The organism is Chryseobacterium sp. 2VB (assembly GCF_005503635.1).
Taxonomy (GTDB): domain Bacteria; phylum Bacteroidota; class Bacteroidia; order Flavobacteriales; family Weeksellaceae; genus Chryseobacterium; species Chryseobacterium cupriresistens.
In genome coordinates, this window is sequence record NZ_SCNC01000004.1 from 113,242 (window position 1) to 228,584 (window position 115,343).

Below are 115,343 nucleotides of genomic sequence, written 5' to 3' on the forward strand. Positions count from 1 at the left end.
TTTTGCCACATCAAACTAAGAACTCCCGTTAAGAGTTTCGTAAAATTGAATACAATGAAAGTAGTAGTAGGCCTCTCCGGAGGTGTAGATTCTAGTGTTACAGCGTATTTGCTGCAGCAGCAAGGCCATGACGTAGTGGCTTTATTTATGAGAAACTGGAACGATGCTTCCGTAACATTAGAAGATGAATGTCCCTGGATTGAGGACAGTAATGATGCCCTTATGGTAGCACAAAAGCTTGGAATTCCTTTTCAGGTGATAGACATGAGTGAACTTTACAAGGAGCGTATCGTTGACTATATGTTTGCCGAATATGAAAAAGGCAGAACTCCCAACCCTGATGTATTGTGTAACAGAGAAGTAAAATTCGATGTGTTTATGAAGACCGCAATGTCTTTAGGTGCCGATAAGGTAGCAACAGGACATTATGCAAGGGTAAATTCTACTTTTGATGAAAACGGTAAAGAAATTTTCCACCTTCTGGCCGGAAAAGACAATAATAAGGATCAGTCTTACTTCCTTTGCCAGCTAAGCCAGGATCAGCTTTCAAAAGCGTTATTCCCAATTGGAGAACTTACAAAGCCTCAGGTAAGAGAAATTGCAAAAGAAATCGGACTGGTAACGGCAGATAAAAAAGATTCTCAGGGATTATGTTTTATCGGAAAAGTAAGCCTTCCCCAGTTTTTACAACAGCAATTGAAACCTAATGAAGGGGAAATCGTAGAAATTTTCAAAGATTCTCCTCTATTTTCGGAAGAAAAACCTGAATTCTCATCCAAAGAAGAAGAACTTGAATTTTTATCAAGAAAAATCCATTATAAAAAATCTGACGGAAAGGTAATCGGAAAACATCAGGGTGCCCAGTTTTTCACGATCGGACAAAGTAAAGGCCTTGGTATAGGCGGACACAAAGAAAGCTGTTTTATCATTTCCAGAGATATGGAAAACAACATTCTTTTCGTAGGAGAAGGAAGCCATTTCCCGGGACTTCATAAAAAAGCTCTGAAAATTGATAATTCTGAACTGCACTGGGTACGTGAAGATTTGAGACTTCAGAACGGAGGATCTATGGAAGTAATGGCCAGATTCAGGTACAGACAGCCTTTGCAGAAAGCAACCCTGTATCAGTTTGAAAATGCTTTTTATATTGAATTTGATGAACTTCAGTCTGCTATTGCTGAGGGACAGTTTGCATCATGGTATATTGATGAGGAGCTGATCGGCAGTGGTGTTATTTCATAAGAGTTTCGGGGTACGGGATTCGGTCATTGAGATTGTTTTTTTAAAGAAAATATTTTTTTGAAATTTTTCTGTAACGTTTTTTAAGTTATCATACTTACTGAGTAAATAACAATAAAAAATACTACTATGAAAACATCTACAAAAAACCAGTATGCTTATGTAAACAATATTCTGATTGCGGTTGTATCCTCTATTTTCGGTTATAATCTTTATCAGGCCATTGTACATCCGGAAAACTCCAATATCGCGATCAGTCTTATTTTGGTAGTCCTGACTTCCGTTATGGTTCGGAAATATGGCTATCAGCCCGCAAAAGAAGAAAAGAAAGATATTTAATATCAACAGTACATGATAAAGCCCGGAACATTTTTGTTTCGGGTTTGTTTTTAATAACAAGTTTTACTTTATCTTTTCATTGATATGACCTGAGATAAAAACCAATGTAACAATACATTCTGCGATTAATATCATAACAAGAAATCCAACAGGTTTTCCCAATATGACACCTCTGATCAGCTTGATAATTCCCAACAAGAAAATACATCCTGCGAAATAAAATGTCGTTCCCGAAATGGTTTCTTTCAAAGAATTCAGCATAAAAAACGAAGCGTAAAATCCTAGAACCAGAATGACATAGAACTTCAAAAAGTCAGGTCCTTTAAGAATAATCGGATTAAATGTCTGATGGACTGCCATAAGCCATATAAAGCCTATCAAAACCGGAACTGAATGAATGATGAGTTTTTTCATAATGATGAGTTTTATTATCCTCCACAGCCTCCACATCCACCGCAACCACCGCAGCCTCCTCCACAACCACCTCCTCCGCTGCAGCTTGATCCACCACAACTTCCTCCGTCATTATTTTGTTTATCTTTTCTGTTAGGGTCAGAAACCTCCTGATCTCCTATGATTGAAACGATAGTTCCCAGAATAAAAATAATCCCGAATACAACTCCAGTAACCATTAACCCTGAAAAGTTATCTCCTTCTGTACACGAAAATAAAAGCAATAACACCAATATGGGAGCAAAGAAGGCCATTTTTCTAATCCATGATTGCAATGTTGACTTTTTCTTACGCTCTCTCCAGATTTCTTCGGGTGCTTCCTGCCGGAATATGGTCTGATAACTGTCTAATGTATCTTCAAACCAGTTCTGATGTCTTTCTTTTTCCGCAGAACCTCCTTTGGATGGATGATGATGAAGTGGTCTTTTTAAAATATGAGGACAGAATTCCTCCCAATAATTCTGCGTATAAATCAGATGCATATGCCAAACCTTGTCAACGATGTTACTGGGAGAAGCTCCATGAGGAAGAACACAGCAGAGATACACGAACTTTTTGTATTCTTCAATTGCTTTTCTTGCGAAATCCAGACTCCAGCGTTCTTCTTTTGCGAGTTTTTTTGAGAAAGGGAACTCGACACCGGGAGCATCCAGAGAAAATTCCTGTATTCTGTTCCAAAGGGACTCATCTTGTAATAGCATTTTTGTTTCCATTGTTTTGATTTTTGTTTTTCTACTCAAATATCCATGGATTATACAATATAAAAGTCTTTCAAAAATCTTTTTTAGTTTGATAAAAATCTTAAATTAGTCTTATAAATAAACACCATGAAAAAGGAAGATATCCTGCATCTTGAAAAGCTTATGAATTTCTTAAGCCGGCAATTTTTAAAGAAAAACCATTGGGAAGATGTGACCAAAACCGAATGGTCTTATATAAGCGCAGAACTGAACGACCTGATTATTAACGATCATTCTGAAAAACAGATCAAAAAAGAGCCAGATCTTCTGGGAACGAATTATCTGTATGAACATCTGATCATCAATAAACTGAAAAAATTTAAACAGAATGAAAATGCTGCTTTAAGCAGACCCAGCCTTGCCAAACTGAGTTTAATTGTCAAAGTTTTGGGTTATTCCAATTATATAGATTTCATCAATTCAAATACGGAGGCATTCAATTTTAATGATTTGAGGATCGATATGAATAATGCCGATATGAATACGGCACTTTTAGACCGTTTAATAGGCTGCTGGTATTCTTATAACAGAAATCTACCCGATAATCCTTTGATGTCAAAAGAAGAGCGTATATGGCGCTCTGCGATGGAAATTTACAAGTCTGAAACCACCGGAGAATATTTTATTGAAAGAAGCGGCGGTGATCATCACAAATACTTTGGAAAAGTAACCGCCTATTCTGATTATGTTTTCATCATCATGAACAGCAATACTTTTATTCGTCAGAGACATTTCATTTCAAGGATAAAGGATATTAAAGAAAAACTTAAGAACCCAGACTATAAACTCCACGAAATCCACTTTATAAGCACCTGCATTAGCTTCAATCAGGAGCCGATTGCTTTGTTTGAAATCTTCAGAAAAGCGGACAGAAAAAACTTCATTTCTGATTCCATCAGTTTTCCCATTGACAGTGACGAAATACCTGAATCAATTGTCAAACAACTTGAAGACACCGAATCTAACAGAATAGATTACAGATAGTTTAAAAAAAAATTATCGGACAAAAAAATAATTCAACAATAAACATCATCATCAATCTCTATATCATGGCCCCGGAATAAGACTATTTCGGGGTTTATTGTATTTCTCTTATGCCTGGAATATATTTAACCCTTAAAAATCAATTCATTACCGCAATAATTCTCTAACTTGATGGTTCTAAATATGAACCCCTCAATCGTCTTGCTATGGAATATTATGAATTGTATGAAGTTTTGAAAAATCATTTTGATTCCGGAAAAGACAGGGCTGAACTAAAGGAACTGAATGTAAGCATTGAATCAATTCCTTTTGAATCCAAGGTTTGTGACCTGCTTTACGGCTCAGAAAATCAGCATTGCAACAAACATCAGCAAACCCTCGAAATCAACAAAAATGCTTATCTCTTGTACGACCAACCCGCTGTAGATATCAAAGATTTTGATATTGAATGCAATAAAAGATTTGAATATCATATCCTGAAGCGGGCAGATATAGAAACAGCCGAAGGAGCTTTGTTTTTCTTCCATGGATTGAATGAAAAGAAATGGGATAAATACCTGCCATGGGCCTATGAACTGGCTCAAAGAACACAAAAGGCCATCATTTTATTTCCTATTGCATTTCATATGGATCGTGCAGAACCTATCTGGAGTGACCGTCATCATATGATGGAAGTGGTTAGTTTCAGGAAAAAAAAGTATCCGGAAAATATGAATTATTCCTATGTAAATGCAGCCATAAGTTCCAGACTGGAAGCGCATCCTCAAAGAATTTTCTGGTCCGGCCTCCAGACCTATTCTGATATCACAGAAGTGGTAAAAGACATTAAAAAGGGTAAAATCAAGGGTATTTCTCCAACAGCAAATCTGGATTTATTTGGCTATTCTATAGGATCATTTCTTGCTTTAATTATCAAAATGGCAGATCCTCATCATTATTTTACCCGATCAAAAGTATTTTGTTTTTGTGGAGGAATGACGATCGACAGGATGTTTCCTATATCCAAATATATAATGGATACTCAGGCAACAGTTAAAATGCAGTCTGTTTTTACGGAATTGCTGAGCTCTGATTTTAAGTCAGATTCACGTCTGAAACATTATCAGAATGAAGTATTGCATCCACAGGAAAGCTGGTTCAAGAAAATGCTCCGCTACAATTATTTCCAGAAGGAAAGAGAGGAAAGAATTCAGGAAATCCAATCTCAGATCAAGGCTTATGTATTGGAGAAAGACAGTGTTGCTCCTCCGATAGAAGCACTCAATACGCTGCAGGGAGGCTACAGGAACATCAATGTAGCTATTGAAATTAAAGATTTCCCGTTTGAATATTCCCATATGGTTCCGTTTCCGCTTACCCACAAGCATTCAAAAGAAGTTACGGAAGCATTTCACCAATTTGTACAATCCGCCAGTGATTTCTATAATGCCTGCTGATCAATCTTTCAGGGATAAAATAGAGAAAGAAACAGTTTAAAAATAAATAGTATAAGATCCATGGTGTTTGTTTTTGTTTAATTTTTATCAACTGACCAGCCAGTCTTTAAAATCTTTCACACGGTCTCTGCTGACCGTTATTTCTTCTTCAGGCTGAAACTCAAGGTCCACTTTATAGTAAGGCGAAGTATGGATGTTTTTGATATAATCCGAACTGATAATAAACTGTCTGTTCACCCGGAAAAACTTTTTCTCATCGAGTACATCTTCCAGCTCATCAAGTGTAAAATCTGATGGATAGGTACGGTCTTCCGTCTGAAGATAAACGATTTTATTCTCACTGAAAAAGCAACTTATTTCCTGAGTCTGAATAATCTTAAGGTTGTATCCTATTTTTACCAGAACTCTGGAAAGGGTAGATTTTTCTTTTCTTATCAGCTGTTTGATATCCTGAGAACCATTGGTATCGCTGGCAGGAATGAAGGATTTAAATTTCTCCACTGCTCCTTCCAGATCTTCATCAAGAATAGGTTTCAAAAGATAATCAATACTGTTCAGCTTAAAGGCTTTCAGGGTATATTGGTCAAATGCTGTTGTATAGATAATGAAACCTTTGGTAGGTGCTTTTTCGAAGATATCAAAAGATAGTCCGTCACCCAAAACAATATCTGAAAAGATCAGCTGCGGATGTTCGTTTTCAGAAAACCAGGCAACACCTTCTTCCACTGATTCTATTTTGGCAACGATCTCTATTTCAGGAAAGTTATTCAGCATTCTCTCCAACTTCCTTGAAGCAGGTTTTTCATCTTCTATAATGACAGTTTTGATCATTGAGTTTAAGTTTTGGTTGTCAGATTTTAGGAAATAAAGTTATATAAAAGTGGACAGATTTTAATAATTTATCGTTTTTTTCTCTTTTCTGAGTTCTTTTTCAATCATGTCCTTTTCCCATTCGGAATCAAAGAGAAATAGTTTTGCAGCTTTTACCAGAATAATAAATCCCCAGATTCCAAGGATGGTATATCGGTCAAACCAATGAAAGCTAATCATCTCTTCGCCAAAAATATCATCAGGAATGATCAGAACGGCAAATAAGGCAAATATAAAAAGGCTTTTATAGAATTTTCTGATATTGTTGGTTCTTGTGTGGGCAGTATCGTAATCCATGATATTATAAGTTTTTAAGTTATTGTTTAAAGTGTTTTTATTTTCTGTTTTTCATCCTTCTCCATCAGTTCTCTGATTTTTCTTTCTTCCCAGCTTTTACCAATTCCGAATACGCTTATGGCATGAAATGCAATTCCTACTCCCCATCCCAGTGCAGGCCATAAAAACCATAAATATCCGTGAGCAGTTACAATGTTCAGTATTGCTAAAAAAGGAATAATGATACAGTACGAGGTAAGGTTTCCATAAAATTCTTTCAGGTCTTTCACTCTTCTTGAAGCTTTTCTGTAAGCAATTGTTTCTTTGTCAGGTAAAATTTCCATAATGTTTTGTTTTTAAAGGTTGATTTGTTTTTTCTTGAGTCAAAGGTAGCTCAGGAAAGTGCCACGAATCAATTTTATGTGACCGAATGGTAGTTTATGCTATCCGAACCGTAAAAACCTGTCATTAATAGATAAACGGGATTAATTTCTTCGTGCTTTTTCTATATTCAATATACTCATCTCCAAACTGTTCTATCAGAGTCTGTTCTTCAATCTTTATCCTATAGGCAAAGGCTAAAAACGGAGGTACAAAAGCAAAAATCAATGACAACCAGTTATTTAAATACAAACCAAGGCCAAGAGAAGTCAGCAAGGAAAAAGCATAGGAAGGATGTCTCAGGTATTTATAAAACCCTTCTTTTTTGATTTTATGATCCTGTCTGATGGTAACATCTACCGTAAAATATTTCCCCAAAGATCTGATGATCACATACCTGACAATAATCCCAATAAGAATGAAAAGTTCACCCAGGTAAAGAATCCAGACACCATCAGCCATCGGAAAATGAGAATTATAAGACATGAATATTGCGCTAACAATGGAAAAAGGAATCGCCAGCCATAAGATGTTCAGTGTGGATTTATCCTTGTTCTTTTGGTCTTCTTTACCAGATTTCAACATGTTTTTGTAAAGGAATTCCGTGAGAAACCAGGCGGCCATTGAAATGTAGAACAGCGTTGATAAGGTATTCATTGTAAAGAATTTTTTTAGATTAAAATTTCCTTTTTAGTGATCTTTCTGTTTATCCATCAGTTCCTTGATCTTCTTATCTTCCCATTTCCTGATAAAATTAAGTTGCGGCAGAAAAACGGTCACCGCATGAGCTGCAAGCCCTATTCCCCAGAAAGTTGCCGTAAAAAAATTTTTAAACTGAAAATAGCTTTCACCAGGCTTCAGGTGCATATAATTATAGACAACGATCAGAGCATTCACTGCGATATAAGCGAATACATGTCCGTAAAATCCACGCAGTCTTTCTACCTGCCTTCTTGCCCGTTGATATTCAATATCGTTTTCGTCAAATCTTCCCATGGTTCTATTTTTTTTGTTTGTTCATAATTTCACGAATCTTCTTTTCCTGCCATGATTCTCCTACTCCAAACACCTGAAATGCATGAGAAGCAACACCTATTCCCCATCCCAGTACGGGAAACCAGAACCAGTGATTTCTGCTGCTTGTAAAAAGATTGATAAAGATTAAAAAGGCGCTTACGGTACAGTAAGAAATAAGGTTCATGTAAAAGCTCTTAATCTCTTTTACTCTTTTTTGTGCCCGTTGGTAAGCTGCAGAATCATCTTCAGGTTTTGATATGGAAACTTGTGGTTTAGCCACGAGCATTGGAAGTTTTACTTTAAAATGATCTTCAGATTTTTCGATGAAGACATTTCGCTCTGTAATAAGGGAATAACGCTGTACAATATTGGCTAGACCAATTCCTGAGCTTTCTTTGATCTGTTCTCTTACCTGAAGATTATTTTCAATGCAGAGCGTATTTCCGTCTGAAAAAATTCTGATGACCAAAGGTTTTGATGAAGTTGCAAAATTGTGTTTGATACAATTTTCCAGCAAGAGCTGCAAAGCCAGTGGAACTACATATTTTTGATAATCATCTTTAGCGACATCAAAAGTAAAGTCTACACTGTCTTCAAACCTTGTTTTTAAAAGTTCGCAATAAGTTCTGGCAAATTCTATTTCATCTTCCACCGTTACCAGCTCTTTATCTTTTTGTTCAAGTACATACCGGTAAATCTTTGACATTGAAGCGGTAAACTTTTGTGCCTGTCGCGGATTTTCATCAATCAGAGAGCTTAAAACATTCAGAGAATTGAAAAGGAAATGCGGATCCAGCTGGTTTTTTAAACTTTCAAACTGGGCATTGGCGGATTTGGCGATCAGCTTCTGTTCCACCACTTCTTTTTTGGAAGTCTTTTTCAGTTCTTCCATAAAACCTTTCGCATGCAGGAAAGCAGAAATCAACAACGCAATATTGATGGTAAACCAATTAAGGAAATTATATTTCCCAAGGAAAAACTCTTCTGTAGTAGCCGCTTTTTGAATAAGTACAAAATTGACATAATTGCAAAAATAAACCAGCACAAAATTGGTTACGATAATTGAAATAATACTGATAACCGCTCTTTTCGTTGTAGCTTCCGACCATGGAATTTTTTTATTCAGAAAACTGTTCAGCATTCCGTTTCCTCCTCCCAATACAAAAGAATAAATAAAAGAGATAAGCAGGGTATATAAAAAGTTTTCAAGATTCTTCTCTTCTGTAAAGACAAAAAAGAAAAACATGGAGACTGCAAGCGATACCCAGAATAGTACAATAAAGTTTTTCCGTTTCATGATCTGTTTTCTTGACTCAAAATTAGTTTTTATTAAAGGTATCAAAAATTAATTGTTACCGAAGGGCTGATTTTTCGTTCTGAACGGTACAAAAAAACCTTCACTTGTGAAGGTTGATTGATTTGAAATATAGAGAAAACTACTTTGCTTTTTCTGCCGGTAAGCTTAGGAAATAATCGGCTTCTCCTCTTCCCCAGTTAGGATCTAAAGCTGTTTTAGGCTTATATGTTGTAAATTTTGCCTGAGCATCTTTAAATAGTTCCAATCCTTTGGTTTTGCTTCCTCCGTACTGTTCGGGAGTAAAATAGACATCTTCTGCTTTGATCAATGCAATTCTTGGGTTTGAAGGATCTAATTTTTCTGCAATATTAAGTTCCTCAGCAGCTCTTGCCCCGTCTGTCATATAACGTTGTGCAGGATTCACCATCATTCTCAGGGAATAAGACATTTTTTTCAACAGATGAATTTCCGCATTATCTGCTCCTGCAAGATTCTGGGCCAATGAAAGACTTTTCTCTGCCTGATCTGCAATACCATCCAGTTCCTGCATTTTTCCGTCCCTCATCAGGGTTCTTCCTTTTTGGATATAAGAAAATGCTGCATAGTAAGCAGGTAACCACTTTGAGCTTTCCTTACTTCCTATTCTCTGGAAATCATTTGCAAGAGCCTGGAAATCTTCCGGGGTTTTACAGGTTTCAATTTTCGCAATTTTTTCAGACATTATTTTGTCGTAATCTGCCTGTGCAAAGGCCGTTAAGCTCACCAAAGCTAAAGCAAAACTTAAAAGGTATTTTTTCATGATATTAAATTTTAAAAGTTAGTTTATTGTGTGTTCTAAGATATGTTTTTTATAAATTATTATTGATAGCATCATCTGTTTTATCTACTCCAAAACTTATAAATGCTCCTATGAATACAAAAGTATTGACTGGCGGAACAATAGCAGAGCTTCTGGAGCCATTGGCTGAAAAATTATAGCCATATACATTCTTTGATCCTAAAATATTGCTGATGCTCAATACAAATACAGGAAAGGCTTTCGCATCTTTTTTACCGATATTCGGAAGATAATTGACACTGAAATTCAATGCGTTGTAATCCTTAAGTGTTCCTTCATTCCGGATAAAATTTACAACTTTTCCATCTTTAAATGTGGAGGCAATGTCATAATAAGGCCGTCCTTTTGCGTAAGTATATGATAAATTAACCCCAAGCTTCCATTCAGGAATAAATCTTTTTGCGACTGCTGAAAGGGTATGTTCTGCTGCAAAACTCGGCTGCAGGCTTACCGGATAATTCAGGAAATCTCTTTTTGAATCCAGATAAGAGTAGCTGATCCAGTAATCGATATTTTCAAATGTCTTTTTATTATCTCTCCAGAAAAACTCCAGTCCTTTTGCATATCCGTAGCCATCATTGTTTAAAGCAGTCTGAATCTGCTGATTTTGCTCTTTGTTCTGGGTAATATTGAACGTCTTAATCAGTTGGTCATATTTCTTGTAAAATGCCTCAAAACGTAAAGTTCTGCCTTCTGAAGCCCTCTGAACCTGGAAAATATAATGCTGTGATTTCTGAAAACCAAGATTGGCAGGTCCATTGATGTATTTACTTTCAGGATTCTGATAAAAAGTCCCGTACGCTAACGAAGTGGTCCAGTCTTTTGCAAGGCGGTAGGCAATCGCAAAACGAGGCGCAATATTATCCTTTCCTAAAAATGAAGAATGTTCTGCTCTCACCCCTATTTTCGCTGATAAAGCATTGCTGAAGCCAAGATCAGTTTCTACAAAAGCAGAGGAGATCAAATCTTTATAATGTTTCCGTACCGCTTCAAAATTCAGATTTTCATCGGTATTATTCAGTTCAATTCCTCCTCTTACGGCACTGATTCTGTTTATTTTTCTTTCAAGAACTGCTTTGAAGTTCAGATAGTTTCCATCGGTAAGAAGCTGGCTTCTGTTGGATTCAATATCATTGGTTTCTGTAGAAAAATGAAGATCCGATCTGTTGTAGGAATAAGAACCGCCCATATTAAGCAGATATTTTCCGAATTTTTGTTTAAAAGAAAGGTTGTGAAATGTATTTTTACCGTTAAGCTTTACGAGACTGAAATCGGATCCAGGTTCAAGGCTTTCCGACTTTACACCCATTTTATTGGAATTGAACATTCCGTAATATTTGAAAAAGCCTCCTGATTTTGTTTTAAATCTGAAATTCAGATCTCCGTTGAGACCTTGCGGAGCTTCAACAAAATCTGTATTAAAATTAAAGACTTTCTGCATCAGGCTTAGCAGAGAATATCCTGCTGTAGCTCCGTAAGAATAGTTTTTATTATCTCCTAACTTCTGAAATCCGGCATTCAGGAAAATGGGTGAAATCCCGAAATTATAGGAAGTTTCATCCGGAAGATCCACACTTTCCAGCATTAAAGCTCCCGAAAGGGCCTGGCCGTACAACGCCGAATAACCACCACTTGAGAAGATATTTCCTTTAAAAAGCGAAGTATTGAACTGATCTCTTCCCGCAATTCCCGGAACTGAATTGGAAAAATAATTATTGATAAGACTTCCGTCCATAAAGATTTTAGACTCGGTTCCTGTTCCTCCACGGATGAACAAACCTTCCGTTCCTCCTACTTTTTGAACTCCAGGAAGATAAGTTAATGCCGAAGAAATCTGTCCGTCTGCTCCTGCTGTAGTATAAATATCAATGGGAGTGAGTAATGCTGTTGCTCTTTTCTTATCGCTGGCTTCAATAGATCCTGCAGAAACCACCACTGCATCAATCTCACTGATCTGTTCTTTAAGATCAATATTCAAAGAAATATCCTGACTTTCAATAGAAACTGATCTTTCTACATTTTCATATTTCGGGTGGGTAAAAGTAATTGTATGAGCTCCTTTTTCTGAAGTTTCAAAGGTAAAATTACCCTGGGCATCTGTTGTAGCCCCATCATAGGTGTCTTTCAGCGTTACATTTACTTCGGCGACTCCTTTGTTTTTGAAGGATACTTTCCCCGATATTTTCACCTGGGAATATCCCATAATGGAAGTGAGAAGAAGAATCAGAAACAGTATGTTTTGTCCTTGTGTTTTCATTTTTATTGTTTTCTGGAATCAAAAATAGCATGAGAAATGCCTTTCTGTAAAAAATATATTACTGAAAGGCATTCTTTTGCTCCCGAATGGTAATTAATGAACCGGAATGCAAAAATCCACGATCATTTTTCCTTCCGGATGTTCTTTAAAATTGGAGTGATAGATTTCATAAGGGAAGATTCTTCTCATGGTGTAATTGTTTTCATTCATCCATAAGAACAAAGAAACCCAACATTGTTCAAAATCATCCAATGTCACCTCTCCGCTTCCTACAATGTACTTTCCGCCCTCTAATGTTTCTGGAAAGACTTCCCCGTCCTGCTGAGTCAGTTTCTCATCCAAAAGCATACAGGCATGAATCCTTACCTTATCGAGAGGTGTTATTTTGCAGCTGTCGTGATAAACAGAAATCATTTTAAGATTTTGCCGCGGAAACAGGTTTTTCTTTTTTGCCCAGTCTATAAGGATATTAAAAGAAGGTTCTACATTGGCCATTCCAAGGCTCATTACGGATGCCAGATTCATTTCCGGCATTTCTTTTACTTCGATTTTTAAATTCATTTTAGTCCAGTTTAACAGATTTTCAATATTGCAAATGTATTGGCTGAAAACCGTATCAACTTGTCCGTTTTTGCTTTGTATTTGTAAAATCCTATGAAATTTTTCCGGTGCTGATCTGCGAAATTCTGTGGGCACGAGACCGTAATATTTTTTGAATGTTTTGCAGAAAACAGAATGATTGGAAAACCCAAGATCCCAATAGATCTCCTTAATCTCCATATTTCTATGTACCGCTAAATGGAGAGCACTTTTCTCTATTTTCTTTCTGATAATATAATTCTGAAGGGTTTCTCCCGTAACCAGCTTAAATATTCTGTGAAAATGATACGGAGAATAGGCGCTTACCTCTGAAACTTTTTCCAGAGAAAGATCTGCATCAATATGGTTATCAATATATTGAATTGTTTTTACAATCCGTTTTTTATACTCTTCCACTTCAAAATTATTAGTTTACAAAGATATTTTTCCGGAATGAAAGTCTGTTGTCTTTTATTGCTATTGTCTGGAGGTCATTACGCTTTTTTTGTCACGAGATCTCCTCTTCAAATCTTTTAAATAAAAGAACATCTTCTTTAATTCTCCGATCTGAAGATGCAATATAACCCTGATAATCTTCATGAATAAAAATTTCTCTGGTAAAGAACTTTTCTTCTTCAATCCTGCATTCGTTATTGACCACTTCAAAAGAATCCAGCGGAAGCATCATCCCTGCTCCATGAGCCTTTATTACAGCTTCCTTTCTTGCCCAATAAGTGAAGAATTCTTTCGTTTTATCCTCAGCATCATGAATTTTCTGAAGCTCTTTGGCCGTCATCTGAAATATAAAATCCTGATAATTGATCTTCGGATCTCTGAATTCAACATCTATTCCCAAAGGATATTCTGCAATAGCACAGACCGCAAGCTCTTTGGAATGCGATATATTAAAATGAATATGATGGTCTTTTAAGTAAGGCTTTTTATTGGGAAGAACTCCTGTTTTTACATCAGAAATATTATAATATGTTTTTAGACCATATTGTAAAAGCACCTTTCCCAGTAAAGAAATCTGCACATCCTGCCATCTTCTGTATCGCAGGATATTCTGATTAACCTCCTGAGAAAAAGCAGGCAGGTATCGGTCTAAACGTGACTGATGTTTTTCTTCACTAATGAATGTATACAGAATAATCATTTTCTTTTCTTTCTCCAAGGATCAGATTATACACTGCTTCCCAGCTACTAAAATAAGCTTTTTTTACTTCGTTTTAAATCAGTAAGTCTCAGGCTAAGTTTCGGAATTTAAGGTCACAACAGCCTGTATTAAAGCAATCATTTAAACTAAGTTTTTCAAAAAAGAGTGAGATCATAAAGCCTTTTGGAAAATCTTTTTTAAATTTATCGTAAAATCACTATAAATCATTTAAAAAAATGAAAGTACAAACATTAGCATTATTGGCGGGATTTGCAGTTTTTGCCGTTTCATGCGGAACCACAAAAACATACTCTGTAAATGCCAAAAGCGGAACACAGACAGGGGGAACAGCGAAGTTTACTCAAAATGGAAATGAAGTAACCATGAAGCTGGATATTACCAACCTTACTCCTGGAATCCATGCGGTACACATTCATGAAAAAGGAGACTGCTCAGCTGCAGACGGAACTTCTACTGGCGGCCACTGGAATCCTTCAAAGAATGATCATGGTAAATGGGGTGCTGAACATTTCCATATGGGAGATATAGGAAACCTGGTTGCTGATCAGAACGGAACAGCAACATTGACTTTCAAGACAGACAAATGGTGTCTGGGCTGTACAGATGAGTCTAAAAACATCATTGGAAAAGGTCTTATTGTACATGCCGCTGCAGATGATTTCCATACTCAGCCTACCGGAAATGCAGGAGGAAGAGTGGGATGTGTAGAAATTAAGTAATCTACTTTATTCAATAAAAAAACCGCTAATCTTTTTGATTAGCGGTTTTTTATGTTTAGGATTTAGCTCCCATATCTGATACAATATTCATTGCTTCCTGCAGGTAAAGATCTTTTTTCAGATTCTTGATCCACATTTCAGATTTTTTCTTGAAAGCTTCGTCTTTTTTCTCTCTTTCAATTTCACTTGGATACATGATAAACTGAAGGCCGTTCTCAAATTTCGTCAAAGCTTTGAACTTTTCAATCTGAGATTTTCTGTTCTTCATCAGCTCGTTAAACTTCGTAATATTCAAAGTGATATTTTCTTCTTTATCCAGTTTTTCCCTCCATTGAGCGGATTCTAATAACAACTGATAATTGCTGTTTTTAGCCATTCTGTCTGCACTCGCTTTTTCCAGCGCCTGAATGTTGAAATAGTTCAGTTTCTGGAATTTTGTAGGTGAAATTTTGTCCCAGGCCAATGCATAATCATCATATCGCTCTCCTACTTCAGCATAAGTAAAGAAATCCTTCATCTGAATATCAGAAACGATACCTTTTCTCTGGGTAGATTCTCCTGTTATTCTATAGAATTTCTGGATCGTCAGCTTTAAAGATCCGAAATCATCTTCTGTGTTCAGGAATCTGTTCAGATCCACAAAAGTCTGAACGGTACCTTTTCCGAAAGACTGCGGAGATCCGATGATCATTGCTCTTCCATAATCCTGCATTACACCTGCAAGGATTTCTGAAGCGGAAGCGGAAAGTTCATTTTGCATAATGACAAGCGGACCAGTCCAGATAGGAGCTTCGTTTTTATTTTTAAGCGTCTGTATTTTTCCATTTCCATCTTTCACCTGAACATAAGGCCCGGCTTCCATGAAAAGTCCCATAATATCGCCTACTTCAGTTAAAGAACCTCCGCCATTATTTCTAAGGTCAAGAATAATTCCTTCAATATTCTGGGCTTTAAGCTTAATAATCTCATTTTTGATGTCATCAGAAGCATTTCTTCCTTTGGCATTTTCAAAGTCAGCATTAAAACTTGGAAGGTTGATGAAACCGTATTTTTTACCGTTTGGAGCATTTACAACAATACTTCTTGCAAATGTATCTTCGATAGCAACCTCTTCACGGATCATCGTTACATCTTTAATGGTACCGTCTTTTTTCTGAACAGTTAAGGTTACCGGAGTTCCTTTTTCACCTCTGATCAAACGTACTGCTTCATCAGAAAGCATTCCCACTACATTTACAGCATCTTCTTTCGGCTTTGATCTTACTTTCAGGATTTTATCTCCTTCTGAAAGCTGTTTCGACTTCCATGCCGGTGCTCCAATAGTAAGCGCTCCTAAGTAAAGATTTCCTTTTTTCTCCTGGATCAAAGCCCCGATACCGATAACTTTTCCGGTAAACTGGGTATCAAAGTCTTCTTTATCTTTTGGAGAATAGTAGTTGGTGTGCGGATCAAATACTTCTGTATAAGCATTCATATACACGGTAAACCAATCCATTTTCTTTCTCTTTTTGAATCTCGTGAAAGTATCTTTTACCAGATCTTTTACTTCATCAGTCGCTTTTTTGATCTTCTCGTCCTGAGTAAGTGGCTTAAATTTGATCGTATCTTTCAGTTTGTATTTCTGAACAGAGTCTTTCTTTTCTTTCTGAGCTTCTTCTTTGCTGTTCATCGACTCAACTTCCTGAAGGATGTTGTATTTGATGAATTTTTTCCACTCATTATACTGTTCCTGTTTGTTGGCAGGTACTTTTTTTAATTTGGGCTCAAGAGTAAGCGTTTCATCTTCCTGAAGATTGATGGGCTTGCTGAAGATATCCTGTGTGATTTTATCAATCTCATCTACTCTCTGGTATAGCCTGTCAATCGTAAGCTTATAGAATGTAAGATCACCTTGTCCGATATAGTCATCAAGCTTGGTTTCATGCTTGCTGAATTCATCCATATCAGATTGAAGAAAATATCTTTTTGCCGGATCTACCAATTCGAAATAATGCTTATAAACGTCCTTCGAATAGGCATCATTGATAGTTTTCGGGCTATAATGCAGATAAGAAAGTGTGTTTTTTACGCTCACCATTATCGTCTGCATCTTTTCATCGTCATTCTGTGGCGAGTTGAAACAAAACATTAGACTGGTTAATGGAATAAGGAGTAAAAATTTATTCAGTTTGAAATTTTTCCACATAAACTGTCTTTATTTATTAATTTTTTTAAAATAAGTATAATAATTAGTAGCAGTAAGTTTGGTACTGTTACAAATGATCAAATTTAATACCTTATTTACAAATATCGACAGTTTTGACGATTTTTATTTAAAGAGATTGACAAATAATCAGGACAGTGTCAGCCATTTCCTATTATCAGGCTGTTTGATTACAAAATGATACAGATCAGCCTTTTCTCAGGCATATGTGAAGCTTTGTTTTTTTAGTTAAAAACTAAAGAACACATACCACAAAAATCAATTTCATATCATAAAGGCATAAAATATGCAGAGAATTAATCATACAAATTCAAAATATTAAGTCATGAAAAGTTTATTATGGTTAGTAGCAGTCATCTGCATCGTTGTTTGGCTATTGGGAATGCTAGGAGTCGTTCCCGGAATGAGCACAGGTTATTTAATTCACGTTTTACTGGTTATTGCTATTATTGTTATTCTTTATAATATCATTTCCGGTAGAAAACCTCTCGACTAGTTTATTATTTTGTACAACCACTTAACATTAAAACTATCAGGCTTTACAGGTGTTCTTCACAGGATAACAACAGATTTTCATGGGAAGCACCTGTAAAATTCTGAGTTTGATAAAATAAAATTCATAGTAAACTTCCTTCATTTTAGTCAGATATTCTGCATCTGGTATTTTTCTTTATTGGTGCTTTGATCTTCACTCTCTGAAGCAAAAGCAGAAGGATTTTATTTCTATTTTCACAACAGCCAATCCCAATCTGGTATTTTATGGCGTCTGATTTTTACCTACATTTGATGTGTTGAAAATCTATTTGTTCAATTCTGAAAATGAACAAACTCACTCTATTTAAATAAAAAATTAAAGATAATTTATGGAAAGACCACTTATTCTGGTGACTAATGATGACGGAATTACAGCTCCTGGTATCAGAAATCTTGTCAGTTTTATGAATGAAATCGGAGAAGTAGTGGTTGTAGCCCCCAACTCTCCCCAAAGTGGAAAAGGCCACGCTATTACCATCAACTCTACCCTAAGTTACGAAGAAGTTACCCTGGACGGCCCGCAGACTGATTTTTCCTGCAGCGGAACTCCTGTAGACTGTGTAAAAATGGCTCTTGATAAAATTCTGAAAAGACGACCGGATATTGTGGTTTCAGGGATCAATCACGGGGCAAATTCTTCTATCAATGTAATTTATTCGGGTACAATGTCTGCTGCGGTAGAAGCTGGTGTGGAAGGAATTCCTGCTATTGGATTCTCACTGCTGGATTTCAGCTGGGAAGCAGATTTTACCCAGGCTAAAGAATTTATTCAGAATATCGTAAGAAGAACATTGGAAAATCCAATGCCAAAAGGAATTGTATTGAACGTGAATATTCCAAAACTCCCGGCGGAAGAAATAAAAGGTGTAAAAGTCTGTAAGCAGGCTCATGCCAAATGGGAAGAAAGCTTTGATGAAAGAATCAATCCACACGGTAAAAAATATTACTGGTTAACAGGTTATTTCAACAATATGGACGATTCTGAAGATGCCGATGAAACGGCATTGGCTAACGGATATATTTCTATTGTTCCGGTAAAGTTTGATCTTACTGCGTATGAATACATGAAAACATTGGAAGAAGTGATGACTTTTGAAGATGTAAAAGAAGTAAAATAACAAGGAAATAATAAAAGCGTGAAATCAGATTTCACGCTTTGCTTTTATATTGTTAAAATAATACTCTATCTTCTTTTCTGAGTTCTTCCAGATAAGCCTTTTTTTCATCTCTGTAGAAAAGGTTCATCGTTTCAAAAGGGATTAACTTCAGGTCTTTATTGACAATATGTACGCATGACTTCTTCACCGCTCTTACATCAAAATCATGAGCATCCATAAAGTTCATGATAATTATTCTGAAAAGGTTATCATAGTCAAGATCCGGAGCACAAACCTCCGGCAGGCAGCACAGTAACTGATTGACTTTAGGCTGAACTTTATCTACGGAAATTCCGGTGCTGAAAATATCCAGCAGCTGCATATGCAATCCTTTATCCTGTTCATAAACAATGGTATTCCTTGATTCATTATTCAGAAGATCTGCAGGATTGATATATCGGGTTAAAGGAATTGTTTCGCCCTGAAGTTTCAGGATATATCCCATAGCCAGCGCGTCCGGATTACATGGAACGGGAATAATATCATCAGAATGTAATAACGGAAACTGATTGATAATTTCCTGTCTTACTTCAGTTAAGGTAATTTTTTCATGAGCAGAATCTTCCCGGTTTCTTCCGGCAATTTCAACCGGCTGGAAGGTAATTCCTCTTACACATTTCTGTTTCAGGGCAAATTCTATAATTTTTCCTATTTCATCAATATTTTTATCTTTTTGAAGAACAATAACCAGTGTCGTAGAAAGGTTAAGCTCATTGAGTTTTTCCAGTGCTTTCATTCTGACCGCGGTAAGATCCTTCCCTCTGAAATCTTCCAGGACTTCAGGTCTAAATGAATCAAACTGAAGGTAAATTTCAAACTCGGGAGCATAGGTCGCCAGCTGTTCAGCAAATCCCGGATCATTGGCTATTCTGATTCCGTTGGTGTTCAGCATCAGATGTTTGATCGGTTTTGATTTGGCAATATCCATAATTTTGAAAAATTCCGGATGGATTGTAGGTTCTCCTCCACTGATCTGCACCACGTCCGGTTCCCCTTCATTTTTTACAATAACATCAAACATAGCCTCAATTTCTTCCAGGCTTCTGTGACTTCCATAGTGGGGTGAGGACATTGCATAGCAGGTTGGACAGGTAAGATTACAACGGTCTGTAACTTCTACGATAGAAAGACAGCTATGCTGTTCATGATCTACACATAGTCCACAATCATAGGGACAGCCATATTCCACATCGGTTCCGAAATGGAAGGGCATTTCAGAGGCTTTATTATAGTTTCTTATATTTTTATAATACTGTACATCAGAAGCTATTTTTGTTTTAAAAAATCCATGATCCGGACATCTTTTGGTCATAAAAACAGCTTCATCTTCAATAATGATTTTGGCACCTACCCTTTTAAGACATTCCGGGCAAAGACTGATGGTATAATCGTAATACGTATAATTTCTTACTGGCATAGCAAATTTTTTAAAGTCCTCCGCAAATATAACCGCTGATTAATCCACAGATCAGAAGAGATATCAGCATGGTCTGGATAAATTGTTTTCTGGTGAATTTTTGGTCTCCTTTCCTTTCATAAATAAGTTTTGTAATAAAAGCGACGATGAGGGAAAAAACCAGTGCAGCCAAAATAATTGCACCAATAATCATTACCACTACTCCAGCCAGATTGAGATTGCCTTCTAAAATAGTTAATGTTTTCATCTTGAATATTTTAAATATAAAGATCCGGTATTTTTGATTTTATAAATGTAGTAAATAATTACACAGATACATACCATTTGAATTGTACCTATATTTCCAATGATTTCTATTCTTGGTTTAATAAAATCCAAAAAGAATCGGAACGAAAAGTAGCTGAGCATAAACAGCTGAAAAATAAAACCTGAGGTGTACTTCTTACGATTCTGAATATACTTTAATCCAATCCACAGAAAAAGTAAAAAGGCTATTTCATACAAGGCAACAGGATGTCTGAGATATTGATCCCCCAAATGCATCCCAAAAACAGAATCAGTAGGAATACCATATGTTTCTTCACCAATACCTGTAAGAAAACATCCTATTCTGCCTATAATCATGGCCAATATCAGGGGAAAAACAATAAGATCTCCCGTACTTTCTTTATGATGTACAATCTTTTTTGCCAGCTCTACTCCCAATAAACCAAAAGCCAGTCCGCCTACAATAGTATTGTTTGACCAGACCTTTCTGACAGAAAAATTTTCAAACAATGCATAAGGATTTTCAAGATTACCGATCAGCTTGGAACCGATCAAAGCTCCGGCAGTAGCACCAATTAAAACTGCCGCAGAAGTATTGAAGGAAAGTTTTTCTTTAGACTTACGTTTCAGATAAAAATAATATCTCATGCCCAGAAACATTCCGGCAGCCTCAAAAAGCGGATGCGCAAGGATTGTTTTGCCGAAAATATGAAATGTTACAGGAAAATCCATTGTTTCAAAAATACACTATTTCATATTATTCACTACCTTTATTCTGACAAATAATTACAAAATGCGTATAGAATATGACATAAAACTCGGGTTCAAGGATGTAATGTTCCGCCCTAAGCGTTCTACTTTAAAATCCCGCTCGGAAGTTGATTTACAGAGAGAATTTACCTTTAAACATACCAGAAAAAGATGGACAGGAGTCCCTGTAATTGCTGCCAATATGGATACGGTAGGAACTTTTGAAATGGCAGTAGAACTGGCCAAGGAGAAAATTATTACCGCGGTTCATAAGCATTATACTCCTGAGGAATGGAGCAAGTTTCTCAACAGCCAGCCTGAAAGTATTCATCAGTATATTGCACTGAGTACCGGAACCGGAAAAGCTGATGAAGAGAAAATAAAACAGATTCTCAATAAGCACCCAAAAATTGAGTTTCTTTGCATAGATGTAGCCAATGGTTATTCTGAGCATTTCGTTGAATTTGTGAAGAAGGCAAGAGCCAATTTCCCGGATAAGATTATTATAGCAGGAAATGTGGTTACCGGAGAAATGGTAGAAGAACTTCTTCTGGTAGGTGCAGATATTATTAAAGTAGGTATTGGACCTGGGTCTGTGTGTACGACCAGAGTAAAAACAGGAGTGGGATATCCTCAACTTTCTGCGATTATTGAATGTGCAGATGCTGCTCACGGTTTGGGAGGGCATATCATTGCTGACGGCGGATGCAAAGTTCCCGGTGATGTAGCAAAAGCTTTCGGTGGCGGTGCAGATTTCGTAATGCTGGGCGGAATGTTTGCCGGACATGATGAAAGTGGTGGCGAAATGATTGAAGAAAACGGTAAAAAATATCGCCTTTTCTATGGAATGAGTTCTAAAACAGCCATGGATAAGCATTCCGGAGGTGTGGCAGAATATCGTGCTTCTGAAGGAAAAACAGTAAAGGTGGCCTATAAGGGTCCTGTTTCAGAAACCGTAAAGGATATTTTAGGAGGTGTACGATCTACCTGTACTTATGTAGGTGCTTCAAAGCTTAAAGAACTTTCCAAGAGAACTACTTTTATAAGAGTCCAGGAGCAGGAAAATCAGGTTTTTAAAGACTAAAAATAAAAGGCTTTAGAATATTTATCTAAAGCCTTTATTCTTTTGTTCTGATGTATTTTTTATTGAAATATTTTTCAAGATGATCATTTACATAGGTTTTTTCCTCTTTTACAGAAGCCATTTCATCCATATATAAAATTCTGGGAACTTCTTTTATTTTATCTACCACAACAGAATCCTGAGACGAGTTTTTAATTATATCAACTCTCTGATTCATCTCTCTTTCATATTCCTTAAGATTTGTAGTCAAAAGCTCCATAACTATATTTCCACCATTAAAATCAATGTTAAAATAAGAATACTTTTCGGGGAAAATTTTCAATTCAGGTAGAAAAACAATGAAAAGAGAAACCCACCAAAAATTTTTAATTTTCTCAAATTTGAAAAAGACGATTAGTGAAAAACTAATTAAAAAATAGAAGATGATACTTTCAAACTGCCTTGCAATGGCGGTCAGAATATACCCTGTAAATAACAAAGGTATCAATGAAACCAACCAGAATAAAACAGCTTTTTTCAACAGTATCTGAGTAGCGATTTTCCTGAGTTCTTCTTCAAAAACCTTAATAAACAATGGAAGTACTGCGATAACCTTAAGCCCTACATATGCTGTATCAGCACCAAAAAGAGCAATCCTTTTCAACCATTTTACAACACCTCTTTCTACCTCTCCCATTCTGTTGAAATTTCCTGGTGCAAGAAAACATACCAGCAGGAAAACGGTTCCCAGGAGTGCCAAAAACAAGTTCTTTTTATTACGTTTCTGATAATAAGATACCAACAGAATTCCCCATACAATCAATGCCAGAATTTCATTAGAACCCATCAGCATTACGACAAGCAGTATGGAAAGATAAAACCAGATATTCTCTCCAGTATCTTTATTTTTTTTAATAAAATAGAGTAAAATACCTGCTAAAATTACAGGAACGAAATAGATATTTGAACCCGTGATCCAGAAGTAATGCTCAGGCAGGCTTACCAGAAGTATGGTATAAAAGAAAAACAAAAGGAAGCCTTTTTTGAGAGATTCTTTCAGAGAATAGTGGAAATATTCTTTCAGGTTTAATGCGGAAATTCCAATAAAGGAAAACATTAAAAAGACGGGATAGATTTTCGGAACAATATTGTTACTGTCATAAAAGACGGGATTAAACATATTGATAGAATACCCAAAATATCTTCCTCCCCATGTTGTATAAGTTTCTTTAAAACTTTCCAGTAGTCCCACTTTTCTGGTTGTATAGGACCAAAAATAATCATCGGTCTGATATACATTAAAGAAACTAATGTATGTCAGACCGATGAATAGTAAAACGGACAAGAATAAAACTATATTCTGTACTTTTTTCATTTTTTATGTTAACATTCCACCGTCAACGTTTAACGTCTGTCCGGTAATGTATGCAGACATTTCGCTGCCTAAGAATACACATGCATTGGCGATATCCGCTGGCTGTCCTCCTCTCTTCATTGGAATTTCTTCTCTCCATCCCTGAACGGTTTTTTCATCCAGAACAGCAGTCATTTCCGTTTCAATAAATCCGGGAGCAATAGCATTACATCTGATATTTCTTGATCCTAATTCCAATGCCACAGATTTTGTAAACCCAATAACTCCGGCTTTAGAAGCTGCATAGTTGGCTTGTCCGGCATTTCCTTTCACACCTACTACAGAAGTCATATTGATGATAGATCCTGATCTTGCCTTCATCATCGGCTTAATTACTGCCTTTGTAAGGTTGAAAACTGAATCTAAGTTTACTTTGATTACTTGATCCCAATCTTCTTTGGACATTCTCAATAACAGGTTATCTTTTGTAATCCCTGCATTGTTTACCAAAATATCAATCTGCCCGAACTCTGCCATTACTTCCTCCACCAATTTCTGAGCAGCATCATAATCTGATGCGTCAGACTGATATCCTTTAATTTGGGTTACAGAACTTAAAGCTGCTTCTAATTCTTTTGCTTTGTCTACAGAGCCAGCGTAGGTAAATGCTACCTTTGCTCCCTGCTGAGCAAACATTTCAGCAATTCCCTTACCGATTCCTCTTGTAGCTCCGGTAATTAGTGCTACTTTTCCTTCTAATATTTTCATATCTATTGACAATTATTTTTTATAACTCGTTCAGCTAGTGACAGCTGCCTCTTCATGTTTCTACAATTCCTTTCTGGAATTAAACGGTTTGCAAAGATATTATAAAATGTTATTCAACCCATTTAAATTGTCAAAATACTAGCTTTTTTTTGATGAATATCAGAATTTTCATTAAAGTTGAACGGAATTATTTTTAAATCTGGTGAAATAAATAAAGTCTGTTTTTTTACTCTTATCCAGTCTTAATACCTCTTTCTGCCAAAAGTATTTATCATAAATAATGTCTTTCAAAGGCTCATTCTGAAAATTGGAAACCCCAAATTTTCCTTCTTTTTTCACGACAATCTCGTTTTCAGCATTTCCGAATGTGATAATATCTTCGTATACAAACGGTACAATTTCTGTTCCCTTCCCATCCAGGATTCCATAAAAGTTGTCTGTATTTCTGCAGACCAAAGGTTTTGAATACTGATTGAGAGGATTAAAATAGTCAACATCTTCATTTTTAATCTCGCTGATATTTTTCAACTCAGATATAGAATGATCTTTTACAGAAAATCTATAATAGCGGTCCTGCTTTCCAATGATAAGATTGTCGGGATAAAACCCGAAAATCTGAACTCCGTCTCCTACAATATTTTTAAGATCTTTATCTAAGAATTGTTCTTCATTTCCTTTTTTAAGGTAAATAAAATCTTTTCCTGAAACAGTAAAACTTTTGATAAAATCGTATTCCTGCGGAAAAATGATGTTACCCTGCAGGTCTATAATGCCGGATTTTTTTGCTTTATCATTATAAACACTGAATAAATTACCTAATAAAGGATTTACGTATTTAAAAGTCTGTGCGTACAGCTTTCCGTCTTTCTTACTGAAAACTGTTGTCTTTCCGTTTTTCGTAAGATAGATATATTCTTTTTTGCCAAAATATTCCGGAGTGATATCGTTAAAAATTTCTTCGGCAATCGTATTGTCTTCCGCATCAATCAAGCCATACTTTCCTGTACTTTTATTTTTAGTAATCAGATAAGGATAAGCATTGATGTTGACAACCTGTTTAGAAAATTTGTGCAGCGTTTGCCCGTTATTACCAATGATTTCACTTTCTCCATTTTCATTAATGATAAGTGCCCTGTCCTCTTCAAAGCTATAGTCTTCTTTAAATTCGCGATTGTTGAGCTGCTTTCCGTTAAAGTCATACAGAAACCATTTTTTGTCTTTTAAAACAAAAAGCCTGTTCTTCCCTGAAAAACGGATCTTTTCCGAGTAAGGAATGATTTCCTTTCCGTTAAAATCATAAACGGCTTCTGAATTCTGTTTTGATAAAATAATGCATTCTTCACTCCACCACGGTGTATTAAATTCCTGATCGTTCAGAGGAATAAGTTCTTTTCCCTTTTCATCAATAACAGCTGATTTTCTGCCATTTCCTTCCTCAGAATAGAGAATAAACCGGTTTTTGAAAACATGCAGAATACTTCCTTTGTAAGGTGATTCAAATGTAATAGTGCCTAAAGAATCCACAATTCCCTGTTTCTTATAATCAGTATCGTAGAATGTTCCATATCCCTCAGAATAAGAACTGATTTCTTTCCCCGTCTTTTTTGACAGGATCACCTTCATATATTGGTTAGTTTGTGCTGTACAGACTACAGAACACAATACAAAAACTAATTTTTTCAAAGAAAATTAAATAGAATTATTGACAATAAGGACGATCTCTCCTTTTAAAGTTTTACTCTTGGAGAACTCAATTAATTCATTGATTGTTCCTCTTTTAGTTTCTTCAAATTTTTTAGAAATCTCACGGCTTAAGCTTACTTTGGTTTCTTCTCCGAAGAATTCTTTGATCTGTTCCAGAGTGGTATTAATCTTATGAGGGCTTTCGTACAAAACGATGGTCTTTTTTTCTTCAGCAAGCTGCTTCAGCTTGGTTTGTCTTCCTTTTTTCTGCGGCAGAAACCCTGCGAACAGAAATTCGTTATTAGGAAGACCCGAAACAACAAGTGCCGGAATGAGCGCCGTAGCTCCGGGAAGGCAGATCATATCAATATTGTTATCTGCTCCTGCTTTAGCCAGTAAATATCCGGGATCTGAAATACCGGGAGTTCCTGCATCGGTAATAATAGCAATATTCTGCCCGTTTTTAAGGTCTGTAATCACTTTCTCCGTTGCCTGATGCTCATTGTGTAAATGATAAGACTTTAAGGGCTTGGAAATCTCAAAATGTTTTAAAAGTATTCCTGAAGTTCTGGTGTCTTCACATAAAATATAATCTACTTCTTTCAGAACATTTACTGCCCTGAATGTCATATCTTCCAGGTTCCCGACAGGTGTGGGAACAAAATATAGGATTCCGCTCAAAATTATAAGAATTTATTTTCCACCAATATCCAAAGTCTCTGTGCATATTCATCCACCTTATTCCATTTTCTGTCATAGTACAGATCACTCAGGTATTCTTTGGCTTCTTCCAGTGTTCTAAATTGGTTCAGCTGATAAACGGTATCATTCAGATCTGCCTGGCTACCTTCAAAAAGCATCTTCGTGAAGGCAAGTCTGTCATTCAGATCCAGCTTAAATTCAGGCTTCAGCTTATCTGCTTCCATGAATTGGGTTGGAATATTGGATTTCAGAATACTTCCTGTATCTTCTTTTACAGCCGGAGCTGTTTTCTCTTCTTTGGGAAGTTCCAGGTGGTCGTCATCAAAAAGTGACTGAACAGCCTTCATTCCTTTGATATTGGCTAATTTTATTTTTTTCTCCCGATGGTATTCTTCTAAATTTTCGAAGCTTTCATCGGAACGATGTTTATCTGTTTCTTCGGGAACAGGCTTGTCGATTTCGACAATCTTTCTGCGATCATAGACTTCAGCAAGAATGCTTTCTTCTTTTACAGGTTCTTCAGAATGGTCATTTTTGATCTCACTCAGAATATTTTCTACATTGGAAGTCTCTGTAGCCATTTCTCCCTGTTCTATGGAAATGTTTGAAGCCACAAATTGTTCTTCGTTTTCTTCAATCAGTATTTCATCATCCAGCGTCTCTGTATCAAAAATGCTTGGAATGGTTTCTGTAACGGAAGATTTCACATCATCTGCTACCGCATACTCAGGTTCTTTCTTCGATTCCTCTCCGGAAATTAGTGATTCCTGTTCTTCTATTTCATGCAGCTGATTATTAAAAACCGCTTCTTCTGCTGTTACTTCATTATAAAACAGATCTTCGTTAAGATCTTCATCCGAATCCGGTGTAGAATCTGCAAGGATTTTATCCTCATCCACAAAACTCAGAACAGCTCTTTGTTCTTCTGAAATTTCATTTTCATCAATTTCATTCAGCTGATTATTAAAAACTGCTTCTTCTTCCAGCGTTTCATTTCCAAAATCCTGTTCCTTATTTTCAGGTGCGTTTTCAGTCTTATTTTCTTCTACAAAGCTTACGATATTTTCATGGAACTCGTTTTCAACAATTTCATTCAGCTGATTATTGAAAACAGCTTCTTCTTCAGATTGATCTGAAAAAACTTCATTTTCATCAATTTCGTTCAGTTCATTATTGAAAATAGCCTCTTCTTCCGTCACTTCATTTCCGGTATCATGATGCTCTGTTTCTCCGGAATCAAAAGAGGCATACTGATGGTCCGGATTCTGTGCCGGATTGTCTGCTACGAAGTATTCGATATTTTTTTCCAGCAGTTTCAAAAAAGAAATCCTGTTAGCAAGCTCATCCACAAGATCTTGCTTGGAAAGTAATTCGTCTATATTACTTATTTTGTCCAGATTATCAATGATATTCATGGATTCAAAAAAAATCTTTTCCTTTAAATCTTGGATATTCTGCATAATAAGATTCTTATTAAAATTGCTTACTTTTGATGTTAAAAATATACGGCTAATTTAACAAATGTTTTTAGAAAATACAATTAATCATTCCAAACAAAGTGGTTGGATGGAAGTAATTTGTGGCTCTATGTTTTCCGGTAAAACCGAGGAACTTATCCGCAGATTGCGAAGAGCGGAAATGGCAGGACAGAATGTGGAAATTTTTAAACCAAAAATGGATGTACGGTATTCTGAAGAGGATGTAGTTTCCCATAATCAGAATAAAATCCGCAGTACAGCAGTAGAAAACCCTAATGAAATTCTTCTGCTGGCTTCCAATTGTGATGTAGTAGCCATTGATGAAGCTCAGTTTTTTGATGAAAGCATTGTTGATGTTGCCAACCAGCTCGCCAATAGCGGGATCAGAGTCGTTATTGCAGGATTGGATATGGACTTTTTAGGCCGTCCGTTCGGGCCAATGCCCAATTTGATGGCAACTGCAGAGTATGTTACAAAAGTGCATGCTATTTGTAAGAGAACCGGTAATCTTGCCAACTACTCGATGAGAACTTCACAGGGAGATAATCTGGTGGAACTGGGAGAAACAGAAAGTTATGAAGCAGTAAGCCGCCGTGTTTTTATTGACGAAGTACTTTCAAAAAGAAAATAATCGGATAAAGCAGACGACGAAATCACTAAATTGTAAAACTGTTTGCTATAAACCGTAAAATATATTCACTAATATAAAATGAAAAGCGAAAAAGCTACACTGTAAAATATTTAAAAAGGAAAAACCGGATGATGTCATAAATCTTAGCCCTTTTACTATTTTACCTTTTTGCCGTTTCGCTAAAAAAAGCAGAAAGGGTACCAATGAATTATACAGTACAACACATTGCAGAGATCACCAATTCACAGTTCATTGGTGACGGAAGTTTATTGATCAAAAATATAGCATACGACAGCAGGATTATTTATTCTATCAAGAATACAGCTTTCATTGCGATCAATACTCACAAAAATTCCGGTGAAAAATTTATTGAGTCTGCAATGGACAAGGGAATCAATGTCATTATTTCTGAACATCATTATCCGGCGTTTGAAAATATAACCTGGATCATTGTTGAAAATTCTGTAGAGTTTCTTCAAAAGTTAGCAAAGTATCATTTTGAACATTCTCATTTACAATCCATCGGGATTACGGGAAGTAATGGTAAAACTATATTAAAAGAATGGCTCTATCAATGTCTGTGGAATGAATTTCCTACAGTGAAAAGCCCTAAGAGTTTTAATTCCCAGATCGGCCTTCCGCTGTCTCTTCTTCAAATCAACAATTCTCATCAACTGGGAATTTTTGAAGTGGGAATTTCAAAACCGGATGAAATGGAAAAACTTGAAAATATTTTCCATCCTCAGATCGGATTGTTAACTCATATCGGAACCGCACATGCTGCCAACTTTTCTTCCGAGGAAGAATTGATTGATGAAAAAATTATTCTTTTCAAAAATTCTGAGGTCATCATTTATAATGGAGACAATGCTCTGGTTGATCAAAAAATTAAAAAAGCCTATTCTGATAAAAAATTAATTGCTTACGGTTTTAAAAAAGATAATCAGGTTTTCATCAAAAACAATATTTCTAAAGATGAAAATATTATTGTTGAATATTTGGGTGAAGAAATCAGTTTTCCGGTGCATCAGAGAGACGAAGCGACATTAACCAATGCTATGGCGCTTATCTCTGTGCTTAAGGAACTGAATATCGAAAATAAAAAGATCGTTGAAAAAATCAACCTTTTAAAAGCCGTTGAAATGAGGCTTGAAGCCATTGAAGGAATTAAAGGCAATATTATCATCAATGATTCTTTTAATCTCGACCTCGATTCTTTGAAGACTGCCCTTCAGTTTTTAAATGAATACAACAAATCCAAAAAATCACTGGTCTTAACAGATATCGTTGGAGTGAATTCCAATGCCAAAGAATTATACGAAGAAGTTTCAGAATTGGTGAATGAACAGAATTTTGATTCTGTATTTCTGATCGGTGATGAAATTTCAAACTTCAGTGAATTATTTAAAGCTAAAACCTATACTTTTATTGATACTAAAGAGCTGATTGAAAGTAAACATCTTAGTGACATAGAAAATCAGATCATCTTACTCAAAGGAGCAAGGAAATTTGAGATTGAAAAACTGAAAGATATTCTTGAACTCAGAAAACATGATACAGTACTTGAAGTAAACCTTAATGCGATTCTTCATAATATCAACTATCACAAATCACTGCTGAAGCCGGGAACTAAAATGATGGCTATGGTAAAAGCCAATGCCTACGGTTTAGGAAGTTTTGAAGTATCAGAGTTCCTTCAGCACCATCATATAGATTACCTTGGAGTTGCCTATGCTGATGAAGGTGTAGAGCTTCGTAAAAAAGGGATTACTACTCCTATTATTGTGATGAATCCTGAACAGCACAGTTATCAAACAATTATAGAATATAACCTGGAGCCGGAAATTTACAGTTTCAGAGTTCTGGAATTATTCTATGAAGCGGTTCAGAAGTCCGGATATGATAAGAAATATCCAATCCATATCAAACTGGAAACAGGAATGCACCGTCTTGGTTTTAAAGATTTTGAGCTGGATCATTTAAGCGAAACTTTAAGCCACAAAAATGTAAAGGTCCAAAGTATGTTCAGCCATCTATCTTCTTCTGATATGCCTGAAGAAAAAGAATTTACTTTGAAACAACTGGAGGTTTTTGATAAAAATTCAAGTTACCTTATTGAAAAACTGGGTTACACTCCTATACGCCATATTCTGAATTCGGCAGGAATTACCAGCTATAAAGATCATCAACATGATATGGTGAGAATCGGTATTGGTATGCTGGGAGAATCAGCAGATGCTGAAATTCAGAAACAATTACAATCTGTTGTAAGTTTTAAAACCGTAATTTCACAGATATCAACCGTTGAAAACGGGGAATCGGTAGGATACAGCAGAAGATATAAAGCAGATCATCCTACAAGAATTGCAACAATTCCTGTGGGATATGCGGACGGAATTCCTAGACTGATCGGAAATCAGGTAGGAAATGTCGGAATTAATAAAACACTGGCACCCATCGTTGGAAATATCTGTATGGATATGATGATGATCAATGTTGACCATATTCCGAATGTAAAGGAAGGTGATACAGTAACTGTTTTTAATGCCCAACCAAGTTTAAAAGAATTCGCAGGCTACTGCAAAACGATAACCTATGAAGTATTAACCTCCATTTCACCTCGGGTGAAACGGATTTATATAAAAGATTAACTATGAGAAAACTCCTGATTCTGCTTTTCATATTCCCACTGTTATTGATCCATTCTCAGGTAAAAAAAAATCTGGTAATTCCGAAGAATCCAAAAATAGGCCTGTCGCTGGCCGGTGGCGGAGCCAAAGGATTTTCACATGTTGGAGTTCTTAAAGTGCTGGATTCATTGGGAGTGAAAGTGGATTACATTTCCGGAACCAGTATGGGAGCCATTGTAGGCGGATTGTATGCCGCCGGCTATTCCGGAAAAGAAATAGAAAAAATAGTCATGGATACTGATTTCTATTCTCTGATTATGGATCCAAAGTCGCGGCAGGAAGCCAGCTTTTTCAACAAATCCGTAGATAAATATCTTTTATCCATTCCGCTTAAAAACGGCAAAATCACACTTCCCTCATCCATCAGTACCGGCCAGAGAAATGTTTATCTTCTGAAAGAACTTTTCAAAAACGTTTCCAATATTGAAGACTTTTCCAAAATGCCTATTCCATTCCTTTGCGTTGCTACCAATCTTGAAAGTGGCAATATGCAGATTTTTGAAAAAGGAGACCTCGTACAGTCTATTATGGCAAGTTCTGCGTTTCCCTCTTTAATGGATCCTGTAAAAATTGGTGACAGTATTTATATTGACGGAGCAATGACGGTAAACTATCCCTCAAAGCCTTTAAAGGACAAAGGAATTGACATCGTCATTGGTGTGGACCTTAACCAGGATCTTTCGAAAAGAGAGGATTTAAACAATATTATAGCCATTCTGAACCAGGTCATAGATTTCGGCATCAAAAGAGATACCCGAAGACAATACAGATACACAGATATCAATATTAAACCAAATCTGAAAGGAATGTCCGCTACAAGCTACGATGATAAAAAGAAAATTCTCGACAGCGGATATGTGGAAGGTATGAAATATTCCCAGGTATTAGACCAACTGCCAAAGAGATCATTTGACCGTCTCAGACAACAGGTGAACCCTATATATTCCAATGTTTATAAAATAGACAGTATTTCCATTGAAGGAAGCAAAATTTATGGTAAAAACTACACGCTGGGAAAAATGGGATTACGCCTTCCCTCTTTGCAGACCTATGGAAGCATTAATAAAATGATAGATAAACTTGTTGCTACCAACAACTACAAATTTATCAATTATGATATCGTTCAGGAGAATGACGCCAACTATCTGAAGCTTTACGTGACTGAAGATGATGCCCGTCATTTTTTAAAATTCGGATTACATTATGACGAAGTTTTTAAAACAGGACTTCTTTTGAATTATTCTGCCAAAAGACTTTTATTCAAAAATTCAAACCTTTCGGTGGATCTTGTTGTAGGAGACCGTCTCAGATATTACCTTAATTATTTTGTAGATAACGGATACATTCCGGGAGTTGGTCTCTATTCGTCAGGAATGAGCTTTGATATAAAGAATGTAGATAATTATGTAGTAGACCGCTGGGAATGGATCAGAAATGAAGCTTATATACAGTCTACGTGGAAGGATAAATTTGCCATTGGCGGCGGTATTAGCCACGATTATTTTAAAGCAGAAAACAGCAATGGAGATAACAGGCGATACAGCCGTTTTCTGAATCCTTATGTTTTTATTAAGACCGACACTCAGGATGATAAGGAATTCCCTACAAAAGGGGTTTATTTTGCAGCAGAAGGAAAGGTTGTAGATCTTTTAAAGTCTGAAGTTGATAAAAGAATTATTCAGATCAAAGCGGACCTTAAGCTTAATATTCCGCTTAGCAAACAATTCAGCTATCGTCTCAATCTGTTTGGAGGAGTTACTATCGGTGAAAACCTTCCAGGCTATTACCAATACAGATTAGGCGGAATTTTTGAGCAGAATCTCATCAATTTTAAAAGCTTTGGTGGATTTTATTTCGCCCAGTTGTATACAAACAATGTAATACTGGCATCAAATGATATCCAGTTTAAGTTTAATAAAAACTATTTTATCAGCGGAAACTTTACCTTTGCCAACTTATCAAACGATATCAAGTTTGAAGATGCAGTTAAAGTAAATTATAGCTCACTGGGAATTACAGCTGGTTACAAATCTCCTTTCGGGCAGATAAAAGTAAACTTCAGCCACTCCCTAAAAAATAACCAAAAAGGTATATTCAGTGTTATTTTAGGACACTGGTTTTAAAAAAATGATACAGTTCTTTTACGAAAACTTACCAGAGTCGGTAAGTACAGATTACAAAAAATGGCTGGAAGATCTTATTCTTTCAGAAGGAAAAAAATTAGGAGAAATCAATTACATTTTCTGTGATGACGAATATCTTCTTAAGATTAATCAGGATTATTTGCAGCATGATTATTATACAGATATCATCACTTTTGATTATGTAAAAGGTAAGACAATAAGCGCTGAGATTTTCGTATCTTTGCAGCGCATTTCTGATAACGCCTCTACCCTTTCCCGAGATTATGAAGAAGAATTAAGAAGGGTTTTAGCCCATGGTATTTTACATCTTGCAGGCTATAAAGACAAGACGGAAGAGGAAGAAAAAGAGATGCGGAGAATGGAAGATCTGTACCTGGATAAATACAGGGATTTAGAGTTTTAAAATTGAAGAATCACTTAAAGTCCCATATCTAAAGTACTCTATCCTAGCAACAATATGAGTTTACCTAGAGTGCATTCTCCAAAAATGTTTCACGTGAAACATTGGTTATAAAGATAAGGTTTAAAGCTTAAAACAAGCGAGATAAAAATGATTTCAGAAATATATGATGTAATAGTAGTAGGTGCAGGACACGCAGGTTGTGAGGCAGCAGCAGCAGCAGCTAACCTGGGTTCAAAAACACTGCTTATTACAATGAATATGCAGACCATCGGACAGATGAGTTGCAACCCGGCAATGGGCGGAATCGCAAAAGGACAGATCGTAAGAGAGATTGATGCAATGGGAGGATATTCCGGAATTGTGGCAGACAAATCTGCGATCCAATTCAAGATGCTTAATCTTTCAAAAGGTCCTGCGATGTGGTCTCCGAGAACCCAAAATGACAGAATGCTTTTTGCCGAAGAATGGCGTTTAGCATTAGAGAACACTCCAAATCTTGATTTCTTTCAGGATATGGTGAAACAACTGATTGTTGAAAATAATAAAGTAGCCGGAGTGGTTACTTCTTTAGGAATTGAGATTAAAGCAAAATCTGTAGTTCTTACAAACGGAACTTTTCTTAACGGATTAATCCACGTTGGAGATAAACAATTAGGAGGAGGAAGAATGGGTGAACCGAGAGCTTTTGGAATTACAGAACAATTGGTCACTTTAGGTTTCGAAGCAGGAAGAATGAAAACCGGTACTCCACCGAGAGTAGACGGAAGAAGTTTAGATTATTCAAAAATGGAAGAACAGAAAGGAGATGAAAATCCTCAAAAGTTCAGCTATCTTGATACACCCAAACTCACCAAACAACTAAGCTGTCATATTGTATATACTAATGAAACGGTACACGATATTTTAAGAGAAGGCTTTGACAGAAGTCCAATGTTTAATGGAACGATTCAAAGTTTAGGCCCAAGATACTGTCCAAGCATTGAAGATAAAATTAACCGTTTCGCAGAAAGAAACAGACACCAGCTTTTCGTAGAACCGGAAGGATGGAAAACTGTGGAAATCTATGTCAACGGATTCAGTTCTTCTCTCCCGGAAGATGTACAGATCAAAGCGATGAAACATATACCAGGATTTGAAAATGTAAAAATTTTCCGTCCGGGTTACGCTATTGAATATGATTACTTCCCTCCTACCCAATTGAAACATACGCTGGAAACTAAATTAATTGATAATTTATATTTCGCCGGACAGATCAATGGAACAACCGGATATGAAGAAGCAGCTGGCCAGGGATTAATTGCCGGAATCAATGCACATAATAAAGTACATGAAAAAGGAGACTTTATTTTAAACAGAGATGAAGCTTATATTGGAGTATTGATTGATGACTTAATCACAAAGGGAACTGAAGAACCGTACAGAATGTTTACTTCACGTGCAGAATACAGACTTCTTTTAAGACAGGATAACGCCGATATCAGATTAACAGAAAAAGCATATCAGCTAGGATTGGCAAAAGAAGAAAGATTGAGACGTATTGAAGTTAAAGTATCTGAAAGTCAATCACTTGAAGAGTTTCTTCGGGAAACTTCTTTAAAACCAGGTGTTATTAACCCTGTCCTGGAATCTATCGAAAGCAGCCCTGTTGATCAGGCGTACAGAGCAGCACAAATCCTTACCAGACCTAATATGACGTTAAAAAAACTGGATGAAATCGATTTTATTAAAGAAGTTTCTACCCAATATAACGATGAAGTAAGAGAGCAGGCGGAGATCAATATAAAATATAAAGGTTATATTGAAAAAGAAAAAGAAAACGTTGCTAAGCTGAATCGTCTGGAAAACATTAAAATCCCTGAAGATTTCGATTATACAAAGCTTTCCAGCCTATCTGCAGAAGCAAAACAAAAGATGTCTAATGTACGTCCGAAGACTATTGCACAAGCTGGAAGAATTAGCGGGGTTTCCCCTGCTGATATCAATGTTTTATTGGTTTATTTAGGTCGTTAATAAAAATGTTTCACGTGAAACATTAAAAAATAAAAAACAAAAATTAAGGTATTTATAAGCGTAAAACACTTCTGAATATCTTAATTTTTTTATCATACTAAAGATATTTACTTACAATGAAAATAAAAGATCATTTTCTTTCACAGGAAATATTTGAGATTAAAGAGACTGAAACAAAAGGAGTTTTTAAAACCACTCCTATTCCATCCAATATTTCCAGATATTATGAAAGTGAAGATTATATTTCCCACCATCAGGATTCCGGAAGTTTGAAGGAAAAACTTTATAAATTTCTTCAATCATTCAATCTTCAGTACAAAAAAAATATCCTGATAGACAGAATAAAAAAAGGATCAAAAGTTCTGGACTACGGATGCGGTGCAGGAGAATTTGTAAAGTATATTGAAAATGATTTTGAAACCTATGGATTTGAACCGGATTCTGATGCCAGAAAAGCAGCACAGGGAAAAATAACCAAGGCTTCTATTTTAGATGACATTCATAAAATTGAAGGTAACACCTTAGATGCTATTACACTATGGCATGTATTTGAACACATCGAGAATCAGGATGAAATGCTTACTGCTTTTCATGAAAAATTAAAAGAAAAAGGAATTCTTGTCATTGCAGTTCCCAACCCTACTTCCTATGATGCGAAACATTATAAAGAATATTGGGCCGCTTATGATGTTCCAAGACATATCTATCATTTTTCAAAAAAAGGTATGGAAAACTTGATTTCTAAAAATCCCGACTGGAAAATGAGAAAGATTAAACCTTTGGTACTTGATTCATATTATATCTCTATGTTGAGCGAAAAATACAAAAAATCACCCCTATTTTGGCTAAAAGCAGTGATCTTTGGAACAATTTCCAACGTAAAGGCGTTATTTTCGAACGAATTTTCAAGTTTGATATACATTATCGAAAAAAAGATAGAAAATTGATTTTTGACCTATTTATGAAGGTCAATTTTTAGCAAATTTAGCTAGAAAAATAAAAACTCAGGATTTTTTCTCCTGGGTTTTATTTTTTTATATCTATTCAATCAATAATTTCTTTACCAACTTTAAATGCAATTTTTAATCTGATTATCTTTTTATTAAAATTAACAGACCTATCCCCTACCCTATTTTTAAAATATTCAAAGAGGATAATGCATAATCTTTCTTAAGCTGAAAATTATACCTGAACATTATACAAGCTTCTTAAAAAGCATCAAAAGAAAAAAAATATAAAAAAGAGAATTATAAAATAAATTTTCACAAAAACAATAGCATTTCCTACTAAAAATAAATCAGTATATAAATTCCCGGAAAAAACCAGAAAATCGATTTTAAAGGTATTATAGAAGGTCAATTTTTCAGTATCTCAGACAAAATAAAAACCAACAGTCAGACAAGACATTTTTTCAAATTGATTCAAAAGATGCAGGAAATGAAAATAAGAACTGCCCTACCCTACTCATCAAGAATAATGACAAATATAAAATATCAGAAAACAATAAAGCGAGTTTGTAAAATTTTATCAGAAATTAATTCTTAAAAAAAATTCAATGCTAAAAGTATTTCAAAAAACTACCTAATTTTTTCTTACAATAATGTATCATACGAAAAGCTGGTAACTTGTTCATTTTATAATACTTAAGGAATAATCAAAGATAAATCAAACCATTTAAAAAACAAAATTAATAAGCTTATTTATTGAAATTCACTAAATTACAAAGTCTTCACACTTATATGAAATAAGTTAGATATAAAATACTGTTTTAAAATAACTATCAGATTGTTTTAAGCAAGAAAGAAAAAGTAAATCTACCCTATTTCAAAAATAAAATCTATAAGTTCAGTAATTAGGTTACCTACACCAATGAAAAAACTACCTGGAAAAATAAATCTCAAAATAAAAAACGATCAAAACTGCTTTTAAAATAGAGATCTTCAACCAGGTAAAATTTACCAGAAAATTGATGAATAAAATTCATTAACCTTTCTACTATTTCAAAATTACAAAGCAAAAAAATGAGCCTATGATCTCCAAAAAGTCTGTTTAAAGAACAGAAAAAAACACTAAAATTACGGAGATATAAAGGAAGATTCTGATAAGAAAAAATACTTTAAAAGCTTAAGCAGTTGAAAGAGAATTCAACTTAATCACATATAACTATAAGTTATATCTATAATACAATGGAAATACCGATCAATAAAGGATTTTCTATATATTTCAGAAATAAAAAAAGCCTGCTAATTATATTAGCAGACCTTACAATATCTTATCTTTTCTATTAATTATTGATGGCAGCTACCCCTGGTAACTCAAGTCCTTCAAGACTTTCAAGCATTGCTCCACCGCCGGTAGAAACATAACTTACCTGATCAGCATATCCGAATTGCTTAACAAAAGCAACACTGTCACCTCCTCCAACTAAAGAGAAAGCACCAAGTCTTGTTGCTTCAGCAATACTCTCTCCTAAAGCAACTGTACCACCAGCAAAATTTGACATTTCAAAAACCCCGATAGGTCCGTTCCAAAGAATAGTTCTTGAATTCAACAATACATCATTAAACTGATCTCTTGATTTGTGGCCGGCATCAAGTCCCATCCATCCTTCAGGGATTGCATAGATATCAGCTTCTTTTCTCTCCACATCATTATTAAAGCTTTCAGCAATGATAGCATCAGAAGGAAGATATACTTTTACTTTATGTTCTTTAGCTTTTCCTAAAATCTCAAGTGCCAAAGGAAGCTTATCTTCTTCTACAAGAGAATTACCAATTTTTCCTCCAAGTGCCTTAATAAAGGTAAATGCCATACCTCCACCAATGATCAGGTTGTCTACTGCAGGAAGTATATTTTCTATAATGGTAATTTTAGTTGAAACTTTAGAACCTCCTAAAATAGCTGTAACAGGTCTTTCCCCACTTTTCAATACTTTATCGATGGCCTGAAGCTCTTTAGCCATTAGCAAACCGAAATATTTAGTTGATGGGAAATACTGAGCGATTACTGCTGTGGAAGCATGAGCTCTGTGCGCCGTACCAAATGCGTCATTTACATAAGCATCTCCTAACTTTGCAAGTTTCTCTGCAAATGCAGCATCTCCTTTTTCTTCTTCATTATGAAAACGTACATTTTCCAATAATAAGATTTCCCCCGGTTTTAAATCGGCAGCTGCCTGCTCTGCTTTCTCTCCGATACATTCATCCACAAACTTTACTTCCTGTCCTAAAACAGAAGAAACTTCGCCTACAATATGTTTAAGGGAAAATTCATCTTTAACCTCTCCCTTAGGTCTTCCAAGGTGCGTAATTAAGATGACAGAACCACCATCATTAAGGATTTTCTCCACTGTAGGTTTCACAGCAACAATTCTTGTATTGTCTGTCACTTTCAGTTGATCATCCTGCGGAACATTGAAGTCCACTCTTACCAGAGCCTTCTTATCTTTAAAATTAAGATCATTGATTGTTTTCATAAATAGATTTATTTTTTGCTAAGCCTTATGAGACCGTCCTGCAGAAATCCGTTTTAGCTTTTGGTAAAATCTCGCAAGAACAATTTCATAAATCTCATTGAATTTTTGTTTCACAAATGTAAGGTTTTAAACTTTTTCAACAGTTTGATTAAAATAAAAGTTTTCAAAAACTTTCCCCGAACCCAATCACCCATTAATCAACAATTTTTTCTCTTTTAAAAAAAAGAATAATGTAGTTGTTGTTGAGTGTTGTGAATTTCGGGGATAAGTTTTATGATAATAATTGATAACATTCAACTTGTATCCAATTCATATTTAACTCACAATATAAATTCCTGTAAACCCGCTATTTCACACACTTATTAACAAATGTTGATAACTTTGAAATGAAGCCATTATTAGTTATTTTATTATGGAAAAATCTGGGGATAGCTGAAGAAAACATCTGGAAAGTTGTGGTAAAAATCTTCGGAAAGAATTTCTATTACGAAATAAATTGATCTTTAAAAATAGAAAGTTGAGAAAAGTTTTCCACAGTTATTCACATACCTTTTCACAATTAACTCAGGGTTTACTAACACGAATTGTTATTATTCTTACCTTTGTAAGGAAATAGAATCTAATAAAGCTTAATAAGAGTATTATGAAAAGAAAAATTGCGATCGCAGCGGACCATGCCGGCTATGAATATAAGGAGATTGTTAAGAACTATCTTTCAGAAAGGTTTGAAGTTCAGGATTTTGGAACGTTTTCCACAAACAGTGTGGATTATCCGGACTTTGTACACCCTGCCGCAACCTCTGTGGAAAACGGAGAAAATGAGCTGGGAATCCTGATCTGTGGAAGCGGAAACGGAGTTCAGATCACTGCGAACAAACACCAGAAAATAAGATGTGCTTTGTGCTGGATGCCGGACATTGCAACACTGGCAAGACAGCATAATGATGCCAATATGATTTCACTGCCGGCAAGATTTATAGCTAAAGAACTGGCGCTGGAAATTGTAGATCAATTTCTTTCAACAGACTTCGAAGGTGGAAGACACCAGAACAGAGTTGACAAAATTGCATTTTGCTAAATAAATAAAATAAGGCTTGTAAATCACTTTGCAAGCCTTATTTATTTTTTATTCGTACATTTGCAGTGTCCGATAGAAATTTATACTCTATTTTTCTCCAAAGCCTTTCTTATATTTGAAATATATTAATAGAAGGTTTTTCTCTTTTCTTCTCCAGAATTGTATTAAATTTATACAAAACTAAAGCTCCCGTTGTAAGTAAACTGAAAGATAATTTCTGATGATTTACGGAAAGATTCTAATGATGAAATTGAATGACCTTATACAAAGGACGAATAAGGAAGATTTAGAAAATGGTCTTAGTTGAGAAAGATCAAAACAATTAAAAGAAAATTAAAATGCCAAAAAAAAGAAAATATATAAGTCATAAAAATGATTTAAAAATGATGGAGATCGGAAGAATGATCCTCCGTTTTATGAATGCAAATTCATCCAAAATTTATAATTATAAGCAGATCGCTGACGGAATAGATTACAAAAATCCAAGACAAAGAGAACTTGTGATCCAGGCACTGCACAAACTTCAGGGATCTGAAAAGATTAAAGAAGTAGAAAAAGGAAAGTATATCGTGAACCTGAAAATCGCAGGAACGCTTACCGGAACTATTGACTTCAACCAAAGTGGAAATGCTTATGTAAGTGTGGAAGGATTGGAAGATGATGTCTTCGTTCATTCCAAAAATGTGAAGGATGCGCTGCAGGGAGATAAGGTTCTTATTATAACTTATCATTATAAAGGAAAGAAGCTGGAAGGCTCTGTTCTGGAAGTTTTGGAGCGTACCAGAACGGAATTTGTAGGAACATTTCAGAAGGTTACCCACAAGGAATTTGGATTTGTGGTTTGTGATAAAAAAACAATCAACACAGATATCTTTATTCCGAAAGGAAAGTTCAACAATGCTGAAGATGGTGATAAGGTCATTGTAAAAATGACAGAGTGGAGACCGGGTGACAAAAATCCGGAAGGAGAGATCATTCAGGTGCTGGGTGCTCCGGGAGAACATGAAACAGAAATCCACTCTATCCTTGCTGAATATGGTCTTCCTTATGAGTTTCCACCGGAAGTAGAAGCTGACGCAGATAAAATCGACAGAAGCATCACAGATGAAGAAGTTGCAAAACGCTGGGATATGCGTGATATCTGTACGTTTACGATTGACCCTAAGGATGCTAAGGATTTTGATGATGCTTTATCCATAAGAAAGCTGGAAAACGGAAACTGGGAAATCGGGGTTCATATTGCAGACGTATCCCATTATGTAGTTCCGGGAACTATTCTGGATGATGAAGCTTATCAGAGGGCCACTTCGGTATACCTTGTTGACAGGGTTGTGCCGATGCTGCCGGAAGTATTGAGTAATGATGTCTGTTCACTTCGTCCACATGAAGATAAATATACTTTTTCTGCAGTTTTCGAACTGAATGACAATGCTGAAATTCAAAAGCAGTGGTTCGGAAGAACGGTTATTCATTCAGACAGAAGATTTACTTATGAGGAAGCGCAGGAGCGTATCGAAACCGGACAGGGAGATCTGGCTGAAGAGATCAATACGCTTGATAAGCTGGCCAAAATAATGCGTCATGAACGTGTCCGAAAAGGAGCCATTACTTTTGACAGAAGTGAAGTAAGATTCAATCTTGATGAAAATAATGAGCCGGTTGGGGTTTACTTTAAAATCAGTAAAGATTCCAATCACCTGATCGAAGAATTCATGCTCTTAGCCAATAAAAAAGTATCAGAATTTGTATCCCTTTCAAGAAAAGGTGAGATCACCAATAATACATTTATTTACAGGGTACACGATGATCCGGATCCTGCAAAACTGGAATCGTTGAGAGACTTCGTTGCTACTTTCGGATATAAAATGGATTTGGCCAATACCAAAAAAGTGGCTGCGTCTTTGAATAAACTTCTTCATGATGTAAAAGGAAAAGGGGAAGAAAATATGATTGAAACGCTTGCTATGAGAAGTATGAGTAAGGCGGTATACTCTACGGAACCAATCGGCCACTATGGTTTAGGTTTTGAGTATTACAGTCACTTCACCTCTCCTATCCGTCGTTATCCGGATTTGCTGGCACACCGTCTTCTTCAGCATTATCTGGATGGAGGAAAATCTCCAAACAGAGGTGAGCTTGAAGAAAAAGCAAAACACTGCAGTGCTATGGAAAGATTGGCAGCTGATGCGGAAAGAGATTCCATCAAGTACATGCAGGTGAAATTCATGGAAAAACATCTGGGAGAAACATTCAGAGGAGTGATTTCCGGAGTAGCAGAGTTTGGTTTCTGGGTTGAAATTCCTGAGAATGGTGCTGAAGGTTTGATCAAGTTGAGAGACCTTGTGGATGATTCCTATATGTATGATGCGAAAACTCATGCTGTATACGGAATAAGACATGGAAATAAATACCAGCTTGGAGATGAAGTTCAGATTAAGGTGGTGAAAGCCAATCTGATTCAGAAGCAGCTTGACTTCCAGATTGTGAAGTAAAGAATTAATTCTTTAAGAAGACTGTTGATAAAATTATAAAGGCTGATGTGTTACCGAACCGTCAGCCTTTTATTTTCTAAATATAAAAAGTATGAAATGTACTCTCCACTCCTCTCCTATTCCTTAATAAAAAATTACATTAAAGTGTTATTAAAATCCACTTGATATATCACAACTTTATTGAATAATTAAATCATAAAGTCTAACTTTGTATTAAACGAAATGAATTTTTATTCATTTTAAAACACTACTTAATGCTAGAACTTGTACTATCTGCCGTCATATTAGGATTTATGCTAAGCCTGGTTTTCATAGGACCTATTTTTTTCCTGCTTATTGAAACCAGCTTTTCCAGAGGCCCCAGACATGCCTTGTCACTGGATCTTGGCGTCATTACAGCAGATTTATTATGCATTGTAGCAGCCTATTATGCCAGTACAGATATTGTAACGTTAATAGATAAACATCCGGGATTCTACAGGATCACTTCTATTCTTATTTTTGTTTACGGGATTGTGATGCTGGTTACCAAAACAAAAATGCATATGCCCGGCGAAGAAAGGATTATTGGACAGAATTATATTAAGACATTTTTCAATGGTTTTTTCTTTAACCTTCTCAATGTGGGAGTCATCCTTTTCTGGCTGGTAACGGTAATTTCCGTAAGGAATCAATATCCGGACACCAGCAGTTTTATTTTATACATCAGCATAGTACTGGCCACTTACCTTTCTATAGATCTTGCCAAGATATTTCTTGCCAAGCAGTTTCATGATAAATTAACACAAAAACTGGCCAACCAGATCAGAAGAGTTGTTGGCTGTATTCTTATTATCTTCAGTTTCTTTATTTTCCTGCAGAGTTTCAAAAAATTCAATCAGTTTGAAAGACAACTGGAGGAAGCAGAAAAGAAAGAAGTAAAATATCAAAAAGCAAAATGAAAAAAATGATCTTTCCAAAGTCTCTTAAAAAAGGAGACAAAATAGCTGTTATTTCCCCTGCAGGAGCTGTAGATGCCACTCAACTGGAAAAAGGAATAGAAATGATTAAAAGCAGAGGTTTTGAACCCGTTCCCGGAGAACATCTCTACACTAAATTTTCAAACGGATATAATTACGCCGGAACAGAAAAGGAAAGAGCAAAAAATATCAACTGGGCTTTTAATGATAAGGAAATAAAAGCTGTATGGGCTTCCAGAGGAGGCTACGGTTGCCAGCATCTGCTTCAGCATCTGAAGCTGAAAAATTTCTCAGAAAACCCGAAATGGTATATTGGATATTCCGATAATACAGTTATCCAAAGTTATCTGATGAAAAAAGGTTTCGTTTCCATTCACGGGCAGACTGTTAAAACATCCAGCTTTGGAGTTACTGATGAAAGTTATGATCTTATTTTCGATATCCTGAAAGGGAAAAAGCCAAAATACAGCCTTAAACCTCACCCATTCAATAAAAAGGGGAATATTCAGGGAGAACTGGTTGGTGGGAATTTAGCCCTTATCTATGCCCTTCTTGGAACCAGATATTCATTTGACTTTAAAGACAAGATTCTGTTTATCGAAGATATCGGGGAAAACTTCTATGCACTGGACCGTATGATCATGAGTCTGGAGCTGGCAGGTGTTTTCAATAAAATCAAAGGATTGATTGTTGGTGGAATGACCAATATGGGGGATGAAAAGGAAAATCAAAGCTATGATGAAAGTTTTGATGAGTTCGTTTATAAACTGATCTCAGACAGAATTTCAAAATATAAATTTCCCGTAGTGTTTGCTTTCCCGAATGGACATATTAAGGACAACAGACCCCTTTTAATCGGTGCCAACGTGAAAATGAAAGTGGATGCTAATGTAAAAATAGATTTTTAAGGCACTACTACTCTCCTATCTCCAAACTCTTAATTATACACTATGGCCCATCACAATGATTTTGGAAAAATAGCAGAGAATCTCGCTGCTGATTATCTTCAGAAAAACGGCTATACCATTAAGGCCAGAAACTTTCGTTTTAAGCAAAACGAAATTGATATCATTGCTGAAAAAGATAATCTGATTATTATCGTGGAAGTGAAAGCAAGATCCACCGATGCCTTCATCCTTCCTCAGGAAGCTGTAACCAAAACAAAGATAAAATCTATTGTTTCTGCAGCTAATCATTATCTGGAGGAATGTAATAACGGTCAGGAAGCCAGGTTTGATATTATTTCTGTTCTTCCCGATGAAAATAAAAATTTAGTAATTGACCATATCAAAGATGCTTTTCAGTCTTTTGATGCGAATTAATATATCAATACAACAATGTTTGAATGTAACAGAATCATGACATTGATAGAGGAGTGCATTCGGACATTTAACAACCAATTTTATGAAGACAATATTGATCACCGGTGCAACTTCCGGTATAGGTAAAGCCACTGCAGAGCTTCTTGCAAAACAAGGAAACAGAATTATTATTTGTGGAAGGAGAAGTAAGGTGCTGGAATCTGTAAAAACAGAACTTTCTCAATACACCGAAATATTTAGTTTAGTATTTGATGTAAGGAATCTTGAAGAAGTGGAAGCGGCCATTAATTCCCTTCCTGAAAACTGGAAAGATATTGATGTTCTGATTAATAATGCCGGCAATGCTCATGGGTTAGATCCTCTCTCTGCTGGTAAGACGGATGATTGGGATTCTATGATTGACGGAAATGTAAAGGGATTACTCTATGTTTCCAAAATGATTATTCCGGCGATGAAAACTAAAAACTTAGGTCATATTGTAAACATCAGTTCTGTAGCAGCAAGACAAACCTATGCGAACGGAGTAGTGTACTGTGCAACAAAGAAAGCAGTAGACGTTATTTCGGAAGGTATGAGACTGGAACTTACCGAATTTGGAATCAAAGTAACCAACATCCAGCCGGGAGCTGTAGAAACCGATTTCTCTCTGGTAAGGTTCAAAGGCGACAGTGAAAAGGCTTCAACGGTGTATGCAGGCTATGATGCCCTGAAAGCGGAAGATATTGCTGATGCCATTGCTTACTGTGTAAATGCTCCGAAACACGTTACTATTTCAGATATGACTATCTATCCGAGTGCTCAGGCGGAGCCAAGAACGATTTATAGAAAATAGTCCAAAATAATGGAGTAAATTTGCACAAAATTAAATGCGGTTTTGCTTTTGCAATTTTGCTGTTTAGCTTAAAATAAAAAAATGAAAATTCTATATCTGGAAACATCATCCAAGAACTGTTCAGTAGCTATATCAGACAATGAGAAGCTATTATGCCTTTGTGAAGAAGTTTCTGAAAACTATAAACAGTCTGAAAGCCTGCACACTTACGTAGAATGGGCATTGGAAGGAGCGGGGATTACACTTAAAGATATCGAAGCTGTTTCTTTAGGAAAAGGCCCCGGATCTTATACCGGCCTACGAATTGGAGCTGCCTCTGCAAAAGGGTTTTGTTATGGACTCAGAGTGCCTCTGGTAGCAGTGAATTCTCTTGAAAGTATGATAGAGCCTTTTTTAGGCGATAACTTCGATTATATAATACCTTTGATCGATGCAAGGAGAATGGAGGTTTATACGGCCGTTTATGATGGCAAAACAGGAAAAGAATTATCCGGGACTGAAGCCAAGATTCTGGATGAAAAATCTTTTGAAGAATTTAAAGATAAAAAAGTTCTGTTTGTAGGGGATGGTGCTAAAAAAGCAAAAGAGATTCTGAATCTTCCGGATGCAGTTTTTAATGAAAACGTTTATCCTTCTTCTCAATATCTCATCAGAAAGACTCTGGAGAAAATACAAAACAAAGAATTTGAAGATATGGCTTATTTTGAGCCTTTTTATCTGAAGGACTTTCACGGAGTAAAGAAAAAGAAAAGCGAAGAATAATCTTCGCTTTTTTATTTTATTGAGGTCTTGGCGGGATCTTGGAACCCGATTTTGTTTCGTTCGGCTTTTTAGGATTTTGTGGAGCAGTATTCGTATTAATGTTCTGCATCGTATCCAGCTTCTGTACTTTTCCGCTGTTCATTTGTGGAACTCCCGTATTTTGGCTGCTAGGCTGTACTGGTGCTCCTGACGGCTGCTGAGGAATAGAATTTCCTTTATTATCCGTTGCCTGGAAGCTCAAATCACTTTTCAGGTAATTCAACATTTCTTTGGCTCGTATGCCTTCAGGTGTCTTGGAATAATTCAGGGCAATCTGTTCAAGCTGCAGAATCATAACTTCCTTTCCACTTGATTTTCCTGCATTGAAAGCATTTAATAAATACAGCTTGGGAACCAGAGCATCTTTCGGATACTTCTGAATCGTCTGATCGATCAGATCTTTACTTTCTGCAAATTTTTCGGATTCAAATAGCGCATATGCCTTTTTGTATTCGTTTTCAACTTCTTCGGTTGATTTTACAAATGATTTATTCTTAGGATTTCTGGCAAATTCTGCATAAGAAGTATATGGATAATCTGCCAGGAGAATTTGTTTTGCTCTTTCAGAAGCCTGTGGATTTTTCTCATAATTCATGGCAAAAATCTCATACAATGCCTGTAACATCACTTTTTCTTCCGGCTTTATATCCACAAGATCATAAAGCGTTTTCGTGGCCAGTGGAGTATTGGTAAAATAATTCTGATACATAATTCCCAGACCTAATGAAGCGGTATCTCTGTCCTTTTTTAACTGAGATAATTTCCCCTGATCCGTAGGAATCTGTTCAATATAGTACGCAGGCTCAAAACGTCTTGGATTAGGCGCTGAGGCTACTCCCAACGCTTCATTTTTCATATCTTCAATAGAGGCCATTTTCTTGGAAGAACGCCAGTTATCAGCAAGAGCCCGGTCTCCCCAGATCTGCTTAAATGAAGAGGTTCCTTTGCTTACCGTTCCTGAATTGCTGAAATAAAAACCTTTTGTAGTGACTCCAAAGTCTTCAAAAGAATTGCCGCTATTGGCAAAAATAGAATTGGCACTGTAATCTCCGGTATCAAAACCTTTACTTCTTTCCGCACGTCTTCTTTCCTGTTCCTCTTTCTCTTCTTTAATCTTTAATTTGGCAATATATTTTGTGAAATAGTCTGTTTTCTGAGCATCATTCATTTTTGCCAGAGAAAGAATACTGTCATTCTTTTTGATCAGATAGTAGTTTTTGGAAATCTTTTTAATGTATTCAGACTGGTCTTTTAACAGTATTTTTGAAGGCTCATAAGTCATTACAGCAAGTGCAGAATCATAATAACTTCCGGCTCCGATATAATCATTCTTATCAAGATAGCTTTTTCCTATTTCATAATAAGCCAATCCACGGATCTGAGGATCGGAAACCTTTTCAAAAAGCGATTTTCTGAAGAATTGCTGAGCTTCATCTTTTTTGCCTGCTTTATTGGCCATCAAACCTAAGGCATAGTAAAATTCGTTCTTTCTGGATCCATACATCCCTTTTTTACTGATTCCTTCCAGATAATTTTTGGCTCCTGCATAATCACCTTTACCGTTGAAAGTTTTGGCGATGGCGACCTGAGATTTTACTTCAAATTCGAAATCACTGGCATACTTATACGCGGCAGCATAGCTTTCTCTTGCTTTATCATTCTGGTTCAGGTTTTCCAGCACCTGACCTCTAAGGTAAGCGATTCTGCTCTTCAGTTTTCTGTTTGTATTGAGGTCAAAAGCATTGTCAAGTTCCTTGGCAGCTTCTTCTTTCTTACCGGCATCAAGAAGAGATTCGGAATAGTAAATGCTTAGCAGTTTTGCATAACTTTTACTGATATCTTCACTTTTCAGTTTCGCAAATGTTTCATGCGCTCTGTGATAATCTTTGATCTGATCATAAGCAAGACCCTGATAAATCCTTGCAAGTGCAATTCTCTTATCATCCTTCATACGGGTGAAAACATAATTGAGAGCATCCAGGGCCTCCAGAGATTTACCACGGTAAATTCTTGCCTGCGCAAGGATCATGTAGGCATCAAAAATCTGCTTGTTTTTCTCTTCACCATTTCTGGTTACAGAATATTTATTAATTGCTTTTAAAGCTTTAGCTTCTGCAATTTCCAGAGTAGTGGCTCCTTTATTCTCTTCTCCGTCAGGTCTTGAAGGACCGTTTCCCTGAGGTCCGCCGGGAATATTCGGAATTCCTGAATTGCCTCTTCCTGAAGGTCTGTTGGCTACTTCTGCCATCTTCATAGAGTTTTCAGCAAAAGCTTCAGTCTGCCCGAGATCACTGCCCAAAGGTTGTTCTTCGTAAGTAAGAATGGGAATATAGGGAGCATAGAAATTGTCTTTATGCCCTTTATCTCTGGCTGTAAACTCACTGTTTAACGCATCTTTTGCATTAAAGAGAGTGTTGTAATATGTGGAAAATCCTTTCAATACTCTTGAACGCTGCTCCGGCTTTTTTGTTTTGGTAGCACAGGAAGCAACAAGACATATGACTAAAAGGAATAATATATTCTTTTTCATTATTCAATATAACTCGCTAATCTGCTTTTTATTATCAGCAGTTTGATGATTTTGTAAAAATAATAAAATTTTATAATGAATAATATTTATATTTCTGGCGGAAATATTTTATTTCTTCTTTAATGGGAGTTTTGACCCTGATAATCTTTTAAATCAGAGAAGATTCTTTCAGTATTTTATAAACAAGATGGGTAGGAAGCCCCATAATGGTATAATAACTTCCGGTAAGACTTGTGATCTTTGCCATTCCCAGCCATTCCTGGACACCATAACTTCCGGCTTTGTCGAAAGGCTTATAGTTCTGAATATAATAGTTTATTTCTTCATCCGAAAGCTTGTCCAGAGTAACATCAGCCACATCGGTTTCAGTGATCGATTTTCCGGCGGTTTTGATGGTAATTCCCGTATACACCTGATGCGTTCTTCCTGAAAGGTTTTGAAGCATTTTAAAGGCATCCGCTTCATCTTTAGGTTTACCAAGGATCTGATTGTCGATAGCAACTACCGTATCGGCAGTCAGAAGTACTTCATCTTCCTCCAGACTTCTGAAAGCATCTGCTTTTAAGTCAGAAAGATAAGCGGCCGCTTCCTGTATTTTGATAGTTTCCGGAATAATTTCTTCACAGTCTATTTTTACGACTTCAAATTCAAAGCCTAAACTCGAAAGAAGTTCTTTTCTTCTTGGGGATTGTGATGCTAAAAGTAATTTCATACAGATACTTATACAGATTGAGTATTATCGTCATGCCAGTTTCCCTGAACTTTCATTACCTGTTCAATGACATCACGAACCGCCCCTGTTCCACCTTTTTTCGGGGAAATATAATCGGAAATTCCTTTTACTTCAGGAACCGCATTTTCAGGACATGCCGCAATGGCTGAACTTTCCATGATGTGAATATCCGGAAGATCATCACCCATGGTCAGAATTTCTTCATTTTTAAGATTGTATTTCTTCTTAAAATCTTCAAAATCATTCATTTTATTGTGAGACTTCGGATAGTAGTCCTGAATACCCAGATAATTGATTCTGTGCTTTACCATTTCATCATTTCCTCCCGTAATAACCCCAATTAAATAATTGTTTTTTAAAGCTTTTACTACTGCATAACCGTCCAGGACATTCATTACCCTGCACATATTTCCTCCGGGAAGCAGATATACGCTTCCGTCTGTGAAAACTCCGTCAACATCAAATACAAATGCTTTAATATCTTTTAATTTCTCTTTATAGCTCATACATTTCCTGAATAGAATGATTCATTGTTTTATAAATTTCAAGACTTTCGTCTTTTAATAATTGTTCATGCAGCTGTAAAATCCTTACATCATTTCTTACTGCGGGGCCCGTTTGTGCCATTTTAGGTTCAATTTCATGAATTTTCTGAACCGTTTCATCAATCAGCGGCAAGAAATAATCAAACGGAATATCCTGGGAATCTGAAATTTCTTTAGCCCTTGAAAAAAGATGATTCACAAAATTGCAGGCAAATACAGCCGTCAGGTGAATATATTTTCTTTTTTCGTGATTGCTTTCCATTACTCTTTCCGAAATCTTTGAAGTAAGATCAAACAATATTTTTTGATCTTTTTCATTTTCCGCCTCTATAAAAAACGGAATTTTTTCATAGTCAAGTTCCTTGGATTTTGAAAAAGTCTGTAAAGGGTAGAAGCTGGATTTTCTATACTCACCAGCCAGAACTTCTTTTGGAAGAGATCCTGAGGTATGGGCCACCAGACAATCTTTTTTTGTAATAATTTTTGAGACTTCTTCCACAGAATGATCGCTTACACAAAGAATATAAAGATCTGCTTCTTCCAGATGATCTGTAGAGCAAGGAATATTTAATTCTTCAGAGATTTTACTTAATTCTTTTTCGTTCCTCCCAAATAGCTGCGCCACAGGAATGCTTTTCAACGTGAAAGCTTTTGCCATATGATAGGCAACATTTCCGGAACCGATGATTACAATTTGCATATAACAAATATAAGATTTTAAGCTGAGCCGGGAAAGGAAGAACACTTCAGAAATCTTGTACTTCAATATAGGCACGTTTATTGCGTAAGTGTCTCATATTATTTTTAATATTTAAAATGAAAATTGAATTTTTAATTTAACTTTCAGCTATTTTTGTAATCCAAAACAATGAAGGCATCTTATGAAGATTAAGGACGCGGAAATTATTTCGTTGATGCAAAATCCACGAACCCAGGATAAAGGGGTTCGTGCCTTGATGGATGCCTATCAAAGCAGATTGTACTGGCACATACGAAGAATTATTGTGGACGGAGATCTTGCACAGGATACTTTGCAGGAAACTTTTATTAAAGCATATCAGAATTTTCATCAGTTTAAAAATGATAGCCAGTTGTATACCTGGTTGTACAGAATCGCTACCAACGAAGCACTACAACAGGTCAACAAAATGAAAAAAATGCAGAAAACGGATGAGGATCCAGAGTATCATATGCAGAATCTCGTCGCAGATAATACGGAAGGAGATGCTGAAGAAATACAGATTTTACTGCAGAACGCTATACAGAGCCTGCCCGAAAAGCAGAAACTGGTATTTATGATGCGGTATTATGATGATTTGCCCTACGAAGAAATATCAAAAATTGTGGATATGTCGGTAGGCACTTTGAAAACAAATTATCATTATGCCAAACAGAAAATAGAAGAGTATATTAAAGAAAATTACGAAAAATAATTTTTGACCAACAAAGATGAAAGAGTTCGACATAGAAAAATTAGAGCGTAAAAACATTTACACAGTTCCTGATGATTTGTTTCAAAATATTCAGGAGAACGTTATGAATGATATAAAGGCAAGTAAAAAAGCACCTGTCTTTAAGCTGAAGTGGATGTATGCTGCTGCAGCATCACTGGCTTTGATTTTTGGAGCAACTTATGTTTTTAATTCAGATAATGATTCCCCTGAACAGATACTGAACTCTAAAACAGCTTATGCTGCCAATGACGGAGCGCCGAAAACAGAAAGCGAGCTGGCTTATGAAACTTTAAAATCTGATTTAACTTCTGTTGAAAATAATGATCAAACAGTTGACAATCAAAAAAATAACAATGTCTACGCTTCTAAAAGTGCAAACGAAACCAAAAAAACTGCAGAGACCCCTGAACCGGTGAAAACTGTAAAGAAAAAAGAAGAAACACGAATAAATGAATATCTTGACTCGTTTTCTAATTCTGAAATTGCAGAATTAGCAAGTAATTCGACTCAGGACGTTTATTTGGATATTTATAATTAAAAGAAAATGAAAAAGATATTATTGACGTTTTTGATTATTTATGGCTTTGGATTGAATGCCCAAAGAACGGATTATGATTGGAAAAAGATGGATCCTAAACAAAGGAAAGAAGTCATCAATAATCTTTCTCCGGAAGAGAGAAAAGAACTCCTGAAGAAATTCAGGGACAATATGATCATGGATAATCTTAATGTTGATCCAGACGATAAAGCCGAATTTACACAATTGTATAACGAATATCTCGATAGCCAGAGGCAGATAAAAAGTCAGTTTAATTCAAACTTTGATCCTGAATCCTTAACGGATGACGAGGCTAAAGCAAAATTGCAGCAAAGTTTTGAATTGGGACAGAAGTTATTGGATAACAGAAAGAAATACGCAGATAAAATGCAGCAGGTAATTCCCTGCCAGAAAGTTTTGAAGCTGTTTCAATCCGAGAAAATGATGAAGGATAAAATGGACGAAAGAAGACCTCACGGAAACCATAACAATGCTTCGGGACCTAAACAGAACCCATAATAGTTTATTTTTTTAATGTTGGACGGCTCTTACAGATCTTTCTGTGAGAGCTGTTTAATTTTGCTGTAAATTCCTATTTTTGTTGAAGTTAAAACATAAATTATGAGAAACATTTTTTTCTTTTTATTGATTTCAGTTTTTGCATCAGCACAGAAAATAGAAACCATTGATCTTTCAAAATCCATTAAAGATGGCAAAAATTCTATCAAGAGTCTTACGGTAATAGATCAAAGGGCAAATCAAGAAATTGGAATTGTTATGCACCACAAGGACGAGGTAAAAGTTGTTTTCGAAAATAATGCCAGCAAAGACATACAGGATTGGTTTTATAAGTACAATCCGTCACGAGGAAATAATGATATGGTTTTTTTGCTTGAAAATTTAAATATTTCAGAAGATAAAAAGGAAAAGTATTCTATTGGAAAGCTTGAATTAAAGGCAGGTATATTTATTAAAAAAGAAGACGGATATCATTTTATGGATAGAATAGATACTGTGGCAACAGTCTCATCACGTACAACACCTTATCTGGCACAAAGTCTGGCAAGAAAAGTGACTTTAATTCTTACTGATCTTTTTAAAGACTCCTATAAAGCAACCCCTTGGGAACTTAGCATTTCAGAAAATGAGTTTCCTGATTATGCCTCTGTATTAAAAGAAAAATTGAGTATTCTAAAAGCAAATGAACTTAAAGAAGGGGTTTACAAAGACTATTATAGCTTTTTTACTCATAATCCTGAACCCGGATTTACTTTGCAGGCTAATGATAAGGGAATCATTACAAAGGCTGTAAAAGGAGATGAAAAATCGGCAATAAGACATTTTTATGCTTTTGTCTATAAGGGTATCGCATATAAAAATATTCCTGTGGGTTACACTGAGATTTTCAAAGATCATAATGGGGTTTTTATAGAGGCAACAAAAGCAGAATTATTTCCTGAAACGGTTACAACAGGGGTTACAATTGGGGCTGCAGCAGGAGGTCTGATTGGTGGCGTTATTGGTGCAGTGATAGATGTCAGTTTATCAGGCAAAAGAAAGAATACTGCAGGACCTAAAGTTTATCTTGATCCTTTTACCGGAAATTATGTGTTACCGGAAGACTTTGGCAAAACAAAATAATATTTAAAAAGAGGAAAAATTTTCCCTCTTTTCTTATTGTTATCTGTGTTTCAGTTAAAAGAAAGAATTAAGAATGAAAAATTCTCCTGCATTTTCTTATCTTTGCAAATTACAAGATTCTTAAATGAAAAACATACGAAATTTTTGCATAATCGCTCATATCGACCATGGTAAAAGTACCCTGGCAGACCGTCTATTGGAGTACACGAATACCGTTACCCAAAGAGAATTACAGTCTCAGACGCTTGATGATATGGATCTGGAGAAAGAACGTGGGATTACAATCAAGTCACATGCGATCCAGATGGATTATGAGTATAAAGGAGAAAAATATATTTTAAACCTTATTGATACCCCGGGACACGTTGACTTCTCTTATGAAGTATCCCGTTCTATTGCTGCCTGTGAAGGTGCACTTCTTATTGTAGATGCTGCACAGAGTATTCAGGCACAGACCATTAGTAACCTGTATCTTGCATTGGAAAATGATTTAACGATCATTCCGATTCTGAATAAAATTGACCTTCCGTCTGCAAATCCTGAAGAAGTAACCGATGAGATCATGAACCTTATCGGATGCGAATATGAAGATGTATTGAGAGTTTCCGGTAAAACAGGAGAAGGTGTTCATAACCTTTTAGAGCAGATTGTTGAAAGAATTCCTGCACCGGTAGGAGATCCTGACGGTCCACTGCAGGCTTTGATCTTTGACTCTGTATACAACCCGTTCAGAGGTATTGAAGCTTATTTTAAAGTAGTGAACGGAAGCATCACCAAAAATGAAAAGATCAAATTCTTCGCTACAGGAAAGGAATATGGTGCTGATGAAGTGGGTACCTTAAAACTGAAGCAGGTTCCCAAGAAAACGATCCATTGCGGAGATGTAGGATATCTCGTATCGGGTATTAAAGATGCCCGTGAGGTAAAAGTAGGAGACACCATCACTTCATTTGAAAAACCTGCAGATGCTCCGATTGATGGATTTGAGGAAGTAAAACCAATGGTATTTGCCGGGATCTACCCAATTGATTCTGAAGATTTTGAAGAATTAAGATTCTCTCTTGAAAAATTAAGACTGAATGATGCTTCTCTGGTTTTTGAACCTGAAAGTTCTGCCGCCCTTGGTTTTGGTTTCCGTTGCGGATTCTTAGGAATGCTACACATGGAAATCGTTCAGGAACGTCTTGACAGAGAGTTTAATATGAACGTCATCACTACGGTACCGAACGTATCTTATTTTGGATATACTAAAAAAGAGCCTGAAGTTCCGATTTTGATCAACAACCCGTCTGAAATGATGGATCCTTCAACGATGGACAGAGTAGAAGAACCATTCATCAAGGCGTCTATCATTACAAAATCCGATTTCGTAGGAGCAGTAATGACTTTATGTATTGAAAAGAGAGGAGAAATTGTTAACCAGAGTTATCTGACATCAGAAAGAGTAGAGTTAATTTTCAATATGCCTCTTGCTGAGGTGGTATTCGACTTCTATGACAGATTAAAATCTATCTCTAAAGGATATGCTTCATTCGATTATCATCCCATCGGATTCAGGGCTTCCAAGCTTGTAAAAATGGATATCCTGATCAATGGTGATATGGTAGATGCCTTATCTTCATTGATTCACGATTCTAATGCTTATTATATCGGTAAAAGGATGTGTGAAAAGCTTCGTGAGCTGATTCCTAGACAACAGTTTGATATTGCTGTTCAGGCAGCATTAGGTACGAAAGTTATCGCGAGAGAAACGATTAAAGCCTTAAGAAAGGACGTTACCGCAAAATGTTATGGAGGAGATATTTCCAGAAAACGTAAACTATTGGAAAAGCAGAAAGAAGGTAAGAAGAAAATGAAACAGATTGGTAGAGTAGAAGTACCGCAATCAGCGTTCATGGCTGTACTAAAGTTAAATGATTAATTATTAATGTATTATAAAGTAAAAACCGCTTCTGATGAAGCGGTTTTTTTTATGGATTATTTTTTGCGCGTATATTTTATTTCCATGGTTTTATATTCCTTTCCGGTCTTGGAATCAGGGCCGTACATTTCAAGCTTTTGAGTATTATCATCCACAAAAGTGAATACTTCTCTGAAATCACAGTCTTTTCCAGGTCTTGAAGGATCTGTCATTTTCCCTTTAAATTCAACTGATTTTGTGGAAGGGTTCCAGTCGCCTTCGCTATGCATGATTCCGGTTCCCATATTGTCGATCCATGTACTGACAAACTTTTTCTTTGCGTTATCATATCCCACAATGCTCATTCCTTCAAAAGGCATCCCCATAAAGTCGCCTTTATGATTTGTGATCTGATAACGTCCGCCAAACATCATTTTATTGGTAGCCTCGGATTTACTTATCATAGGTTTTGCCCCGTTTTCCATCCACATTGTTGTTTCACCAGTCCAGGTTCCATCAGATTTTGCAAGCATTTTCTGCATTTCTCCCGGAGTTGAGTACGCCATCCAGTCTTTCAAGGCGGTTGCGGAATCTACAGGTTTCCATTCAGATGTAGAAGCTGAATCTGCTTTATCAGAACCAGTGGAAGCTGTCGTTTTTCCTTTCTCGCAAGCTGTTAACAGGAAAGCTGCAGAAAGAATTGCTAATAAATTTTTCATAATAATTTAGTTTTAAGATGGTTAGAAAGATAACTTAAAGGTAAGAACTTTTATGTTAATTAAAATTTTTTTTAATACAGGCATAAATTGTAACTTTGTGTATTCATAACGCAAATCAAATTATGGAGTCTCCAAAAAAATTACAGGATATAAAAGTGGCTGTAGATGCCGTTATCTTTGGATATTTTGATAAAAAAGATCTTCAGATCCTTCTGATTAAAAGAAATATTGAACCTTTTAAGGGAGGTTGGGCCCTTCCGGGAGGTCTTGTTCTTGATGATGAAAGTGTAGATGATGCCGTAAAAAGAGAACTTTACGAAGAAGCCGGCATAAAACCCGATTTTTTAGAGCAGCTCTATACATTTGGTAATCTCGGTCGCGATCCGAGAAACAGAGTGGTTTCTGTGTCTTATTTGGGGCTTGTAAACCCTTCTTATCATGAACTGTTTGCCGATTCAGATGCCGATGACGCACAATGGTTTAGTATTAATAAACTTCCATCAGTAGCATTTGATCACAAAACCATTATTGAGACAGCATTAAAAAGACTTCGCACAAAAATTCAATACCAGCCGATCGGCTTCAATCTTCTCAATGAAGAATTCCCTTTTTCAGATCTTGAAAACCTTTATAAAACAATTGTCGGACAGGAAATTGACAGAAGAAACTTCCGCAAGAAAATCATGAGCTACGGACTCCTGAACGAAACCAATAACGTTAAAAAAGAGGGTAGCGGCAGACCCGGGAAACTTTTTACTTTCAATAAAGAAAAATATAAAGAGCTGGAAGAGCAGGGCTTTTATTTTGAAATCAAATAGTTTGTTTTAAAAACAAATTTCACAAATGTCTTTGACTCCAGCTTATATTATCGGTCTTCTGTCATTCTGACGGAGGAAGAATCTCGTAATTGGTTAGATTCTTCACTACACTGTTGAACTACGTTCGCAGACCTTCAGTCTGTGTTTAGAATGACATTGATGTAATAACAATTTTTAAGATCAAATTCCACCAGTTTTAGCTGAAACCTATCAAATTTGTGTCATTTGTGATTAAAATTAGTGTGATTAGTGTTTGTTAAGATTAAATTTTTATTGCTGGAAATCAATTAATTATATTTATTAGCGTAAAATTAACACAAATAAATTTGGTCCAAACGCTGATATTCTTTTAAATTTGTGTCAAAATAACGCAATCATGAAATATACCTTACAAAATATTATAGAACGCTTTCAAAAAAAGGAAAAGATAAAATATCTCTTTTTCTGGGGACACACGGCAAAAGATATTGTTACCAAATCATGTTTCAGCCAATGGTTTCCAGGAAGTTTTGAAGAAAACGGAATTACCTATAGAACAGCAGAACATTATATGATGGCTGCAAAAGCAAGATTATTTAATGATGCTGAAATGGAAAAGGAAATTTTAAAAGCCGCTACTCCGAATCAGGCAAAAGCTCTGGGTAGAAAAGTAAAAAACTTTGATCCGAAACAGTGGGACGAGCATAAATTTGAAATTGTTACCAGGGGAAATTTTTTGAAATTCTCTCAAAATCAGAAATTTAAAGACTTTCTTTTATCAACCGGAGACAAAGTTTTAGTAGAGGCAAGTCCTTATGATAGAATCTGGGGAATCGGGATGCTGGAAACAGATAACAAAGCTGAAAACCCTTTATTATGGAACGGAGAAAACCTTTTAGGATTTGCTTTGATGGAAGTAAGAGATGAATTAAGAAGGTAAAAACACAAACCAGACACAAAATATTAATTATGGAAAAAATAGAATTACACCCACAGATATTTCTGATTGAAGATTTTCTGATTGAGTCTGAATGTGATCATTATATCAGTCTTTCACAGGAAAAAGTCTTTGAAGAAGCAAAGATCAATGTATTCGGACGCCAGCAGATGAATAAAGGAATCAGAAATAACGACCGGCTGATGATTTTTGATACAACAATCGCTGAAGAGCTTTTTAACAAGGCTGTAGATTTTTTACCTCAGGAACATGATGGATATCAGATTCTTAACTTTAATGAAATGCTCAGAGTTTATAAATATGCTCCCGGGCAGCAGTTCAAAATGCACAGAGACGGAAGTTATATCCGAAATGAAAGAGAGAAAAGCTTTTACACTTTTATGATCTATCTGAATGATGATTTTGAAGGAGGTGAAACAGAATTTGAAAATCTGTTTGCAGTAGCTCCAAAGAAAGGAACAGCTCTTATTTTTCATCATCCGCTCAGACACGAAGGAAAAACTTTAATTAGTGGAGTAAAGTATGTTTTAAGAACGGATATCATGTATTACAGGGAATAATCATTCTTAAAAGATAAAGGCTTTACTATGTCTTGTTTAATTAGCGTAATATTAACACAAACAAAAATATTTGATCATGGAAGATGAATTAAAACCCAGATTTATCGAATCATTACAAAGAAATAATGATCAGATCAGAGAAGACCGTGCAAGGATCATCGGGGCAGATTCCGAATTGATCTACAGGCGCAGAGTGGAAGATATCGAACTAAAAATCAAAAGGCTCGAGCGCGAACAGGAAGGGCTTATTGATATCAGCCCTTTGGACAGGAATAGTCTGACTTTTGCGGATTTCAATCCCGAAGCATTCGTTCAGAAAGACATGGAATTATCATTAACAATCAGAAATCTGAATATTCAGCTCGAAGTTACCCAAAAGAGATTTGAATATTTATTTGGAAAAAAATTATAGGCATGGGAAGTACAAGATATGATTTAGACGCTCGTTATGACAGAGCAAGAAAAGCAGGTTACGGAACAAAATCCGCAGGGGAAATTTTCACCCAGAATGCCAAAAGAATGGCTCATGAATCGATGAATCCATATGGAATTTCTTTCAGGGAATCCCGGGATTCGGAAGTTCACCCCAATTCAGTTCCCATTATTTTAGGATTAGATGTTACCGGAAGTATGGGCCATATCCCTCACGAGTTAATCAGAGATGGATTGCCAAAACTGATGGGCGGAATCATCCAGGGAGGTGTTCCCGATCCGGCCTTATTGTTCCTTGGAATCGGAGATCATGAATGTGATGGTTATCCGCTTCAGGTGGGACAGTTCGAATCAGGAGATGCAGAACTGGATATGTGGCTTACCCGAACCTATATTGAATCCGGAGGAGGTGGAAATGCAGGTGAAAGTTATCTTTTAGCATGGTATTTTGCAGCATTTCACACCAGAACCGATGCGTTTGAAAAAAGAGGACAAAAAGGATTACTGTTTACCGTAGGTGATGAACCTTGTTTAAAAACACTTCCTGCTTCCGCCATCAGGGAAATTATGGGAAAAGGGCAGCAAACCTATACTCATTTTGAACTCCTGGAAGAAGCACAAAAAAAATATGAAGTATTCCACATCAGTGTTTTACATTCCGATCAGGCACTGAGAGCAGACAGAGGCTGGAAAGAATTATTAGGACAAAACTGTATTTCCATAGCAGATCACAGGGACATTCCGAATGTTATTAAAAACATTATCTGTGATAAGTTTAAAAACAAAAGCATCGGAACAACAGGAACAGGAGGATTGGATCAGTTTCAGATGCTTTAGAAATCTGTCAATGTCGTCATAAAATATGAATGACAATACTAGAAAACTCAAAAATTAAAAGACATGAAAAAGGCTCAAATAGTAATAGGACTTGGTTTTGGTGATGAAGGAAAAGGAATTACTACAGATTTCCTGGCTTCTCAGAATCCGGAGGCTGTTGTGATCAGATTTTCAGGAGGTCAGCAGGCTGCTCATACTGTAATGATTGATGAAAGAAAGCATGTGCATTCCAGTTTTTCTAGTGGTGCACTTCGTGGTCTGCCTTCTTACTTTACCGAGCATTGTACGATTCATCCGGTTTTTCTTCTGAATGAAAGAGAAGAGTTAAAAGCAAAGAACGGAAACATTGAGCTGCATATCCATCCATTGGCAAAGCTGACAACTCCTTTCGATGTATGGCAGAACAGAACAAATGCCCGTAATCTGGAACACGGAACCTGTGGAAAAGGAGTGGGAGCTACCATGAAAAGACACGAAAGTCCTTACAAACTATTTGCTGCAGACCTGATTGCGCCCAGAGAGATGCTGATGGAAAAGTTGAAAGGAATTGCCTATTATTATGGCTTTATAGATGAAAACGAAATTAGTGAACTTTTACAGCCTTTTTTAGATGCTATTGACAGTATTGATTGGAAAATAAGTGACTATAACTATCTGGCTAACTTCGATCACCTTGTTTTTGAAGGAAGCCAGGGTATTTTACTCGATATGGACCATGGCGTTTTTCCCAATGTGACTTATGCATATACGACTTCAAAAAATGCCTGTGAGATTTGTAAGCTTTTAAAGATTGAAGATATTGAAATGTATTATGTCACCAGAAGCTATTCTACCCGTCATGGAAACGGCTGGATGAGCAATGAAAAAGAAATGAATCTGAAAAACAATGAAGAAGAAACCTGTATATTCAATGAATATCAAAAGGAGCTAAGAACCGGAGAAATAGATTACAAACTGCTGAATTATGCCTTAAAATTGGATGGAGCTTATGCATTTCCGGTTAAAAAAAATCTTGTCATTACCTGTCTGGATCAGATTGATGAACAATTTAAAGTAGAAAATCTTGATGAGGAATTTGATGTTGTCTATGGATCCTATTCTCCGTATTCTAAAGATTTTAAACGGATTTTTTAAATTCAGCAGTTAAAAATGTTAATTTTATTAGGAGAGGAGGAAATGATAGAGAATAAAAGTAAATAACCATGAAAACGATACAATATTTAAAAGGGGATGCTACGGTCCCACAGGCGAAAGGAATAAAGATCATCGCCCACATCTGCAATGATATCGGAGGTTGGGGAAAAGGTTTTGTACTGGCAGTTTCCAAAAGATGGGAAGAGCCGGAAAAAGAATATAGAAACTGGCACCGTTTCAGAAGTAAAAATAATTTTGCATTAGGAGAAATTCAATTGGTTCAGGTTGAAAAATACATTTTTGTAGCCAATATAATCGGGCAAAAAGGAATAAAAACCGGAAGTAATGGTGTCCCTGTTCGGTATGATGCCATTGAAAAAGCTCTGGAAAAACTTTCCAATGAAGCTTTGCTGCTGAACGCAAGCGTTCACATGCCAAGAATCGGATGTGGACTGGCAGGAGGAAAATGGGAAAAAATTGAACCTATTATCGAAAGAACATTGCTTGTAAAGAATGTGGAGGTATATGTGTATGATTTTGAATAAATTAACTAACAATGAAAGAATTTGAAATAAGAGCAGATTATAAAAATGACACGCTGATTGTCTATCAAGCCTATAATGAAGCAATTGCAAAATCAGCCGTAGAGAATCAGAAATTTACAGCTCCTTTTTCATTCAACAGGATGACCTGGATAAAGCCTTCTTTTCTCTGGATGATGGAGCGCAGCAACTATGGACAGAAACCCAATCAGGAATGTACCCTGGCCATACATATTAAAAGAGAAGCCTGGGAGAAAGCTTTAAGCAAAGCAATTCTTACTTCACCTGAAAAAAGGGTTTATCCCGATCCCCGAAAATGGGAAAAAGATTTTGAAAATGCCGGAATATATGTGCAGTGGGATCCTGAAAGGAATATTAAAGGAGCAAAACTGAATTACCGTTCCATTCAGGTAGGAATCAGCCGCGCATTGATTGAGGAGTTCAATGAAGAATGGATTGTAAAAATAGAGGATTATTCTCCTTTGGTTAAGAAGATTCTGAATCTTACCAGGTCGGGAGAATTTGATAAGGCAAAAAAACTGCTGCCGGTAGAAAAAAACTATCCTCTGTCAAAAGAACTGGCTTACAGAATTGGAGCCACAGTATAACCAAATAAACGAACGTCATGAAAACAACAACATTATACAGACCGGTAGGAGAAAAAGAAATGATCTTGATTATGGAAAGCGGATTTAAAAAATTTCCTCCAAGACTGGAATGGCAGCCCATTTTTTACCCCATTCTTAATGAAGAATATGCTTCAGAGATTGCGGAAAAATGGAACACCAGAGACGAAGCTGGAAACTATCTTGGTTTTGTAACCCGGTTTGAGGTGTTGGAAAAAGTGACGGATCAATATCCTGCACAGAATGTTGGGGCTAGAAATCACAATGAATTATGGGTTCCTTCTGAGGATCTTAACAGCTTTAATAAGGCAATTGTAGGAGATATCAAAGTAATCAAAGTCTTTATAGGAGATGACTTTAAGAAGGCCGCAAGCGCTGAGGTGGAAGATTTGATGATCAACATAAAAGAAGTAACTATGACTAATAAAGGAATGGCAAAAGATACTTTGGATATCTTAGCTAAAAAATATTATATTAACGAACATAACGAAAAAATAAATATAGAAAACGAGCTGGAAATCAGTAAAAAAGAAACCTCTCTTTTCACTCCGGAACAGCTTTCTGAAATGAAAGAATCTCCGTTGCCGGAAATCAGTTTTGAAACAAAAATTGAAGCATGGAAGTGCAGTTCTTTAAAAGCAATTTTACAATTAGCCGAAGAAGAAAATCAGGAAAAGATTATGTGTCTCAATTTTGCATCAGCAAAAAATCCGGGTGGAGGATTTATCAATGGAGCAGAAGCACAGGAAGAAAGTCTGGCAAGAACTTCCGGACTGTATGAAAGCTTACTTCAGGCATTTGATTATTACACAATTCATCGTGCAATGGAATCCTGTTTTTATACCGATACAATGATTTACAGTCCTAAAGTTCCTGTTTTCAGGAAAGATAAGGGAGAGTTGCTTCCTAAGCCTGTTCTGTGTAATTTCATCACGTCTCCGGCAGTCAATACAGGGGTGGTAAAACGTCAGGAACCGGAAAGAGCACATGAAATTCTTGATGCAATGGATCTTAGAATGGATAAAATGCTTTCACTGGCTTTACAACAAGGAAATGAAGTTCTGATTTTAGGAGCCTGGGGATGCGGTGTCTTCAAAAATGATCCAAAAGAAATTGCAGGATTATTTAAAAAGCATCTTCAGGGAAAATATAAAAATAAATTTAAAAGAGTGGTTTTCGCAGTGCTTACCAAGAAAGAAGAAATGCTGAAACCATTTGAAGAAATACAATGAAAATAGAACTAAAAAAATATAAAGAACAATTACAAGACTGGCCTGCACAAGGATATCACATCATGGCTCAATATGACGATGAAAAAATTGTGGTATATCAGTCTTATAGAAAGGAAATTGGAGAATTTGCAGTGAAGAATCAATTCTTTGGCGGAAGTTTTAGTTTGGAAAGAATGACCTGGATAAAACCAAATTTTCTTTGGATGATGTACAGAAATGGCTGGGGAAGAAAAGAAGGTCAGGAGCATGTTTTGGCTATTCATTTGAAGAAAGAAGCTTTCATAAAATATCTGGAAAATGCCATATATTCTTCTTACAATACAAGTTTTGGGATTTCCAGAGAAGATTGGCAGAAGCAGGTAAAAGAATCTTCAGTCAGGCTGCAGTGGGATCCGGATCATGATCCTTTTGGAAATAAACTGGAACGAAGAGCCATACAGATTGGTTTAAGGAATGAATTTATTCGATCTTTTTCTAAGGATGATATTCTTCTCATTGAAAATATTTCAGATTTTGTGGCAGAACAATATCAGTTTGTACTGAATGATGATTTAGATAACCTGATCATCCCTGAGGAAAAACCTTTATTATTTGATGATGAGGTTTTAAATAGAAAACTCAATTTAAGATGAAAATAGAACTAATAAAAGGAGACATTACAAAAATCCAAGCTGATGCAATTGTTAACGCAGCCAATTCATCCTTACTTGGGGGAGGCGGTGTAGATGGAGCTATTCACAGAGTGGGAGGATCTCAGATATTGGAAGAATGTGTTGCGATCAGAAATAGACAAGGAAAATGCAAAACGGGAGAAGCGGTAGTAACAAATGCAGGAAATCTCCCTGCAAAATATGTTATTCATACAGTAGGACCAGTTTGGAACGGTCACGAAGAAAAGGAATCCATTCTTCTGGCAAACTGTTATCATAATTCTTTGAATTTGGCAGAAAGCCTTGGTGTGAAAACCATTGCTTTTCCTAATATCAGTACGGGAGTTTATAGGTTTCCAAAAGAACTGGCTGGAAAAATTGCTGTAGATGCGGTCAGAAATTTTAAATCGGATATCATTGAGAAAGTTATATTTGTTTGTTTTGATGATGAAAATGAGATAATTTACCAAAAACTTTTAGATTAAACCCATGAAAAAACTAACCATATTAAGCGGTGCAGGAATCAGTGCCGAAAGCGGAATAAAAACCTTCAGAGACGGAGACGGTCTCTGGGAAAATCATAATGTAACGGATGTAGCAAGTCCGGAAGGCTGGAAAAAAGACAGAGCTTTGGTTCTGGAATTTTACAATCAGAGAAGACGCCAGCTGCATGAAGTACAACCTAACGAAGCGCATCAATTACTGGCGGAGCTGGAAAAATATTTTGATGTTCAGATCATTACCCAGAATATTGATGACCTTCACGAAAGAGCAGGATCTACTAAGATTCTTCATATTCACGGAGAACTGTTCAAATCATGCTCATGCAACAATAAAAACCTGATTTATGAACAAAAAGAGGATATTAAAATTGGTGATAAAGCTGAAGATGGAGCGCAATTAAGACCTTTTATCGTTTGGTTCGGAGAAGATGTTCCTTTATATCAAACGGCAAGAGAAATCGTAAAAGAATCGGATATTCTGCTGGTTATCGGGACTTCTCTGCAGGTATATCCCGCAGCAGGACTGATTCATGATATCAAAGATGACTGCCTTTTAATTGTCATCAATCCTAATGAAACGGGATTCGGATACGGACAGAGAGCTGTAGTAATGAAGGAAACAGCCACTCAGGGAATGAAAATATTATTTGATAAATTAGTCAATTTAGCCTGATGGAAAATAAGGTAAAAGCTGGAATTATGGGTGTTTGTATTGGAGATGCACTTGGAGTTCCGGTGGAATTCAAAAAAAGAGAAGATTTAAAACGTTTTCCGGTAACGAAAATGCTGGAGTATATGTCATGGAACCAGCCCAAAGGAACCTGGAGTGATGACAGCTCTCTTACACTTTGCCTTGCTGATGAACTTTCCAAAAGATATGATCTGGAAAAAATCGGACAGAGTTTCGTAAAATGGAATAAATACGGTCACTGGACTGCCCATGGAAGGCTTTTTGACATTGGAGGAACGACAAGACATTCTCTGGCGAGATTAATCAAAGGTGAGAGTGCACGATTTTCAGGAAATATTTTTGAAGAAGATAACGGGAATGGTTCTCTGATGAGAATTCTTCCCCTCGCTTTCTATCTTGAGAAGGAAAATAATATTCAGAAACTCTATCTGACGGTAAAAGAGGTTTCTGCAATAACTCACGGCCATCTCCGTTCTGTCTTTGCCTGTTTCATCTATGTCATTTTTGCCATTCAACTGTTGAAAGGAAAGAATAAAAAAGAAGCATATGAGCAAACACAGAATATCACTTTAAAATATGCTGAAGAACAAGGATTTAATCCTAATGAAATTGAACTTTTCAGAAGGATCTTAAAAAATGATATTTCCAAATATCCTGAATATGAAATTAAGAGCGGCGGCTATGTTCTTCACAGCCTGGAAGCCTCTCTATGGTGTTTTTTAAACTCAGAAAGCTATGCTGAAGCTGTTTTGAAGGCCGTCAACCTCGGGGAAGATACCGATACAACGGGAGCTATCACAGGAGGAATTGCCGGAATTTATTATGGATATGAAAATATTCCACAAGAATGGATTTCTGAGCTGGTGAGAAAGAATGATATTGAAGCATTGTGTGAGAAATTACACCAAAAATTAATGAATTAAAACACAACCCATGAACGAAATAGAAAAGAAAAAAATAAGTAAATTTTTAAGCCTGATCCTGCGGCATCAGCCTGAAAGCATTGGGCTTACACTCGATGAAAATGGCTGGGCAGATATAGAAGAACTGCGGGAGAAATCAGCAAAGAAAAGAATATATTTTACCTCCGAAGAATTGGATGAGGTGGTAGAAACGAACAACAAAAAGCGTTTTGCTTTGAACGAAGATAAAACGAAGATCAGGGCGAGTCAGGGACATTCTATTGATATTGATCTGGCGCTGGAAGCTATACAGCCGCCGGAATTTCTTTATCACGGAACTGCTGAAGCTAATATCAGATCTATCATGGAAAAAGGTATTGAAAAAAGAAGCCGTCAGCATGTGCACTTAAGCGCTGATAAAGAGACTGCTGCAAAGGTCGGAATGAGACACGGCAAGCCTGTGATTCTTACGATCAGAACCGGAACCATGCATCAGGAAGGATTATCTTTCTACCAGTCTGCAAATGGGGTTTGGTTAACAGATTTTGTAGATGCAAAATATATTTCAAAGTAAAATGAGCAGAACATTAGTGGTTGGAGACATTCACGGAGGATTTAAAGCCTTACGGCAGGTTCTTGAAAGAGCCGAGGTTACGCCAAATGATCAGCTGATTTTCCTGGGAGATTATGTAGACGGATGGAGTGAGTCTTCTGAAATAATACATTTTTTAATGGATCTCTCCAAAAAGCAGGAATGTATTTTCATCAAAGGAAACCACGATGCATGGTGCGAAGATTGGATGGCTTTCGGGCAAAACCCTGATGTTTGGCTTTTTAATGGTGGAAAGAGTACTGTTGAGAGCTATAAAGATTATCTCCCGGAAGATCTGGATCTTCACCTGGAATTCTTTCAAAGGATGAAAAACTATCATATCGACGATCAGAACCGGTTGTTTATTCATGCGGGATACGCTTCCATGCACGGCCCTGAAAGAGAAGTGTATTCCAGTAATTACCGCTGGGACAGAACCCTCTGGGAAACGGCTGTTGCAATGGATAAAAAACTGCAGAAAAATTCAGAGCTTTATCCTAAGAGATTACTATTATACAATGAAATATTTATTGGGCATACGCCTACGATTGAAATAGGAATTGCAACTCCTGCCAACAAAGCCAATATCTGGAATATGGACACGGGAGCGGCTTATACCGGATCTTTATCTATCATGGATATTGATTCCAAAGAATTCTGGCAAAGCGATCCGCTTCCTTTCTTATATCCAAAAGAAAAAGGGCGAAATTAATACTGTTGAGAACAAACCAAACAGGTTTTCAAAACCTGTTTGGTTTTTATCTGCAAAACAACTTTACCTTTTCAATCTTTTGCAATTTTGACTGCCAAGACATCCCCGTTTCTCACAAAAGATGATTAATTTTAAAGTCTGAAAATATGACTTCAATGAAACTGAAATATCTTTTATTCACATTAAGTTCTACCTTGTTTTTGGCTCAAAAATCATTTCAGACCCCTTTTGAAAAAGGGAATGGCAATCAAACTGTTACCTACGATGAAATGAATAGCTATTACCAGAATCTGGCTAAAAATTTCAATACCATTCAATACCTTAAAAAAGGAGAAGATGACAATGGAAAACCCATTTATGTAGTGGTTTATAATCCTTTTCCTGAAAAAGACCTTGAAAAATTAAGAAAAAACAAAGCCATTCTTTTTGTCAACAATGGAATTCACCCGGGAGAGCCGGACGGAATAGACGCTACCATGATGCTGATGAGAGATCTGGCGGCTAAAAAAATTAAAACTCCGCAGAACTTTATTATTGCTGCTATTTCCGCTTACAATGTCAGTGGAATGCTCAACAGAGGATCTTACTCGAGAGCCAATCAGAATGGACCGGAGCAGTACGGTTTCAGAGGAAATGCAAGAAATTATGATCTGAACAGAGATTTTATCAAGGCAGAATCCAAAAATGCCAGAAGCTTTCAGGAAATCTACCAGTGGTTAAAACCAGATGTTTTTATTGATAATCACGTCAGCAACGGAGCGGATTATCAATATACGTTTACCTATATTTCTACTTTTAAAGAACGTCTGGGCAATACTCTGGGGAATTACTTCTACAATGATTATCAGGCTAAAAATCTTGAAGATATGAAAAAGCTGGGGTATGAAAGTACACCTTACGTCAACATTCACGGAGATGTTCCGGAAGTGGGATTTGCCTCATTTGAAGACTCTCCCAGATACTCTACAGGATATACTTCGCTTTTCAATTCCTTAGGAACCGTTCCGGAAACCCATATGTTGAAGCCTTACGATAAAAGGGTAGATGCTACCTACAAATATATGTTGGTGAACCTGCAGAATTTGGATAAAGATTATCATACCATAAAGCAGCTCCGCATTGAAAATTTAAAACAGTATCAGGCCGGAAAACAATATGGAATCCGTTGGAAAATAGACTCCACAAAATTTTCAACGATGGATTTTAAGGGCTACGAAGGAAAGTACAAACCTAGTGAAGTTTCGGGGAAGCCAAGGCTGTATTATGACCGTAATAAGCCTTTTACAAAGAACATCAAGCTTTTTACAACAGCTGTTCCAACGGGATATATTACCATTCCGAAGTATTATGTCATTCCACAATCACAATATCGTGTAATTGAAGAATTGAAGAGAAACAATATTCAGATGAGTCCTTTGCAGAAAGACAGCACTTTGTCTGTTGAGTCCTATAAAATCAAAGATTTTAAAACCGTTAAAAACCCTTATGAAGGCCATTATCTGCACTTTGAAACGACGGTTGATGCTTCCCGTAAAAGTTTGCTGTTTTCGGCAGGAGATTATCTAGTTACTACCGATCAGCCAGGGGTAAAATATATTATAGAAACTCTTGAGCCTGAGGCATTAGATTCATTTTTCAACTGGAATTTCTTCGATGGAATTCTGGCGCAGAAAGAATACTATTCTGCTTATATTTTCGAAGATACAGCTGCCGAACTCCTGAAAAAAGATAAAAAGCTGAAAGAAGCCTTTGAAGCAGCGAAAGCGTCCGACAAAAAACTGTCCGAAGATGGAACTGCACAACTGGATTGGATCTACAGGCATTCTCCTTATTTTGAAGAGAAAACCTTCAGGCAGTATCCGGTTTACAGAGTGTTGTAATCAATTGATAATAAATAAATAAACTAAAACAGGCGTTTCCATGGAAACGCCTGTTTTAGTTTATCTTGGTAAGCCTCTTTTCAAAGCTATTTCTGCTCTTTTGATCGCCATTTTCTCCTTCCAGTCCATGTATTTCTTTTTGAAATTAGACTTCATAATATCGTCAAATTTACGCTGTACAGTAAGATTCCATAGGGAATGTGCTTTTACAGCCCATGATTTATCCCAGGCTCTTAAAGAAATTGAGAAACTTCCGTCCAGATACTTCATCCAATGCCACCATCCGGTAGGCATGAATAAGGTATCTCCATGTTCAAGGAAACACTCAATTCCTTCCACACCATCCAGTGCAGGGAACTTGGTGAAGTCAGGATTTTCAATATCATAATCTTCCAGGGCATAGGTTGCGTACGGAATCTGATACAGTCTTTCTTTCCATTTGTAATCAAAAAGAAGAATATGTTTTCTTCCGTTGAAGTGAGTATGGAAAATATGAGCCATATCAATGTCAAAGTGAAGGAATGTCACTGATCCTTTTCCACCAAAGAACATATTCGGATACTTATCCAGGAATCCTCCCATCAGGTCTTTAGGAGAAATATAATCTTCCAAAAGTTTCGGGGCATATTTTATAGGGTCGAAGAGAAAAATTCTAAGATCGGTTGGCTCTCGCTGGATAAGATCTATATAATCTCCAAACTTCATTTTTGCTGCAGATGCATTGATGGGAGCCGAAGGATCTGCCTTTGAGCTGTCATAGAGAGGGACTTCCACATCTCCTACAACTTCCTTCATATATTCCATCGTCCATTTTTGATAAGCAGGCCATTTTTTTGCCATATTTCTGATGACAACGGGCCTTCTTGGCTTCAGATATTTTTCGTAGAAATCTTCTTTAGAAATGTCTTCTACAACATCTATAGGCTTTAAAATAATTCCCATTTTATAAATTTTATGTTACAAAATTATTAAATATATATGTATGTACCAGTGTTTAATTTTTTTTTAATCTATGATTCAAATCAGATTTTCCTATTTAGAATAAGTAAAAATATCAATTTTCTTACTTCCCTTTAAAATTGTTGTTTATGCCTTCATTAAGACAAAACCTATTCATATTATGTTACACAAATAAAAAATTAATTTAACTCTTCTTTTGCAGAATCTATATGCCAAAGATCATCTTATCATGAAATAGATATCATAAAAAAAAGGGCGAATCGTTTTGATTCTTTTTTAATATATTTCTTTTTCATAGGAAAACAAAAATTTAAAAATTATCACTATGTTTGTAGTGATAAAAATTTAACCTTTAATCGTAAAACTCATCTTTATAAAAAGTGTAACAAAAAACAATAACCATTAACTAATTGAGCAAATAATAAGTATGAAAAAAAATATTTCTTTATTTCTGATGCTATTCTTTACTGTGCTTACTTTTGCGCAGAAAACGGTTTCAGGAAAGATCACCGATGATGATGGAGTCGCGATACCCAGTGCCAGTGTGACGATCGAAGAGCCCGGCAAAGACGCTATTCTTGCTTACGCTATTACGAACTCCAAAGGAGAATATAAAGTAACTTTCACTTCCGGAGAATCCAATGTGGATCTTAAAGTGAAAGCATTCAATCAGAAACCTCTTACAAAGCAAATCAGTAACAGCGATCAGACTCTGAACTTTAAAATGCAGTCTGAAGCCACAGAAATTAAAGAAGTACAGCTGAAAACCAAAATGATTACCGCCAGAGGTGACACCATTTCTTATGATCTTAAAGCATTCAACAGTAAAAATGACAGAACACTTGCTGATGTAATGAAAAAGATTCCGGGAATTGAAGTAAACAAGGACGGAACAATTCTTTACCAGGGGAATGCCATCAATAAATTCTACGTCAATGGAAAAGACCTTATGGAAGGAGGTTATGGAACCATCAACAACTCTCTTCCAAAAGATGCCGTACAGAAAGTAGAAGTTCTGGAGAACCACCAGCCGGTAAAAATACTTCAGGACAAAGTGCCTTCTGATCAGGCAGCTATCAATATCAAGCTTAAAAACTCTGTCACGATGACAGGTAGAGGTGAGGTAGGAACCGGTTTTGGAGATCCATGGCTTTGGAATGTAAAACTGACTCCCATGTTTTTCGGACAAAAAAGCCAATGGGTAGTCAATTATAAAACCAACAACATGGGGGAACAGGTTGAAAATGAAGGGAATATTCTGGCATTTGGAAGTTCATGGGAAGGAAGAAGAAGTAATATTTCTCAAAATAACTGGCTGAGTGTAGAGAATGCATCCGTGCCTGATCTTCCGGTAAAAAGATATTTGATGAACAGCGTTCATTATTTGTCAGCCAATTATCTTACCAATATTGATAAAAAGAAAGAATGGGAACTTAAAGCCAATGCAAACTATACTAATAATGCAGTAGAAAGAGAGTCGAATAGTGTTACCAGAGATATCCAGCAAGGAACACAATACACAACCAGATTTTTAAACAATTTTTATACAGACAAACTAAAAGGTGAATTGATCTTTACAAAAAATGCTAAAAAAGGATTTTTCAAAAACACAACAACATTCTCTCAATTCTGGAATGCAGATAGGGCTTTTGCCGAAAGAAATGATAAGCAAGGTTACAGAATAGGAAACGAAGCTTTAGAATCACCTACAACATCTTTCCAGAACTCTTTAAGTACGATTATACCCTGGAAAGAAAAGATGGTAAATTTTAAATCCTATATCAGCTATCAGAATGATAAGCAGATTTTAGAAATTTCTCCTGCGAGTTATTTACAGTTGCCATACAAACTTCCAAAGGCAAACCCCAATGACCCGAATGAAAAAGATCAATATGGTATTGTAAATTTTGCACCGGGCACTTCAGTATTACAACAGTTCAGAATAAAATCTTTAGATACATCGCATTCTGCCAATGTCAGTTTCTCCTCAAAAGGGTGGACATTTACTCCGCAGGTAGGATTTGACTTTTCTACAGATAAACTGACGACAAACTTTGATGGACAAGCAATTCCAAATCCTTCTGTTCAAAATGATGTTCCACCAAATTTTAATCAGAACATTTATGAAAATGATTTGAAATTTACGAGAATGAATCCATCTGCTTCTGTGGGAATTAATTATAAATCTGAATCATGGAGCTTATTTTCAAGTTTTCCTGTTAATTTTAATAATATTAAAGCCGAAGATGCATTTAGAAATGTTTCAAAATCTTTAAACAAGGTTACATTTACCCCTAATGTTTTTGCGCAATATTCATTTGCTTCATTCTTTAAAGCCAGTTTGAATGGAGGAATCAGCAATAATTTCGGAGATATTCAGACCGCTTATGCAGGGTATATTCTGACAAGTCCGGGAGGATTTAATAAAATGAATCCTAAAAATCCGATACCGGAAACCAATACAAAAAATGGAGGATTACGATTGGAGTACAGAAATCCGCTGAACAATCTGTTTTTTAATGTAGGCTATAGACTAAGTGATGCAAAAAATAACCTGTTGGCCTCAAGCATAGTTAATGAATCAGGATTTAGTGAAATTGAATATATAGAAAAAGAAAACAAAAGAATAAATAACAGTTTTTATGCAGAAATTGGAAAATATTTTCCGAAGTTTAAAACAAATGCATCATTCAGTTATAATAATACCACAACGAAATCTCAATCTATAAGAAATACAGATCTTATTGATAACAAAAATAATGGCAACACATTAGGATTTAAATTTAATAATACCTATTTCTCTTGGATGAGTGTAGATTTTAATGCTTCTAAAACATGGAATAAAACATCTAACATCTTCCTTACAGGAAATCAAGGAAAGACAGAAGGGTATAACCATAACCTGAACATTTTCTTTTATCCGTTAGAGAATCATACTATAGGATTTTACTGGGATCAGATCAATTCAAAATCTGCAGATGTAAAATATAACAATGGTTTCTTTGATCTTTCGTATCAGTTCTCATGGACTAAAAAGAAAGTTGACTTTGAACTAAAATGGATGAATATTGCAGACAAGAAAGTGTTTGAAAGAATCGATATTGATAATACAAATATCACACAAAGAAGTATGCAACTCCGCCCTAGTCAAGTGATGTTTACTGTAAAATTCAACTTTAAATAAAATAAAAACCAATCCATGTGGATTGGTTTTTTGTTGAGATATATTGAGATGTTAATTAAAAACTTTGCTGGTCTGCTGAAGGCCCATAGCTTCCCGGCAAAGGAATATTGTTCAATCTGTAATACACTCCCAGCTGAGCCCTGTGATGAGTAATCTGGTTTAAGGCATGGCGTATTGCCCCATATTTGCTCCAGCTTGCCAGCTCATGGCCGTCATTTTTAATCGTCCAGCTGGGATTCAGATCGTTTTCTGTACTGTTTTCTAATGCTGTTTTTGCTGACTGGTAATCATCTTCCAGTTTTTTCATCAGTTCATCTCTTGTAGAAAGAACGGTAGGTTTGTAGTCTCCTTTGGCAAAATCCAGTTCAGAAGTTTTTAAAATTGTGTTCGGCCATTCAAAAACTTCTACAAGATGGGTGGCAAGGGGCATCATTTTCATACTTTTTTCATGCGGAGCATAATCATTTTTCCCTTCAGGGAATAGTTCAATAAATTTTTTTGTGGTTTGAAATTCTCCCTCCAGTTCGGATTTTAATTGAGATAAAGTGTCCATAATATTTTGTTTTTTAGAAACTTAAAGGTAAGCGTTTTAAAAATGAAACTGTTCTAACAGAATCATAATTTTTTAAGTAGTAAAGATTGAAAAGGAAGAATATTTTTACTGGAAAATAAAATTTGAAAAAAACTGTAACAAAAGAAGACATATGATTACTAATTATATAAACTTGTTACAATGAAAAAGTTATTCTCTATATTTTTGATCACTCTGTTTGCTTTTGCAGGCGCTCAGGAGTCGAAAGAAACAGCCAACCGTTTCTTTTATGAACTGACTTTTAAGCCTAAGAAAGATTCAGCAAAATTGGATAAAGTCATTACAATTTTAGATATTACAGATAAAAACAGATCTATTTATCAGGATTATACAGTGATTGCTCAAGATTCTATCATGAAAATTGAAATGGAAGCAATTAAGAAATCAGGAATGATGAGAGACTTTTCAAAATCTCTTAAAACACCAAAAATTTCATCCAGAATATATAAGTCTTACCCAAGTATGAAAGTACAATACGTGGATAAGATAGCTAACGGATTTACTCCAACAAATATTGGTTATAGTGAAGAATTAAAATTCAATTGGAATATCTTGGCTGATAAACAAAAAATAGGAGAATATAACGCACAAAAGGCGACAACTGATTTTGCAGGAAGAACTTGGACTGCTTGGTTTAGTACAGATATTCCATTTCAGGACGGACCTTATAAGTTTTACGGGCTTCCCGGTTTAATTGTAAAAATTGAAGATGCTGATAAAAATTACTCTTGGGTATTGCAGGGAAATAAAAAAGTGAAAGATTATACGGAATTCTCTTACATTGAAAATTTAATGCACGCTTCAGGAGGAAAAGTAAATGAGTTAACAAGAGAAAAATTTGAAAAAACTTTTAATGACTTTAAAAAAGATCCGTTTTCTTCTGTAAGACCTATGATGACACAGGAAATGATGTCTAAAACCATCCCTGGAATGGATGGGACGGTAGGAGATATGATGAAAAAGCAGGAAAAGCAGTATAAGGATTTTTACAATGCTAACGACAATCCAATAGAAAAAGAACAGCCTTCTGACAAGAAGAAAAAATAAGACTTCATATCAACTAAATTATATTTTGAATCACCCCAGATACAGCAATGTGTTTGGGGTGATTTCTTTTATGCTAAAACGTTATTTAGATTAAATTTAAATAGCGTATATTTGCAGGACTAAAAATTAGGCTTTGAAAGAGAAAGGATTACATAAATTAAGTGGATTCCCTAAAAACAAAATGGGGAAGATATTGGGATATGATAACGACCATCTTAAAATGCCCAATAAAATTATTGAAATGGGACTTCTTCCGGAGACCATTTTCAGAATTTTGTATCAGGCTCCGTTCAGCGGGCCAATGTATGTAGAATTTGGAGCAGAAAAAAGCCGGATTGCTCTTCGTGAGGAAGAAGGAGATTACATCATTGTTGAAGAATTGAATTAATGCAGGAAAACAAGAAAAAACAGATACTTTTAGTCGGGAATCCTAATGTAGGAAAGTCAACGGTTTTCAACACGCTTTGCAACAAAAAGCAGAAGACCGGGAACTACGCCGGCGTTACCGTTGCAAGTCATTCGGGGAACTATGTTTACAAAAACGAAGAAGTAGAGGTGATAGACCTTCCAGGTTCTTATAGTGTATACCCGAGTTCAGAAGATGAGGCTATTTTTTCCAAATACCTTATCGATGAGCAGAAAAACTACGCAGGAGTTGTTTATATTCTTGAAGCATTAAGTTTAAAAAGAGGACTGCTTCTGTTTCAGCAGATTCAGGATCTTGGAATTCCTATGATATTGATTGTTAATCAGATTGACCAGGCAGAAAGAAGAGGAATTACCATCGATATTCAAAAATTTTCCGAAGCATTAGGGATAAAAATTATTCAGACCAATGCCAAAGAACAGATCGGAATTGATACAGTAAGGGAAGCTGTTTATAATAACGAGTTTGTAAAAACAGATAAAGTTTCTTTCGAAACCCCGAATGAACACAGAGATTTTATTCAGAAACTGGCAGCACATAAAGGTTTCGATAACGAATATAAAGCATGGATGAGCCTTTCACTGGGCACAGATCTTGGAAGAATTGGCTCTGTTATGGAACAGCTGAATGAACCTGATTCTAAAAGCTTAGTACCGAAAAGGCTGCAGGTACAGGAAACCGTAAGAAGGTATCAGAATGTGGACAAAATTCTGGCTGATGTCATCTCTAAAAAGGCTCAGTTCAAAGAATTATTAACCGAAAAACTGGATAAAGTTTTAGTTCATAAATTCTGGGGTTATGTAGTCTTTTTAGCAATTCTGCTGATTATTTTCCAAAGTGTTTTCTTCCTTGCGGAATACCCGATGACCTGGATTGAAGATACATTCTCCTGGCTGGCCGCATTTACAAGCGAACATCTTCCTGAAGGCCCCATTAATTCATTAATTTCAAATGGAATTGTTCCCGGAATCGGAGGAATTGTGGTTTTTGCTCCACAGATTGGAATTCTCCTGTATTTCCTTTATCTGCTTGAAGATTCAGGATATATGGCAAGAGTAGTATTCCTGATGGACAGATTACTTCGTCCTTTTGGGCTTAACGGAAAAAGTATCGTTCCCCTTGTGTCAGGGACTGCCTGTGCGATCCCGGCGGTGATCTCTACAAGAAATATTGAAAATGTAAAAGAAAGATTGCTTACGATATTGGTAACCCCTTTTATGACATGCTCTGCGAGACTTCCGGTATACAGTATTATTATCGGACTGATTATTTCAGAAGGAACATTTTTAGGAATAAAATATAAGGCACTGGTATTGATGGGGATGTATCTTCTTGGCTTCCTGGTCGCTTTATTCTCCGCATCAATTCTCAAAAGATTTATTAAAAGCAAAGGAAAAACATATCTCGTAATGGATCTTCCTGCTTATAAAAAGCCGCTTTTCGGATATGATTTTAAAATGGTTTTAGGAAAAGTATGGGAATTCATTACGGGAGCCGGAAAAATAATTTTCATCGTAAGTATCATTATCTGGTTTTTAAGCTATTTCGGGCCAAGCCAAAAAACAAACGAGTTTGTAGCCACAGACGTTCACCTGGATCATTCTTACCTTGCTAAAATGGGTAAAGGAATAGAACCTGTAATTGCTCCTCTTGGTTACGACTGGAAAATGGGTGTAGGAATTCTTACAAGTTTCGTGGCAAGAGAAGTCTTTGTGGGAACAATGTCTACGCTCTATAGCCTGGAAGATGATGCTCCGGAAGTGAAAGTAATTGATAAAATGAGAAGAGATGTAAAACCCAACGGAGAAAAAGTCTTCAGTTTTGCAACCGGAATTTCGGTGCTTCTTTTCTACGCATTTGCAATGCAGTGTGTTTCTACACTTGCAGTAGTCTACAGAGAAACCAAAAGCTGGAAATGGACCAGTTTTCAGGTAGTCATGATGACAGGTTTGGCATATTTTGTGTCGATGATAGTATATCAGATTTTAAAGTAATGGACTCATCATTAATTATTCAGTACGTACTTATTTTTTTAATTGTAGCATTCGCCTGTTACTCTTTAGTTAAAGTACTTAAAAAGAATTTCGCTCCAAAGAAGTTCAGCTCCAAAAGAACCCACTGCGACAAAGATTGCGGCTGTTCTTAATATTGGGTTCACCGGATATTGAAAAAAATGTAGTAATTTCATTTTTTCTAATATAAATTATTCGGGTTGAACTTTTTAAAAGCAGGATCATTAATAGTATTTTCTTTACTGGGCATTTTCGGAAAGGCACAAACAGATACCATAAATACCAAGTCTTACGCAGACAAGGTAATGATTCGTGTGAATCTTGATACCAATATTGAAAGCTATGTTTTCTCATCAGGAGAAGGTAAGAATGCGTTCAATATGGACCTGTCTATCAACAATAAAACGAAAACATCGTTTTCAATTGATTATAGAATAATAAGTGCGACAATATCATTTGCTCCCAGATTTTTAGAGGGAAATAATGATGATGAAATGAAAGGGAAAAGTTCTTACTCCGATTTAAGCTTCAGATTTTTTCCGGGAAGATTTATTCAAAATGTTTATTATAAAAATGTAAAAGGCTTTTATGTGGAAAACATGAAAGACTTGTCTCCGGAATGGCAGGAAGGACGAGATCCCTATATTCAGTTTCCGGATTTAAGGGTACAAACCTTTGGTGGGTCTACATCCTATGTTCTTAATAAAAATTTTTCATCAAGAAGTATCTATACACAAGGAGAATGGCAGAAGAAAAGCAGCGGAAGCTGGGTACCGTTTATAGATTATGATCTTACCATTTTCAGAAATATGATTGACGGAGTAAAAAACAAAGAAATACAATACAATATAGGAGGAAACATGGGATATTTCTATAATTGGGTTATTGGAAAAAAAGTAAATATTTCGCCTCATCTGGCTATTGGGATTGGAGGTAAATTCTCCAGTTACAGAGAGCTTGATAACGGATCAACAAAACAAAATGCCCAATATGCAACTATAAGAATGCAGGGCGGTCTTCATGTGGGTTATAATACTGACCGGTTTCTGTTCGGAGGTAAAATAAATTTTAAAAGCTATGCCTACGATCAGAAAAACAGCCAGAGTGTAGAGAATAATAACCTTTATGGACTGTTATATATAGGGTATCGTTTTGCGCCACCGAAAGTTGTGAAAAATACCTATGATAAAGTCCAAAAAAAGATTCCGGTTTTATAAGTTGAAGGGTCTTTTAAGTATCTTTGCGTTGGAAAATTTAGAGAAAACAAAATAAATTAAAAAACATCATGTCATTAATAAAATCTATTTCCGGAATTCGCGGAACCATTGGTGGTAAAGTAAATGATAACTTAACACCCCTGGATGTTGTAAAATTCGCATCCGCTTTCGGAACCTGGCTTCAAAATAATAAAAACAAAAAAGATCTTACTCTTATCATCGGAAGAGATGCCAGAATTTCCGGCCAAATGGTTTCTTCCTTAGTTACAGCTACATTACAGGGATTGGGGATTAATGTGATAGATCTTGGCCTTTCTACAACTCCGACTGTTGAAGTAATGGTGCCTGAGCTGAATGCAGACGGAGGAATTATCCTTACCGCTTCTCATAATCCAAAACAATGGAATGCCCTTAAATTATTAAACGAAAAAGGAGAATTCATCAGCGGTGAAAACGGTGCTGAAGTTCTGGCTCTTGCAGAAAGTGAAGACTTCAACTATGCAGAAGTTGATGACCTTGGAAAATATGAAACAAGAGACGATGCTTTTGATATCCATATTCAGCAGATCCTGGATTTGCCAATGGTAGATGTGGATGCCATCAAAGCGAAGAACTTTAAGGTTGTTCTGGATGCGGTAAACTCTACAGGAGGGATTGCTATTCCAATGCTTTTAGATAAATTAGGTTGTGAAACCGTTAAATTATATTGTGAGCCTACAGGCCACTTCCCACACAATCCTGAGCCTTTAAAAGAACATTTGGGAGATATCTGCGAATTGGTGAAGAAAGAAAATGCAGATTTGGGAATCGTTGTAGATCCGGATGTAGACAGATTGGCCCTGATTGATGAAAAAGGAGAAATGTTTGGAGAAGAATACACCCTGGTTGCCGTTGCAGATTACTTACTGAAACATAAAAACGGTGTAGCTGTTTCCAATCTTTCTTCAAGCCGTGCTTTGAGAGATGTGGCACAGACTCACAACTCAGAATACTTTGCAAGTGCTGTAGGAGAAGTAAACGTTGTTACTTTGATGAAAGAGAAAAATGCAGTCATTGGAGGAGAAGGAAACGGAGGAATTATCTACCCTGATTTACATTACGGAAGAGACTCTTTAGTGGGAGTTGCACTGTTCTTAACGCATTTAGCCAAAGAAAACAAAACTGTTTCTGAACTGAGAGCAGGATATCCGGGCTATTTCATGGGTAAAAAGAAAATAGAGCTGACACCGGAGATTGATGTAGATGCGATCTTAAGCAAAATGGAGCAGGAATACCAGAATGAAGAAGTTTCTACAGTAGATGGTGTAAAAATAGACTTTGAAAACAACTGGGTTCACCTTAGAAAATCCAACACAGAGCCAATCATCAGAATTTATACTGAAGCTCAATCTCAGGAAGAAGCCGATCAGTTAGGAGATGATATCATTGCTAAAATCAAGAGTTTAATCTAAACATACGGGAAGAACGGGCATATTGTCCGTTCTTTTTTATATCAGAAATGTTTGAACATATCAAAGACAGATTTCCTTTCCCCAAAGAAAAGTGGAGAAAATTTCTGGGCAGTTTCGAACGCATGGAAGTTCCTTCCAAAACTTTGCTTTTAAAAGAAGGCGAGGTGTCCTGTAATGCCTATTATATTGAAAAAGGTATGGTAAGAGCCTGGTACAATAACGACGGAAAAGATGTAACATTCCAGTTTTTTCTTGAAAGTACCATGTTTTCATCCCTTGAAAGCTTTAAAAAAGGCCTGCCGAGTATGGTGTCGTTCGAGACCATAGAACCGTGTATTTTATACAGAATCAACAAACCTGATGTGGAAGCTTTCTTAGAAGAAGTTTATGAAAATCCAGAGCTCAGAAATTTCTTTATGGATGCTCTTTTTGAAAGGGTATTCGATTATATGAAACATTTCTTTTCATTTATTAAAGACTCACCACAGCAGCGATACCTGAATCTTGTCAGGCAAAAACCGGAAATTATCAAAAGAGTTCCGCAGCATTATATCGCTTCCTATCTTGGAATTACAACCGTACATCTTAGTAGGATCAAGAGCAAAATCTTGAAAGAAAGACTGAAATAAGCGGGAAGATGGAAGCCGGAAGCCGGAAGTTTAAAAAGAAACTGCATAAATTCTGACTCATCTTAAATGCAATGTTCGCAAAGAATAATATGTATTGTTGAATACGATCGCAAAGGCGTTCCACTCAGCAAAGGTTGCTATTCTTTGCTGAACGAAGTGCCCTTGCGAACAAATACTAATAACAATATTATGTTTCCTAGCGACCGCAGCGTTTTAACTGTTTTAACTCTATTACCGTCTTTATAAACCCCCAGCTTCCTTTCCCAAAATCCAAAACTCATAACAAATGTTATCGCTTCGCAGCCTTCTTCCCTCCTAATTTTGTGTAAAAATTAAAAAGAATGAAAGCAGCAGTAGTATTTGAAAAAGGAAGTATTCCACAATATGCAGATTTTCCGCCCCCTGAAGTAAAGGACAATGAAATTTTGATTTCTGTAAAAGCAGCGTCAATTAAAAACCTCGACAGAGCCAGAGCATGTGGAAATCACTATTCAACCGAAAACCATGAACACCAGCCGACAGTTATCGGAACAGATGGAGCAGGATATCTTCAAAACGGAGATAAAGTGTATTTTTTCAGCAAAAAAGGGACGATAGCGGAAAAGGCCGTGGCTGATAAAAAAATGATCATTCCAATTCCTGAAGAACTGGATTTTTCTTTAGCAGCAGCCTTACCCAATGCAGTAATGGGATCTGCAATGGCCTTAAAATTCAAAGCAGGATTGCAACCGGGAAATACCATTCTGATTAACGGAGCAACAGGAATTACAGGAAGAATAGCTGTTCAGATGGCCAGATTATACGGAGCTGGTAAGATCATCGTTACCGGAAGAAATGAAGAATCTTTGCAGTCTTTACTTGAATTAGGTGCCGATGAGGTGATTTCACTCAGGCTGGAAGATCATGATTTTAAGCAAAAAATAAAAGAAATTCATAAGGTAACCCCTATAGATGCTATCATAGACTATATCTGGGGACATTCTGTAGAAATGTTATTGTCTGCCCTTAAAGGTGACGGAACCTTCTCCCACAAAACAAAACTTGTAACGATCGGGGGGATGAGCGGAGATACTATACAGCTGTCTTCACAGATTCTCAGAGGAACGGATATTCAGATTTCCGGATCGGGATTGGGAAGCTGGACGAAAGAAGAATCTCACCTCCTGTTCTCAAAAATCATCCCTGAAATGTTTCAGGCAGCAGCAGAAGGAAAAATTAAAATGGAAACACAGGATGTTGATATTAAAAATATCGAAACCGTATGGAATGCTGAGATACAAAGTGGAAAACGCCTGGTCATAAGAATTTAACCCCAATTTCCGTTTTTTTATCCACAATCCTTTTATCGGTTTTCTTTTTTTACTATTTTTATAATAGAAATTTATGAAATGGAATATTCAAAAAAAAGTTGCAACTTTGCATAAATATTTGAATATCAGTTTCAGATATATTATTAATTAAACGTTTGCCGAGGTTTGTAAGCAAATTCAGACATCAGGCCGACAAAGAGGACACTATTGGAAGAGTATTTTGGAAATGAACTTGTAAAAAAGTTCGAGGAAATGATGGAAAACAATGATGAATTCTACTTTGATACAGAAGAGTTGGAAGATATCATTGTTTATTATTTGGAGCTTGGTGATTTTAATTACGCTGACATGGCTGTTAATTATGGACTGAAGCTTCACCCTAATTCGTTGGATATTAAGATCAAAAGACTTGAAATCCTTCTGGAATGGGAAGACTATAATACGGCGAAAGAACTTATTGACGAACTGAAAGGCGCTTCTATGGAGAATACAGACTTTTTGGTTTGTTACGCCAAGTATTATTCGAACCTAGGAAATCCCAGAAAATCCATTGAAATCTGCAAAAAAGCTTTGACATTAGAGGAAGAAGAAAACTTTCTCCACAACTTTATTGCGGACGAATATGTGAATCTCGGAGATCCTTTTAACGCTCTTAAACATTACAGAAAAGCACTGAAGGAAGATCCTACGGATGAATATTCGCTGGAAAATGCTATGGTATGCTTCAGTGACCTGAATAAGAGCGAGGAGGCTATTGCCTTTCTTAATGAATATTTAGATGAATTCCCTTATTCTGAAACCGCCTGGTTTGAATACGGACAATTCTATTTTAACAGAAAAAATTATGATGAAGCGATAAGAGGCTACGACTATTTACTGGCAATCAACTCAAACTCTGTAGGAGTATATGCCAATAAAGCAGCTTGTTATGAAGCTTTGGGACAATACCAGAAGGCGATCGAAACGTATGAAGAAATGCTGGAACTGGAATACACAAAGGCATTTACTTTTTATAAGATCGGATTATGCAATAAGGCCTTAAAACAGCCTATTTTAGCTTTAAATGCATTCCAGAAATCATTAAGAGAGGACCCTCAGTTTTATCTTGCCATGATGGAACAATCTTATCTTTACGAAGAAATGGGCGGAATGTCTGAAGCATTGCATTTTGCCAAAGAAGCTACCCAGCTGAATGAAAACAATCTTGATTATCAAAAGAGATTAGCGTTCTTATTCATTGATTCAGGAAAATTTGAAGAAAGCCTTTCCTGTCTTAAAAAACTGGTAGATGCAGAACCTTCAAGGTTTTACAACTGGTATGCCTATTCAGAAGTTTTGATGTTGGTAGGAGAGTATGAAGATGCGGTAACAGTCTTGAACAGAGCCATAAAAAAGCATTACAGAGCAGAACTTTTTTATCAGCTGAGCAATTGCTACTACAATCTGAAAGATCAGGATAAAGGTTTTGAATCTCTTCAAAAAGCATTGGAACTTGATCCTTCTTTAGCAAAGGATATGCAGAAAAAATATCCTTTCATTAAAGATGAGGTGAAAAAGGTAAAAGCCAGTAAAGTGAAGAAAAAGAACTAGAATAATCTGAAATAAAAGAAAAACCTGCAGAAATGCAGGTTTTTTTATTGATAATTGTATTCGTAGAAAAACTTATCCGGAGAGCTGCTGTTTGCATTTCCGTTCATATCAAGCGTCTGTCTGCTTTCTTCAGACGGATATCCTGCGGTGTTAAATGTTGTGGTATACTTATGAGAAGTCATTCCGGTAGCTGTTCCTCCTCCGGCTGTAGTTTGGGTAAATTCTCCCTTATAAGCACTTAAGCTGTTCTTGATATTTGAGAATAACATGCTTATGCCATCGCTGCTCTCATTTCCATTAAAGATAATTTTGTCAAAACCTTTTACATTTTTGAAAGGATAGTTTTTATCCGTGTATGTATAAGTCTCTTTTTCTGTATAGTTAACGGTATTTCCATTGACAATTCCGGTTCCTGAGCCTGCATTGCTTACCATATTTCCATTATTATACGTGATTACACTGTTGATAATAGAAGAACCTGCCGCTCCTGAATTCGTTTGTTTTTTTACGCTGATTTCTGTAGTGCTGGTGTAGGTATAAGAAAACGTAACGGTGTTCTCTATGGTTCCGGTTGTAGAATATTCCTTCGTAACCGCTGTAGCCATACGTCCGTTAGTATATCCGTATTCTACAGCACTTTCAAGAACATTATTTTCGTAATGTTTAATACCCGTAATATAATCATCGGTATATGTGAACTCAATTCTTTGCCCGTGATTAATATTGTTAATCATGCTTATGATTTTAGTTCCGTTGTAATTGATTTTCATGACAATCCCATCTATTGTCATCTTTGTAGGAAGAATCACGGTTTGATTAGAAGGATCACTGTTATCAAAAGGTGTGTCATCAGAACTGTAGCATGATATTGCAGATAAGGCTACGGACCCCAAAAGTAGAAGTTTTTTCATAGTTATAAGTTAAATCACCCAAATATAATTTAATTTATAATATTATTTTATTTTTTCGGATTGGTTCTTAAAAAGATGAGGCCGCCAATGATAATACCTGCTCCTATAAATTGCAAATAAGTCAGCTTTTCACCATCTATAATTCCCCAGATAATAGCCACAATGGGCATTACCAAAGTTACTGTTGAAGCAAAAAGAGGTGAGGAAACTTTAAGTAAACGATAATTCATCATCATCGCCAGACCTGTTCCGAAAACTGATAACAGGCTGACAAACATAAGCCCCATCAGATTATCTTTTGAAAAACTGAATTCCGAAAAGAATCCTGTCCCTGTAAGCGCAAGAATGGAAGGCAGCAATAAAACAAAAGAGAATACAAAAGCAGATAAAACCGTAGAAGAGACCTCCATAAGCTTTGATTTTACAGTGGTTGTACTCAGTGCATAGCATAAAGTTGCCAATAACAGCAAGAGAATCGGAATCATTTTCAGTTCTGCGCTGTCACCACCTCCAAATGCCAGAATACAGACTCCTGTAAAGCTTATTAGTGTCCCTATAATCTGTTTTTTCGTGGTTTCGAACTTCCAGACCAGGGCGCCGACAATAATCACAAAAATAGGCATCATTGAGTTGATAATTCCGGCAATGCTGCTGCTTACTTCAGTTTCTGCAATCGGAAATAAAAACATAGGAATGAAATTTCCTGTAAAAGCAGCCAGAACTAGCCATTTCAGATGTTTTCTGGGAAAAAGTTTATAATTGGAAATCGCGACCGGAAGTAAAATAATTCCGGCAATAAGAACCCGTAAAGAACCTACCTGAAACGGATTGAAATGTTCCAGTGATTTTTTGATCAAAATAAATGATGATCCCCAGATAATACTCAGGACAATCAGAAGAACCCACTTTTCTTTATCTGCGTTCATTATTTTCGTGTAAGATTTTTAGAAATTCTTTTTTGGGAATCATTTTTGCCCCCAAGCTTTCCAGATGTTCTGTATGGGATTGACAATCAATTAAATCAAGGCTGTTTTTATTGCTTTCCACAAAGTTGATAAAGCCCGCTTTTGAAGCATTACTTACCTTGGCAAACATGCTTTCTCCGCAGAATACATTTCCAATCTGCAACCCGTAAAAACCCCCTACGAGTTCTCCATCCTGCCATACTTCAATACTTTTGGCCAAACCGTATTGATGAAGCTGGATAAAAGACTCCATCAGTTCATCAGAAAGCCACGTTCCCGACTGCCCTTTTCTTGTAGCCTGCTGGCAATTTCTGATTACCTCCCTGAAATTCTTATTCTCGGAGAAAGTAAAAACATTTCTGTTGAGTATCTTTCTCATAGATTTTGAAACTTTTAATTCTTCAGGAATAAGCACAAACCTTGGATCGGGACACCACCAAAGGATTTCCTCTCCGGGATTGTACCAGGGAAAAATACCGAGCTGATAAGCAAACCAGATACGCTCTACGGACAGGTCGCCACCAAAAGCAACCACCCCCTCATGGCCATCATACAGCTCCGGGTCTGGAAATGAAATCTCTTTTTCGTCTAATCGGACCATTTTTAGCAAAAAAATCCTACTTCAAAAAGCAGGATTTATAATTGATCTTTTATTCTTTAATTAGAAAGGTAAATCATCATCGTCGTCTCCGGCAAAAGGATTCTCATTAGAAACCGGGGATGCAGACTGCTGAGGCATTGCCTGAGTAGGTTCTGAAGCATTATCAAAAACTTTCTCTACTCTCCACCCTGTAATAGAGTTGAAGTATTTAGTTTCACCCTGCGGAGAAACCCATTCTCTACCTCTGATGTTGATTCCTACCTTTACGTTTTCTCCTTCTTTAAGGTTATCTAATAAACTGATTTTATCAGATAAAAATTCTATGTTTATCGGCTGTGGATACTGTTCCTGGGTCAAAATAACCATTTCTCTTTTTTGAAACCCGCTCGCAAATGTTTGAGCATCAAAAAGTTTCTTTACCGTTCCTTGTAATTCCATATCGTAAATATTAACGATGTAAAAGTAAGAAAATGAAATGTAATAAAAGAAGCTGTGAAAAAAAAATGTGGAAATTTTATTTTTTTTTCCTGAAAAGTTTGGTAGTAAAGGAAATTGTCCTATATTTGCACTCACAAAAACGAAGCAAGCTCTTTAAAACTTACAATATAAAAACCAGCGGATGTGGTGTAATTGGTAGCCACGCCAGACTTAGGATCTGGTGCCGTGAGGCGTGGGGGTTCGAGTCCCTTCATCCGCACTATGCGAAAATAGCTCAGCTGGTAGAGCACAACCTTGCCAAGGTTGGGGTCGCGGGTTCGAATCCCGTTTTTCGCTCCACACCATGCCCTGGTGGTGGAACTGGTAGACACGCAGGACTTAAAATCCTGTGTCCGCAAGGACGTACGGGTTCAAGTCCCGTCTGGGGTACAAGACCCTCTGTAATATCTTACGGAGGGTTTTTTGTTTTAATAGAGAGTGTTCTTTAAATAAAAATCTTATATTTGTAAGAAATCAGGTTGAATCTGAGTATTCAGATCAGCGAATCAGCGGATGTGGTGTAATTGGTAGCCACGCCAGACTTAGGATCTGGTGCCGTGAGGCGTGGGGGTTCGAGTCCCTTCATCCGCACAATTCGAAAAAACTCTTATAGAGTCGTTAAGAAGGTTGGAACCTCTGGTTCGAATCTTTTTTTTTGCCCACACCATGCCCTGGTGGTGGAACTGGTAGACACGCAGGACTTAAAATCCTGTGTCCGCAAGGACGTACGGGTTCAAGTCCCGTCTGGGGTACAAAGCCCTCTGTAATGTATTACGGAGGGCTTTTTTGTTTTTGTAACCTTTAGAGTATCTGACTGTTTCCCGTTTTCTTTTCCAGTTTTTCCAGCCTTTCAAAAATACCAGTGAAGATATTCTTGTTTCCTGTCGAAATGTATCCTACAATCTTATAATATTCCTGATGATTTTTGTTTGTACGTTGATTTTCAGTTGCATATTGAAGATTTCCATTGATATGAACCAGTAGATTGCTAATGGGATCTGTTGCCAGATTTGTTTTATTCAGAAATAAAATATCACCGGATTGATACTGGGGAAGCAATGTTTTTTCAGAAGTAAATTCAAAGACCAGATCAACTGATGCTAATATTTTTTGCAATATTACTGAGTTGGCTTTATTTACGGACTGTGTTTTCTGCATTTCCAAATTAGTCTCCCCTGTTGATTCAGGGAAAAGTGCGGGCTGACTGGCACCAGGAGTACTTGTCAGCTGGTTTGCCTGTATAGGTTCAGTCAGTAATTTGTCAAGACTAAGGTTAAAGTGATTCGCAACTTTCAGTATGGTTTCAATTTTTGGCTCAGCACGTCCCTCCTCATATGAGCTTATTACGCCTCTGTTGAGATCAAACAGATCTGCAAAAGCCTTTTGACTCAATCCTTTCACCTGTCTTATTTTCTTAATATTAATTCCAAATAAGCTCATCCTGTCCAATATTTTTTGCAAATATAGAAAATGTAAATAAATGTTGCTAAATATATTTGCATGGATGCTATTTCTGATGGAGCTAATTTTTAACAGAAAAAGATAAGGCATATAATATAAAAATCTGTACCCATAATATTATATAGTTCTGTATCTGTATCCAGGATTAAATACTCCATAATTTTGTTTAGCTAAAGAAGAAATATGGAAACAATCACTCAACAACAGAAACAGTTTCAATATGCCGAGGCTTATATATCAGACATGTGGATGCTGAAAAATATCTTTCTGGAAACACAGAATCTGACAATAGCAGATCAGAATTTCGGACTTCCTTTTCTTTTGGCTAAAAATGGGAAGCAGATTGTTGCTTTTGCCAGTCTTATCGTGAATGAAAAGGATGAAATATCTTTCAGGATCTATGATAAAAATAAGATGTCAGATATCGAAAAGAGAAATTTCTTTTCCCGTGCTGAAAGATATTTTAAAAATACTCACACCCCCAATTTTAAGGATCCGGAACAGTTAAAAAGCAGTATCAGCAGTATGATCAGCTGGCTGAATCCCGAATAAAGACAGGATAAAATTGTACATTTACTTAAAACCCGGATTCTATGCATAAAGATGTTCTGTACCTCAAAATAGCCAATTCTGTCACAGAGCAGATTAAAAGTGAAACCCTGCAGTTTGGAGACAGGCTGCCTTCATTGCGAAGTGCCCAGAAATTATACAATGTAAGTCTGAATACTATAAAACAAGCTTATATGGAACTGGAGAGCCGCTCTCTGGTAGAATCACGTCCGAAATATGGCTACTATGTAAGCCAGACTTCCCAGCGAAAACTGGCACTGCCTTCCGTGGCACCGATGAAAGATTCAGAGAAAAGGAATACACCACAGGACCTTATTGATAAGGTATTTGGAGTGATCGGAGGAACAGATATCACCCAGTTTGGATTGGGCATTCCGGGGAAAAGTCTTCTTCCGGTGGCCAAGATGAAGAAATGCATGATTGATGTGATCAAAAGAAAGAGCGACAGCGGAACCAACTATGAACCTGTACAGGGAAGTGAGGTGCTTCGCCGGGAAATCGCCAAATGGTCGATGGTAATGGAAGGGAAAATCACAGAAGATGATCTGGTGATTACTTCCGGAGCTATGAACGCCGTTTATAATTGCTTAATGGCTGTTACTCAGCCGGGAGATTCCGTGGCGGTGGAAAGTCCTGTATACTTCGGAATTCTCCAGGCTATCCAGCTATTAGGACTTAAGGCTGTGGAAATTCCTACGCATCCGATTACAGGAGTAGATCTGGATGAGTTAAAAAAGGTAATGCCAAAGCTTTCTGCGTGCTGTTTTGTGGTGAATTATAATAATCCGTTGGGATTTCAGATGCCTGATGATAACAAGAAAGAACTGGTAAGGATGCTTACTGAATATAATGTTCCTTTGGTGGAGGATGATGTCTATGGTAACATTTATTTCGGGGCGGGAAGACCCAAGCCGTGTAAATTTTATGATGAAGCAGGAATTGTGATGTGGGTAGGCTCGGTTTCGAAAACATTGGCACCAGGTTTCAGGGTTGGGTGGGTGGCTCCCGGAAAATTTAAAGAAAAAATTATCCGTCAGAAACTGGTTCAGACGGTGAGCGGACCTTCTTTGTTTTCAGATGTAATTACAGATTTTCTCGCACACGGGCGTTATGATCACCACCTCAGAATGTTCAGGAAAAAGCTGTACGCAAATTACCTTCAGATTCAAAAGGCGGTGACTGAATATTTTCCGGATAATACAAAAATTTCAGAACCCAAAGGAGGCTTTATGCTTTGGCTGGAGCTGGATAAAAGAATTTGTACGGAAGATCTCTACGATGTAGCTTTTGAGCAGAAAATCAATTTTGCTCCCGGAAGAATGTTTTCACAGCACAATCAGTATCAGAACTGCATGCGTTTGAACTATGCACTGGAATGGACAGACAGAGTAGAAAGTGACCTGGAAAAGCTGGGCAGAATGATAAAAAACAGAATTTAATAAACCTTATAGCGATGAATGATACTAAGAATGAAGTAAAAATTGTAGCCTATGAACCTCAGTATAAACAAGCTTTCAAAGCTTTGAATGAAGAATGGATCAAAACATACTTTGTCATGGAAGCCGGCGATTATAAACTGCTGGATAATCCTGAAGAGCATATTTTACATAAAGGAGGGCACATTGTTTTTGCTTTGCTGGATGGAGAAGCAGTAGGAACCTGTGCATTAGTAAAAACAGAAGACAGTCCTCTCACTTTTGAATTGTCAAAAATGGCAGTAAGTCCCAAAGCGCAAGGGAAAAAACTAGGCTACCTTTTGGGAAAAACTTTAGTGGAAAAAGCAAAGGAATTAAAAGCTGAAAAAGTATTTTTGGTTACCAATTCTATACTGGTTCCGGCCATTACACTTTATGAAAAGCTGGGCTTTATCCATACTCCCATCAGCAATGCTGAGTATGACCGTGCCGATGTGCAGATGGAGCTGATTTTTAATAAGTAGGCAAAAAAATATTAGAACTCGGATAGGAATATCCTTGTTCTAATATCAAAATTTAAATCTAATTGCTTTATTTTTATTTCTTAATGAATGTCTTGGTCAGTGCTTTTTTGCTTCCGTTGATTTTAATGAAATACACACCAGCCGGAAGATTTCCGATATTGATTTTTTCATCGTAAAAACCTCTTGAAGACTTTAAATGGGTTGTTAAAACATTTGATCCTTTACTGTCAATGATTTCTGCTTTAATTTTCTTATCCTCAGATTGATACTGGATTCCAATGAATGTTGAAACAGGATTCGGATAAATTTTAAAATCCTCAGCAATTACCCTGCTCTCTTTTGCGGTCAATATTTCTTTGGAACATGCCGGGATTCTATTCACTCCATCTATTCCCCATGATGATTGTACCGGAATACAAAGCCAGTTCAATACAGTTGGAAAATGATCTGTTTCTCTCGTTGTTGAGGTATAATCATACACCTTAAAATTATTCACTGTACCCGCATTGTAAGTAGGAGAACCTGTCACGGTCATGTTATTGGCGTTTGGACCGGAGTCTGTCAACGTATTTCCTGAAGTTCCATTACACTTCCAATTGGCTAATAATTGAGAATAATAAGGATGCGAAGAGGTAATATCCTGATTGGCCCAATTCACAATAACATCATTGGGAAGAGCAGATTTCCAGATTCTTATGTCTTTATAAGAAGCCGCCAGATTGAGTCCATAAACATTGGTTCCATCCTGGTTTAATGTAAGAGGAAGCCCGGAATCAATATTTCCAATGGTGTTCATTTTAGCAAAAGTTACCGGAACACCATCTTCGTACAATGTTACAAGGCCATCTCTGTCAAAGCTTGCCGCAATATGTTTCCACTTATTTGTTTCCACTTTTCCGCCTACCAGGTCAATTCTGTTCGTTCCATCTCCAATATTCATTTTGAAAGTCTGTCCTGAATATCCTGAGAACACAAATCCTTTATTTTTCCCATTAGCCCAGTTTTTATTACTGATCATCACCGGATCACTGGAGTAAGCTGCATTAGGCTTTACCCAAAACTCGATGGTGAAGTCCTGATTAGCTCCAAAATTAAAAGGAGTCTGGCTTGCTGGCTTTGCATAAGTTCCTGCCGGGAAATTCAATTGATTGAATATTTTATTGGATTCCAGAACAGTTTTGCTGATCTGCTGAGGAGTAAATCCCGGGTTGGAATATACTGTAAAAATGTTTCTTTCAGAAAGGTTTCCTCCTCCATGTGAAGAGTCTACAGCTCCATGATCTGTTGTCAATACCACCAACCAATCTTCATTGTTGTATGATGGCCTGTTTTTCATCGCTGCAACAATTTCTCCGATATAAGAATCTGTTGTTTTAATGGAATTTACATACTGTGAAACTGTTGATGAGAATCCATAAGAATGGCCTGCATGGTCTACATCATCAAAATCTACAAAGAGAATATCCGGATTGTCATTCTGCAAAGCCGTAACAGCAGCATTTTTTACGGCAAGATCCGTTGCCAGATTGGTCTTTACATCTGCGGTTTGAATGATTTTGTCGTTGATGGGTGACCAATGTGCCAGAGAGATAGTTCTTAAGCCAGGGTTGTAATTTTCTGCTCTTGTCAGAAAATCAGGGTAATTGACATAGTTCGGGCTTGTGAAATTATTGTCCTGAACATTATGTTTGGTGTGCCATACGCCGGTCAGCATGGTGCTCCATCCGTTTCCGCTCCAGGTTGTAGCAGCACAAAGCCCGTCCGTAGAATAGATCGATTGGCTGATAAGGTTTTGAATGTTGGGAGTAGGTGTAGACATCATGACATCTGCACGACATCCGTCAATACCAATAAAAAGAACTTTTTTAGTCTGAGCTCCAAGGAAACAGCTCATTACAACAGCCATTGAGAATAGTTTTGTTTTCATGGGGAAAAAGGGTTTTTAGAATTGTGAAAGTTTATAAATAGTAATTTATTTTTAACTATTGTAAAATTAGTTTACTATTTGTAAACATTTGTGAACGGAAAGTTAATTAATTGATAATTAAAAAGTTCACTCAAAAAGCTTAGATATTAACCACAAAAGCCACAAAAGAAAAATGACTCTGTTTATTTTAAGTTACATGCTTTGTGAATAGAAGATCAAAAAAGGTTTCTGGAAATGTCGGTTATAATAAATACCTAATGATCCGTACTATATTCCCCTCCTCCGGAGGGGTGTCGAAAATTCAAAGAATTTTTGACGGGGTGGTAAAAACACAAACATTTTCTATAGAAAAACCATGAAAACGTTTGTGTCAAGAAGTATTTAAAAATAATCTGAAAAGTGTTTAAAGAATCCCCTCAGCTTCAGAAATCGTATTCAGAATATAATCAGGAGCTGCCTTTTCAAGCTCTGACTGCATCTGAGCACCAGAAAGAACGGCTACCGTTAATCCGCAGCCTGCATTTTTACCCTCTTCAATATCAATGACAGAATCTCCTGCCTTTAAAACCTTATGCGCTTCAGTGATATTGAATTTCTTCATAGCGAGATGAATCATTTCAGGACTTGGGCGGCTTTCTGAAACATCATCCGCAGTAATCAAAGCATCAAAATGAATGTTTTCTTTCCAGTTGAGTTTATCTAAAAGCTGATGGGCGATTTCTGAAGTATAGCCTGTATTCAAAACGATTTTCTTGTTTTGAGCTCTCATATTCAATAAGAAATCTTCCGTTCCGTTGATGGGTTTTACATCCAGATTTTGATAAGATTCTTTCAGTTGTCCAGAAAAATCCTCAAAAATAGCAGGAGCATCTTCTTCGTTCCCATTGATTTCTTTTAAAAGACTTGTGATTGCTTCCAGTTTTTCCATTCCGGCACAGCTGGATAATACTTTTTCCAGGCTTACCACATAGCCGTAATCATTCACAGCGTTAGTAAGCGTTTTGTAAACTACATTATCCTCATCAATTGTTGTTCCGGCCATATCCAGAACCAGTAATTCTATATTTTTCATGTAAAAGTTATGCGTAAATTTTTTCAATATTAAACTTAGAGAAGCCACCGCTTCCCGTCATTCCCTTTCCTCCGATACCCGTTACAATATGAATGTTAGCGGATGGGCTGTGCTCAAAAATATCTTTTGTTTTGCACTGGGAATAGATTCCGAACCATCTCCTCTGAATTTCATACGTAGGAAGATCAATAATTTTCTTAGCCTCATGAATCATGAATTCATCAATCTCCATATTAAGGTCGTATCCGAGATCATCGGCATTTTTAGCATCAGCATATTCGTGAGAATCTCCGATGATGACAGAGCCATCAAGAGCCTGTTTGAATAAAATGTGAATGCCGTATTTCTTTTCAAATGAGTTGAGATCTTCTAAAGCCTTGATTTTCTGGAAAGAAGGACATTCGCTGAAAGACTCATATCTTCTCACAGAAAGCCCTGTAAGGATATTTCCCTGAAGCGAATAAATTCCTTGGGGCTTTGTTTGAAGCATCTGCAGTTTACTCACTTCCAGATCGCTGTCATTGAATACTTTAGGATATAAAGTTTTAAACTCGTGTCCCCCGCAGATGATGATTTTGGAAGCGTTAAATTCCGTTCCATCTGCTGTAATAGCTATACATTTTTGGTCATTTTCATGGGTTTCAAGAACCGTTGTATTGTAAAAAATCTGCAGTCCCATTTTTTCCTGAAGCAGCTTGTGAAGTTTTACAATCATATCTGCAGAATCTACGGAAAGTTCCTGTGGGAAAAACAAACCTCCTTTGCAGTAGTCTGAACGAAGACCGTCAAATTTCTTGATGCAGTCGTTTTTAGATAATAAAACAGATTTATAATCATTATTTCTGTTGATTTCATAAAGTTCTTCAATCAACTGAAGCTCTTCATCATTGGAAGCAATATAGATGGAACCGTTTTGTCTGATGGTAAGGTCTGCCTGATCATGAAGTTCATTGTAGATGGCCAGACTTTCCCTCCCGAAGTTCTGCCATTTAAGATCCATTCCGGAGGGTACTACCTGTCCGAAATTTCTTACCGTGGCACCCTGAGGAACAGAATTCCTTTCCAGTAAAGCTACCTTAAGATTTTTCTTCAGCGCATGATAAGCATGGAATGTTCCTAAAATTCCACCTCCTACAACGAGTAAATCAAATTTTGTTGTCATTGTACTATAGTTTATAAAATTTTCGACGTATCGAAATTGATGAATTGATTAGATTTAGATTTGGGTTTTGACTTTTTTCTGAAAGCCAGAAAAGCAATCACCGAAAGAATGAAAACCGTTATGGTGATGATGTAATTTAAGTTAATATAAAAATGTAACCACGAAGTCTGGGCCGAGCCAAAGTTTTTATACAAAAGAATCAGAACACTTCCCAGGTAACCAAAAGAATCTACAATATAGATCAGAAAACCTACATTTCCTTTGATTTCAAAAGCGGCGATCATCCGGTCAAAATAAATTCCATTGAAAGGAATATAGCAAATGTACATTCCGAAGCCGGAAATTGTCATCCATAAAAAAGGCGACAGAGAACCCTGCTGAAACAGATACGTAGAAAGTCCTACCGTAAGAATTCCCGCAAAAAGAATGTAATGATAATAAGCAAATGCCTTTTTATTGTTTTTTACTTTTACCATAAAGCTTAAAATTACCAGAACCATTACGGCGATAGGAATTTCCGTTAAAGTGAAAATAGAACTGTCAAAAGTAAAGTTCAGTCCGTCCCAGATTTCACGATTAAAATTATCTCTGAAATCCCTTAAAACGGTTAAACTGATATATAAAAAGATGATACATACGATCGGAACAAAAAATTGTTGGATCAGGGCTCTTCTTTCCTTACCATTCAACGGCTGTCTCTTGTTTTTAAGCAAAATGTCTTCTTCTGAAGGTTTGGGAATTCTTTCAAGCAATAATCCGAAAAGAATCAGAGGAATAATGAAAATAAGTCCGGCTGAAAAAGGCATCCAGAATTCGGAAATCGGGAAGGTATCCATTAAAAATTTTCCTGCCGATTTTGTAAATCCTGAAGAAACCACAAAGCTTGAACATAAAAACAATCCGATGATTTCAGTGGCTTTCCGTCCTTCAATATACGAGAAAACAATTCCCCAGATCATTCCCAGTGGAATCCCGTTGACGAACATAAATATGATATTATAAGGAGCAGGAACGGTTGCAAACCCCAACAAGGCTAGCTCTGCAACAGCAATAAAAATAAAAAGATAAGCAAGTCTTTTCTGAGGTTTCAGCTCGGAAATAAATTTGATCCCGATGAATTTGGAAACAAAGTAGCCTACGGCCTGTGCAATGATAATCAGAATCTTATAATCTACCCCAAAATAAGAAAGTCCTTCGAAGGAAGCTACAGTAAAAGGTTTCCTGAAACCGTACATGCAGAAGTAAACACCGAAAGCAGCAAATGTGGCCTTCAGTGTTACCAGTGTTTTTTGATTGATGGTTCTGGCCATAGTTCTGGTTTAGAAATTCAGTTTTACTCCAAGATTGAAACGTACTCCATAATATTCCACCTGTTCAGGACGGTCTTCGCTTTTACCGAAGTGGTAAATCAGTGGTTTGTTCAGAATATTGTTTACATCCGCATACAAAGTCAGGTATTTGGTAAATTGATAAGAACCTCCGAAATCCAGATTGCTGTATTTACCATAATAAGAATCATTGATATCCTCCTCAGCGTATTCTACAGCATACTTTCCCTTGTAGTTATAAGCCAGTCTTGCATTGAATCCTTTTTTCTCAAAGAAAAGCTGCGCGTTGTACAGTTCCTTTGCCTGGTAAGGAAGGGCCACCTTTCTTCCGCTTGGTTTTTCCATTTCTGAAGTCATGAATGTAGCATTCAATTGTACTCCGAAATATTGTAGAAACCCTGGAAGGAAATCAAATCTCTTATTAATTCCAAGTTCAATACCTCCCAGCCATGCCGCTTTTCCGTTATTGGGAGCGGTAAACTGTACTCCGTTGTTTCCGTTATAGTTTCCGATAAAAGAGTCCTGGAAAATAGGATCCGTAATGGATTTATAAAAAACGCCGCCGCTTAGAATCCCGACATTGGAAAAATAATATTCACCCATCAGGTCAAAATTCAAAGAATAGGTAGGGTTAAGGTTGGGATTTCCGCCTTTGAACTCGTTGTCTGCTTCAATATAAGTTCCTCCCGGAGTCAGATCACCAAAATTTGGTCTTGAAAAAGTTCTTGTCGCTGCAAAACGAAGATTAGCTTTATCATTTAAAGTATATTTTAAATGAATCATCGGAAGAACAGCCAGATAGTTTTTGGTGTTTTCTACCGGAGTCAGTACATCATCATTCACACTGTATCCTTTTACTTTGGTATTGGTATTTGATAATCTTATTCCTCCTAAAATGATGATTTTATCATTCAGTTTGTACGTTGCCATTCCATAAGCATCTGCATGTTTTTCAAACACATCAAAGTTTCTTCCTAATGCTTTATTGTATTCCAGAGCTTCGGAATCAGCAGTATTTATCTTCAGATTTCCCTGATTCTGGTACCAGAACTGATTCATTCCATTGGTGGAAAGTACGGGTCCGAAAGTATTGCCGATGTGTGCGTTCATTTCACTTAAATATTTTGGTCCGTTGGGCTGTGTTGTGATATATTGTGAGAAATCAGACAGAAGAGGCGATGTTCCGTTGTTCCAGTTGTAGAAAATATCAGAGAATTTTGCATTACGTTCTTTATCTCTGTATTTAAAACCATACTTTAAAGTCAGTTTATCAGAAGCATTGATTTCATGGTTGAAGGCAGCAACAATCTTATCCTTTTCCTCTACAAAAACTTTATAGAATTCAAGATCTGTAAATCTCATCTGTGAGGCATCCATTTTAAAGTTCGGATCACTGTAGAAGCCAAATAACGCATCAGGATTTTTATAATCTAATTTTCCGCCATCTGCTTTCCAGTAAGCCCTAGGTCCATTTCCATGATTAGCAATATAATCAGGATTGATGCCTACACCAGATTGAGTGTACTTGACGACATAATATGAGTTGTTCTGCTTATCAGGAATATTTCCATACTTAAACTTGTTGTCATAATAGGATAAATCCCAGTCGATTTTTCCTCTATTGAATTGATGAACCGCTCCCAAAGAAACAGAAGTAAGCTCCGTTATCAGTAAATTGTGGATATTCTGAAGCTCCACTCTTGCTGTATTATTAGCACTGCTGAACTTATCAAACCGGATCCTGTGTTTATAATGGGTCTCGTCATCCGATAAGGTACCATAGATTCCTTTTAAATAGAAAGTCGTTTTTGGAGACAATACATATTCAAAAGCGGTATTGATTCCGGTTGTCTTTCGAACTCCGTTATAATCGCGAAGTTCCAGCCTGAAAATCCCTTCGTCACCACTTCTTCGTGCTTCAAAATTATCAGTAGACCAGTTTCTTATGAAATGGGCAAAATTGATTAAATACCCGAATTTTTTATCCTTTGTTCTTCCTCCATATAAAAATCCAAGGTTGTAGACGCCTTTATCAGACTTTGCGTTATAACCGCTTCCCACAGTGGCTTTGAATTCTGTTTTCATCGGTGGGGTTTTGGTAATAAAATTGACACCGCCGCCAATTCCATCTGCTTCCATATCTGGGGTAAAAGACTTGTTTACATGTACATAGGAGATCAGTTCTGTAGGAAAGAAATCAAATGCTGTTGCTCTGGATGTCGTTTCTTCCTCTGCGGTGGGAAGCCGGTTTCCATTGATCGTTGTAGAAGCCCAGAATGGCGGAAGACCTCTCAGGGAAACAAATCTTCCTTCGCCCTGGTCTCTTTCAATAGAAACTCCCTGCACACGCTGTACGGTTTCTGCTGCATTTCTGTCCGGTAGCTTTCCGATTCCGTCTGAAGCGATGACATTGGTGATATTAATTGCGTTTTTCTGCAGGTTTAAAGCTCTCGCTTCCGTATTTTTCAACGTTCCGGTGACGACAATTTCGTCAATGTTTTTTCTAGGTTGGGATAGTTTGATAATTCCTAAGTCAACCGTTTGTTCCGGTTTCAGGTCTACATTGATATCTGTAGATTCATAACCGATGTAGCTGATTTGTAAGATGTATTGGCCTTCTTTAATATCGTTGATGGTAAATTTTCCTTCGATATCAGTGGTTATATTTTTAGATAAGCCTTTTATTTTGACTGTGGCCCCGGGGAGAGGCTGGCTGTCGTCAAGCACAGTTCCTATAATTAACTGTTTTTGCGCTGAAACAAAGACTATGAGACAGACAAAAACAAGGGTAAGTAATTTCTCTAATTTTGTTTTCATTTTTACATATATTAAATTTTTTATGCAAATCAAGCTAATAATTTTAATATATATAAATATTTTGTGTTAAGTATTGTTTAACAAATAAGTTCTATTTGTTACGTTTATTTTATCTTTAAATGTATTAATGCCAACCTTTAAAAACAGGACTAAACAATATTTAAATCCACTGTTTCAACACTTTTCGCAAATATTTCCTGAAAATAAAAGGAATTGAAACTTTCCAAAAGCAGGCTTGATTTGGTTCATATTTCGTTCATCTTGGAAGAATAACGAAAACCAGAAGTTGCATATTTGTAAACTTTTGTATGCTTCAGAAAATCAAAATTGAAGCATGATGTAAAATTGAAATATGATTTAAATGCAAAGCTTAATAATTATAATATCACATTATAAGTGTGCAAAGGTTACGACGTTGTCGTTGAAGAAGCTTCATTATTATCTGTGTATTTATAAGGGATCTACACTACAATTGTCATTCTGAATGAAATAAAATGTAATGAAGAATCTCGCGTTATTGAATGCAAATAAGAGATTCTTCCTTCGTCAGAATGACAAAAGCAAATAATAAAAAAACTTTGCGTTAAAAAAATGAAATAGTTAAGCAGTATAAAAGTAAAGAACAAGCATTACACAGCTTTCATTGCTGATGCTTACCGGAACGTGAGGAAACTTACCGTTGAAATAAAGCGAATCCCCTTCTTTAAGGATGATTTCCTCATTATCAATTACGTATTTCACTTCTCCCTTCAGAATATATTTGAATTCCCAGGCATCCGTAATGACCTTTTCCCTTTTAGAATTAGGTTCAAGCGTCAGCAGAACGGCCTCAAAACCTAAAGAATGAAGGCTCTTGCTGAAGATGTGCATATATCTGAACCCCTCAGCTTCCACTTCTTTTTCTATAATTTGCTGGCTTTCTTTCGGAACATAAATAAATTTGGCGTTGGATTTTTTCTCAACCCCTTCAAAAAAATAACTGGCATCAATCTCCAGCGACTGAATCAGATCTAAGAGAACAGGAAGTGAAGGAATCGTTCTTCCGTTTTCAATTCTGGAAACAAGTCCGTTGCTTACATTCGCTTTGAAGGCCAGCTCATTAATGGTTAAATTATTCTTTTTTCTAATATCCTTTAATCTCTTGCCGATACCTATTAAAAAGTCATTCATACTGTGTGTAATTTAACCTGAATTATATTCAAACAAAGGTAATATTATTCTATAGAGTTTAGGTACAGGAGGGAATCAATTCATTGAAAATTATTATTTGCTACTTGGCTCTCTGATATTCCTCGCTTTTTCTCCCAGGAAAATTTCCCTATTTTTGTAAAACTCCTTATTTCATCTATGAAAAAAATTATTCTTATCGAAGACGAAACCAGTGTGGTGTCCTTTATTAAAAAGGGACTTCAGGAAAATGGATATGAAATTTCTGTAGCTTTTGACGGCCGTACAGGAGTTCAGCTGGTGCAGGCTAACGATTTTGATCTGGTAATTTTAGACATTATGCTTCCGGAAATGAACGGTCTGGATGTGTGCAAAGAGATAAGAAAAACCAATCAGAGCGTTCCTATTTTATTTCTGACTGCTTTGGGAACTTCTGAAAATATTGTTCTCGGATTGGAAAGCGGAGGAGACGATTATCTGGTGAAGCCTTTTAAATTCATTGAGTTGGTTGCACGTGTAAAATCCCTGCTAAGAAGAAGCAATAACAACGGTCCGCAGGAAATTGCTGAACCTGAGCCGGATAATGAACATGTATTCCAGTTTTCGGATCTGATGGTGAATGACTACACCAAAAAAGTAACCCGAGCCGGAGAAGATATTTCTCTTACTTCCACAGAGTATAAACTGCTGCTGTACTTCCTGAATAATCCGGAAAAAGTAATTTCGAGAGCAGAAATTCTGGATGCGGTCTGGGGCGTAAACTATGAACTGGGAACCAACGTGGTAGATGTTTATGTCAATTATTTAAGAAAAAAACTGGATAGCCAGGATGATAATAAACTGATTCATACCGTGATAGGAATGGGTTATGTGTTGAAAAAGACATAATGAATGTTTAACAGAGTCATTACAAATCAAACCAAAACGATGGTACTTTTGATGCTGGTTTTTACCGCCATCATTTTGCTGTTCAGTGGTTTGGTGTATTTTTCTATCGTTAATTTTTCACATCAGAGGTTTTATGAGCTGTTGAAGATAAGGACGGCAACCATTGTTCAGATCGAAAAAAGTAAAGATCATCTCGACCTTCCTGAAAACTATATTCTCAGCAACCTGAATGATGAGGAACTTCCGATGGAAAGAGACTATGTTTTTGCTGTTCCTGCCGATTCCAATTTCAAAAAAATATCTCAGGAAGTTCATATCCCCGATTATTTCTTTAAAAATATTATCAGAGAAGGAGAATCCAATTATAATGATGAAGAATTCTATTATATAGGACAAAGTTTCAGATATGATGATAAAGATTATATTGCCATCGCTTCTGCCAAAAACCATTATGTTGTTTATTATCTGGGCTTTTTAAAGAGAACACTGCTTACCTGTATTGTACTGTCTCTGTTTTTCAGTATGATTTTTTCTTTTTATCTGTCCAAAACCTTATTCAGGCCGATCTTAAAAATTACAGGAAAAGTAAAAGAAATCAGTTCTGAAAACCTTCACTTAAGATTGGAATCACATCCTGATAATAAAGAGCTTAATGAGTTGGTAGATACCTTTAATGATATGCTCAACCGCATTGAAACGTCTTTTGAAACCCAGAACCACCTGATCGGCAATGTTTCCCACGAATTGAGGACGCCTCTTACATCCATTATGGGAGAAGCCGATGTTGCGCTTTCTATCAGCAGAACAGCTGATGAATACAAAGAAACCCTCGGAATCATTCTGGATGAAGCTGAAAAGCTGGATAAAAAGATTAAAGCACTATTAATGATTGCCCAAACCGGATTCGACGGGAAAATCCAGAAAATGGATAAGGTGAGAATTGATCAGCTTCTTTGGGACGTTATTGAAACCTTAAGGCGAATTGATTCCCGAAACAATATCTATCTTGATATCAGCATGCTTCCCGATAATCCCAAGAAATTAAAAGTTCAGGGGAATGAGCAGCTACTGCATCTTGCAGTGGCCAATATCATCAGTAATGGCTGTAAATATTCTAATTTTCAGCAGGTTAAAGTCTCTCTTGGCGCCACCAATACAGATGTCTACATCATTATAAAAGACAACGGGATTGGAATTCCTGAAGTGGAAATGAATAAAATCTACGATCCGTTTTTCAGAGCTTCCAATACCAATAATTATGAAGGCTACGGGATCGGACTTCCATTGGCCAGAAATATTGTCAGAATGCACCACGGTGAACTGATTGTAAGCTCTCACGAAAACCAGGGAACAACGGTACAGATGCGTTTTCCTAATTTCTACAGCACTCAGAAGGGCGAACAAGCCAAAGTGTAAACCAGAATAACAATAGGCAAAATCGCAAATTGACGAAAAAGCGAAATGGCAAAATGCAAAAGAGCTTTTCGTCATATTAACTCCCGTTAACAATTTTCTAATCTCATTTTAATCTCTTTAATCACATTTTAATTCCATTCCAAAGATCTTCTAATATGGTCGTTCTAGTTTTGTATCATCAAAAAAGATAAACACAATACAAAATAATAAGAACATGACTAAAACAATTTTAATTGCAACAGATTACTCTCTTGAGTCATTGAATATATTGAAAAAAGTACTTAAAGAGAAAGAAGTAGCAGAAGATCAGAACCAATATAACATTCTTCTGACTTCCGGGTATGATTCCGGAGATTCTATCAGAGATCTTTTGTTCAGTACCAAAACATCGGTATTCAATAAAATAAGACCTGCAGAATTCTGTGATGCTTTGGGAATTATCAGCAATAAATATCCTCATCTGGTCAATAAAATCATCTGCGACATTTTCACAGGAAGTTTCCAGAGAACATTCAACCAATACATAAAGGCGGAAAACATTGAGGAAGCTTATTATTCTCCATCCATCAAAAGCAGAGGAAACGGAAAATTCGATCTGATTCCTTATATCAGGAAATGCAAAGAACTGAAATCTCATGAAATTACGGTCGAAGTAAGAGAAAAACTTCCGGAAAGAGGAAGATTGGCAGAGATTTTTGTAGAAGTCTGAAAATTAAACGCAATTTAAAAAAATAAAAAATGTTAAGAAATTATAGTAACAGCAGAACATTGGGAGACAACATCAGGTTGGGAACGCTGACTGCCTTCACGGCAGGTACTATAAATATTGCTTCCCTGTTGATATTCCTCTCTTTCACGTCAAACGTAACAGGACATTACGCTATTTTAGCGGCAGAAATCAGTAAAGGAAACTGGACGCAGGTAGGAGTTGTAGGCGGATGGATCTTTTTGTTCTTCTTCGGAAGCTTCCTGTCCAACTTTATTGTTATCAATTTTAATAAGAAAAGTAAATATTTCGCCCATGCCATGCCAATCGTGCTGGAAATCATATGTCTTTTGTTTGTAGGAATATACGGACAGTTTTATTACCAGAAAACATTGGAAGAAACAGAATATTTAGTGGCATTGATGCTTTTTGCTACGGGACTTCAGAACGGTCTTACCGCAAGTATCTCCAATTTCTCTGTAAAAACGACCCACCTTACGGGAACAACTACCGACCTTGGAATTCTGGTATCCATGTTTACCCAGAAAAAATACAGAAAAAACGGGGAGCTGATTGGCAGGGCAAAACTTCTCATGAGTATTATGCTTGCTTATGTAATGGGCGCTGTATTTTCGGGGTTAACATATTACTATCTGGAATTCAGAGTATTCTATGTGATCAGCATATGTCTTCTGATTGTCATCGGATATGATGCTTATAAAATTCATATTCGACACTTCAACACGAAATACAGATACAGCAGGATTTATAAAAAACCTAATCTCTTTGCTTATCTGTATGATAAAATCCATGGAATTCCTAAAAGAGAAAAGAAAAGAAAGCTTGTCTTTGAGGATTAAAATATAAAAACACACTATTAATTTTTTGTATAAACTAGCTGTAAGTGCCCTTATTTTATCATAGAATAGGGGCATTTTTCTTAAAAATTAATTTATTTATGTACAAATGACTTGTTTTTGTCCTGTTTTTAACGATTGTTGAAATAAAGATTTCCGGATTGGAGCAATAAACTTGCTAACGCCCTTCATTACAAACATTAAAAAAACCGGTTGGGGATAAATAGGCAAAAATGTTGATAATTAAATATTAAATCACGATTTTAGTATTTTAATTCCCGTTTTCATTGACTATTTTTGTAAGTTGATTTACGTTTTTATGTCAGATATTATTCAGCTTTTACCGGATCATGTAGCCAACCAAATTGCAGCAGGAGAGGTGGTGCAGAGGCCTGCATCCATCGTGAAAGAACTTTTGGAAAATGCTATTGATGCAGATGCAACGAAAATTGAACTGATCATCAGAGATGCCGGGAAAAACCTTATCCAGGTGGTGGATGACGGAAAAGGAATGTCTGAAACAGATGCCCGTATGGCATTTGAAAGGCATGCTACCTCCAAGATCAAAGGAACTGAAGATATCTTTAAGATAGCCACAAAAGGATTTCGTGGTGAAGCGCTGGCTTCTATTGCGGCAGTTTCCCAGGTGGAGCTCAGAACAAAACAGAAGGATACTTCCATTGGTACCAATATCTATATCGAAGGAGGGGTTTTCCAGTTTCAGGATCCGGTTCAGACAGCAGACGGATCAAATTTTTTAGTAAAAAATCTTTTCTACAATGTTCCTGCAAGAAGGAAATTTTTGAAAAATAATAATATTGAATTCAGACACGTAATTGATGAATTTCAGCGTGTTGCACTGGCTCATGAGAATCTGGAGTTTTCCCTTTTTCATGATGATGAAGCTGTTTTCAGACTGAGAAAAGGAAGCCAGATGCAGCGTATTGTGGATGTTTTCGGAAGAAAGCTTCAGCCGCTTCTGATTCCTATTAAAGAAGACATTATCTGGTGTAAACTTCATGGTTTTGTTGCTAAACCTGAAGGGGCCAAGAAAGCAAGAGGCGAGCAGTTCCTTTTTGTTAATGGAAGATACTTCAGAAGTCCATACTTCAATAAAGCAGTACAGGAAGCTTTTGAAGGCTTGCTTCAACCTGGATATGTGCCATCCTTTTTCCTTTTTCTGGAGCTTGATCCCGAGAAAATAGATGTCAACATCCATCCACAGAAAACAGAAGTGAAATTTGAGGACGAGCATCTTATTTTTGCCTTGCTTCGTTCAACCATTAAGAGATCTTTAGGGATTTACAATGTTTCTCCAAGCCTGGATTTCGACAGAGATCCTGAACTGGATGAAATGATGAATAAACCTATTCCGAGCAAAGGAAATGGAGGAGGATCCGGCGGAGGTGTTTTCAAAATGCCTGAAATCATTGTAGATAAAGACTATAATCCGTTTCTGGAAGAGAAAAATGTAGTACATCCGGAGGAAATTCAGAACCTTACGGAAATGTACCATCAGAATATTACAGCAGAGCCTTCAAAGATTAACCTGTTTGAAGATGAGGATTTTGATGAAGATCTGATGAGGCTTCCCAATGGATACTGGCTTTTTAACAAAGGAGATGTCACTTTAATGCTGGATCTGGGAAGAATGCACAGACTGTTGGTTTCTGAAGGAAACAAATCCACCAGAAAATCAAGCACAAACAGCCATGCTCTTCTTTTCTCCCTGGAGTATCATATGAATGAAATCGAAAAGACAAAATATAATTCGATCAAAAAATATCTGCCGGAATTAGGGTTTGACATGAAAATTGCTCATGAAAGTGTACTTCGAATAGATTCACTTCCGGAAGGCCTGAAAGAAACCCAGGCCATGAAATTCCTGGAGAACCTTTTTGAGATCCTGGATTACAAGACGGAAGAAGAATTCATGCAGTATTACCATAACCAATGGAATAAAATGCAGTCGAAATCCAGATTTGACTTTATTTATAAAAAAGATGCGGAACAACTGATCAAAGACTTTACAGCATTAGGCTTCCCGGAATTTTTACCGGATGGCAAAAGATGCTTTTATGAAGTTCCGTTTAATGATTTTAAAAACAAATTTTAAAAAATATGTTTAACAATATACCACCCATTACAAGGAACATAATTATCATCAATGTTATAGTATTTATTGTGACTTACTTCATGGGAAACCAGATGATTGGCTACCTTGCGGGTTTTTATCCGTTCTCTCCATTTTTCCATTCATGGCAGGTTATTACTCATATGTTCATGCATGGAAGTATCATGCATATTTTATTTAATATGATGACACTCTTTAGTTTTGGGCCAATTCTGGAGCAAACATTAGGAGATAAAAAATATTTGATTTTATACTTTGCAAGTGGTTTAGGAGCATTTTTCCTTTTTAATGCATGGAATTTTGTTGAAGTTCAGCAGCTTTCCCATGAATTAGAGCAGCTGGGGTTCAATGTAAATGCCTATTTATCCGGCGCAAGTGTTGAATTTACCGGAAATACAAGTTCTATTCTTAAACAAAAGGAATTACTGGATAGCTTTAAAGCTATTGTTGCAACACCAATGGTTGGTGCTTCCGGCGCTATTTTCGGAGTAGTAGCAGCTTTTGCCACATTATATCCGGATGCAAAAATCGGAATTATGTTTATCCCTGTTCCTATGAAAGTAAAATACCTCTTACCCATCATTGTTGTGGTTTCCATATACCTTGGGGTTTCTGGAAATGGAGGAGGTATTGCCCACCTTGCCCACGTTGGTGGTGCTTTGGTTGGATGGCTGCTGGCAAGAATTTGGAAAAAACATTTGTACCGTTTCAATTAAAATAATTTTGTGAAGATTTTCCGACTTATCGTATTAATTATCCATCTGGGAATTTTGTTTCTGCTGCTGGGTACTTTACTGAACGCTTATGTACCGCCAAAGATTTTTCCATGGTTTAATCTGCTTTCCTTAGGTTTTCCTGTGCTTATTATAGTATATGTGATTCTAACAGTTTTCTGGGTATTCAGCTGGAAAAAAAGGGCTTTTTTGTTTATGTTTGCTGGGTTAGCATTTATAAATCCTGTAAAACGTTGGGTTAACTATTCTTCTCCTAAAAGTAGAGATTCTGAGATAAAAGTAGTCTCATTTAATGCAAGAGCAGGTTTCTGGGGGAGAAGAAATATTGAATCCTATTTGAGATCTCAGAATGCGGATGTTATTATTTTGCAAGAAGATGGTGCTGGATTATATGAGTTTGAAGGATATCAGAAAGTAAAGCCAAGCGGGATATTTGCTATTCTTACCAAACATAAAATCATTAATGAAAAAATTATACAACCTCAGGATAAAGATTTGAGAATACCTGGTATAATTGCTGACATTGATATAAATGGAAAGATATACAGGTTTGTGGATGTTTATCTTAATCCATTCCGGTTTGAAAAAGAGATGATAAAACCCGGAAAAGATGTAGATACCAATGAAAAGAAAATATTGGATGTGGTTAAAAAGCTGATACCCACGTTTAAAAAGCACCAGGATCAAGTGGTTCTTATCCGAGAGGAAATTGAAAGCTCTCCTTATCCTGTAATTCTTGCTGGAGATTTCAATTCTGTACCCAATTCTTACGAATATTATCATTTATCAGAGGGTCTGGAAGATGCATTTCTGACTGCAGGAAAAGGAAGTGCAACCAGTTTTCACGATTATAAATTCCCCATCAGGATCGACTATATTTTTTCTTCAAAGTCATTAAAGGCAATATCTTACGAAATTGACCGTTCTGTAAGTATTTCAGATCATTATCCTGTCACAGTAACATTTTCTACGGAGAAAAAATAATCATAAAAAGAGTTAAAATTATTTGCTTGGTAGGATTTTTGTTGAAGAAAATCGTACCAAGACCGTTTTTTCATGAAGTCGAACCAGATATTACTATTTATACATATCGTTGTTGCCGTATTGCTGTTATGCACATTGGGGAATGCATGGATTCCACCCAACATTTTAGGCAACCTGAATCTTCTGTCTCTCGGTTTTCCTTATCTGATACTGGCACATGTAATTTTAACACTGATCTGGATCTTCAAAAAAGAAAAAATTGCGATTGCTTTTGTTTTAGGTACATTTATTTTCTATAATCCGATCAGACGATGGATCAACTTTTCCCCAAAAACAGAAAATTTAAAAACAATACGGGATATTAAAGTATTAACTTTTAATGTGAAATATGGAGAATATGGATGGGATAAAGTGAAAGATTATATCAAAGCACAGGATGCAGACATTATTCTTGTACAGGAAAAAGATACAAACCGTGCTATACAGCGTGATCTTATAAAATACCCGTCGGTTATTCTTAAAACCAAGCATAAAATTGTAAGACAAGCAGAGCTTATTGACGAAAAAGCCCGCGGAAATTCATTCTACGCAGATATAGACATTAATGGAAAAGTAATCAGAATTATTAATGTGTATCTTGAACCCTTCAGACTTCATAAATCGATGTTTACAAAACTTGATAAATTAGGTTTGGGAAATGTTTCAACGTTACTTTCTCACATGACTCCCACCTTTCAGGCACATGAAGACCAGGTTAAAAGAATCAGAAAAATGATCGATTTATCTCCTTATCCTGTTATTCTGGCCGGAGATTTTAATTCTGTTCCCAATTCATATGAGTATTATAACCTTGGAAAAGACCTTCAGGACGCATTCCTGGTAGCCGGAAAGGGCAGCGCCAGCAGTTTCCATGATTATAAAGTGCCTTTGAGAATTGATTATATTTTCACTTCAAAATCAATCATTCCACTAAGCTATAAGGTAGATCAATCTGTGAAATTATCGGATCATTATCCTGTAATTGCGGAATTTCTATTAAATTAGTTCCATGAAAAATTTACTGGCTGCGATTTTTATTTTTATCATTCTTTTTACTGCTTGTTCGAAGAAAGAATCACCGGGATTCGGGGTTGAGCAGGAAGTTAAAATAAGTTATGATACTACTGCTGTCGATTCCTTTTCTACAGGAGCCGTTTCAGTGGATATTGCACGCAAAATACGAATGTCTTCTCCCCAGTATATTGATTCAGTTAAACAGGCAAAAAAGCTTCAGGACGAAGAAAATAAAATTAAAGCCGAGCTCGAAAAAGAAAATAAAGCAAAACAGGAAGAAGAAAAGAAAAAAGCAGAGGCTGAAAAGAAGCTTAAGACAGCTGAAAAGACAGCTGCGCAGGAAACCAAATCAGAATAACTCCAGATTCCATTAAAAAATAAACAATATGAAAAAACAAATTTTAGCTGCACTGGTGATCTCAGTATTCACGGTAGCATGTACAAAATCAACAACAAAAACAGAACAGGTAGAAAATCCTGACGGATCAGTTACTACTACAACCACTACTACTACAGAAACACCGAACGTTGTGGATACTGCAAAAATCAACAATGCAAAAGAAGACGTTAAGGCTAAAGTAGATGAAGCCGGCAATAAGATTGATGCCGCTGCTCAGAAGGCAAAAGATAAGATTGATGCCACTGCAGATAAGACAAAACAAGATCTTAACAAAGCAGGACAGGATATCAAAACTGAAGCCAATAAAGTAGGGCAGGACGCCAAAGAAGCGGCGAAAAAAGGAGCTTCGAAAGTTGAAGAAGCTGCCAAAAAAGTTCAGGAAGATCTAAGTAAATAAAATGAAAAGCCGTAGTTCAACAGAATTACGGCTTTTTATTTATGATTTGTGAATAGAATTTCTTAAGGCAGAGTTTCTATTTTGATACTGTAATAATTCGAGGGAGCAAAGCTTGAATCAACAGATTGATTCCAAGGAAGCGTACGCATTGCCATTACGCTTCATAAGCGGCGAAGCTGCCATATTCTTAGCCTCCTTAAATAAAACATTCGAATTACTAATTCTTTGCGCTTTAAAATAAACTTTATTTATTCATTTCCAGCAATGGATCAATATATTCTCTGTCATTGCTTAGTCTTGGTACCTTATTCTGTCCGCCCAATTTCCCTTTAGCTTCCAGCCAGTGATAGAACAGATTTTCTTTGGCGATATGTACAATTGGTCTTTTAAGAGTCATATTATTGTATCTTTTCGCTTCATAGTCTGAATTAATGGTTTTTAAATGCTTGTCAAAAGCATCAATAAAGTGTTCCAGATCATCCGGATGCTGGCTGAATTCAAAAATCCACTCATGGGCGCCGCCTTCATTTCCTTTCATGAAAACCGGTGCTCCTGTGAAATCTGTGATCTGTGCTCCCGTTGCTTCGCAGGCTTTTGCAAGAGCAGATTCTACATTGGTAATCATCAGTTCTTCCCCAAAAGCATTGATATAGTGCTTTGTCCTTCCAGTTATTTTTATTCTGAACGGATTGATTGAAGTAAAGACAACGGTATCACCAATCAGGTATCTCCAAAGGCCTCCATTGGTGGTTATTACCATTGCGTAGTTTTTCCCAACTTCCACGTCTTCCAGACTTACGACTTTCGGATTTGAAAAATGAAACTGATCCATAGGGATAAACTCATAAAATATTCCATAGTCCAGCATCAGCAGCATCTCATCACTGTCTGATCTGTCCTGAATACCGAAGAAGCCTTCGGAAGCATTGTAAATTTCGTAGTAATTGATGTTTTTTCCGATGATCTGTCTGAATTGTTCCCTGTAGGGCTTAAAGCTGATTCCACCGTGAAAAAACACCTCTAAATTAGGCCACAGCTCCGAAATACTTCCTACATTGGTTTCCTTTAATACTCTTTGCAGAAGAACCATCATCCAGCTTGGTACTCCAAGAATACTTCCCACGTCTTCATTTTTTACTTCGGATGTAATTGCTTTAAGCTTACTTTCCCATTCTCCCATCAAAGAAACTTTCTTGCTGGGAGTAGTGGTAATTTCTACCCAAAACGGAAGGTTGTCGATCAGGATCGCAGATAAATCTCCAAATTTTGTGTTAAAATCCGCATAAAGTTCGGAACTTCCACCTAAGCGTAAGTTTTTATAATTAAAAAGCTGGTTTTCGGGATGGTTGTTGGCATAAATCGAAACCATGTCTTTTCCGGCTTTCATGTGGCAGTATTCCAGGCTTTCGGCAGAGATCGGAATGAATTTGCTTTTAGCATTGGTGGTACCCGATGATTTGGCAAAATGTTTAATAAGCCCCGGCCAGCTTACATCTTTATGTCCCTGTCTTGCTTTTTCAATAAAAGGTTCCATTTCTTCATAGGTAACAATAGGAACTTTGTTTTTAAAATCCTGATAACTTGAGATAGAATTGAATCCGTATAATTTACCATATTCCGTATCTTCCGCATGAAACAGCTGAGAAAAGAGTATACCTTTCTGGGTTTCAATCGGATGGTCTATAAAATTCTGTATCTGATCAATCCTTTGACGGATAAACCAGTTAACTACGGTATTGAAAAGTGCTTTGGTTGCCATTTCAACAAATATAATGATATTTGAATTTTCAGAAAATTTTTTACGGTATTAAATAAAAAAACCGTTACAAATTTTGTAACGGTTTGGTATTTAGTTGATTGCTTATTAGCAATATTCGTCGTATGCGGCCTGAAGATTTGCTGCGATAGCTCCTGCAGGGTTCCCTTCAATGTGATGTCTTTCCAGCATGTGAACCAATTCACCATCTTTGAAAAGCGCAACACATGGAGAACTTGGAGGGAATGGAGCAAGGTGTTTTCTTGCTTCTACTACTGCTTCAGTATCAAATCCTGCAAATACAGTCGTTAAATGATCTGGTTTTTTGTCTCCTGTCAAAGAGTATACTACTCCTGGCCTTGCAGCACCTGCCGCACAACCACATACAGAGTTGATGACCAATAATGTGGTTCCGGACTGTTTCAAAGCTTCTTCTACCTGAGCCGGAGTTGTTAAATCCTGAAAACCTTTATCTGTAAGCTCTGCCTTCATAGGCATTACTAAATCTGTTGGATACATATATTTTGTTTTTTATCCCTACAAAGTTAAGCAATTCTTTGCGTTTGTTCAATATATAAAAACTATCAATTGATTAGTCATATAAAATTAACCGACTGTTAATATTGCAATAATATTCTAAAAAACGTGAATTAACTATAGGAATATTAAAATATTATTATTAAATTTGAAATGATTCTGAAAAACAAACGACCGTGAAAAAAACATTTAAAGCTTTCCCTCAAGCAATCAACCACTTAAATACTCTCTGAAATATGGTAGTAGCTTAATTCTTTTTCAGTTTAGAATTAAAAACTGATTAACAAACTTTAATATCCAAAGAAAGTGAAGCCCGGAACTGAAGAGTTCCGGGCTTCTTAATCAAATCGATATGCAAAGGTTGTATATCCTAAGTTATGGAATGAGATACGTGTTTGCGAAATTAAGATCAACTCAAAATTGCGAAACCGATCACATTAAGAGAGGAGCTTTTTAGCCATCTCGGAAATACTTTTTCCGTCTGATTTTCCGGCTAATGCTTTTGATGCAACTCCCATTACCTTCCCTAAATCTTTAACGGATTCAGCTCCGGTTTCAGAAATAATATTTTTAATTTCTGTTTCCAATTCTTCAGCAGAAAGCTGTTTGGGCAGAAACTGCTCGATTACTTTCATCTGAGCGTCTTCTACTTCTGCAAGATCATTTCTTCCCTGTGCAGTAAATTGGTCGTAAGAATCCTTACGTTGTTTTACCATTCTCTGAAGAATAGCAATTTCCTGTTCTGCTGTTACTTCGGCACCGATAGCCTCTGTTTTAAGCAGTAATATCTGAGATTTTACAGCACGCAGAGAATCCAAAGCCACTTTGTCTTTAGCTCTCATTGCTGTTTTTATAGCTTCGTTTATGGTATTTTCTAAACTCATGGTTTGTTTGCTTTTGGCTTCTGGCAGTTGGCTGATAGCTTTTATATGGTCTCGAAAGCCATTTGCTAGTAGCCAGCTGCCAATAGCAATTTAGTCTACATCTTTATTTAAAAATCTGTTTTCTCTGATCTGCATGGATCCGTTGTTATCAGACAGGTAAGTATTGATATTCTGGTCTGAAGCATTGCTTCCGTCGATCGAAATATTTTTTCTTTTAAAAGCCGGAATAGATTCGAATTCACTTGTGCTGTCAAAATTCTGGTAGCGCGAGTTGAATTCTTTTAATTTATTTCTTCTTTCAATAACTCTGTCCTGATCAATCGTTTTATTCACGAAAGTGAATTCTGATTCTTCAGTTTTTGGAGTCTCAATTTCTGTTTTGTTTTCAAAAGATGGTCTTGTTTCCACTTTTGGTTCTTCCTGTTTCTGGTAGAAAGTTTCAATCTTTTGAGCTGGTTCAGCTACAGCGGCATTTGTAGGTGTATTAAACTCTGCCTTTGGCTGTCCGAAATCCGTATTTGGTTCATTTCTGGTAGGCTCATTTACAAAGAAACTGAATTCAACAGGCTTTTCATTTGAAAACGAGTTGTTAAAAGGAGTTCCGGATTGTGGTTCTTCTTTTTTATTTTCAAAATCAAATGAGAAAGACTGGATCTCAAGATCATTAGGATCTTCACTCTCCTCATCAATAGAGAATAAGCTGTATTCTTCTTCTCCTTCCTCCTCATTTCTCCAGTTCTGTTCCGGAGTATTTACCGTACCTTCCTCTTTATCAAAGAATTTTATTTCAGTTCTTGGCTGTTCTTCTTCAATAATCATTTTTTTTTCAGTAGACGTCACATTGAACGGAGTGTCGTGTTCTTCGTCATCAAGTCTGAAAAGGTTTTTTCCTCCAAAATCATGCGTTGTCTCAGGAGCTGATTCTCTTTCTTCTCTTGTTTTGAAAGGAGAATTTTTAGGTGCTTCAAAACTGTCATTAAGACTGATTCTGATTTTCTCAGTAGGTCCCGCGAATTTCTTATTATCATTAGAGAATCCTGTTGCAATTACAAGAACGCTTACAGCATCTCCTAATTCTTCATCTGCACCCACCCCGAAAATGATATCTGCAGTGTTTCCTGCTTCTTTCTGAATGTGGTCCATGATAATACCGATCTCATCCATGGTCACTTCTTCAGCACCACTTCTGATCAATAGCAATACGTTTTTAGCACCTGTAATCTTATTATCATTCAATAATGGGGAATCAAGGGCTTTTCTTACCGCTTCTTCAGCTTTATTTTCACCTGAAGCTGTTCCAGTAGACATCAATGCAGTACCTGAATTCTGAAGTACAGATTTGGCATCTCTAAAGTCAATGTTTACATCAAAGTAACCGGTAATAACCTCTGCCATACCTTTCGCAGCATTGGTTAACACTTCATCGGCTTTTGAGAATCCCTGCTTGAATCCAAGGTTTCCGAATTGCTGTCTTAGTTTATCATTGTTGATGACAATAAGTGAGTCAACATTGTTTCTTAATTTATCAAGACCGTTTTCTGCCTGTTCCAGTCTTCTTTTCCCTTCAAAGCTGAAAGGAACGGTAACAATACCTACGGTAAGAATTCCCATGTCTTTCGCTACTTTAGCAATGACAGGAGCGGCTCCGGTACCTGTACCACCACCCATTCCGGCAGTGATGAACACCATTTTGGTGTTTTGGCCCATAGCAGCCTTGATATCTTCAATACTTTCGATGGCTGATTTTTCTCCTACTTCAGGATCGGCACCAGCTCCAAGACCTTCTGTGATAGAAGTTCCCAGCTGAACTTTATTGGCTACCGGATTATTATCTAAAGTCTGAGCATCCGTATTACAA

108 protein-coding genes and 5 tRNA genes (1 of these 113 running past the window's edge) are annotated in these 115,343 nt (G+C 36.5%); 69 read left to right on the top strand and 44 right to left on the bottom strand.

The window, feature by feature from the left end; translation table 11 throughout:
* The first annotated feature begins 54 nt into the window (after positions 1-54).
* Both mnmA and FFS26_RS05960 read left to right on the top strand, forming a co-directional pair.
* Positions 55-1,242, top strand: coding sequence for a tRNA 2-thiouridine(34) synthase MnmA (gene mnmA / locus FFS26_RS05955; RefSeq protein ID WP_110008986.1), 1,188 nt, complete (start codon positions 55-57; stop codon positions 1,240-1,242).
* Positions 1,243-1,368: 126 nt separating this feature from the next.
* Positions 1,369-1,578: a hypothetical protein gene (locus tag FFS26_RS05960; protein WP_062672875.1), complete on the top strand. Its 210-nt coding sequence runs from the start codon at positions 1,369-1,371 to the stop codon at positions 1,576-1,578.
* 63 nt (positions 1,579-1,641) lie between these two features.
* On the opposite strand, the gene FFS26_RS05965 is transcribed toward FFS26_RS05960, so the two are convergent.
* Together FFS26_RS05965 and FFS26_RS05970 are read right to left on the bottom strand one after the other, a co-directional pair.
* Positions 1,642-1,992, bottom strand: coding sequence for a hypothetical protein (locus FFS26_RS05965; protein ID WP_137904537.1), 351 nt, complete (start codon positions 1,990-1,992; stop codon positions 1,642-1,644).
* 14 nt (positions 1,993-2,006) lie between these two features.
* Positions 2,007-2,744 carry a glycine-rich domain-containing protein gene (locus tag FFS26_RS05970; protein WP_137904538.1) on the bottom strand — a complete coding sequence of 246 codons (738 nt, stop codon included), beginning with the start codon at positions 2,742-2,744 and terminating at the stop codon, positions 2,007-2,009.
* Between the two features lie 114 nt (positions 2,745-2,858).
* Between FFS26_RS05970 and FFS26_RS05975 the strand changes: the two genes are divergently transcribed.
* Positions 2,859-3,755: a hypothetical protein gene (locus tag FFS26_RS05975; protein ID WP_137904539.1), complete on the top strand. Its 897-nt coding sequence runs from the start codon at positions 2,859-2,861 to the stop codon at positions 3,753-3,755.
* Positions 3,756-3,961: 206 nt separating this feature from the next.
* Positions 3,962-5,191 (top strand): DUF6051 family protein, encoded by a 1,230-nt coding sequence (locus tag FFS26_RS05980; protein WP_137904540.1) that lies wholly within the window; start codon positions 3,962-3,964, stop codon positions 5,189-5,191.
* An 87-nt stretch (positions 5,192-5,278) separates the two neighbouring features.
* Here FFS26_RS05980 and FFS26_RS05985 read toward each other — a convergent pair whose 3' ends face one another.
* From FFS26_RS05985 to FFS26_RS06030, 10 genes are all read right to left on the bottom strand, one after another.
* A complete protein-coding gene (locus FFS26_RS05985; RefSeq protein WP_082798753.1) occupies positions 5,279-6,022 on the bottom strand; it encodes a LytR/AlgR family response regulator transcription factor in 744 nt (247 codons plus the stop codon).
* Positions 6,023-6,082: 60 nt separating this feature from the next.
* Complete coding sequence (locus tag FFS26_RS05990; RefSeq protein WP_137904541.1) at positions 6,083-6,358, bottom strand: 2TM domain-containing protein; 276 nt, start codon at positions 6,356-6,358, stop codon at positions 6,083-6,085.
* A gap of 26 nt (positions 6,359-6,384) precedes the next feature.
* Complete coding sequence (locus FFS26_RS05995; RefSeq protein WP_110008979.1) at positions 6,385-6,681, bottom strand: 2TM domain-containing protein; 297 nt, start codon at positions 6,679-6,681, stop codon at positions 6,385-6,387.
* 124 nt (positions 6,682-6,805) lie between these two features.
* A complete protein-coding gene (locus tag FFS26_RS06000) occupies positions 6,806-7,375 on the bottom strand; it encodes a methyltransferase family protein (RefSeq protein WP_110008978.1) in 570 nt (189 codons plus the stop codon).
* A gap of 33 nt (positions 7,376-7,408) precedes the next feature.
* Entirely contained in the window at positions 7,409-7,714 is a 306-nt protein-coding gene (locus tag FFS26_RS06005; protein ID WP_110008977.1) for a 2TM domain-containing protein, read from the bottom strand.
* 4 nt (positions 7,715-7,718) lie between these two features.
* Positions 7,719-9,032, bottom strand: a complete 1,314-nt coding sequence (locus FFS26_RS06010) for a 2TM domain-containing protein (protein WP_110008976.1) — start codon at positions 9,030-9,032, stop codon at positions 7,719-7,721.
* A 139-nt stretch (positions 9,033-9,171) separates the two neighbouring features.
* Positions 9,172-9,831, bottom strand: coding sequence for a hypothetical protein (locus FFS26_RS06015; RefSeq protein ID WP_137904542.1), 660 nt, complete (start codon positions 9,829-9,831; stop codon positions 9,172-9,174).
* A gap of 49 nt (positions 9,832-9,880) precedes the next feature.
* Positions 9,881-12,127: a TonB-dependent receptor gene (locus FFS26_RS06020; protein ID WP_137904543.1), complete on the bottom strand. Its 2,247-nt coding sequence runs from the start codon at positions 12,125-12,127 to the stop codon at positions 9,881-9,883.
* 93 nt (positions 12,128-12,220) lie between these two features.
* Positions 12,221-13,123 carry a GyrI-like domain-containing protein gene (locus FFS26_RS06025; protein WP_110008973.1) on the bottom strand — a complete coding sequence of 301 codons (903 nt, stop codon included), beginning with the start codon at positions 13,121-13,123 and terminating at the stop codon, positions 12,221-12,223.
* Positions 13,124-13,214: 91 nt separating this feature from the next.
* Complete coding sequence (locus tag FFS26_RS06030) at positions 13,215-13,862, bottom strand: 4'-phosphopantetheinyl transferase family protein (RefSeq protein ID WP_137904544.1); 648 nt, start codon at positions 13,860-13,862, stop codon at positions 13,215-13,217.
* A gap of 236 nt (positions 13,863-14,098) precedes the next feature.
* Here FFS26_RS06030 and FFS26_RS06035 point away from each other — a divergent pair, with 236 nt between their 5' ends.
* Complete coding sequence (locus FFS26_RS06035; RefSeq protein WP_062672846.1) at positions 14,099-14,602, top strand: superoxide dismutase family protein; 504 nt, start codon at positions 14,099-14,101, stop codon at positions 14,600-14,602.
* A 55-nt stretch (positions 14,603-14,657) separates the two neighbouring features.
* Here FFS26_RS06035 and FFS26_RS06040 read toward each other — a convergent pair whose 3' ends face one another.
* Positions 14,658-16,787 (bottom strand): carboxy terminal-processing peptidase, encoded by a 2,130-nt coding sequence (locus tag FFS26_RS06040; protein WP_110008971.1) that lies wholly within the window; start codon positions 16,785-16,787, stop codon positions 14,658-14,660.
* A 343-nt stretch (positions 16,788-17,130) separates the two neighbouring features.
* Between FFS26_RS06040 and FFS26_RS06045 the strand changes: the two genes are divergently transcribed.
* Together FFS26_RS06045 and surE are read left to right on the top strand one after the other, a co-directional pair.
* Entirely contained in the window at positions 17,131-17,301 is a 171-nt protein-coding gene (locus FFS26_RS06045; protein ID WP_110008970.1) for a lmo0937 family membrane protein, read from the top strand.
* 367 nt (positions 17,302-17,668) lie between these two features.
* Positions 17,669-18,457, top strand: coding sequence for a 5'/3'-nucleotidase SurE (gene surE / locus FFS26_RS06050; RefSeq protein WP_110008969.1), 789 nt, complete (start codon positions 17,669-17,671; stop codon positions 18,455-18,457).
* A gap of 52 nt (positions 18,458-18,509) precedes the next feature.
* Here the strand turns inward: surE and FFS26_RS06055 are convergent, their stop codons facing one another.
* From FFS26_RS06055 to FFS26_RS06065, 3 genes are read right to left on the bottom strand one after another with little or no spacing between them, the layout of a single operon-like run.
* The gene (locus FFS26_RS06055) at positions 18,510-19,913 is read right to left on the bottom strand and encodes a radical SAM protein (RefSeq protein ID WP_110008968.1); all 1,404 of its coding nucleotides are present in this window, start codon (positions 19,911-19,913) and stop codon (positions 18,510-18,512) included.
* Positions 19,914-19,923: 10 nt separating this feature from the next.
* On the bottom strand, positions 19,924-20,160 hold the full coding sequence (locus FFS26_RS06060; RefSeq protein WP_110008967.1) for a hypothetical protein: 237 nt from the start codon (positions 20,158-20,160) through the stop codon (positions 19,924-19,926).
* Entirely contained in the window at positions 20,157-20,912 is a 756-nt protein-coding gene (locus FFS26_RS06065; RefSeq protein WP_110008966.1) for a prolipoprotein diacylglyceryl transferase, read from the bottom strand. The genes FFS26_RS06060 and FFS26_RS06065 overlap by 4 nt, the downstream gene beginning before the upstream one ends.
* Positions 20,913-20,973: 61 nt before the next feature.
* Between FFS26_RS06065 and FFS26_RS06070 the strand changes: the two genes are divergently transcribed.
* A complete protein-coding gene (locus FFS26_RS06070; protein ID WP_110008965.1) occupies positions 20,974-22,014 on the top strand; it encodes a GMP reductase in 1,041 nt (346 codons plus the stop codon).
* A gap of 34 nt (positions 22,015-22,048) precedes the next feature.
* On the opposite strand, the gene FFS26_RS06075 is transcribed toward FFS26_RS06070, so the two are convergent.
* From FFS26_RS06075 to FFS26_RS06095, 5 genes are all read right to left on the bottom strand, one after another.
* Complete coding sequence (locus FFS26_RS06075) at positions 22,049-23,368, bottom strand: DUF6056 family protein (RefSeq protein ID WP_137904545.1); 1,320 nt, start codon at positions 23,366-23,368, stop codon at positions 22,049-22,051.
* Between the two features lie 3 nt (positions 23,369-23,371).
* Positions 23,372-24,115, bottom strand: coding sequence for a 3-oxoacyl-[acyl-carrier-protein] reductase (gene fabG / locus FFS26_RS06080; protein WP_137904546.1), 744 nt, complete (start codon positions 24,113-24,115; stop codon positions 23,372-23,374).
* 171 nt (positions 24,116-24,286) lie between these two features.
* Entirely contained in the window at positions 24,287-25,738 is a 1,452-nt protein-coding gene (locus tag FFS26_RS06085) for a WG repeat-containing protein (protein WP_137904547.1), read from the bottom strand.
* Positions 25,739-25,804: 66 nt separating this feature from the next.
* Complete coding sequence (gene rsmI / locus FFS26_RS06090; protein WP_047377914.1) at positions 25,805-26,479, bottom strand: 16S rRNA (cytidine(1402)-2'-O)-methyltransferase; 675 nt, start codon at positions 26,477-26,479, stop codon at positions 25,805-25,807.
* Positions 26,480-26,481: 2 nt separating this feature from the next.
* Positions 26,482-27,960 (bottom strand): hypothetical protein, encoded by a 1,479-nt coding sequence (locus tag FFS26_RS06095; protein WP_137904548.1) that lies wholly within the window; start codon positions 27,958-27,960, stop codon positions 26,482-26,484.
* Between the two features lie 61 nt (positions 27,961-28,021).
* On the opposite strand from FFS26_RS06095, the gene FFS26_RS06100 reads away from it, so the two are divergent.
* The 6 genes from FFS26_RS06100 to FFS26_RS06125 all read left to right on the top strand — a co-directional run bounded on the left by FFS26_RS06100 (position 28,022) and on the right by FFS26_RS06125 (position 36,803).
* Positions 28,022-28,609, top strand: a complete 588-nt coding sequence (locus FFS26_RS06100) for a thymidine kinase (RefSeq protein WP_062672824.1) — start codon at positions 28,022-28,024, stop codon at positions 28,607-28,609.
* Positions 28,610-28,812: 203 nt separating this feature from the next.
* Positions 28,813-31,260, top strand: a complete 2,448-nt coding sequence (locus FFS26_RS06105; protein ID WP_137904549.1) for a bifunctional UDP-N-acetylmuramoyl-tripeptide:D-alanyl-D-alanine ligase/alanine racemase — start codon at positions 28,813-28,815, stop codon at positions 31,258-31,260.
* Between the two features lie 2 nt (positions 31,261-31,262).
* Positions 31,263-33,422: a patatin-like phospholipase family protein gene (locus FFS26_RS06110; protein WP_110008959.1), complete on the top strand. Its 2,160-nt coding sequence runs from the start codon at positions 31,263-31,265 to the stop codon at positions 33,420-33,422.
* Positions 33,423-33,426: 4 nt separating this feature from the next.
* Entirely contained in the window at positions 33,427-33,846 is a 420-nt protein-coding gene (gene ybeY / locus FFS26_RS06115) for an rRNA maturation RNase YbeY (protein ID WP_137904550.1), read from the top strand.
* 147 nt (positions 33,847-33,993) lie between these two features.
* Positions 33,994-35,856 carry a tRNA uridine-5-carboxymethylaminomethyl(34) synthesis enzyme MnmG gene (gene mnmG, locus FFS26_RS06120; RefSeq protein WP_137904551.1) on the top strand — a complete coding sequence of 621 codons (1,863 nt, stop codon included), beginning with the start codon at positions 33,994-33,996 and terminating at the stop codon, positions 35,854-35,856.
* A gap of 116 nt (positions 35,857-35,972) precedes the next feature.
* Entirely contained in the window at positions 35,973-36,803 is an 831-nt protein-coding gene (locus FFS26_RS06125; RefSeq protein WP_137904552.1) for a class I SAM-dependent methyltransferase, read from the top strand.
* Between the two features lie 1,337 nt (positions 36,804-38,140).
* On the opposite strand, the gene FFS26_RS06130 is transcribed toward FFS26_RS06125, so the two are convergent.
* The gene (locus FFS26_RS06130) at positions 38,141-39,331 is read right to left on the bottom strand and encodes a phosphoglycerate kinase (protein ID WP_110008956.1); all 1,191 of its coding nucleotides are present in this window, start codon (positions 39,329-39,331) and stop codon (positions 38,141-38,143) included.
* Between the two features lie 643 nt (positions 39,332-39,974).
* Here FFS26_RS06130 and rpiB point away from each other — a divergent pair.
* From rpiB to tsaB, 7 genes are all read left to right on the top strand, one after another.
* The gene (gene rpiB / locus FFS26_RS06135; protein ID WP_110008955.1) at positions 39,975-40,409 is read left to right on the top strand and encodes a ribose 5-phosphate isomerase B; all 435 of its coding nucleotides are present in this window, start codon (positions 39,975-39,977) and stop codon (positions 40,407-40,409) included.
* 338 nt (positions 40,410-40,747) lie between these two features.
* Positions 40,748-42,901 carry a ribonuclease R gene (gene rnr, locus FFS26_RS06140; RefSeq protein WP_110008954.1) on the top strand — a complete coding sequence of 718 codons (2,154 nt, stop codon included), beginning with the start codon at positions 40,748-40,750 and terminating at the stop codon, positions 42,899-42,901.
* Between the two features lie 254 nt (positions 42,902-43,155).
* On the top strand, positions 43,156-43,842 hold the full coding sequence (locus FFS26_RS06145; protein ID WP_110008953.1) for a LysE family translocator: 687 nt from the start codon (positions 43,156-43,158) through the stop codon (positions 43,840-43,842).
* Positions 43,839-44,768 carry an LD-carboxypeptidase gene (locus FFS26_RS06150; RefSeq protein ID WP_137904553.1) on the top strand — a complete coding sequence of 310 codons (930 nt, stop codon included), beginning with the start codon at positions 43,839-43,841 and terminating at the stop codon, positions 44,766-44,768. The genes FFS26_RS06145 and FFS26_RS06150 overlap by 4 nt, the downstream gene beginning before the upstream one ends.
* A gap of 42 nt (positions 44,769-44,810) precedes the next feature.
* Positions 44,811-45,182 carry a YraN family protein gene (locus FFS26_RS06155; protein ID WP_110008951.1) on the top strand — a complete coding sequence of 124 codons (372 nt, stop codon included), beginning with the start codon at positions 44,811-44,813 and terminating at the stop codon, positions 45,180-45,182.
* A gap of 82 nt (positions 45,183-45,264) precedes the next feature.
* On the top strand, positions 45,265-46,014 hold the full coding sequence (locus tag FFS26_RS06160; protein ID WP_137904554.1) for an SDR family NAD(P)-dependent oxidoreductase: 750 nt from the start codon (positions 45,265-45,267) through the stop codon (positions 46,012-46,014).
* An 81-nt stretch (positions 46,015-46,095) separates the two neighbouring features.
* Positions 46,096-46,776, top strand: coding sequence for a tRNA (adenosine(37)-N6)-threonylcarbamoyltransferase complex dimerization subunit type 1 TsaB (gene tsaB / locus FFS26_RS06165; protein WP_137904555.1), 681 nt, complete (start codon positions 46,096-46,098; stop codon positions 46,774-46,776).
* A 16-nt stretch (positions 46,777-46,792) separates the two neighbouring features.
* Here the strand turns inward: tsaB and FFS26_RS06170 are convergent, their stop codons facing one another.
* From FFS26_RS06170 to FFS26_RS06185, 4 genes are all read right to left on the bottom strand, one after another.
* Complete coding sequence (locus FFS26_RS06170; RefSeq protein ID WP_137904556.1) at positions 46,793-49,345, bottom strand: tetratricopeptide repeat protein; 2,553 nt, start codon at positions 49,343-49,345, stop codon at positions 46,793-46,795.
* A gap of 148 nt (positions 49,346-49,493) precedes the next feature.
* Complete coding sequence (locus tag FFS26_RS06175; protein WP_110008947.1) at positions 49,494-50,057, bottom strand: Maf family protein; 564 nt, start codon at positions 50,055-50,057, stop codon at positions 49,494-49,496.
* Between the two features lie 8 nt (positions 50,058-50,065).
* Positions 50,066-50,584, bottom strand: coding sequence for a KdsC family phosphatase (locus FFS26_RS06180; protein WP_062672795.1), 519 nt, complete (start codon positions 50,582-50,584; stop codon positions 50,066-50,068).
* Positions 50,574-51,323, bottom strand: a complete 750-nt coding sequence (locus FFS26_RS06185; protein ID WP_137904557.1) for a Rossmann-like and DUF2520 domain-containing protein — start codon at positions 51,321-51,323, stop codon at positions 50,574-50,576. The genes FFS26_RS06180 and FFS26_RS06185 overlap by 11 nt, the downstream gene beginning before the upstream one ends.
* A gap of 181 nt (positions 51,324-51,504) precedes the next feature.
* Between FFS26_RS06185 and FFS26_RS06190 the strand changes: the two genes are divergently transcribed.
* The 5 genes from FFS26_RS06190 (at position 51,505) to lepA (ending at position 56,177) form a co-directional block, all read left to right on the top strand.
* Positions 51,505-52,056 (top strand): RNA polymerase sigma factor, encoded by a 552-nt coding sequence (locus tag FFS26_RS06190; RefSeq protein ID WP_110008945.1) that lies wholly within the window; start codon positions 51,505-51,507, stop codon positions 52,054-52,056.
* Positions 52,057-52,072: 16 nt separating this feature from the next.
* Complete coding sequence (locus FFS26_RS06195) at positions 52,073-52,615, top strand: hypothetical protein (protein WP_137904558.1); 543 nt, start codon at positions 52,073-52,075, stop codon at positions 52,613-52,615.
* A gap of 6 nt (positions 52,616-52,621) precedes the next feature.
* Complete coding sequence (locus tag FFS26_RS06200; RefSeq protein ID WP_137904559.1) at positions 52,622-53,134, top strand: hypothetical protein; 513 nt, start codon at positions 52,622-52,624, stop codon at positions 53,132-53,134.
* A gap of 102 nt (positions 53,135-53,236) precedes the next feature.
* Positions 53,237-54,256, top strand: a complete 1,020-nt coding sequence (locus tag FFS26_RS06205) for a hypothetical protein (protein ID WP_137904560.1) — start codon at positions 53,237-53,239, stop codon at positions 54,254-54,256.
* Between the two features lie 124 nt (positions 54,257-54,380).
* A complete protein-coding gene (gene lepA, locus FFS26_RS06210; protein WP_062672783.1) occupies positions 54,381-56,177 on the top strand; it encodes a translation elongation factor 4 in 1,797 nt (598 codons plus the stop codon).
* Between the two features lie 56 nt (positions 56,178-56,233).
* On the opposite strand, the gene FFS26_RS06215 is transcribed toward lepA, so the two are convergent.
* The gene (locus FFS26_RS06215; RefSeq protein WP_137904561.1) at positions 56,234-56,875 is read right to left on the bottom strand and encodes a DUF1579 domain-containing protein; all 642 of its coding nucleotides are present in this window, start codon (positions 56,873-56,875) and stop codon (positions 56,234-56,236) included.
* A gap of 122 nt (positions 56,876-56,997) precedes the next feature.
* Here FFS26_RS06215 and FFS26_RS06220 point away from each other — a divergent pair, with 122 nt between their 5' ends.
* The 16 genes from FFS26_RS06220 (at position 56,998) to FFS26_RS06295 (ending at position 69,923) form a co-directional block, all read left to right on the top strand.
* Positions 56,998-57,693, top strand: a complete 696-nt coding sequence (locus FFS26_RS06220; protein WP_137904562.1) for an NUDIX hydrolase — start codon at positions 56,998-57,000, stop codon at positions 57,691-57,693.
* Positions 57,694-58,069: 376 nt separating this feature from the next.
* On the top strand, positions 58,070-58,612 hold the full coding sequence (locus tag FFS26_RS06225; protein ID WP_137904563.1) for an NADAR family protein: 543 nt from the start codon (positions 58,070-58,072) through the stop codon (positions 58,610-58,612).
* 29 nt (positions 58,613-58,641) lie between these two features.
* Positions 58,642-59,190 carry a 2OG-Fe(II) oxygenase gene (locus tag FFS26_RS06230; RefSeq protein ID WP_137904564.1) on the top strand — a complete coding sequence of 183 codons (549 nt, stop codon included), beginning with the start codon at positions 58,642-58,644 and terminating at the stop codon, positions 59,188-59,190.
* 76 nt (positions 59,191-59,266) lie between these two features.
* Complete coding sequence (locus FFS26_RS06235) at positions 59,267-59,602, top strand: hypothetical protein (RefSeq protein ID WP_137904565.1); 336 nt, start codon at positions 59,267-59,269, stop codon at positions 59,600-59,602.
* A gap of 2 nt (positions 59,603-59,604) precedes the next feature.
* Positions 59,605-60,459, top strand: a complete 855-nt coding sequence (locus FFS26_RS06240; RefSeq protein ID WP_110008936.1) for a hypothetical protein — start codon at positions 59,605-59,607, stop codon at positions 60,457-60,459.
* Positions 60,460-60,522: 63 nt separating this feature from the next.
* Complete coding sequence (locus FFS26_RS06245; RefSeq protein ID WP_137904566.1) at positions 60,523-61,593, top strand: adenylosuccinate synthetase; 1,071 nt, start codon at positions 60,523-60,525, stop codon at positions 61,591-61,593.
* 68 nt (positions 61,594-61,661) lie between these two features.
* Entirely contained in the window at positions 61,662-62,138 is a 477-nt protein-coding gene (locus FFS26_RS06250; RefSeq protein ID WP_137904567.1) for a macro domain-containing protein, read from the top strand.
* A gap of 11 nt (positions 62,139-62,149) precedes the next feature.
* Positions 62,150-62,743 carry a DUF4291 domain-containing protein gene (locus tag FFS26_RS06255; protein WP_137904568.1) on the top strand — a complete coding sequence of 198 codons (594 nt, stop codon included), beginning with the start codon at positions 62,150-62,152 and terminating at the stop codon, positions 62,741-62,743.
* Positions 62,744-62,760: 17 nt separating this feature from the next.
* Entirely contained in the window at positions 62,761-63,993 is a 1,233-nt protein-coding gene (locus tag FFS26_RS06260; protein WP_228449398.1) for a TIGR02452 family protein, read from the top strand.
* A complete protein-coding gene (locus FFS26_RS06265; protein ID WP_137904569.1) occupies positions 63,990-64,625 on the top strand; it encodes a DUF4291 domain-containing protein in 636 nt (211 codons plus the stop codon). The genes FFS26_RS06260 and FFS26_RS06265 overlap by 4 nt, the downstream gene beginning before the upstream one ends.
* A complete protein-coding gene (locus FFS26_RS06270; RefSeq protein ID WP_137904570.1) occupies positions 64,622-65,128 on the top strand; it encodes an O-acetyl-ADP-ribose deacetylase in 507 nt (168 codons plus the stop codon). Before FFS26_RS06265 ends, FFS26_RS06270 begins: the two co-directional genes overlap by 4 nt.
* A 4-nt stretch (positions 65,129-65,132) precedes the next feature.
* Positions 65,133-65,819 (top strand): SIR2 family NAD-dependent protein deacylase, encoded by a 687-nt coding sequence (locus tag FFS26_RS06275; RefSeq protein WP_137904571.1) that lies wholly within the window; start codon positions 65,133-65,135, stop codon positions 65,817-65,819.
* The gene (locus tag FFS26_RS06280; RefSeq protein ID WP_137904572.1) at positions 65,819-66,760 is read left to right on the top strand and encodes an ADP-ribosylglycohydrolase family protein; all 942 of its coding nucleotides are present in this window, start codon (positions 65,819-65,821) and stop codon (positions 66,758-66,760) included. The genes FFS26_RS06275 and FFS26_RS06280 overlap by 1 nt, the downstream gene beginning before the upstream one ends.
* Positions 66,761-66,770: 10 nt before the next feature.
* Entirely contained in the window at positions 66,771-67,313 is a 543-nt protein-coding gene (locus tag FFS26_RS06285) for an RNA 2'-phosphotransferase (RefSeq protein WP_137904573.1), read from the top strand.
* 1 nt (position 67,314) lies between these two features.
* Positions 67,315-68,043, top strand: a complete 729-nt coding sequence (locus FFS26_RS06290) for a metallophosphoesterase family protein (RefSeq protein ID WP_137904574.1) — start codon at positions 67,315-67,317, stop codon at positions 68,041-68,043.
* 155 nt (positions 68,044-68,198) lie between these two features.
* Complete coding sequence (locus FFS26_RS06295) at positions 68,199-69,923, top strand: hypothetical protein (protein ID WP_137904575.1); 1,725 nt, start codon at positions 68,199-68,201, stop codon at positions 69,921-69,923.
* A 60-nt stretch (positions 69,924-69,983) separates the two neighbouring features.
* On the opposite strand, the gene FFS26_RS06300 is transcribed toward FFS26_RS06295, so the two are convergent.
* Entirely contained in the window at positions 69,984-70,865 is an 882-nt protein-coding gene (locus FFS26_RS06300) for a cupin-like domain-containing protein (RefSeq protein ID WP_110008924.1), read from the bottom strand.
* Positions 70,866-71,310: 445 nt separating this feature from the next.
* On the opposite strand from FFS26_RS06300, the gene FFS26_RS06305 reads away from it, so the two are divergent.
* Positions 71,311-74,067 carry a carboxypeptidase-like regulatory domain-containing protein gene (locus tag FFS26_RS06305; protein ID WP_137904576.1) on the top strand — a complete coding sequence of 919 codons (2,757 nt, stop codon included), beginning with the start codon at positions 71,311-71,313 and terminating at the stop codon, positions 74,065-74,067.
* Positions 74,068-74,122: 55 nt separating this feature from the next.
* Here the strand turns inward: FFS26_RS06305 and FFS26_RS06310 are convergent, their stop codons facing one another.
* Positions 74,123-74,620, bottom strand: coding sequence for a DinB family protein (locus tag FFS26_RS06310; protein WP_110008922.1), 498 nt, complete (start codon positions 74,618-74,620; stop codon positions 74,123-74,125).
* A gap of 180 nt (positions 74,621-74,800) precedes the next feature.
* Between FFS26_RS06310 and FFS26_RS06315 the strand changes: the two genes are divergently transcribed.
* The 8 genes from FFS26_RS06315 to FFS26_RS06350 all read left to right on the top strand — a co-directional run bounded on the left by FFS26_RS06315 (position 74,801) and on the right by FFS26_RS06350 (position 84,342).
* On the top strand, positions 74,801-75,706 hold the full coding sequence (locus FFS26_RS06315) for a GLPGLI family protein (protein WP_137904577.1): 906 nt from the start codon (positions 74,801-74,803) through the stop codon (positions 75,704-75,706).
* Positions 75,707-75,839: 133 nt separating this feature from the next.
* Entirely contained in the window at positions 75,840-76,094 is a 255-nt protein-coding gene (locus tag FFS26_RS06320; protein WP_082798751.1) for a ferrous iron transport protein A, read from the top strand.
* Positions 76,094-78,127, top strand: a complete 2,034-nt coding sequence (feoB, locus tag FFS26_RS06325) for a ferrous iron transport protein B (protein WP_137904578.1) — start codon at positions 76,094-76,096, stop codon at positions 78,125-78,127. Before FFS26_RS06320 ends, feoB begins: the two co-directional genes overlap by 1 nt.
* 218 nt (positions 78,128-78,345) lie before the next feature.
* Entirely contained in the window at positions 78,346-79,362 is a 1,017-nt protein-coding gene (locus FFS26_RS06330) for a DUF4421 family protein (protein WP_137904579.1), read from the top strand.
* Between the two features lie 68 nt (positions 79,363-79,430).
* Positions 79,431-80,813, top strand: a complete 1,383-nt coding sequence (gene glmM, locus FFS26_RS06335; RefSeq protein ID WP_137904580.1) for a phosphoglucosamine mutase — start codon at positions 79,431-79,433, stop codon at positions 80,811-80,813.
* 47 nt (positions 80,814-80,860) lie between these two features.
* Positions 80,861-81,442 carry a Crp/Fnr family transcriptional regulator gene (locus FFS26_RS06340; protein WP_137904581.1) on the top strand — a complete coding sequence of 194 codons (582 nt, stop codon included), beginning with the start codon at positions 80,861-80,863 and terminating at the stop codon, positions 81,440-81,442.
* 341 nt (positions 81,443-81,783) lie between these two features.
* A complete protein-coding gene (locus FFS26_RS06345) occupies positions 81,784-82,752 on the top strand; it encodes a zinc-binding alcohol dehydrogenase family protein (protein ID WP_137904582.1) in 969 nt (322 codons plus the stop codon).
* A gap of 207 nt (positions 82,753-82,959) precedes the next feature.
* Positions 82,960-84,342 carry a tetratricopeptide repeat protein gene (locus FFS26_RS06350; RefSeq protein WP_137904583.1) on the top strand — a complete coding sequence of 461 codons (1,383 nt, stop codon included), beginning with the start codon at positions 82,960-82,962 and terminating at the stop codon, positions 84,340-84,342.
* 44 nt (positions 84,343-84,386) lie between these two features.
* On the opposite strand, the gene FFS26_RS06355 is transcribed toward FFS26_RS06350, so the two are convergent.
* From FFS26_RS06355 to FFS26_RS06370, 4 genes are read right to left on the bottom strand one after another with little or no spacing between them, the layout of a single operon-like run.
* A complete protein-coding gene (locus FFS26_RS06355; RefSeq protein ID WP_137904584.1) occupies positions 84,387-85,253 on the bottom strand; it encodes a hypothetical protein in 867 nt (288 codons plus the stop codon).
* 47 nt (positions 85,254-85,300) lie between these two features.
* The gene (locus FFS26_RS06360) at positions 85,301-86,179 is read right to left on the bottom strand and encodes a DMT family transporter (RefSeq protein ID WP_137904585.1); all 879 of its coding nucleotides are present in this window, start codon (positions 86,177-86,179) and stop codon (positions 85,301-85,303) included.
* On the bottom strand, positions 86,166-86,819 hold the full coding sequence (aat, locus tag FFS26_RS06365; protein ID WP_137904586.1) for a leucyl/phenylalanyl-tRNA--protein transferase: 654 nt from the start codon (positions 86,817-86,819) through the stop codon (positions 86,166-86,168). Before aat ends, FFS26_RS06360 begins: the two co-directional genes overlap by 14 nt.
* A 60-nt stretch (positions 86,820-86,879) precedes the next feature.
* The gene (locus FFS26_RS06370) at positions 86,880-87,257 is read right to left on the bottom strand and encodes a DUF3127 domain-containing protein (protein ID WP_041461994.1); all 378 of its coding nucleotides are present in this window, start codon (positions 87,255-87,257) and stop codon (positions 86,880-86,882) included.
* 177 nt (positions 87,258-87,434) lie between these two features.
* Here FFS26_RS06370 and FFS26_RS06375 point away from each other — a divergent pair.
* From FFS26_RS06375 to FFS26_RS06395, 5 genes are all read left to right on the top strand, one after another.
* A tRNA-Leu gene (locus tag FFS26_RS06375) sits at positions 87,435-87,516 on the top strand.
* A 4-nt stretch (positions 87,517-87,520) separates the two neighbouring features.
* Positions 87,521-87,596: transfer RNA gene (locus FFS26_RS06380), tRNA-Gly, on the top strand.
* Between the two features lie 6 nt (positions 87,597-87,602).
* A tRNA-Leu gene (locus FFS26_RS06385) sits at positions 87,603-87,686 on the top strand.
* Between the two features lie 119 nt (positions 87,687-87,805).
* Positions 87,806-87,887: transfer RNA gene (locus FFS26_RS06390), tRNA-Leu, on the top strand.
* A 77-nt stretch (positions 87,888-87,964) separates the two neighbouring features.
* A tRNA-Leu gene (locus tag FFS26_RS06395) sits at positions 87,965-88,048 on the top strand.
* Between the two features lie 49 nt (positions 88,049-88,097).
* On the opposite strand, the gene FFS26_RS06400 is transcribed toward FFS26_RS06395, so the two are convergent.
* Positions 88,098-88,736: a helix-turn-helix domain-containing protein gene (locus FFS26_RS06400; protein ID WP_137904587.1), complete on the bottom strand. Its 639-nt coding sequence runs from the start codon at positions 88,734-88,736 to the stop codon at positions 88,098-88,100.
* A gap of 204 nt (positions 88,737-88,940) precedes the next feature.
* On the opposite strand from FFS26_RS06400, the gene FFS26_RS06405 reads away from it, so the two are divergent.
* The 3 genes from FFS26_RS06405 to FFS26_RS06415 are packed head-to-tail and all read left to right on the top strand — an operon-like array spanning position 88,941 to position 91,266.
* Positions 88,941-89,309 (top strand): hypothetical protein, encoded by a 369-nt coding sequence (locus FFS26_RS06405; RefSeq protein WP_110011312.1) that lies wholly within the window; start codon positions 88,941-88,943, stop codon positions 89,307-89,309.
* A 41-nt stretch (positions 89,310-89,350) separates the two neighbouring features.
* Positions 89,351-90,766, top strand: coding sequence for a PLP-dependent aminotransferase family protein (locus FFS26_RS06410; RefSeq protein WP_110011311.1), 1,416 nt, complete (start codon positions 89,351-89,353; stop codon positions 90,764-90,766).
* Positions 90,767-90,780: 14 nt separating this feature from the next.
* Entirely contained in the window at positions 90,781-91,266 is a 486-nt protein-coding gene (locus FFS26_RS06415; RefSeq protein WP_110011310.1) for a GNAT family N-acetyltransferase, read from the top strand.
* A 73-nt stretch (positions 91,267-91,339) separates the two neighbouring features.
* Here FFS26_RS06415 and FFS26_RS06420 read toward each other — a convergent pair whose 3' ends face one another.
* The 6 genes from FFS26_RS06420 to FFS26_RS06445 all read right to left on the bottom strand — a co-directional run bounded on the left by FFS26_RS06420 (position 91,340) and on the right by FFS26_RS06445 (position 100,742).
* Positions 91,340-93,193 (bottom strand): alkaline phosphatase family protein, encoded by a 1,854-nt coding sequence (locus FFS26_RS06420; protein WP_137904588.1) that lies wholly within the window; start codon positions 93,191-93,193, stop codon positions 91,340-91,342.
* A 403-nt stretch (positions 93,194-93,596) separates the two neighbouring features.
* Complete coding sequence (locus FFS26_RS06425; protein WP_137904589.1) at positions 93,597-94,265, bottom strand: HAD-IA family hydrolase; 669 nt, start codon at positions 94,263-94,265, stop codon at positions 93,597-93,599.
* Positions 94,266-94,272: 7 nt separating this feature from the next.
* Positions 94,273-95,427: a TIGR03364 family FAD-dependent oxidoreductase gene (locus tag FFS26_RS06430; protein ID WP_110011308.1), complete on the bottom strand. Its 1,155-nt coding sequence runs from the start codon at positions 95,425-95,427 to the stop codon at positions 94,273-94,275.
* 11 nt (positions 95,428-95,438) lie between these two features.
* A complete protein-coding gene (locus tag FFS26_RS06435) occupies positions 95,439-96,737 on the bottom strand; it encodes a DUF5690 family protein (RefSeq protein WP_110011307.1) in 1,299 nt (432 codons plus the stop codon).
* A 9-nt stretch (positions 96,738-96,746) separates the two neighbouring features.
* Positions 96,747-99,572: a TonB-dependent receptor gene (locus FFS26_RS06440; RefSeq protein ID WP_137904590.1), complete on the bottom strand. Its 2,826-nt coding sequence runs from the start codon at positions 99,570-99,572 to the stop codon at positions 96,747-96,749.
* A gap of 600 nt (positions 99,573-100,172) precedes the next feature.
* Positions 100,173-100,742 (bottom strand): helix-turn-helix domain-containing protein, encoded by a 570-nt coding sequence (locus tag FFS26_RS06445; RefSeq protein ID WP_137904591.1) that lies wholly within the window; start codon positions 100,740-100,742, stop codon positions 100,173-100,175.
* Between the two features lie 177 nt (positions 100,743-100,919).
* On the opposite strand from FFS26_RS06445, the gene FFS26_RS06450 reads away from it, so the two are divergent.
* The 10 genes from FFS26_RS06450 (at position 100,920) to FFS26_RS06495 (ending at position 110,308) form a co-directional block, all read left to right on the top strand.
* The gene (locus tag FFS26_RS06450) at positions 100,920-101,627 is read left to right on the top strand and encodes a response regulator transcription factor (protein WP_047377977.1); all 708 of its coding nucleotides are present in this window, start codon (positions 100,920-100,922) and stop codon (positions 101,625-101,627) included.
* 3 nt (positions 101,628-101,630) lie between these two features.
* Positions 101,631-103,043, top strand: a complete 1,413-nt coding sequence (locus tag FFS26_RS06455; protein WP_110011304.1) for a sensor histidine kinase — start codon at positions 101,631-101,633, stop codon at positions 103,041-103,043.
* Positions 103,044-103,257: 214 nt separating this feature from the next.
* Positions 103,258-103,752: a hypothetical protein gene (locus FFS26_RS06460; RefSeq protein ID WP_110011303.1), complete on the top strand. Its 495-nt coding sequence runs from the start codon at positions 103,258-103,260 to the stop codon at positions 103,750-103,752.
* A 29-nt stretch (positions 103,753-103,781) separates the two neighbouring features.
* A complete protein-coding gene (locus FFS26_RS06465; protein WP_137904592.1) occupies positions 103,782-104,609 on the top strand; it encodes a YoaK family protein in 828 nt (275 codons plus the stop codon).
* 316 nt (positions 104,610-104,925) lie between these two features.
* Positions 104,926-106,722 carry a DNA mismatch repair endonuclease MutL gene (gene mutL / locus FFS26_RS06470; RefSeq protein WP_110011301.1) on the top strand — a complete coding sequence of 599 codons (1,797 nt, stop codon included), beginning with the start codon at positions 104,926-104,928 and terminating at the stop codon, positions 106,720-106,722.
* Between the two features lie 5 nt (positions 106,723-106,727).
* Positions 106,728-107,456, top strand: coding sequence for a rhomboid family intramembrane serine protease (locus tag FFS26_RS06475; RefSeq protein ID WP_110011300.1), 729 nt, complete (start codon positions 106,728-106,730; stop codon positions 107,454-107,456).
* A 9-nt stretch (positions 107,457-107,465) separates the two neighbouring features.
* Positions 107,466-108,458 (top strand): endonuclease/exonuclease/phosphatase family protein, encoded by a 993-nt coding sequence (locus tag FFS26_RS06480; RefSeq protein ID WP_228406567.1) that lies wholly within the window; start codon positions 107,466-107,468, stop codon positions 108,456-108,458.
* 72 nt (positions 108,459-108,530) lie between these two features.
* Complete coding sequence (locus FFS26_RS06485) at positions 108,531-109,502, top strand: endonuclease/exonuclease/phosphatase family protein (protein ID WP_110011299.1); 972 nt, start codon at positions 108,531-108,533, stop codon at positions 109,500-109,502.
* 4 nt (positions 109,503-109,506) lie between these two features.
* Positions 109,507-109,869 (top strand): hypothetical protein, encoded by a 363-nt coding sequence (locus tag FFS26_RS06490; protein WP_110011298.1) that lies wholly within the window; start codon positions 109,507-109,509, stop codon positions 109,867-109,869.
* Positions 109,870-109,897: 28 nt separating this feature from the next.
* Positions 109,898-110,308 carry a hypothetical protein gene (locus tag FFS26_RS06495; RefSeq protein ID WP_110011297.1) on the top strand — a complete coding sequence of 137 codons (411 nt, stop codon included), beginning with the start codon at positions 109,898-109,900 and terminating at the stop codon, positions 110,306-110,308.
* 244 nt (positions 110,309-110,552) lie between these two features.
* On the opposite strand, the gene FFS26_RS06500 is transcribed toward FFS26_RS06495, so the two are convergent.
* The 4 genes from FFS26_RS06500 to ftsZ form a co-directional block, all read right to left on the bottom strand.
* On the bottom strand, positions 110,553-112,067 hold the full coding sequence (locus FFS26_RS06500; RefSeq protein ID WP_110011296.1) for a GH3 auxin-responsive promoter family protein: 1,515 nt from the start codon (positions 112,065-112,067) through the stop codon (positions 110,553-110,555).
* A gap of 105 nt (positions 112,068-112,172) precedes the next feature.
* Positions 112,173-112,583 carry a BrxA/BrxB family bacilliredoxin gene (locus FFS26_RS06505; protein WP_047099553.1) on the bottom strand — a complete coding sequence of 137 codons (411 nt, stop codon included), beginning with the start codon at positions 112,581-112,583 and terminating at the stop codon, positions 112,173-112,175.
* A gap of 455 nt (positions 112,584-113,038) precedes the next feature.
* On the bottom strand, positions 113,039-113,485 hold the full coding sequence (locus FFS26_RS06510; protein WP_062672649.1) for a GatB/YqeY domain-containing protein: 447 nt from the start codon (positions 113,483-113,485) through the stop codon (positions 113,039-113,041).
* A 90-nt stretch (positions 113,486-113,575) separates the two neighbouring features.
* A protein-coding gene (gene ftsZ / locus FFS26_RS06515) for a cell division protein FtsZ (protein WP_110011295.1) crosses the window boundary here: on the bottom strand, positions 113,576-115,343 show its 3' portion. Its footprint extends 146 nt past the window's final position; the window shows 1,768 of its 1,914 coding nt (coding positions 147-1,914); its start codon lies beyond the right edge, outside the window — the gene reads right to left on this strand; it ends in the stop codon at positions 113,576-113,578.

Bases quoted from the DNA above. Each gene is read 5' to 3' on its own strand.
- mnmA (WP_110008986.1), top strand. From the start codon at position 55: ATGAAAGTAGTAGTAGGCCTCTCCGGAGGTGTAGATTCTAGTGTTACA.
- FFS26_RS05960 (WP_062672875.1), top strand. From the start codon at position 1,369: ATGAAAACATCTACAAAAAACCAGTATGCTTATGTAAACAATATTCTG.
- FFS26_RS05965 (WP_137904537.1), bottom strand. From the start codon at position 1,992: ATGAAAAAACTCATCATTCATTCAGTTCCGGTTTTGATAGGCTTTATA.
- FFS26_RS05970 (WP_137904538.1), bottom strand. From the start codon at position 2,744: ATGGAAACAAAAATGCTATTACAAGATGAGTCCCTTTGGAACAGAATA.
- FFS26_RS05975 (WP_137904539.1), top strand. From the start codon at position 2,859: ATGAAAAAGGAAGATATCCTGCATCTTGAAAAGCTTATGAATTTCTTA.
- FFS26_RS05980 (WP_137904540.1), top strand. From the start codon at position 3,962: ATGGAATATTATGAATTGTATGAAGTTTTGAAAAATCATTTTGATTCC.
- FFS26_RS05985 (WP_082798753.1), bottom strand. From the start codon at position 6,022: ATGATCAAAACTGTCATTATAGAAGATGAAAAACCTGCTTCAAGGAAG.
- FFS26_RS05990 (WP_137904541.1), bottom strand. From the start codon at position 6,358: ATGGATTACGATACTGCCCACACAAGAACCAACAATATCAGAAAATTC.
- FFS26_RS05995 (WP_110008979.1), bottom strand. From the start codon at position 6,681: ATGGAAATTTTACCTGACAAAGAAACAATTGCTTACAGAAAAGCTTCA.
- FFS26_RS06000 (WP_110008978.1), bottom strand. From the start codon at position 7,375: ATGAATACCTTATCAACGCTGTTCTACATTTCAATGGCCGCCTGGTTT.
- FFS26_RS06005 (WP_110008977.1), bottom strand. From the start codon at position 7,714: ATGGGAAGATTTGACGAAAACGATATTGAATATCAACGGGCAAGAAGG.
- FFS26_RS06010 (WP_110008976.1), bottom strand. From the start codon at position 9,032: ATGAAACGGAAAAACTTTATTGTACTATTCTGGGTATCGCTTGCAGTC.
- FFS26_RS06015 (WP_137904542.1), bottom strand. From the start codon at position 9,831: ATGAAAAAATACCTTTTAAGTTTTGCTTTAGCTTTGGTGAGCTTAACG.
- FFS26_RS06020 (WP_137904543.1), bottom strand. From the start codon at position 12,127: ATGAAAACACAAGGACAAAACATACTGTTTCTGATTCTTCTTCTCACT.
- FFS26_RS06030 (WP_137904544.1), bottom strand. From the start codon at position 13,862: ATGATTATTCTGTATACATTCATTAGTGAAGAAAAACATCAGTCACGT.
- FFS26_RS06035 (WP_062672846.1), top strand. From the start codon at position 14,099: ATGAAAGTACAAACATTAGCATTATTGGCGGGATTTGCAGTTTTTGCC.
- FFS26_RS06040 (WP_110008971.1), bottom strand. From the start codon at position 16,787: ATGTGGAAAAATTTCAAACTGAATAAATTTTTACTCCTTATTCCATTA.
- FFS26_RS06045 (WP_110008970.1), top strand. From the start codon at position 17,131: ATGAAAAGTTTATTATGGTTAGTAGCAGTCATCTGCATCGTTGTTTGG.
- surE (WP_110008969.1), top strand. From the start codon at position 17,669: ATGGAAAGACCACTTATTCTGGTGACTAATGATGACGGAATTACAGCT.
- FFS26_RS06055 (WP_110008968.1), bottom strand. From the start codon at position 19,913: ATGCCAGTAAGAAATTATACGTATTACGATTATACCATCAGTCTTTGC.
- FFS26_RS06060 (WP_110008967.1), bottom strand. From the start codon at position 20,160: ATGAAAACATTAACTATTTTAGAAGGCAATCTCAATCTGGCTGGAGTA.
- FFS26_RS06065 (WP_110008966.1), bottom strand. From the start codon at position 20,912: ATGGATTTTCCTGTAACATTTCATATTTTCGGCAAAACAATCCTTGCG.
- FFS26_RS06070 (WP_110008965.1), top strand. From the start codon at position 20,974: ATGCGTATAGAATATGACATAAAACTCGGGTTCAAGGATGTAATGTTC.
- FFS26_RS06075 (WP_137904545.1), bottom strand. From the start codon at position 23,368: ATGAAAAAAGTACAGAATATAGTTTTATTCTTGTCCGTTTTACTATTC.
- fabG (WP_137904546.1), bottom strand. From the start codon at position 24,115: ATGAAAATATTAGAAGGAAAAGTAGCACTAATTACCGGAGCTACAAGA.
- FFS26_RS06085 (WP_137904547.1), bottom strand. From the start codon at position 25,738: ATGAAGGTGATCCTGTCAAAAAAGACGGGGAAAGAAATCAGTTCTTAT.
- FFS26_RS06095 (WP_137904548.1), bottom strand. From the start codon at position 27,960: ATGCAGAATATCCAAGATTTAAAGGAAAAGATTTTTTTTGAATCCATG.
- FFS26_RS06100 (WP_062672824.1), top strand. From the start codon at position 28,022: ATGTTTTTAGAAAATACAATTAATCATTCCAAACAAAGTGGTTGGATG.
- FFS26_RS06105 (WP_137904549.1), top strand. From the start codon at position 28,813: ATGAATTATACAGTACAACACATTGCAGAGATCACCAATTCACAGTTC.
- FFS26_RS06110 (WP_110008959.1), top strand. From the start codon at position 31,263: ATGAGAAAACTCCTGATTCTGCTTTTCATATTCCCACTGTTATTGATC.
- ybeY (WP_137904550.1), top strand. From the start codon at position 33,427: ATGATACAGTTCTTTTACGAAAACTTACCAGAGTCGGTAAGTACAGAT.
- mnmG (WP_137904551.1), top strand. From the start codon at position 33,994: ATGATTTCAGAAATATATGATGTAATAGTAGTAGGTGCAGGACACGCA.
- FFS26_RS06125 (WP_137904552.1), top strand. From the start codon at position 35,973: ATGAAAATAAAAGATCATTTTCTTTCACAGGAAATATTTGAGATTAAA.
- FFS26_RS06130 (WP_110008956.1), bottom strand. From the start codon at position 39,331: ATGAAAACAATCAATGATCTTAATTTTAAAGATAAGAAGGCTCTGGTA.
- rpiB (WP_110008955.1), top strand. From the start codon at position 39,975: ATGAAAAGAAAAATTGCGATCGCAGCGGACCATGCCGGCTATGAATAT.
- rnr (WP_110008954.1), top strand. From the start codon at position 40,748: ATGCCAAAAAAAAGAAAATATATAAGTCATAAAAATGATTTAAAAATG.
- FFS26_RS06145 (WP_110008953.1), top strand. From the start codon at position 43,156: ATGCTAGAACTTGTACTATCTGCCGTCATATTAGGATTTATGCTAAGC.
- FFS26_RS06150 (WP_137904553.1), top strand. From the start codon at position 43,839: ATGAAAAAAATGATCTTTCCAAAGTCTCTTAAAAAAGGAGACAAAATA.
- FFS26_RS06155 (WP_110008951.1), top strand. From the start codon at position 44,811: ATGGCCCATCACAATGATTTTGGAAAAATAGCAGAGAATCTCGCTGCT.
- FFS26_RS06160 (WP_137904554.1), top strand. From the start codon at position 45,265: ATGAAGACAATATTGATCACCGGTGCAACTTCCGGTATAGGTAAAGCC.
- tsaB (WP_137904555.1), top strand. From the start codon at position 46,096: ATGAAAATTCTATATCTGGAAACATCATCCAAGAACTGTTCAGTAGCT.
- FFS26_RS06170 (WP_137904556.1), bottom strand. From the start codon at position 49,345: ATGAAAAAGAATATATTATTCCTTTTAGTCATATGTCTTGTTGCTTCC.
- FFS26_RS06175 (WP_110008947.1), bottom strand. From the start codon at position 50,057: ATGAAATTACTTTTAGCATCACAATCCCCAAGAAGAAAAGAACTTCTT.
- FFS26_RS06180 (WP_062672795.1), bottom strand. From the start codon at position 50,584: ATGAGCTATAAAGAGAAATTAAAAGATATTAAAGCATTTGTATTTGAT.
- FFS26_RS06185 (WP_137904557.1), bottom strand. From the start codon at position 51,323: ATGCAAATTGTAATCATCGGTTCCGGAAATGTTGCCTATCATATGGCA.
- FFS26_RS06190 (WP_110008945.1), top strand. From the start codon at position 51,505: ATGAAGATTAAGGACGCGGAAATTATTTCGTTGATGCAAAATCCACGA.
- FFS26_RS06195 (WP_137904558.1), top strand. From the start codon at position 52,073: ATGAAAGAGTTCGACATAGAAAAATTAGAGCGTAAAAACATTTACACA.
- FFS26_RS06200 (WP_137904559.1), top strand. From the start codon at position 52,622: ATGAAAAAGATATTATTGACGTTTTTGATTATTTATGGCTTTGGATTG.
- FFS26_RS06205 (WP_137904560.1), top strand. From the start codon at position 53,237: ATGAGAAACATTTTTTTCTTTTTATTGATTTCAGTTTTTGCATCAGCA.
- lepA (WP_062672783.1), top strand. From the start codon at position 54,381: ATGAAAAACATACGAAATTTTTGCATAATCGCTCATATCGACCATGGT.
- FFS26_RS06215 (WP_137904561.1), bottom strand. From the start codon at position 56,875: ATGAAAAATTTATTAGCAATTCTTTCTGCAGCTTTCCTGTTAACAGCT.
- FFS26_RS06220 (WP_137904562.1), top strand. From the start codon at position 56,998: ATGGAGTCTCCAAAAAAATTACAGGATATAAAAGTGGCTGTAGATGCC.
- FFS26_RS06225 (WP_137904563.1), top strand. From the start codon at position 58,070: ATGAAATATACCTTACAAAATATTATAGAACGCTTTCAAAAAAAGGAA.
- FFS26_RS06230 (WP_137904564.1), top strand. From the start codon at position 58,642: ATGGAAAAAATAGAATTACACCCACAGATATTTCTGATTGAAGATTTT.
- FFS26_RS06235 (WP_137904565.1), top strand. From the start codon at position 59,267: ATGGAAGATGAATTAAAACCCAGATTTATCGAATCATTACAAAGAAAT.
- FFS26_RS06240 (WP_110008936.1), top strand. From the start codon at position 59,605: ATGGGAAGTACAAGATATGATTTAGACGCTCGTTATGACAGAGCAAGA.
- FFS26_RS06245 (WP_137904566.1), top strand. From the start codon at position 60,523: ATGAAAAAGGCTCAAATAGTAATAGGACTTGGTTTTGGTGATGAAGGA.
- FFS26_RS06250 (WP_137904567.1), top strand. From the start codon at position 61,662: ATGAAAACGATACAATATTTAAAAGGGGATGCTACGGTCCCACAGGCG.
- FFS26_RS06255 (WP_137904568.1), top strand. From the start codon at position 62,150: ATGAAAGAATTTGAAATAAGAGCAGATTATAAAAATGACACGCTGATT.
- FFS26_RS06260 (WP_228449398.1), top strand. From the start codon at position 62,761: ATGAAAACAACAACATTATACAGACCGGTAGGAGAAAAAGAAATGATC.
- FFS26_RS06265 (WP_137904569.1), top strand. From the start codon at position 63,990: ATGAAAATAGAACTAAAAAAATATAAAGAACAATTACAAGACTGGCCT.
- FFS26_RS06270 (WP_137904570.1), top strand. From the start codon at position 64,622: ATGAAAATAGAACTAATAAAAGGAGACATTACAAAAATCCAAGCTGAT.
- FFS26_RS06275 (WP_137904571.1), top strand. From the start codon at position 65,133: ATGAAAAAACTAACCATATTAAGCGGTGCAGGAATCAGTGCCGAAAGC.
- FFS26_RS06280 (WP_137904572.1), top strand. From the start codon at position 65,819: ATGGAAAATAAGGTAAAAGCTGGAATTATGGGTGTTTGTATTGGAGAT.
- FFS26_RS06285 (WP_137904573.1), top strand. From the start codon at position 66,771: ATGAACGAAATAGAAAAGAAAAAAATAAGTAAATTTTTAAGCCTGATC.
- FFS26_RS06290 (WP_137904574.1), top strand. From the start codon at position 67,315: ATGAGCAGAACATTAGTGGTTGGAGACATTCACGGAGGATTTAAAGCC.
- FFS26_RS06295 (WP_137904575.1), top strand. From the start codon at position 68,199: ATGAAACTGAAATATCTTTTATTCACATTAAGTTCTACCTTGTTTTTG.
- FFS26_RS06300 (WP_110008924.1), bottom strand. From the start codon at position 70,865: ATGGGAATTATTTTAAAGCCTATAGATGTTGTAGAAGACATTTCTAAA.
- FFS26_RS06305 (WP_137904576.1), top strand. From the start codon at position 71,311: ATGAAAAAAAATATTTCTTTATTTCTGATGCTATTCTTTACTGTGCTT.
- FFS26_RS06310 (WP_110008922.1), bottom strand. From the start codon at position 74,620: ATGGACACTTTATCTCAATTAAAATCCGAACTGGAGGGAGAATTTCAA.
- FFS26_RS06315 (WP_137904577.1), top strand. From the start codon at position 74,801: ATGAAAAAGTTATTCTCTATATTTTTGATCACTCTGTTTGCTTTTGCA.
- feoB (WP_137904578.1), top strand. From the start codon at position 76,094: ATGCAGGAAAACAAGAAAAAACAGATACTTTTAGTCGGGAATCCTAAT.
- glmM (WP_137904580.1), top strand. From the start codon at position 79,431: ATGTCATTAATAAAATCTATTTCCGGAATTCGCGGAACCATTGGTGGT.
- FFS26_RS06340 (WP_137904581.1), top strand. From the start codon at position 80,861: ATGTTTGAACATATCAAAGACAGATTTCCTTTCCCCAAAGAAAAGTGG.
- FFS26_RS06345 (WP_137904582.1), top strand. From the start codon at position 81,784: ATGAAAGCAGCAGTAGTATTTGAAAAAGGAAGTATTCCACAATATGCA.
- FFS26_RS06355 (WP_137904584.1), bottom strand. From the start codon at position 85,253: ATGAAAAAACTTCTACTTTTGGGGTCCGTAGCCTTATCTGCAATATCA.
- FFS26_RS06360 (WP_137904585.1), bottom strand. From the start codon at position 86,179: ATGAACGCAGATAAAGAAAAGTGGGTTCTTCTGATTGTCCTGAGTATT.
- aat (WP_137904586.1), bottom strand. From the start codon at position 86,819: ATGGTCCGATTAGACGAAAAAGAGATTTCATTTCCAGACCCGGAGCTG.
- FFS26_RS06370 (WP_041461994.1), bottom strand. From the start codon at position 87,257: ATGGAATTACAAGGAACGGTAAAGAAACTTTTTGATGCTCAAACATTT.
- FFS26_RS06400 (WP_137904587.1), bottom strand. From the start codon at position 88,736: ATGAGCTTATTTGGAATTAATATTAAGAAAATAAGACAGGTGAAAGGA.
- FFS26_RS06405 (WP_110011312.1), top strand. From the start codon at position 88,941: ATGGAAACAATCACTCAACAACAGAAACAGTTTCAATATGCCGAGGCT.
- FFS26_RS06410 (WP_110011311.1), top strand. From the start codon at position 89,351: ATGCATAAAGATGTTCTGTACCTCAAAATAGCCAATTCTGTCACAGAG.
- FFS26_RS06415 (WP_110011310.1), top strand. From the start codon at position 90,781: ATGAATGATACTAAGAATGAAGTAAAAATTGTAGCCTATGAACCTCAG.
- FFS26_RS06420 (WP_137904588.1), bottom strand. From the start codon at position 93,193: ATGAAAACAAAACTATTCTCAATGGCTGTTGTAATGAGCTGTTTCCTT.
- FFS26_RS06425 (WP_137904589.1), bottom strand. From the start codon at position 94,265: ATGAAAAATATAGAATTACTGGTTCTGGATATGGCCGGAACAACAATT.
- FFS26_RS06430 (WP_110011308.1), bottom strand. From the start codon at position 95,427: ATGACAACAAAATTTGATTTACTCGTTGTAGGAGGTGGAATTTTAGGA.
- FFS26_RS06435 (WP_110011307.1), bottom strand. From the start codon at position 96,737: ATGGCCAGAACCATCAATCAAAAAACACTGGTAACACTGAAGGCCACA.
- FFS26_RS06440 (WP_137904590.1), bottom strand. From the start codon at position 99,572: ATGAAAACAAAATTAGAGAAATTACTTACCCTTGTTTTTGTCTGTCTC.
- FFS26_RS06445 (WP_137904591.1), bottom strand. From the start codon at position 100,742: ATGAATGACTTTTTAATAGGTATCGGCAAGAGATTAAAGGATATTAGA.
- FFS26_RS06450 (WP_047377977.1), top strand. From the start codon at position 100,920: ATGAAAAAAATTATTCTTATCGAAGACGAAACCAGTGTGGTGTCCTTT.
- FFS26_RS06455 (WP_110011304.1), top strand. From the start codon at position 101,631: ATGTTTAACAGAGTCATTACAAATCAAACCAAAACGATGGTACTTTTG.
- FFS26_RS06460 (WP_110011303.1), top strand. From the start codon at position 103,258: ATGACTAAAACAATTTTAATTGCAACAGATTACTCTCTTGAGTCATTG.
- FFS26_RS06465 (WP_137904592.1), top strand. From the start codon at position 103,782: ATGTTAAGAAATTATAGTAACAGCAGAACATTGGGAGACAACATCAGG.
- mutL (WP_110011301.1), top strand. From the start codon at position 104,926: ATGTCAGATATTATTCAGCTTTTACCGGATCATGTAGCCAACCAAATT.
- FFS26_RS06475 (WP_110011300.1), top strand. From the start codon at position 106,728: ATGTTTAACAATATACCACCCATTACAAGGAACATAATTATCATCAAT.
- FFS26_RS06485 (WP_110011299.1), top strand. From the start codon at position 108,531: ATGAAGTCGAACCAGATATTACTATTTATACATATCGTTGTTGCCGTA.
- FFS26_RS06490 (WP_110011298.1), top strand. From the start codon at position 109,507: ATGAAAAATTTACTGGCTGCGATTTTTATTTTTATCATTCTTTTTACT.
- FFS26_RS06495 (WP_110011297.1), top strand. From the start codon at position 109,898: ATGAAAAAACAAATTTTAGCTGCACTGGTGATCTCAGTATTCACGGTA.
- FFS26_RS06500 (WP_110011296.1), bottom strand. From the start codon at position 112,067: ATGGCAACCAAAGCACTTTTCAATACCGTAGTTAACTGGTTTATCCGT.
- FFS26_RS06505 (WP_047099553.1), bottom strand. From the start codon at position 112,583: ATGTATCCAACAGATTTAGTAATGCCTATGAAGGCAGAGCTTACAGAT.
- FFS26_RS06510 (WP_062672649.1), bottom strand. From the start codon at position 113,485: ATGAGTTTAGAAAATACCATAAACGAAGCTATAAAAACAGCAATGAGA.